This window comes from Chryseobacterium sp. CBo1 (assembly GCF_001693475.1).
Classification (GTDB): domain Bacteria; phylum Bacteroidota; class Bacteroidia; order Flavobacteriales; family Weeksellaceae; genus Chryseobacterium; species Chryseobacterium formosense.
Genome location: NZ_MAUH01000005.1, coordinates 57,672 through 140,211 on the forward strand (window position 1 = coordinate 57,672; position 82,540 = coordinate 140,211).

Annotated in this window: 76 protein-coding genes, 4 tRNA genes and 1 riboswitch (1 of these 81 running past the window's edge); of the genes, 34 read left to right on the forward strand and 46 right to left on the reverse strand. The window is 34.1% G+C overall.

Translation table 11 applies throughout. The features are described 5' to 3' along the window. The 5 genes from BA768_RS04875 to BA768_RS04895 all read left to right on the forward strand — a co-directional run. A protein-coding gene (locus tag BA768_RS04875; protein ID WP_065719922.1) for an alpha/beta hydrolase-fold protein crosses the window boundary here: on the forward strand, positions 1–121 show its 3' portion. Its footprint begins 590 nt before the window's first position; 121 of the gene's 711 nt are visible here — the last part of the coding sequence; its start codon lies off the left edge, out of view; it ends in the stop codon at positions 119–121. A gap of 40 nt (positions 122–161) precedes the next feature. Further along, entirely contained in the window at positions 162–1,115 is a 954-nt protein-coding gene (locus BA768_RS04880; RefSeq protein WP_047483533.1) for a RimK family alpha-L-glutamate ligase, read from the forward strand. A gap of 24 nt (positions 1,116–1,139) precedes the next feature. Then, complete coding sequence (locus tag BA768_RS04885) at positions 1,140–2,258, forward strand: carboxylate-amine ligase (RefSeq protein WP_034675761.1); 1,119 nt, start codon at positions 1,140–1,142, stop codon at positions 2,256–2,258. Between the two features lie 32 nt (positions 2,259–2,290). Beyond that, complete coding sequence (locus BA768_RS04890) at positions 2,291–3,124, forward strand: type 1 glutamine amidotransferase (RefSeq protein WP_065719923.1); 834 nt, start codon at positions 2,291–2,293, stop codon at positions 3,122–3,124. 71 nt (positions 3,125–3,195) lie between these two features. Continuing rightward, positions 3,196–4,377, forward strand: coding sequence for a hypothetical protein (locus tag BA768_RS04895; RefSeq protein WP_065719924.1), 1,182 nt, complete (start codon positions 3,196–3,198; stop codon positions 4,375–4,377). Positions 4,378–4,569: 192 nt separating this feature from the next. Here BA768_RS04895 and cphA read toward each other — a convergent pair whose 3' ends face one another. Continuing rightward, a complete protein-coding gene (gene cphA, locus BA768_RS04900; protein WP_065719925.1) occupies positions 4,570–7,197 on the reverse strand; it encodes a cyanophycin synthetase in 2,628 nt (875 codons plus the stop codon). Positions 7,198–7,477: 280 nt separating this feature from the next. On the opposite strand from cphA, the gene BA768_RS04905 reads away from it, so the two are divergent. The 3 genes from BA768_RS04905 (at position 7,478) to BA768_RS04915 (ending at position 9,605) form a co-directional block, all read left to right on the forward strand. Further along, positions 7,478–8,362, forward strand: a complete 885-nt coding sequence (locus BA768_RS04905) for a cyanophycinase (RefSeq protein ID WP_034675747.1) — start codon at positions 7,478–7,480, stop codon at positions 8,360–8,362. Positions 8,363–8,419: 57 nt separating this feature from the next. Then, a complete protein-coding gene (locus BA768_RS04910; protein WP_034675744.1) occupies positions 8,420–9,262 on the forward strand; it encodes an isoaspartyl peptidase/L-asparaginase in 843 nt (280 codons plus the stop codon). 100 nt (positions 9,263–9,362) lie between these two features. After that, on the forward strand, positions 9,363–9,605 hold the full coding sequence (locus BA768_RS04915) for a YtxH domain-containing protein (RefSeq protein ID WP_034675742.1): 243 nt from the start codon (positions 9,363–9,365) through the stop codon (positions 9,603–9,605). A 25-nt stretch (positions 9,606–9,630) separates the two neighbouring features. Here BA768_RS04915 and BA768_RS04920 read toward each other — a convergent pair whose 3' ends face one another. The 4 genes from BA768_RS04920 to BA768_RS04935 form a co-directional block, all read right to left on the reverse strand. Next, entirely contained in the window at positions 9,631–10,434 is an 804-nt protein-coding gene (locus BA768_RS04920) for a class I SAM-dependent methyltransferase (protein ID WP_065719926.1), read from the reverse strand. Positions 10,435–10,546: 112 nt separating this feature from the next. Further along, positions 10,547–11,914 carry a histidine--tRNA ligase gene (gene hisS / locus BA768_RS04925; protein WP_065719927.1) on the reverse strand — a complete coding sequence of 456 codons (1,368 nt, stop codon included), beginning with the start codon at positions 11,912–11,914 and terminating at the stop codon, positions 10,547–10,549. Between the two features lie 146 nt (positions 11,915–12,060). Further along, the gene (locus tag BA768_RS04930) at positions 12,061–12,522 is read right to left on the reverse strand and encodes an HRDC domain-containing protein (RefSeq protein ID WP_228388295.1); all 462 of its coding nucleotides are present in this window, start codon (positions 12,520–12,522) and stop codon (positions 12,061–12,063) included. Between the two features lie 22 nt (positions 12,523–12,544). Further along, on the reverse strand, positions 12,545–12,877 hold the full coding sequence (locus BA768_RS04935; protein ID WP_034675736.1) for a single-stranded DNA-binding protein: 333 nt from the start codon (positions 12,875–12,877) through the stop codon (positions 12,545–12,547). Positions 12,878–13,110: 233 nt separating this feature from the next. Here BA768_RS04935 and BA768_RS04940 point away from each other — a divergent pair, with 233 nt between their 5' ends. Then, positions 13,111–13,884, forward strand: a complete 774-nt coding sequence (locus tag BA768_RS04940; RefSeq protein ID WP_065719928.1) for a hypothetical protein — start codon at positions 13,111–13,113, stop codon at positions 13,882–13,884. A gap of 55 nt (positions 13,885–13,939) precedes the next feature. Here the strand turns inward: BA768_RS04940 and BA768_RS04945 are convergent, their stop codons facing one another. Both BA768_RS04945 and pnuC read right to left on the reverse strand, forming a co-directional pair. Beyond that, entirely contained in the window at positions 13,940–14,980 is a 1,041-nt protein-coding gene (locus BA768_RS04945) for a hypothetical protein (RefSeq protein ID WP_065719929.1), read from the reverse strand. A gap of 123 nt (positions 14,981–15,103) precedes the next feature. Continuing rightward, entirely contained in the window at positions 15,104–15,706 is a 603-nt protein-coding gene (gene pnuC, locus BA768_RS04950) for a nicotinamide riboside transporter PnuC (RefSeq protein ID WP_065719930.1), read from the reverse strand. Positions 15,707–15,733: 27 nt separating this feature from the next. Further along, a riboswitch (TPP riboswitch) is annotated at positions 15,734–15,837 on the reverse strand. 440 nt (positions 15,838–16,277) lie between these two features. Between pnuC and BA768_RS04955 the strand changes: the two genes are divergently transcribed. The 8 genes from BA768_RS04955 to BA768_RS04990 all read left to right on the forward strand — a co-directional run bounded on the left by BA768_RS04955 (position 16,278) and on the right by BA768_RS04990 (position 21,226). Beyond that, complete coding sequence (locus BA768_RS04955) at positions 16,278–16,877, forward strand: HPP family protein (RefSeq protein ID WP_034675727.1); 600 nt, start codon at positions 16,278–16,280, stop codon at positions 16,875–16,877. 1 nt (position 16,878) lies between these two features. After that, a complete protein-coding gene (locus BA768_RS04960; RefSeq protein WP_065719931.1) occupies positions 16,879–17,217 on the forward strand; it encodes a hypothetical protein in 339 nt (112 codons plus the stop codon). A 13-nt stretch (positions 17,218–17,230) separates the two neighbouring features. Continuing rightward, entirely contained in the window at positions 17,231–18,136 is a 906-nt protein-coding gene (locus BA768_RS04965; RefSeq protein ID WP_065719932.1) for a TIGR01777 family oxidoreductase, read from the forward strand. Between the two features lie 137 nt (positions 18,137–18,273). Beyond that, complete coding sequence (nudK, locus tag BA768_RS04970; RefSeq protein WP_065719933.1) at positions 18,274–18,855, forward strand: GDP-mannose pyrophosphatase NudK; 582 nt, start codon at positions 18,274–18,276, stop codon at positions 18,853–18,855. A gap of 33 nt (positions 18,856–18,888) precedes the next feature. Next, complete coding sequence (locus tag BA768_RS04975; protein WP_065719934.1) at positions 18,889–19,464, forward strand: hypothetical protein; 576 nt, start codon at positions 18,889–18,891, stop codon at positions 19,462–19,464. A 10-nt stretch (positions 19,465–19,474) separates the two neighbouring features. Next, the gene (locus tag BA768_RS04980; RefSeq protein ID WP_065719935.1) at positions 19,475–19,930 is read left to right on the forward strand and encodes a hypothetical protein; all 456 of its coding nucleotides are present in this window, start codon (positions 19,475–19,477) and stop codon (positions 19,928–19,930) included. A 9-nt stretch (positions 19,931–19,939) separates the two neighbouring features. Next, positions 19,940–20,695: a hypothetical protein gene (locus tag BA768_RS04985; RefSeq protein ID WP_065719936.1), complete on the forward strand. Its 756-nt coding sequence runs from the start codon at positions 19,940–19,942 to the stop codon at positions 20,693–20,695. Between the two features lie 84 nt (positions 20,696–20,779). Further along, positions 20,780–21,226, forward strand: a complete 447-nt coding sequence (locus BA768_RS04990; RefSeq protein ID WP_065719937.1) for a KTSC domain-containing protein — start codon at positions 20,780–20,782, stop codon at positions 21,224–21,226. A 372-nt stretch (positions 21,227–21,598) separates the two neighbouring features. Here BA768_RS04990 and BA768_RS04995 read toward each other — a convergent pair whose 3' ends face one another. Together BA768_RS04995 and BA768_RS05000 are read right to left on the reverse strand one after the other, a co-directional pair. Then, on the reverse strand, positions 21,599–22,399 hold the full coding sequence (locus BA768_RS04995; RefSeq protein WP_065719938.1) for a Cof-type HAD-IIB family hydrolase: 801 nt from the start codon (positions 22,397–22,399) through the stop codon (positions 21,599–21,601). Positions 22,400–22,775: 376 nt separating this feature from the next. Continuing rightward, positions 22,776–23,648 (reverse strand): AraC family transcriptional regulator, encoded by an 873-nt coding sequence (locus tag BA768_RS05000; RefSeq protein ID WP_065719939.1) that lies wholly within the window; start codon positions 23,646–23,648, stop codon positions 22,776–22,778. A 155-nt stretch (positions 23,649–23,803) separates the two neighbouring features. Here BA768_RS05000 and BA768_RS05005 point away from each other — a divergent pair, with 155 nt between their 5' ends. Beyond that, entirely contained in the window at positions 23,804–24,400 is a 597-nt protein-coding gene (locus BA768_RS05005) for a hypothetical protein (protein WP_034675700.1), read from the forward strand. Between the two features lie 479 nt (positions 24,401–24,879). Here BA768_RS05005 and BA768_RS05015 read toward each other — a convergent pair whose 3' ends face one another. From BA768_RS05015 to recQ, 12 genes are all read right to left on the reverse strand, one after another. Further along, entirely contained in the window at positions 24,880–28,068 is a 3,189-nt protein-coding gene (locus BA768_RS05015; protein ID WP_065719941.1) for an efflux RND transporter permease subunit, read from the reverse strand. A 6-nt stretch (positions 28,069–28,074) separates the two neighbouring features. Beyond that, a complete protein-coding gene (locus BA768_RS05020; protein ID WP_034675696.1) occupies positions 28,075–29,136 on the reverse strand; it encodes an efflux RND transporter periplasmic adaptor subunit in 1,062 nt (353 codons plus the stop codon). 87 nt (positions 29,137–29,223) lie between these two features. Further along, a complete protein-coding gene (locus BA768_RS05025; protein WP_034675694.1) occupies positions 29,224–30,576 on the reverse strand; it encodes a TolC family protein in 1,353 nt (450 codons plus the stop codon). Between the two features lie 93 nt (positions 30,577–30,669). Next, positions 30,670–31,263 carry a TetR/AcrR family transcriptional regulator gene (locus BA768_RS05030; RefSeq protein WP_065719942.1) on the reverse strand — a complete coding sequence of 198 codons (594 nt, stop codon included), beginning with the start codon at positions 31,261–31,263 and terminating at the stop codon, positions 30,670–30,672. A gap of 149 nt (positions 31,264–31,412) precedes the next feature. Then, positions 31,413–32,237: a S1 RNA-binding domain-containing protein gene (locus BA768_RS05035; RefSeq protein WP_065719943.1), complete on the reverse strand. Its 825-nt coding sequence runs from the start codon at positions 32,235–32,237 to the stop codon at positions 31,413–31,415. 288 nt (positions 32,238–32,525) lie between these two features. Further along, complete coding sequence (locus BA768_RS05040) at positions 32,526–33,398, reverse strand: DUF4476 domain-containing protein (RefSeq protein WP_065719944.1); 873 nt, start codon at positions 33,396–33,398, stop codon at positions 32,526–32,528. A 202-nt stretch (positions 33,399–33,600) separates the two neighbouring features. Next, positions 33,601–35,004, reverse strand: coding sequence for a dihydrolipoyl dehydrogenase (lpdA, locus tag BA768_RS05045; RefSeq protein WP_034675685.1), 1,404 nt, complete (start codon positions 35,002–35,004; stop codon positions 33,601–33,603). 203 nt (positions 35,005–35,207) lie between these two features. Further along, on the reverse strand, positions 35,208–35,558 hold the full coding sequence (locus BA768_RS05050; RefSeq protein WP_034675682.1) for a hypothetical protein: 351 nt from the start codon (positions 35,556–35,558) through the stop codon (positions 35,208–35,210). A 60-nt stretch (positions 35,559–35,618) separates the two neighbouring features. Then, on the reverse strand, positions 35,619–36,704 hold the full coding sequence (locus tag BA768_RS05055) for a glycosyltransferase (protein ID WP_065719945.1): 1,086 nt from the start codon (positions 36,702–36,704) through the stop codon (positions 35,619–35,621). 33 nt (positions 36,705–36,737) lie between these two features. Beyond that, on the reverse strand, positions 36,738–37,061 hold the full coding sequence (locus tag BA768_RS05060) for a hypothetical protein (protein ID WP_065719946.1): 324 nt from the start codon (positions 37,059–37,061) through the stop codon (positions 36,738–36,740). Beyond that, on the reverse strand, positions 37,049–37,297 hold the full coding sequence (locus BA768_RS05065) for a hypothetical protein (protein WP_065719947.1): 249 nt from the start codon (positions 37,295–37,297) through the stop codon (positions 37,049–37,051). The genes BA768_RS05060 and BA768_RS05065 overlap by 13 nt, the downstream gene beginning before the upstream one ends. An 18-nt stretch (positions 37,298–37,315) precedes the next feature. Continuing rightward, positions 37,316–39,520: a DNA helicase RecQ gene (gene recQ, locus BA768_RS05070; RefSeq protein ID WP_065719948.1), complete on the reverse strand. Its 2,205-nt coding sequence runs from the start codon at positions 39,518–39,520 to the stop codon at positions 37,316–37,318. A 146-nt stretch (positions 39,521–39,666) separates the two neighbouring features. On the opposite strand from recQ, the gene BA768_RS05075 reads away from it, so the two are divergent. The 5 genes from BA768_RS05075 (at position 39,667) to BA768_RS05095 (ending at position 45,837) form a co-directional block, all read left to right on the forward strand. Next, positions 39,667–40,626 (forward strand): SIS domain-containing protein, encoded by a 960-nt coding sequence (locus BA768_RS05075; RefSeq protein WP_034675670.1) that lies wholly within the window; start codon positions 39,667–39,669, stop codon positions 40,624–40,626. 133 nt (positions 40,627–40,759) lie between these two features. Further along, complete coding sequence (tatC, locus tag BA768_RS05080) at positions 40,760–41,581, forward strand: twin-arginine translocase subunit TatC (protein ID WP_185114191.1); 822 nt, start codon at positions 40,760–40,762, stop codon at positions 41,579–41,581. A 139-nt stretch (positions 41,582–41,720) separates the two neighbouring features. Further along, positions 41,721–43,352, forward strand: a complete 1,632-nt coding sequence (locus BA768_RS05085; RefSeq protein ID WP_065719949.1) for a M1 family metallopeptidase — start codon at positions 41,721–41,723, stop codon at positions 43,350–43,352. Between the two features lie 7 nt (positions 43,353–43,359). Further along, on the forward strand, positions 43,360–43,914 hold the full coding sequence (locus tag BA768_RS05090; RefSeq protein ID WP_123947064.1) for a hypothetical protein: 555 nt from the start codon (positions 43,360–43,362) through the stop codon (positions 43,912–43,914). Between the two features lie 66 nt (positions 43,915–43,980). Next, complete coding sequence (locus BA768_RS05095; protein ID WP_065719950.1) at positions 43,981–45,837, forward strand: peptidase M61; 1,857 nt, start codon at positions 43,981–43,983, stop codon at positions 45,835–45,837. A gap of 152 nt (positions 45,838–45,989) precedes the next feature. On the opposite strand, the gene BA768_RS05100 is transcribed toward BA768_RS05095, so the two are convergent. Genes BA768_RS05100 through BA768_RS05120 form a run of 5 tightly spaced genes read right to left on the reverse strand, consistent with a single transcriptional unit; the run spans position 45,990 to position 52,137 of the window. After that, on the reverse strand, positions 45,990–46,886 hold the full coding sequence (locus BA768_RS05100) for a GLPGLI family protein (RefSeq protein WP_065719951.1): 897 nt from the start codon (positions 46,884–46,886) through the stop codon (positions 45,990–45,992). A 1-nt stretch (position 46,887) separates the two neighbouring features. Then, positions 46,888–47,715, reverse strand: coding sequence for a GLPGLI family protein (locus BA768_RS05105; protein WP_065719952.1), 828 nt, complete (start codon positions 47,713–47,715; stop codon positions 46,888–46,890). A 6-nt stretch (positions 47,716–47,721) separates the two neighbouring features. Beyond that, positions 47,722–49,779 carry a M56 family metallopeptidase gene (locus BA768_RS05110; RefSeq protein ID WP_083206587.1) on the reverse strand — a complete coding sequence of 686 codons (2,058 nt, stop codon included), beginning with the start codon at positions 49,777–49,779 and terminating at the stop codon, positions 47,722–47,724. A 9-nt stretch (positions 49,780–49,788) separates the two neighbouring features. Beyond that, entirely contained in the window at positions 49,789–51,768 is a 1,980-nt protein-coding gene (locus tag BA768_RS05115) for a M56 family metallopeptidase (protein WP_065719954.1), read from the reverse strand. A 3-nt stretch (positions 51,769–51,771) separates the two neighbouring features. Next, entirely contained in the window at positions 51,772–52,137 is a 366-nt protein-coding gene (locus BA768_RS05120) for a BlaI/MecI/CopY family transcriptional regulator (RefSeq protein ID WP_034675657.1), read from the reverse strand. A gap of 333 nt (positions 52,138–52,470) precedes the next feature. Between BA768_RS05120 and BA768_RS05125 the strand changes: the two genes are divergently transcribed. Then, on the forward strand, positions 52,471–53,043 hold the full coding sequence (locus BA768_RS05125; protein ID WP_065719955.1) for a hypothetical protein: 573 nt from the start codon (positions 52,471–52,473) through the stop codon (positions 53,041–53,043). A 52-nt stretch (positions 53,044–53,095) separates the two neighbouring features. On the opposite strand, the gene BA768_RS05130 is transcribed toward BA768_RS05125, so the two are convergent. The 5 genes from BA768_RS05130 to BA768_RS05150 all read right to left on the reverse strand — a co-directional run bounded on the left by BA768_RS05130 (position 53,096) and on the right by BA768_RS05150 (position 53,908). Then, positions 53,096–53,332 carry a hypothetical protein gene (locus tag BA768_RS05130; RefSeq protein WP_065719956.1) on the reverse strand — a complete coding sequence of 79 codons (237 nt, stop codon included), beginning with the start codon at positions 53,330–53,332 and terminating at the stop codon, positions 53,096–53,098. Positions 53,333–53,502: 170 nt separating this feature from the next. Beyond that, a tRNA-Met gene (locus tag BA768_RS05135) sits at positions 53,503–53,578 on the reverse strand. A 38-nt stretch (positions 53,579–53,616) separates the two neighbouring features. Then, a tRNA-Met gene (locus BA768_RS05140) sits at positions 53,617–53,689 on the reverse strand. Between the two features lie 37 nt (positions 53,690–53,726). Then, a tRNA-Met gene (locus BA768_RS05145) sits at positions 53,727–53,799 on the reverse strand. A gap of 36 nt (positions 53,800–53,835) precedes the next feature. Next, a tRNA-Met gene (locus tag BA768_RS05150) sits at positions 53,836–53,908 on the reverse strand. Positions 53,909–54,009: 101 nt separating this feature from the next. Here BA768_RS05150 and BA768_RS05155 point away from each other — a divergent pair. The 5 genes from BA768_RS05155 to BA768_RS05175 all read left to right on the forward strand — a co-directional run bounded on the left by BA768_RS05155 (position 54,010) and on the right by BA768_RS05175 (position 57,574). Further along, entirely contained in the window at positions 54,010–54,621 is a 612-nt protein-coding gene (locus tag BA768_RS05155; RefSeq protein ID WP_034675650.1) for an L-threonylcarbamoyladenylate synthase, read from the forward strand. A 13-nt stretch (positions 54,622–54,634) separates the two neighbouring features. Then, positions 54,635–55,342, forward strand: a complete 708-nt coding sequence (locus BA768_RS05160) for a CPBP family intramembrane glutamic endopeptidase (RefSeq protein WP_065719957.1) — start codon at positions 54,635–54,637, stop codon at positions 55,340–55,342. Further along, a complete protein-coding gene (yaaA, locus tag BA768_RS05165) occupies positions 55,339–56,097 on the forward strand; it encodes a peroxide stress protein YaaA (protein ID WP_065719958.1) in 759 nt (252 codons plus the stop codon). Before BA768_RS05160 ends, yaaA begins: the two co-directional genes overlap by 4 nt. Next, positions 56,097–57,029: a peptide chain release factor N(5)-glutamine methyltransferase gene (gene prmC, locus BA768_RS05170; RefSeq protein ID WP_065719959.1), complete on the forward strand. Its 933-nt coding sequence runs from the start codon at positions 56,097–56,099 to the stop codon at positions 57,027–57,029. Before yaaA ends, prmC begins: the two co-directional genes overlap by 1 nt. A gap of 95 nt (positions 57,030–57,124) precedes the next feature. Continuing rightward, complete coding sequence (locus BA768_RS05175; protein ID WP_065719960.1) at positions 57,125–57,574, forward strand: hypothetical protein; 450 nt, start codon at positions 57,125–57,127, stop codon at positions 57,572–57,574. 70 nt (positions 57,575–57,644) lie between these two features. Here the strand turns inward: BA768_RS05175 and BA768_RS05180 are convergent, their stop codons facing one another. The 4 genes from BA768_RS05180 to BA768_RS05195 are packed head-to-tail and all read right to left on the reverse strand — an operon-like array spanning position 57,645 to position 63,298. Beyond that, positions 57,645–58,298 carry a rhomboid family intramembrane serine protease gene (locus BA768_RS05180; RefSeq protein WP_065719961.1) on the reverse strand — a complete coding sequence of 218 codons (654 nt, stop codon included), beginning with the start codon at positions 58,296–58,298 and terminating at the stop codon, positions 57,645–57,647. Between the two features lie 5 nt (positions 58,299–58,303). Further along, the gene (locus tag BA768_RS05185; RefSeq protein WP_410493496.1) at positions 58,304–60,886 is read right to left on the reverse strand and encodes a DNA gyrase/topoisomerase IV subunit A; all 2,583 of its coding nucleotides are present in this window, start codon (positions 60,884–60,886) and stop codon (positions 58,304–58,306) included. Between the two features lie 2 nt (positions 60,887–60,888). After that, a complete protein-coding gene (locus tag BA768_RS05190; RefSeq protein WP_034675638.1) occupies positions 60,889–61,371 on the reverse strand; it encodes a hypothetical protein in 483 nt (160 codons plus the stop codon). A 43-nt stretch (positions 61,372–61,414) separates the two neighbouring features. Next, positions 61,415–63,298 (reverse strand): DNA topoisomerase IV subunit B, encoded by a 1,884-nt coding sequence (locus BA768_RS05195; RefSeq protein ID WP_034675636.1) that lies wholly within the window; start codon positions 63,296–63,298, stop codon positions 61,415–61,417. A 172-nt stretch (positions 63,299–63,470) separates the two neighbouring features. Here BA768_RS05195 and BA768_RS05200 point away from each other — a divergent pair, with 172 nt between their 5' ends. Next, entirely contained in the window at positions 63,471–64,619 is a 1,149-nt protein-coding gene (locus BA768_RS05200; protein ID WP_065719962.1) for a methionine aminotransferase, read from the forward strand. An 80-nt stretch (positions 64,620–64,699) separates the two neighbouring features. Here the strand turns inward: BA768_RS05200 and BA768_RS05205 are convergent, their stop codons facing one another. The 6 genes from BA768_RS05205 to BA768_RS05230 form a co-directional block, all read right to left on the reverse strand. Further along, positions 64,700–65,464 (reverse strand): SDR family NAD(P)-dependent oxidoreductase, encoded by a 765-nt coding sequence (locus BA768_RS05205; protein ID WP_065719976.1) that lies wholly within the window; start codon positions 65,462–65,464, stop codon positions 64,700–64,702. Between the two features lie 84 nt (positions 65,465–65,548). Next, positions 65,549–66,487: a helix-turn-helix domain-containing protein gene (locus tag BA768_RS05210; protein ID WP_065719963.1), complete on the reverse strand. Its 939-nt coding sequence runs from the start codon at positions 66,485–66,487 to the stop codon at positions 65,549–65,551. 36 nt (positions 66,488–66,523) lie between these two features. Then, a complete protein-coding gene (locus BA768_RS05215; protein WP_065719964.1) occupies positions 66,524–67,609 on the reverse strand; it encodes a hypothetical protein in 1,086 nt (361 codons plus the stop codon). A gap of 85 nt (positions 67,610–67,694) precedes the next feature. After that, complete coding sequence (ychF, locus tag BA768_RS05220; protein ID WP_065719965.1) at positions 67,695–68,786, reverse strand: redox-regulated ATPase YchF; 1,092 nt, start codon at positions 68,784–68,786, stop codon at positions 67,695–67,697. A gap of 153 nt (positions 68,787–68,939) precedes the next feature. Further along, a complete protein-coding gene (locus tag BA768_RS05225; protein WP_034675622.1) occupies positions 68,940–69,491 on the reverse strand; it encodes a ferritin in 552 nt (183 codons plus the stop codon). Positions 69,492–69,707: 216 nt separating this feature from the next. Further along, a complete protein-coding gene (locus BA768_RS05230; protein WP_065719966.1) occupies positions 69,708–70,412 on the reverse strand; it encodes a class I SAM-dependent methyltransferase in 705 nt (234 codons plus the stop codon). 83 nt (positions 70,413–70,495) lie between these two features. Here BA768_RS05230 and BA768_RS05235 point away from each other — a divergent pair, with 83 nt between their 5' ends. From BA768_RS05235 to BA768_RS05250, 4 genes are all read left to right on the forward strand, one after another. Further along, the gene (locus tag BA768_RS05235) at positions 70,496–71,578 is read left to right on the forward strand and encodes a hypothetical protein (protein WP_065719967.1); all 1,083 of its coding nucleotides are present in this window, start codon (positions 70,496–70,498) and stop codon (positions 71,576–71,578) included. Positions 71,579–71,686: 108 nt separating this feature from the next. Further along, complete coding sequence (locus BA768_RS05240; RefSeq protein ID WP_034675611.1) at positions 71,687–72,826, forward strand: vWA domain-containing protein; 1,140 nt, start codon at positions 71,687–71,689, stop codon at positions 72,824–72,826. 162 nt (positions 72,827–72,988) lie between these two features. Then, positions 72,989–74,443, forward strand: a complete 1,455-nt coding sequence (locus tag BA768_RS05245; protein ID WP_065719977.1) for a sigma 54-interacting transcriptional regulator — start codon at positions 72,989–72,991, stop codon at positions 74,441–74,443. 157 nt (positions 74,444–74,600) lie between these two features. Beyond that, the gene (locus tag BA768_RS05250; RefSeq protein WP_034675607.1) at positions 74,601–75,158 is read left to right on the forward strand and encodes a DUF4956 domain-containing protein; all 558 of its coding nucleotides are present in this window, start codon (positions 74,601–74,603) and stop codon (positions 75,156–75,158) included. 190 nt (positions 75,159–75,348) lie between these two features. Here the strand turns inward: BA768_RS05250 and BA768_RS05255 are convergent, their stop codons facing one another. The 5 genes from BA768_RS05255 to BA768_RS05275 form a co-directional block, all read right to left on the reverse strand. Further along, positions 75,349–77,232: a PEP/pyruvate-binding domain-containing protein gene (locus tag BA768_RS05255; protein ID WP_065719968.1), complete on the reverse strand. Its 1,884-nt coding sequence runs from the start codon at positions 77,230–77,232 to the stop codon at positions 75,349–75,351. 448 nt (positions 77,233–77,680) lie between these two features. Then, positions 77,681–79,270, reverse strand: coding sequence for an MFS transporter (locus BA768_RS05260; RefSeq protein WP_083206588.1), 1,590 nt, complete (start codon positions 79,268–79,270; stop codon positions 77,681–77,683). 192 nt (positions 79,271–79,462) lie between these two features. Then, entirely contained in the window at positions 79,463–80,581 is a 1,119-nt protein-coding gene (locus BA768_RS05265) for an HlyD family secretion protein (protein ID WP_065719969.1), read from the reverse strand. Between the two features lie 18 nt (positions 80,582–80,599). Next, entirely contained in the window at positions 80,600–81,910 is a 1,311-nt protein-coding gene (locus BA768_RS05270; protein WP_065719970.1) for a TolC family protein, read from the reverse strand. A gap of 92 nt (positions 81,911–82,002) precedes the next feature. Further along, on the reverse strand, positions 82,003–82,377 hold the full coding sequence (locus BA768_RS05275) for a helix-turn-helix domain-containing protein (RefSeq protein ID WP_228388301.1): 375 nt from the start codon (positions 82,375–82,377) through the stop codon (positions 82,003–82,005). Positions 82,378–82,540 lie beyond the last annotated feature (163 nt).

Sequence of the window (82,540 nt, forward strand, 5' to 3'; positions counted from 1 at the left end):
AATGGCAGAAATTTTAGCTTCAAAAGGAATTGATTTCTGGTATGACGAAAAAAAATGGATCAACCATGACTGGCCGCTTTGGAGAATGACTTTCCCAACCTATATCGGTACATTCTTTTAAAAACTCAAATATTAATATTAAAAAAAATAAAACAAAAATTATGGCAAAAAAAGTAGGAATTTTATTCGGGATGGAAGATACGTTTCCGTGGGCATTTATTGATAAGGTAAACGAACTCGGAGGCGGAGAAATCATTGCAGAGCCCGTAAATATAGATAAACTGGAACAAGGTGCAGATTATGGTTATGCAGTAATCATCGACAGAATTTCTCAGGATGTTCCTTTTTACAGAGCTTATCTGAAAAATGCAGCCCTCAATGGAACTTACGTTATCAATAATCCTTTCTGGTGGAGTGCAGATGAAAAGTTTTTCAACAATGCATTGATGACAAAACTTGGAATTCCTTTACCTAAAACGGTTTTACTTCCTTCACACGAAAGACCTACAGATACTACTGAAACATCATTCAGAAACCTGAAATTTCCGCATGACTGGGATTATATTTTTAATTATGTCGGATTTCCGGCTTATATGAAACCTCACGACGGCGGTGGTTGGAAAAGCGTTTACAGAGTTGAAAATCCGCAGGATCTTTGGGATAAGCTGAGCGAAACAGAACAGTTGGTCATGATGGTTCAGGAAGAAATAGTTTTTCAGGATTATTACAGAGTATATTGTTTAGGCCAGAAATATGTTCACATTATGCCCTATGAACCGAGAAATGCGCATCATTTGAGGTATGCAACCACTCATCAGACGCAGGGAGAAGAACTGGAAAAATTATTAAAAACCATTCACGATTATACCATTAAGATGAACAAAGCTTTAGGCTATGATTTCAATACGGTAGAATTTGCTGTAAGAGACGGAATTCCTTACGCTATTGATTTCTGTAATCCTGCTCCGGATGCAGATCGAAATTCAGTAGGAGAAGAAAATTTTGCATGGATTGTAGAGCATTCAGCAAAATTGGCTATAGAAAAAGCTAAAGAATATGTTCCGGGAAAACAAAATATTTCTTGGGGAACTTTTGTGAAAGATTCAGTTAAATAAAACAGTAAAAACACAGAAAAAAAAATGCATCAGTTTACAATAGGAATCGAAGAAGAATATCAGATCATTGATGTCGAGAGCCGCGACCTGATTTCTCATGTTTCAAAAATCATCGAAGGCGGAAAAGCTGTTTTAAGTGAAAATTTGAAGCACGAAATGCACGAATCGATGATAGAAATGGAAACAGGAATCTGTCAAAACATTCAGGAAGCTAAAGCAGAACTAACGAATCTTAGGCGTCATTTAATTAACACTGCCCACGAACAGGGATTGCGTGTTTCCGGTGGCGGAACTCACCCTTTTTCAAACTGGGAGCACAACACCATTACCAATGGTGAACGTTACAACAAGATTGTAGACGACATGGGTGACGTTGCCCGAGGAAATCTTATTTTCGGATTACACGTTCATATCGGAATTCCCAACCGTGAAGAAGGGGTGAGAATTCAGAATGTAATGCGCTATTTTCTTCCACATGTTTATGCCTTATCTACCAATTCGCCCTTCTGGATTGGAAGAAGTACAGGTTTTAAATCTTACAGACAGGAAATTTTTGTAAAATTCCCAAGAACCGGTATCCCGAGTTTCTTTAATTCTTTAGCTGAATTCGACAGTTATGTTGATCTTTTGGTAAAAACAGGAACTATCGACAATGCGAAGAAAATCTGGTGGGATCTGCGTGTTCATCCATTCTATCCTACCATCGAATTCAGAATTTGCGATATGCCTTTACGAATTGAAGAAACAGTTTGCTTGGCTGCAATTATGCAGAGTTTGGTGGCTAAAATTTACAAATTGCATCAGCAAAATTTAAGCTTCAGAAGTTACAGAAGACTTTTATTAAATGAAAACAAATGGCGCGCTTCCAAAGACGGAATTCATTCTAAGCTGATTGATTTCGGTAAAGAAGAATCGGTTCCTTATCCTGATCTTTTAAAAGAACTTTTAGAATTTATCGACGATGTTGTAGACGAATTAGGATGTAGAAAAGAAGTAGAATATGCATGGACCATTTTAGAAAACGGAACCGGTGCAGACCGCCAGTTAGCTGTATTTAAAGAAACCGGAGATCTTACAAAAGTCGTTGATTATATGATATCTGAGACCGAATACGGCATCACTCACGGAGTAACTGCTTCATAATATTTTTATAACTTTGCAGAAATTATGAAGTTATGAAAGATGTAAGAATTGCTTTGCTGGACATGAACAATAATCAGGCAAATCAGGGATTTAAAAACATTAAAGAAATCTCTGAAAATTTCCAGAAGCAGTCGGAAGAAAATATTACCATTACGAGCTTTGATGTAAGACATAAAAACGAAATTCCGAATATTGAAGATTTTGACCTTTTTATTTCATCGGGCGGTCCGGGAAATCCGCATCGTGAAGGATTTGAGTGGGAACAGAAATTTGCCTATTTTTTAGATGCTGTTTATAATCACAACAAGCAAAATGAATCGAAGAAATATCTATTCCTGATTTGTCATTCTTTCCAATTAGCGAGTATTCATTGGGATTTAGGGAATATCTGTAAGAGAAAATCTTATTCTTTCGGTGTACAGCCCGTTCATAAAACAGAAGAAGGTGAAGAAGAATTTTTATTTAAAAATTTACCCGATCCTTTTTACGCGGTTGATTCAAGAGCATATCAGTTTATTGAACCGAATGTAGAGCGTTTTGAAGAATTAGGTATGCAGATTGTGGCTATTGAGAAATTCCGTCCGCACATCAATCTGGAGCGAGCGATCATGGCAGTACGTTTTTCTGATGAAATTTTCGGAACTCAGTTTCATCCCGAAGCTAATCCTGAAGGAATGATTGAAAACCTTAAAGACGAGAAAAATAAAGAAGCCATGATTGAAAACTACGGGATGGAAAAATATCTTGAAACCGTTGACAGAATCAATGATGAAGACAAAATCGTTCTTACACAGTCTCAGATTTTACCTCGTTTTTTAAGCGATGCAAAGAAGAATATTTTGAAAGGGCATAAAGCTACAGCTTAAAATAAATTCAAATAAAAAAAATTAAAATCGAGCATTATTGCTCGATTTTTTAAATCACAATAGAAAAAAATATGATCCCGAAATACAGAAAACAGTTTAACGAAGAATTTTCTCAGGAAAAATATGAGCAGATTCAAACTTTATTGAAAGAAACAAGCGGAATTGAACCAAAATTCAGACTTTCTGAAAGTCCAATTTTTTTAACTCAGGAATTCAGAGAAAAACTGCTTTCAGCGAGTGAAAGTATTATTGATCAGATTAAAAACTTGCCTGAAGGAGCTTTAGAAAAATCAATTCCCGAAAATTGCAAAGTTCCGAATGATACAAAGCAGCCTCATTTTTTCACTATCGATTTCGGAGTCTGCAAAAGTAAAAATGGTAAAATCGAACCTCAACTTATAGAATTACAGGCTTTTCCTTCGTTATACGCTTTCCAGAATGTTTATGAAGATCTATTCTGTAAGGTGTATCCTTTTTTAAATGAATTAAGAAATAAGATTTCAAAGGAAGATTATCAAAACCATTTGTATGATCTGATTATTGGAGATGAAAATCCTGAAAATGTGATTCTGCTTGAAATTTTTCCTGAAAAACAGAAAACTGCCATTGATTTTGCTTTAACTGAAAAATTATTAGGTATAAAAACCGTTTGCCTAACTAAACTAAAGAAAGTTGGGAAGAAATTATTCTATGAAAATAATGGAAATTTAATCGAAATCAAAAGGATTTACAACCGTGTGATTTTTGATGAGCTCGATAAAATTCCTGATCTGAAAACTGAATTTAATTTCCGTGAAGAAATCGATGTTGAATGGGTTACCCATCCTAACTGGTTTTTTAAAATTTCGAAATATCTATTACCTTTACTAAAGCATGAATTTGTTCCGAAAAGTTATTTCCTGAATGAGTTTCCTGAAAATGAAAGTCTGGAAAACTTTGTATTAAAACCTTTGTTTTCTTTCGCCGGAAGTGGTGTTAATTTAAATCCTGCAAAAGAAATTACAGATGCTATTTCTGATAAAGAAAATTATATTTTGCAGAGAAAAGTCAGTTATGAACCTATTTTTGAAGATATCAACGGAGATTTTTCAAGAGCTGAAATCCGGCTGCTTTACATCTGGAAAGAGAATGAAGAAAGACCAATTTTGCTGCAAAATTTATCAAGAATGACCAAAGCAGCGATGGTAAATGTTGATTTTAATAAGAAAGATGCGATCTGGATTGGAAGTTCGCATGCGTTTTTCGGAGAATAAAACCACAAATATTTACATAAAAGACCTCAGAAATTCTGAGGTCTTTTATTGTTTATGCTTTTGTTAATCGCAAAGGCGCAAATTTATTAACAAAATAATGTTTTAAGGCGCTAAGAATTTAACAAAGTCAAATTTTTATAGTTTGTTTGGAAGTTGTAAAAAAAACTTTGCGTCATTGCGCCTAACCAAAAACTAGATCCTGTCATCCTCAAGCAATTCTCTCGCCTGATATTCCTGAACAAGATCGATTGCATTAGAGATTACATCGCTTAAAGCCGTAATGAAAGTTCCCTCTTCAGCCATTCCCATTGCATGTTTCAGTGCATCAATTTCTTTAGGGATTATTTCATAGCTTACATCTTTTCCAGAAGCCTGCATTCCTTCAATAATTAATCCGTTGATTTCCTCTTCCGTCCTTCCGCGAAGATGTTTTTCATTTCTGACAATAATATGATCAAACATTCTTCCTGCAATTTTCCCACACAATCTGATATCTTCATCACGGCGATCTCCCACACCGGAAATAATGCCTATTTTCTTTGTAGATTCTACGTTTTTAAGGTAGTCTTCAATCGCTTCATATCCTGCAGGATTATGGGCAAAATCTATTAACACTTTAAAATTTTTAAACTTAAAGACATTCAGACGACCCGGAGTCAATTGCGCACTTGGAATAAATGTACGAAGCGAATTGGAAATATCTTCAATTCCGAAACCGTAAAGATAACACGCTAAACTTGCCGCCAAAACGTTAGCAATCATAAATTTAGCTTTACCTTCCATCGTAATCGGGAAATCTTTTGCTTTACCGATTCTTATTTTCCAGTCGCCCTTTTTAATGGTTACAAAGCCTTCTTCGTAAACGCATGTTGTACGACCTTCTTTTGCGAATTTTTTGATGTATTCATTATTTTCGTCCAGGCTGAAAATAGCAACCTGGCTCGGTAAATCGTTAATGATGCGCATCGAATATTCGTCATCGGCATTCATCACGCTCCATCCGTTTTTCTTTACACTGTCAAGAACTACTCTTTTTACTTTTGTTAAATCTTTCAGGGTATGAATATCATTCATTCCCAAATGATCTTCTTTAATATTGGTTAAGACACCGATATCGCATTGCCCAAAACCTAATCCGGAACGAAGGATTCCGCCTCTTGCAGTTTCCAGAACGGCAAATTCTACGGTAGGATCTTTCAGAATAAATTCAGCTGAAATAGGACCGGTTGTATCGCCTTTTGTCAGCATCGTATTTTGGATATAGATTCCGTCTGATGTGGTAAAGCCTACTCTGTAGCCATTACTTTTTACAATATGTGAAATTAATCTTGTTGTTGTTGTTTTTCCGTTGGTTCCTGTCACAGCAATAATAGGAATCGTAAAAGGTTTTCCTTGCGGATAAAGCATATCTACAACCGGAGCAGCAACGTTTCTAGGAAGACCTTCGCTTGGTGCTAAATGCATTCTGAAACCCGGAGCAGCATTTACTTCAATGATTGCACCACCACTTTCTTTTAGAGGTTGTGTCAGATTTTCCGCCATAATATCAATTCCGCAGACATCTAAGCCAATAATTTTGGAAATTCTTTCCGCCATCGTGATATTTTCTGGATGCACCATATCGGTAACATCAATAGAAGTTCCACCCGTCGAAAGATTAGCGGTTGACTTTAGATAAACTACTTCGCCTTTTTGAGGCACAGTTTCTAAAGTATATTGTAGCTTTTCGAGAAGTTCTAAAGTATCTTTATCAACATTAATTTCTGTTAAAACATTTTCGTGACCATACCCCCTTCTCGGATCCTTATTTTCCTTTTCAATCAACTTTTCAAGGTTAGATTCACCGTCTCCGACAACATGAGCAGGAACTCTTCTTGCTGCAGCCACCATTTTGTTGTTGATGACTAAAACCCTGAAATCATAGCCTGTGATGTATTTTTCGACAATTACTTTTCTTGAATATTTCTGAGCGTGTTCTAATCCCGTAACCGAAGAAACCCAGTCATTAACATTAATAGAAGAACCTTTTCCGTGATTTCCATCTAAAGGTTTAATAACAATAGGATAACCAATTTTTTTTATGACACTTTTAAGCTCTTCTTCATCAACAATTAAATCTCCAATCGGAACCGGAATGGCAGCATCATGAAGCATTTTTTTCGTCAGCTCTTTATTACAGGCAATATCTACAGCAATTGAACTTGTATTTCCGGTAATTGTAGCCTGAAATCTTTGTTGATTAACTCCATAACCCAACTGTACCAAAGAATTGCTTCCCAATCTGATCCACGGAATTTTTCTTGAAACCGCCTCTTCAACAATACTTCCCGTTGAAGGACCTAATCTTACACGTTCTCTGATCTCTTTTAACCTTTGAATACAGGCATTGATGTCATATGGCTTATTTTCAATTAAAGCCATTGCAATTTCAACCGCCTGTTCGGCTGCATAAATTCCTGCATTTTCTTCAATATAATCGAAAACGACATTGTAAACTCCGGGAGTTTTAGTTTCTCGGGTTCTTCCGAATCCGGTATCCATTCCGGCTAAAGTCTGGATTTCCAAGGCAATATGTTCAATCACATGTCCCATCCAGGTTCCTGTTTCTATTCTATGAAAAAAACCGCCTCTAGTTCCTTCAGAGCAGCGGTGAGTGATGAGTGAAGGAATTAATTGTTCGATTCTTTCACGAAAACCGTCAATTTTATTGGTAGGAGAATTCTCCATTTCTTCCAGATCCAATCGCATCTGTATCAGCTTTTTCCTTCTTATACTCCAAATATTCGGACCGCGTAAAGCCTGTATTTTCTCAATTTTCATATGCAGCTATAATTTCTTTTTTCCATTTGCTATGTGAATTTAACATCTATCATTTAGTATTAAAAAAAATTAAAATTCACAATTTTGTTATACCTTTTTATTTTAATAAAAACATCTTGTCTTATATCAAAGATAATGCAAAACCATAAACAAAACCATAGTGTTATTAAAGATTTATTAAAAAAATACAAACCTCGTAATTGATTAGAAATCACAACGAATACGTTAAAAAGGGCTTTACATTTCATTAACAATTTATTATTTTTTAAATTTGCAGGCTATGAGACCTGTTGGAAAATTAATTATTATCGGAGGAGCTGTGAATAAAGGCAGTTTTACGGAAACCGATTACGATCAGAATGTCGAAAAAAATCTGAATTTTTTTGAAAGAGGAATTTTAAGAAAAATCATTACTGAATCTAAAAATAAAGAAAACTCAATCATCGAAGTAGTGACCACTGCGTCACAAATTCCACAAATCGTTGGTGCAGAATATAAAAAAGCTTTTGAATTTCTGGGAGCTAAAAATGTGAATATTCTCGATATTCACAATCGTGAAGAAGCCAATTCGGATGCCATTGTTGCAAGAGCAAATGCAGCAGACGTTGTGATGTTTACTGGTGGAGATCAATTGCGTTTAACCTCTATTTTAGGCGGAACACGATTTCATGATACAATCTTGCTAAAATATCAGGAGCAGGATTTTATTTATTCAGGAACGTCGGCCGGAGCGGCTGCAGCTTCTGAAAATATGATCTACCAGGGAAGTAGTTCTGAAGCATTGCTGAAAGGAGAAATTAAAACAACACAAGGTTTAGGCCTAATCGACAACGTAATTGTTGATACGCATTTCGTACAAAGAGGAAGAATCGGAAGACTATTTCAGGCAGTAGTAAATAATCCGAGAACTTTAGGAATCGGTTTGGGTGAAGATACCGGGCTTTTCATTCACAATGATGTAATGACCGCTGTAGGATCTGGTTTGGTAATCATCGTCGACGGAAGATTTATAAAAGATACGAATCTTACAAATATTAATCTGGGCGAGCCGATCTCTATCGATAATTTAACGGTACATGTGATGTCTATGAACGATCATTATGATTTAAAGACGAGAACACTCACGATAGAAAATTCACAGTTCAATCCTATTCCGCAAACATAAAATACAAAGTGAAGTTTTTCTTCACTTTTTTTATATATTTAAATCTAAATAATTCGAATGAAAATAATAATCCACGGTGGTTTTTTCTCTGAAAGCGACCAAAGCCACGAAGTAAAAGTTGCCAAACAGAATTCTTTAAAAAACATTGCTGAAAAAGCTTATCGTTATTTGGAAACTCATTCGGCAGTGGATGCCGTTGCTTATGCTGTTTCGCTTTTGGAAGATGATGAATTGTACAATGCGGGAATAGGATCGCAAATTCAAAGTGACGGAATAATCCGCATGAGTGCAGCTTTAATGGATGGTGAAACTCAGAAAATGAGTGGCGTAATCAATATTCAGGATGTGAAGAATCCGATTTTTGTAGCCAAAGAACTGATGAAGGAAGATGACAGGGTTTTAGGTGGAAATGGGGCTAAAATTTATGCCAATCAGAATGGGTTTGAAAATTTCTCAACCGAAATTCCTCAAAGACGAAAAGAATACGAAGCTAAGCTTAAAAACGGAGGAAAAGGAACAGTTGGCTGCGTTGCCATTGACGAAAATGGGAAATTAGCCGTTGCTACTTCTACCGGAGGAAAAGGTTTTGAAATTCCAGGACGGATTTCAGATTCTGCAACCGTTGCGGGAAATTACGCCAACGAATTTTGCGCAGTAAGCTGCACCGGAGTGGGTGAAGATATTGTAAGCAATGCTACAGCTGCAAAAATTGTGACCCGGGTAACCGACGGAATGAATTTGAAAGAAGCTTTTGATAAAACCTTTGCTGAGCTAAAAATAATCGATGGTTTTGCGGGTGCGATTGCTATTGATAAAGACGCAAATATTTATCATCAGGATTCTTATCCTACCATGGTTTTTGCGAGTTTTGACGGAACTCAATTTGAAATTTTCGGATAAATTTTAACATTATTTTATTATTCCTATATTTTTTTTGGCACACAATTTACATAACTATTAATAACAAAATTTTAATATTTAACTTAAAAAAATAGAAATCATGGGAAATAAGACAAACGGATTATTAGCTTTATTAGGATTAGGTGCATTAGCTTACTGGAAGTACAAAAAATCTACACCGGAACAGCAACAGGCTGTAAAAGACAAAATCAATTCTGCGAAAGAGAATTTGAACAAATGGGGAAATGATTTGAAAGATAAAGCAAATGAAGTTGCTTCCCAGGCTCAAAGTAAATTTGACGAAGCAAAATCTAAAGTTGAAGATTCAGCATCTAATGTTTAAAATTTAACATTCATATACAAAAAAGTCATCGTAACGATGACTTTTTTTGTGCTGTAATGGCGTAAACCATTGGTATTTTATTTCCAAATTTTGTAGTTCTCCACTTTCCTTTTTCGAATTCTTCGATATGTTTAAAACACGGATAAGGCGACCAATCAAACTCATTAAATTGTTCTATTGTTAAGTTTTTACTAATCAGATTTTGCATAACTTCTGATAGAGAATGATTCCACATTACATAATCCTGAACAAGCTCTGCAGAAAAATCAGCATACGTTCCTTCATAGGTTTCAACAATAGGCTTTTCGTTAAAATAGTTATAAGCAACATCTTTAAAATCGTCATCAAACATCCAAACTACGGGATGAAACTCTGCCATAATAAACTTTCCTTCAGGTTTCAGAAAGTGATTAACAACATTCGCCCATTTTTCAAGATCGGGAAGCCAGCCAATCGTACCGTAACTTGTAAAAACAATGTCAAATTTTTGGTCTAAAATATTGGGAAGCTCATACACATCAGAACAGATAAATTCCGTATCAGTACTGCATTGTTTGGCTAAATCTTTTGCGGTTTCAATCGCTTTATCCGAAAGATCAATCCCGGTAACTTTTGCACCCATCCTTGATAGTGAGATTGAATCCTGGCCAAAATGACATTGTAAATGCAGAATTGTTTTACCTTTAGTATCTCCTAAAAGTTCAAGTTCAATAGAATTTAATGATGTTCTGCCGTTTAAAAATTCATCCACGAAATAAAAATCTGATTTTAGATGTGGTTCTACTTTGGCATTCCAGGATTTTTTATTAATGTCTAAATAGTTTTCCATTACGTTTTGTTTTTTTGTAAAGATAAATTTTTCTAAACATTTTAAAAACTATGGTTATTATAAAAAAATTCCGGCTCTTCGAGCCGGAATTTCATCAATATAAATAATTTTTTTATCCTAAAAATTCTTCTAAAGAAACTGTTTTCTGTTCACCAGCTTCCAGATTTTTGAAGGTTACTGTTCCATTTTTAAGCTCTTCTTCACCTAAAAATATGAGGTTTTTAATACCTTTCTTTTCTGCATAGGTAAATTGTTTTCCTATTTTAGCATTTTCGGGATACAGCTCTGCGGAAATTCCTTTTTCTCTTAATCTGATGATTAGTTTCAAAGCTTCCAAAGTTTCTTCACCACCAAAGTTGGCGAACAAATATTCTACATTTGATGTAGCTTCTTCAGGGAAAAGATTTAATTCTTCCATTACTAAGTAAATTCTATCAAGACCGAACGAAATACCGATTCCCGGAACATTTTTCACCCCGAAAACTTCGGTAAGATTATCATACCTTCCGCCGCCGCCGATAGAACCCATTTGCGCTTCATCCGCTTTCACTTCGAAAATTGCTCCGGTGTAATAATCTAACCCACGAGCCAAAGTAATATCAAAAACAAGATTCTGAATATCAACGCCAAGATTTAAAGATTGGGTAATCACATATTCCAATTCTTCAACGCCTTTCAAACCGATTTCATTTCCGGCAAATTTTTCTTTGAGCTGAAGAAGGTTTTCCAGAGCATCATCTGATTGATTAAACAGAAAATCAAGTTTATCAATCGATTCCTGAGAAATTTCTCTCTCTAAAAGTTCCTTCACTACTCCATCTTTCCCGATTTTATCTAATTTGTCTAAAGCAACGGTAAAGTCAATCAACTTATCCGTAATTCCTGCATATTCTGCTAAACCAGAAAGGATTTTTCTGTTGTTGATATGAATTGTTACCGAAACTTTTAGTTCGGCAAAGGATTTTAGATATAATTGTACCAAATCAACTTCCTGCAAAAGGCTTTCACTACCTACAACATCAGCGTCACACTGATAAAATTCTCTGAATCTTCCTTTCTGTGGGCGGTCTGCTCTCCAAACCGGCTGAATCTGATAACGTTTGTATGGAAAAGTCAGTTTCCCGTGATTCATCGCTACGAATCTCGCAAAAGGGACTGTAAGATCATAACGAAGAGCTTTATCTGTAAGACTTTCTGAACTGAAAGGTTTATCTAAAGCTTTCTGAAAATCATTCAGCATCTGCGTTTTTTTATCATCTTTAGCTTCGTTGATGCTTGAATTTAAAATCTTAAAAATCAAGCGATCTCCTTCTTCTCCGTATTTTCCCGTCAATGTTGAAAGGTTTTCAAAACTTGGTGTTTCCAAAGGCTGAAAACCAAAAAGTTCAAAATTTTTCTGCAGTATATTGATGATGTATTTTCTTCTCGAAACTTCCAGTGACGTAAAATCTCTCGTTCCTTTTGCTAAGCTTGGCTTCATATTTATGAGTAATGAATAATAAGTAATGTGTAATTCAGTGCAAAAATAAGCAATTGAAAGGACTTTTAAATCAATAAAAAAGCCGGAGATTTTATATTTCTCCAGCTTCGTACGATCATTTGTGTTTTGGTATTCAATTAGATTTTTTACACACTCTCCAATATTTCAAGGATTTCTTCTCCATAATTTTCGATTTTATGCTTGCCGAAACCTTTAATATCTAAAAGCTCTTCTTTTTTTGCCGGTTTATATTTTGCAACAGAAACCAGTTCTTTGTTGGTTGCAATAAAATAAGTCGGAAGATTCTGCTCTTTTGCTTTCTCTGAACGCCAAAGTTTCAAAGCATCTAATATCTTGATTTCATCATTGCTCAACACTTCGTCTTCCGCAGAATATTTTACGGTTTTGGAATCTTTTACACTCGTTTTATTTAGAGCAGATTCCAGATCATTAAAATATAGGACAACTGACCAAAACTGTTCGTCGTGTACAAATGCCGTTTCTGTTTTAATAATTTCATGATTTTCAAGAAACCGATCAATTACTTTCTGGTCTTCACGCAGAAATTCATCTGCAATTCTGATTTTTAAAACTTTTATTTTCATCATTTGTGATTTTAAAGTTTATCAATTATTTACCTCCCAAAAGCAGAAGTTCATCTACTCTTATTTCAGTAATATATCTTTTCGCACCGTCTTTATCGTCGTACGATCTGTACGTAAGTTTCCCTTCAATGGCAATCTCTTTTCCTTTTGGAACATATTTCTGAAAAATCTCAGCAGTTTTTCCAAATGCAACCAGATTGTGCCATTGCGTTTCTTCTACCTTCTCACCTTTTGCATTGGTGTAATGATCGTTTGTAGCCAATGATACGGAAACTTTCATTCCTCCGTTTTCAAAGTTTACTGTTTCAACTTCTTTTCCTGTGAACCCGATTAAGGTTACTTTGTTTCTTAGTGACATAACTTTGTATTTTTAAAATTAATATTCAGATAAGAGACGTTCACTTGTTTTCTCAAATCTCTGTTGCAAAGATTCATCGGTTTGAAAATTTTAGTCGGTAGAAAACTATTTAAATTCGTTTGTAGTCGTTTGAAAACGGGTAAGGCGATTTTATCAAGCTATGTTATTTTGAATTATGATTAACTTATCTTTATATTTGAGAAAGGCAGAATTTTATTTAAAGTATTATATAAATGGATAACTATATTAATTACGAATTTTTCAATTACCTAAATAGACATATAAATGGCTTAATAAAAATTGGAATTACTGTTAATTCTGTCCCATTCAACTTTGAAGACTTAGAGCATTTTGGAAAAGGTGTTTTAAGATTTTATATAAATGTAGAAATGAATGACTTTGAAAGTTTAACAAAGGAAGAGCAAATAATTGCAAATAAATATTTTTACAATTCTGATCAATTATCTGGTAGTAAGTATTATTCTTTAACTTATAAACCAAACAGCTCAGGAATAGATTTAGATGAAATTAATCAATTTTCATATTGTTATTCTTTTGCTGTACAAATCATTAAAAATATAATTGCAAATCATACTGATAATTGCTCTTTCAGCTATAAGAATTTACTTGATGATCCTCTCTTCAAAATAATAAATAGATATTTAGAAGATACAAAACCAGAATTCTATAGAAGAGACTTTGAAAAAAAATATTCGAAATTATATAATCGTATATTTGAATTTGATAAAATGTGGTATTCAAAACTGCAAATAAAATCTAAAGATTACATAGATTTCAAATTTGAAGAAATTTTACATGAAGATAAACTTCAAATACAATCAATAGAAATAAGTCAATTATTAAGATTATTCTTAATTGAATCAAATACCCCGTTTAGTTTTCTGTTCAATAACAATATTATCATTGATAAAAAATCATTAAAACATGAACTATATGTAACTAAAAATGAATCTTTTAAAATATTACTAAAACACATTCAATTCTAATAATTTAAGCGAAAGACAATGGCTATAATAATTAGGTAATGCTTTTTTACTTTAATTAATAATGAAACTCACACTTCCTTTTTTCTTCCAACTCCCTCCTAAAATTAGAATGCTGTGTCGCCGTAAAATAATCACAAAACACCTGATAAACTGCAGAATCGGTATGACTTGCTTTTATTCCTAACTGGAAATAAATCTCCAAAATCTGATGCGACAAACTTTCTACCAAATCTGAAGAGTAATCATGAATTTCAGACTGCTTTTCAGAAATAATTAGCTTGGAATCATTTAATAAAGATTCAATTTCATCTGCAAATTCAATGATCTTTTCCATTGCTACTTCTATTCTTTTATTGAATAAATCCAAATCAAGATGAGGTCTTGTTTTAATCGCTTCTTCAGAAAAATGAGAGGCCATCCCGAGATAATTGACCAATAAAGTCAAATCCGCAAATATTCTGAAAGGAATTTTATCCAAAACATCATCCGTAAAAAACTCATCATAAATAAAACTGTAATCTTCCGATACTTTCACATTTTCAGCTGTAAAAGAATACGTTCCGGTTGCTTTCATGCCCATCGATTTCCAGTTAGGAATAATTTCAGCCTCACTTTTAGGAATAACAAATGACCGGATAAGTTCATTCCCAAATTCATCAAGTAAAGAATTTCCGTTTTCTGTTAATTGGGCATTTAAAGTAAAGTGGCTCAAATGCGGTGCTCCGGTTGCAAAATGCCAAAGTCCATTAACCAGAAAAGTTCCATCCGTTTGTTTTTCTGCTTTTCCGCCGATCATTCCGCTTCCTCCGAAACAAGTTTTCGAATTGGAAAAAAGTTCATTAGCAATCTGGGGTTTTAAATTTCTTGAGAAAAAATTGGCTCCCGAACATAAAGTGAGCATCCAGCCTAAGCTTCCATCTGTTTTTGACCAGTTGAATAAAACAGATAAACCTTCTCTTAACCGTAATCCCAATCCGCCATATCTATTCGGAACCCAAATCTGAAGCAGCCTTTCTTGATGAATTTGATTGATAATTTCAGACGGAACTTCAGATACTCCCTGCATTTTTTCTCTTAATTCTTTATGCGAAAACATTGCTCTGATATTATTTTTGAATGGTTTTTATATTCATTTTGATCTTTTTCATTTTATATCTCGCTGATTAAGCAGATTTTGCAGATCATTTAAAAAATCTGCGTGAAAATTTAGCTGTCAAATTCATTCAACAACAGCTACATTTTTTTTTAACTTAATAATTTTGCGCCATTCTATATAACCGGAAATGGCAACAATAAATAAGAAAGCCGTCAGAATTGCGTACAGATAAAGTCCTTTATGAATTAACAACGGAATCGCAATCATGTTGCTCATGTTCAGTAAAACCCAATTTTCGATTTTTCTTCGAGCCATCAACCACATTCCAGCCCAAGCGAATGCACTGACCAAAGAATCTAAAATCGGAACATCAGAATCGGTAAACTGTGTCAGAAAATACCAGAAAATACTGAAAGTTCCTACTACAATTCCTACAGTAATCAGTTTTTCTTGATTTGTGGTTTCAGAAATAGCCGTTTCCGTTTTTCGTTTGCCAAACTTCCAGTAGAGCCATCCGTAAATACTCATCACGAGATAGTAAAGATTTAAAGTAAATTCCGCATAAAGCTTTGCGAAAAACATCACATAAAGTGATAGTAAAATTCCGGCAATACCGAAAAGATAATTGTTTGAATTGTTTTTTCTAGCTAATAAAACCTGAACTACTGAAAAACAGACACCCAGCCATTCCTGCCAAGTGGTTTGTTGTAAAATTTCCTGCATCAAATTAACTTATATAAAATTAAATGATGAGATGATAAATCAAAAAATCCCTACGTCGGCATTATCCGAATCAGGTGTGGAAAAATTTCCCGGGTATCATCTCAGCCGCTATTGCAGCACCCCATTGATGCCGCAAATGTGAGACTTTTTTTTGGAAAATAAAAGGCTTTTACTTTTTGCTTGAAAAGAAATTTATTTTTTTAATGAAAGCAGCGAGTTTGTCATGCTGAAAGCATCTCAAAATCATTACTTAGATTATTACAGAATGACAAACACAATTATTAAATTTTCTAACTTTAAAATATCTTCTTTTATCGCAATGTTCGCAAAGATTTTATTTAAATTGTTTGCGAATATTTTTCCGTTCGCAAAGGCACTCTGTTCAGCAAAGGCTAATTGCGTTCATAGCTGAGTGAAACGCCTTTGCGAACGAAAAATGTTTTCAATTTACATCAATATTCTTTGCGTCCATAGCGTTAAAATTAATTGGAATTGAAATTCTTTTATCTCTACATTAAAATTTAGCCGTTTACAAACGGATATTTTGTACCTTTAAAATTCAAATAAATTTGTTGTGAAAAAAACCATCAAAAGGACGTTCAGAGTTTCAAAATATGTGATTTATAAAGAAACATTAGTTGATTATAAAGAACATTTCTGGTCATTTTTGGGAGCATTTTTCGGGATCGGACTGATTGCATTTCTTCAGTCCCATTATTTGTTGCAGGAAGAAAATGTATTTCTGATCGGTTCTTTTGGAGCATCAAGCGTTTTGATTTATGGTGCAATACAAAGTCCGCTTGCACAGCCAAGAAATCTTGTTGGCGGTCATGTACTTTCAGCTTTGGTAGGTGTCACCGTTTATCAGATTGTTCCGGATATTTTATGGCTTTCAGCACCTTTGGCAGTGGCATTTTCGATTGTTTTAATGCAATACACCAAAACTTTACATCCACCGGGTGGAGCAACTGCTTTAATTGCCGTAACTTCTACAGGAAAAATTCCTGAACTTGGTTATTGGTATGTAATTTCTCCGGTACTTTCGGGATGTATTATTTTGCTTTTAGTAGCTTTGGTTTTCAACAATATGACTAAAAACAGAAGTTATCCTGCACACAGCAGATTTAAAAGGTTATTAAAGAAAAAACACGAACACAAACTGAAAAATCATTAATATGGAATGCATTGAATGTGGCGAGAAAATTATCGGCAGATCCGACAAAAAATTTTGCAACGACGCTTGCAGAAACGCTTTCAACAATAAACAAAACAAGGATTCGAGCAATCTGATGCGAAACGTAAACAACAAACTTCGCAAAAATTACCGCATCCTGAGTGAAATTAATATCGACGGAAAAACTAAAATCGCAAAGTCTAAATTAGATGGCTTAGGTTTTGATTTTAATTATTTTACGAACATCAAAGTCTATAAAAATGGTTCTGAATATAAATTTATTTATGACCATGGCTATAAAATTCTTGAAGAAGATTATGTTCTCATTGTAAAAAATTAATCTAAACACTGTAATGAAAGAAACTGTCTTAATAACCGGTGCAAGCGGAGCCATTGCAAGAGCGCTTTCAAAAAAACTGGAAAATGAATACTCCATACGGTTTTTAACAAGAAAAAAAGAAGCCGAAAACGAATTTGAATGGGATCTGGAAAATCAGATCATTGATGAAAAGGCTTTTGAAAACGTAAGTCACATCATTCATCTTGCCGGAGCCAATATTTCTGAAAAACGCTGGTCGGATGACCGAAAAAAGCAATTGATTTCAAGCCGTGTAGATTCTGCCAAACTTATATTAAACACTTTAAAAAATAAAAATTTAAAGTTAAAATCTTTTATTTCAGCTTCCGGGATTAATTTTTACGGAACAAAAACAACCGACAAAATCTTCACAGAAAACGATGCTTCAGGAAATGATTTTTTGAGTGAAGTTGTTGTAGTCTGGGAAAAAGCTGCTGATGAATTTAAGGAACAAAACATTGCCGAAAGAGTTGTAAAAATCAGAACTGCTGTTGTTCTTTTCAAAAGCGAAGGTGCATTAGCAAAAATGATGACTCCTATTAAATTAGGGATTGGTTCGCCACTTGGAAGCGGAAAACAATATATGCCGTGGATTCACATCGATGATATTTGTTCGATTTATGAATTTGCTTTGAAAAACCCTGAAGTTGAAGGTTCTTTTAATGCTACTGCTCCACAACATACAACAAATGAAAATTTAACGAAATTAATTGCTGAGGTCTTGAAAAAGCCTTTATTTATGCCTAATATTCCAAGCTTTATTTTAAAACTAATTTTTGGAGAATTGGCAGATGCTTTGCTGGAAGGTTCGAGAGCTTCTTCTGAAAAAATTCAAAAGGCTGGTTTTGAGTTTAAATTTCCTGATTTGAAAATGGCTTTGGAGGATTTGTTGAATAAATAATGTTGCTTTTGTTTTTAAACACAAAGGACAAATATTTTTTAAATCCTAACTGTTTTAAGTTCGCAAAGGCGCTTCACTTAACAAAGAACACTGAATTTTTTCAAAGTTAATTAGTAATATAAAATAATAAAATATAGATGCAAGAGACGAATGTAAGTATCGAAAAAACAGAAATTTTATCTGACAATTGGTACACTTTGAAGAAAGTAACTTTTAACATCAAAAAACAAAACGGAGAAACCGAAACTCAAAGCAGAGAAGCTTATGACAGAGGAAACGGAGCCGTTATTCTCCTTTATAATATAAGTTTAAAAAAAGTAATTTTAACCAGACAATTCAGACTTCCGACTTATATAAACGGAAATACGGACGGAATGTTGATTGAAGCGTGCGCAGGTCTATTAAATGATAATAATCCGGAAGACTGCATCAGAAAAGAAACGGAAGAAGAAACAGGATACAAAATCTCTAAAGTCGAAAAAATATTTGAAGCCTATATGTCTCCCGGCTCTGTAACGGAAATTCTGTATTTTTTCATCGCAGAATATTCTGATGATATGAAAATCAATGATGGAGGCGGACTCGAAGAAGAAGGCGAAAACATTGAAGTTTTAGAACTAGATTTTAATGAAACACTTTCTATGATTGGTAAAGGTGAAATTAAAGATGCGAAAACCATTATGCTTTTACAACATCTTCGCCTTAAAAATATTTTGTAGAATTCTACACATCCAAACCTAAACTAAAATATTATGAAATTTTTATTTTCAATTGGTCTTTCATTATTGCTTTCTTCAAATTTTTTCGCCCAGAAAAATGAAAAATTAAGCTCAAAAGATGCCGCTATTGTTGAGCATTTTAAGAATGACTATAAAAAGAAAAACTATAAAAAATTTGCCGGTAAAATTCTTGTAAAAGACAATCTTGTACAGTTTGATGATAAAACGGTTTACTATGATAAATCTGACAAAATAACTTCAAATATTCTGAAAGAAGGCTTAATTTATCCGCAGCTTCTGACCGATTTTCAGATGCAGAAATTCCTGGATGAAACAACCGACAAAACGCAGAAAAGATTTTTAAAACTGCAGAAAGATCCGAAAGCTTCTTTCGATGTGAACAATATAAAGCTGAGCAATGTTTCTGAACTAACGTTTTTTAATTCTGACTTTCGGGTGAAGAGATTTAAAATTTCATTAAAAGACATGAGACTAAATTCTACCAAAGTATATTTTTTTGAACTGATGAATAGCAAAGCAAGTAAAGATATTTCTTTGGAAGAGTTTATAAAAGGATCAAGGTTGACTTATATTGATACAACGGAGTAATATTTTTATAATGAAGTCAAAAATATTGTTTCTTTTATTTTTTATTCCTTGCTGTTATTTTTCACAAGATGGTTCAGATATACTGTATTTAAAAACATCTGAAATTAGTAAAGAAATACAAGGAAAGTTTATTCATATTGATTTTTACAATAAATCATTTGGGAGAAAGAGAATCCAGGATTCGATTGATTTACCCATTAATAAAAACATTACAAGATTCCAGGAAGTAAGAAATGATACAGGATTTAACAATTGGTTTGATAAACAATCTCTTTTATCTGTTTCAAAAATTGATAGTAAAAAATTACAGATTGAGAAATTTCAGCTAACAGGATTTGATGACAGAAATTTATATGTTACTGCTTTTATAAATTATTTGAAAAATGATAAGATTGTGAAGAAAAGTAAGGAAGAGATGATTATTGAAAGAAGTAAAATTGTTGAAATATTGGTAAAAAACGAGTAATCTATCGAAATGTATAATCCTACCAGAAGAAACAGAAATATTGGAACCGAATATCAAGGTTTTGGGCAAAATAATAAGCTTAAAATTTCAACTCCTTACGGAACATTAAAGTCTTTTTATGAAAGATTTGAAAAATATCAAACTGAAATCAGAATCATTAATGATCATGAATTTTTGTTCATTATTGAAGAAACTCGAGCAAACTGTTTTCACTCTTGTTCTGTAAATGATTTAGCAAAAATTATTAAGCACATCCCAAAAGAAGACTATGGAGATTTGAGATTTATTATTCTTCGTCAACCCAAAAGAAAAGAAGAAATAATTTCTCCGGTTTGGGGAAGATTAATCTATAGTTTTGAATTTGAAAACGAATATTATCCGGCAATAATTTTGGATGCAATTGATCTTAATAAAAAATTAATTTGGCATAAAAAGCAAACCATTGAAGACCAAAAAGAATTTGAAAAACTAAAAGAAGATGGTCATCTCTTCATTGAAAATAAAAGAAATTTTGTTTCTGAGTTAAAGTTAAAACCTTCAAGAAACACTCAACTTTATAGGACTTTACCCCATGAATTTGGGCATTACGTTCATTATTTGGAAGTTGTGGTGAGACCAGGAAATGAAGATGAAGACTATGATGCAAAAGAAATCAGGGATAATTATTATATGGGTATTCCAAAAGTTGAAAAAGAAAAATTTGCTCATCAATATGCAAATCGTCTGAAAAAGGAATTGCTTGATGAAAAAATCATTCCTTTTTAAAGATCAAACAAATTAATAATCAAAAACTTACGATTTCCAAAAATAAAACCTTAATTTTGCACCCCGAAATAAGGATTATCCAGTATGAAAAAATTAGGCGAATACAGAAAGCTTCTTGAAGTTGATAAAAATGTAACGTTGAAAGAATTGAAAACGATTTACAGAAATACGATGAAAGACACGCATCCCGATAAATTTATCAATGATGAAGAGGGAAAACTGGAAGCAGAAGAAAAAAGCAAGTCTGTGATTGAAGCCTATCATTTTTTGGTAAGCATCAATCCGGAAACGCAGGAAAAATATAAAGAAGAATATACAGAAACGATTACGAAATCTAATATCCAGGATTTTTATCTGGAGAAATCGGTTCTTACGGTTCAGCATCTGAACGGGAATATGTACGAATACATTGGTGTTCCGAGAAATACTTACATCAAAATGATAAATTCTGATTCTCCCAGCCGTTTCGCAAGAAGACATATCTATGGAAGTTTTGTCTATAGAAAGTCTGGTGAAGCGATGGCAGATTAATTTTTTCAGGTTTTAAAATATATGAAGCTTTCAGATGAGTCTGGAAACTTTTTGGTTCTTTGGTTTATGCTAAGATATTTTAAATAGCAAGTGTTTTTAAGGCGCAAAGATTTTATCTACGATAAAATTCATGGCAATACAACTTTTGAAAATCTTTGATTTTCTTGCGTCTTAAAACTGCATAAATGATAGAAACTTTGCGCCTTTGTGTTTAACCAACTAAGCATTTTTCTATTCAAAGCACATTATAGATTCTTTCCGAATGACAAACATACCGTTTTGAGATTACTGCGTCACTTCAGAACTACGTTCGCAATAATATAAGAAAACCGCATCATTATTGATACGGTTTTTTATGTTTATAATTGAAAACTAATTTCCGTTGAGGTAGGTTTTTATGGTTTCCAGAACCCCAAAACTGTCGTTGGAACAGGCTTCAAATTTTGCCGCTTCTTTTACAGAGGGATGCGCATTTTTCATCGCATAAGAATAATGAGCATTTTTAAGCATTTCAATATCGTTCAGATAATCGCCAAATGCCATTGTTTGTTCGGGAAGAATGTTTAAAGATTTTTGGAGCTTTTCAATCGCATTTCCTTTGTTGGTATGTTTGTTCATAATATCTACCCAGTATTTCCCTGAAACAACGACCACTAAATCTTCGTTTTCAAACTTCTTCAAAGCGGGATAAAGAAACTCTTCAGCGCTTACCGGATGATAAATTGCAATTTTAAAAACCGAGTCGTCAACTTCTAATGTAAGATCTTCTCTTTTCTGATTTTTAATATAATATTTAGAAAAGTAATTAACAAAATTCTGATCTTCACTTTCGTAGTAAGAGCTTCCTTTTGCACTCAGAACTGCTCTTGCGTCCGGTATTTCTCTTACCGTTTGAATAATATCCGAAATGGATTTCTGACTCAATTTATCTGCAAAGATTTCTTCGTTTTTATAGACTACATAACCTCCGTTTTCTGCAATAAAACCTATTTCGTTTTCAATATCGCTAAAGTATTGGGTAATTCCTGACATCTGTCTTCCGCTCGCAGGAACAAATAGAATATTTCTTTTTTTCAGTTCTTCATACACCTTTGGAAAATCCGGACTTACTTCGTATTTTGAATTCAGGAAAGTTCCGTCCATATCGGTTACAATCAGTTTAATATCCTTCATAAAATTCTTTTTTTTCTTCTTCCTATCATTTAAACCTTATACAAATATAGAGTTTAAAATTTTAAAGGTTGATTCTGTCTCTGTTATAAATAGTTAGTTTATTTTAAATTTTGTTAAAAAAACATGATGACATTAAATAATATTTAATTAAACGCTATGCTCGCAAACGTTTTTATTTTTTCGAATATATTTTTCCGTTCGCAAAGGAAGAACAATGTTCGTAAACTTTCAGTTTATGTTCAGCAAATGATAGCAAAGCCTTTGCTGAGTGAAACGCCTTTGCGAACTTAAAAACGGATAGTATCTAAAAAAAGCTTTGCGTACGTTGCGTTAAAACTTACACTTTTATCCTAATTCAAATTGCGCTATAATTCGACTATTCAATTAAATAATTAAATTCTTTTCGGTATTGAGACGGGCTTTTCCCTGTAAATTCTTTAAATGTTTTATTAAAATAACTGAAATTATTAAACCCTGACTCGAAACAAACTTCAGTGATGCTTAATGGCTGTTCGGCAAGGAGCTTCAGAGAATGGGTAATCCGGTATTCGTTCACAAACTGAGTAAAGGTTTTATTGGTAATTTTTTTAAAATAACGGCAAAATGATGGCACTTTCATACTCGATAAATCTGCCATTTCATCCAAAGTAATCTGTTCTTTAAAATGGTCTTTTACATAATTAAAAATATGATTAATTCTTTCATTATCTTCCACCTGCGTTTGCAGATAATATTTTCCGGCATTCAGAATTCTGTATTCGTAGGTAGAGGCAAGTTCATCCAGAATGCCTAAAAATTTCATCAGTCTGGAAAGGGAATCGGAATGATGCATTTCCAGAATCTTCTCTCCTACTTCTTTTTTTATTTTTTCAGAAAACACGATTCCGGCTTTCGCTTTTTCGAGTAAAACGGCAATTTTCTGCATTTCTGGTAAAGTCCAGATCTGTTCGCCCAAAAAATCTGGTTTAAACTGAATCACCATTTCATAATCATTATTGGTATTTTCATTGGTCATTCCGCAATGTGGAAGATTGGTTCCCATCAAAACCAGATCTCCGTCAGAAAAATAGGAAATATTACTTCCGATCTGTCTTTTTCCGGAACCTCCGCAGACAAAAATCAGCTCAATCTCAGGATGATAATGCCAAACATGCGACTTGATGTTTTCATTTTTCAAAAACTTTAAACTTGTGAAACTGCTTCCCAGATTAGGTTTTACAGCTTCGAATGCGGGATTAGAGTGTTTCATTTTTGCAACTGCTATTTCATATACAAAATTAACAAATAATATTTATTAATTTAACTTAAAGGTTAAAATAGCACATAAATATGAAAATTGTATAGTAGAACCGGATTATGGCTTAGTCTAAATTTGCAGTATTAACAAATGAAAAATTTAATATTATGAAAAAGGTATTTCAATCAGTATTATTGATAGGCTTCTTATCTATTTCAGCCACTGCAATGAGTAAAGAAAAAGACTTTTCTCTTTCATTTGGAAAAACTGAAGCAGAAACGGTAAACTTCGAACTGTCGAATGCAAAAAATGTATCGGTGGTTGTTTACAGTGATTTTTACGGAGAATTGTTTTCCGAGACCTTTGATGATGCCCATTCTGTAAATAAATCGTACAACTTTAAAGATCTGGATTCCGGAGTATATTATTTGATTCTTGAATCTCAGCAGAAAATTGAAAAATATAAAATCAAAGTAGATTCTGATAAAAAAGTGATGATTGAAAAAACACCAGTTTCGGAAGTTATTAAACCGGAATTTGTGGTTGACGGTAATAAAGTAAAATTGCTTTTATCAGGACTAAAAGGTAGTGCAAAAATTTCGGTTTCTGATTTTGAAAATACGGTTTATTACAACGAAACAAAATCATCAGACAACGGAAATCTTAGCCTTAATTTTGATTTAAGTAAAAAAACTGCGGATCAATATATTATCAGCGTAGAGGAAAACGGAAAGGTTTTTAATAAAGTTATCAGTTTGAGATAATTTTGTCTCAGTCTGAAAAAAGATATTTTTATATAGTTTGTTTCTAAAGTCGGATTTTTGCTGGAATTTTCAGAGAAATCTGACTTTTTTTTTGAATGATGGATGTTGGTTGGTGGTTGTTGGTTGCTGGATTTATAGGATTTGCATCCTATCCTTTAGAAAGTCGTCCCGTTGGGACTTTATGCGAATTATGTTTTAAAGTTTTCAGATTAATTTGGAAGCTTTTTTTATTGTCTTTAGTTAAGCGAAAAGTCGCAAAGATTTTATTACATTATATTTTTAAAAATATTTGATTTTCTTGCGCTTTAAATACTTTATAAATGATAAAAAATTTGCACCTCAGCGATTTACCAAGTATACTTAAATTCATTTGAAATTTTGATTACTTTTGAGATTGCTTCTTCGCTTCACTGATGGCAATGACATAAAAAACCGCATCATTTCTGATGCGGTTTTTAGGTTAATTAAAGGTTGTTATATTAGTCCACGTGTTTCGGAGTAAATCCGTCTTCACTTAGCTCTCTGTGATCATAATCGGCTTTCATTTCAGCTTCATAATCCAGTTTTTCATGTTTACCCATTCTTCTCAAAATTGAATCGAATAATGAATATACTACCGGTACGATAATCAAGGTAAGGAATAATGATGAAGTTAAACCACCGATGATTACCCAAGCCAATCCGTTGTTCATCTCGGCTCCTGCTCCTTTTGCAATCGCAATCGGAATCATACCGAAGATCATCGCAATCGTTGTCATCAGGATCGGACGAAGACGTGCGTGGTTTGCCTGAATCAAAGCGTCGTGCGTATTTGCACCGGCTGCTTTTCTCATATTGGCGAAATCGACAATCATAATCGCGTTTTTCGCTACCAAACCAATCAACATGATCATTCCCAACATCGTAAAGATGTTTAATGAATTTCCGGTGATGGCAAGAATAACCATTACCCCAATCAATGCCAAAGGAATTGAGAACAGTACCACAAACGGATAAACAAATGAGTCATACAATGAAACCATTACCAGGTAAACCAATACAATAGCCGCTAATAATGCAATTCCTAAAGTACCGAAACCTTCGGTCTGGTTTTCCATATCACCACTCCAAATGTAGCTTACACCTGCAGGTTTTGTTTTCTCGTTATCCATAAACTGAGAGGCCCATTCGTTAGCAACATCTCCTACAGGACGTCCTACCACTTTAGATTTTACCTTTACAGAAGGTGCTTTATCTCTACGCTCCAATAAACTTGGTCCTGAACCCATTTTAACGTCAGCAAACTGACTCAATCTAATTTGTTCTCCCTGAGGATTCGTAAACATCAAATTTCTTACATCATCAATCGACTGTCTGTTCGCATCTCCGAAACGGATATTGATATCATATTCATACTCCCCAGCTCTGAATTTTCCGTCTGTATTTCCACTGAATGCCGTTTGCATCGTTTGTCCTACACTAGAAAGATTTAAGCCTAAAGAAGCCATTTTATCTCTGTCGATATTCACCTGAACTTCCGGATTTCCAGAGTCGGTTGATAATTCAGCATCTACAGATCCCGGAACTTTTTTAAGCAATTCAAGAATTCTATTCGCTTCTTTGTTTGCCGTTTCGTTATCCTGTGCCGTTACTACCATTTCGATTGGTGCGTTATCCGCTCCCATTAATCCAATTGGCGCTGTTTTAAACTCAACTCCGGTGAATTTTTCTTCTAAAGCTCTTTTGATTTTCGCTGATTTAATATCTGTACTTTCGTTACGTTCAGATTTATCAACCAAGATTACCTGAATTTCAGATTGATACAGTGTAGCCTGAGCCCCACCAAAACCTGATGACTGCTGACCAACCGTAGTAATCATATCGACTACATCTTTATCGTCTCTCAAATATTTTTCAACTGCAAGAGTTACCTGATTGGTTTTTTCTACAGAAGCGTCTTTCGGTAATTCCATCTGAACAAGGAACTGTCCTCTATCCATTTTAGGGAAGAATTCACCTCCGATAAATCCGAATGCCACTAACATGAATGAAGAAATCAAAATAATAAAAGTGACAACCACCGTCATGATTCTTCTTAAAGTTGTTTTTAAAGCCCATTCTAAAATTCCTGTAATCCAGTGTGTGAATTTTTCCAATTGTTTTTCAAACCAAAGAATGAATTTCTCGAAAGGATTTTTACCTGAAAGGTGTACCAATTTACCATATCTCGAAGACAGCCAAGGAATGATCGTAAATGAAGCCAGTAACGATAACATCGTTGCAATAACTACCGTTACACAGAACTGTGCCAAGATATCAGAAACCAAACCTGAACTCATCGCAATCGGTAAGAATACCACAACGATTACCAAGGTAATTGCCGTTACGGTAAATCCAATCTCCGAAGCTCCGTCGTATGCTGCACGGATTCTGCTTTTACCCATTTCCATGTGACGGTACACGTTCTCCAAAACTACAATCGCATCATCCACCAAGATACCTACAACCAGTGAAAGTCCTAATAAACTCATTAAGTTTAAGGTATATCCCATCAAATACATTCCGATTACCGTTGCAATCAAAGACATCGGGATAGAAACCATTACGATAAATGCGTTTCTGATATTGTGAAGGAATAATAACATTACTACTGCTACCAAGATAATCGCCAAGAATAAATCAAAGATTACGTGGTCTGCCGCTTCTAATGTAAAGTCTGTTGTATCATCAACAATATTGATTTTAACACCTTGCGTTTTATAATTATCTTGAACCTGAGCAATGGTTTTTTGAACCAATTCAGAAACCGATACTGCGTTTGCGTCAGACTGCTTTTTTACCTGAAGCAAAATAGTTGGTAACTGATTGTATCTTGCAATTTTCTCAACATCTTTCTGAGTATCGAAAACCGTGGCAATGTCTGAAAGTCTAACCTGAGCTCCATCTTTATTGGAAACCACAAGATTATTCATCTCCTGAACATTTCTATACTTTCCGGAAAGTCTGATCGTCGATCTTGACGTTCTTGTCTTCAAAGCTCCCGTCGGGAAATCTAAGTTGGATGAAAGAATAGCCTGCTGTACATCTGCTATTGCGATGCCGTAACCCTGCATTTTCTTCTCATCTAAATTGACCTGAATTTCTCTTTCCTGTCCACCAACTAAATCAACTTGTGCAACACCATTTACACGGGAAAAAATCGGCTCGATTTTCTTATCTAAAAGGTCATAAAGCTCTTTATTGTTCAATTTATCACTCGAAATACTCAACGTCATGATCGGTAAATCATCCAATGAGAATTTCTGTAACGAAGGTGGGTCTGCATCTTCCGGAAGGTCAGCCAAAATAGCGTTTACCTTTCTTTGAGCGTCATTCAAAGCGTAGTTTACATCAGCTCCTGTATTCAGCTGAACCATAATCACCGATAAACTTTCGTAAGATGAAGATTCTACTTTTTTTACATTTTCCAAAGAACCAACGGCATCCTCAATTTTTCTGGTTACCGAAGTTTCCACCTCAGCAGGTGAAGCTCCAGGATACACCGTAGAAATGGTTACCATATTGGTTTCAAACTTCGGAATCAGCTCGTACCCCATCATGGAGTAGCTTAATAAACCTCCCAAAGTCAGAATCGTAAACAATACGATGACAAGGGACGGTCTTTTAATGGATATTTCTGCTAACTTCATCTTCTATTACTTTACGATATTGATTTTTGAACCGTTATCAAGATTGATCTGTCCGCTTGTAATGACTTGTTCACCTCCATTTAATCCGCTTAGGATCTGTACTTTATCTCCGTAAACTTTTCCGGTCTGAACTTTAATCATTTTAGCAGTTCCATTGCTTACAACAAATAACTGACCTGAGCTAACTCCATTCACGAATGCTTCTGCTGGAACGGTTAACATATTCTGAGTTTCTGCACCGTGATTGGTTTTAAATGTAGCTGTTGCATACATCCCTGCTTTTAGGTTTCCTCTGTTCTGAACTTCGATTTCGACAGGGAAATTCAAAGAAGCATCACTTTTAGGAGCAATAAATGTAATTCTTCCGCTGAAAGAATCATCCGGCAAAACATTTACATTAATTGATACTTCCTGACCTAGCTGGATTCTTCCGATCTGGCTTTCATCCACTAAAACAGAAAGTTTTAAGCTATTGATATTAACAATTTCGAAAAGTGCTGTTCCCGGAGAAACCACCATTCCCGGCTCTACCATTTTTTTGTTGATAATTCCGCTGATTCCTGCTCTGATGCTTGTATCATTTACTTTAACACCTTGAGCTCTTACCGCAGCCTGAGCATTTTTTAGCTGTAATCTTGAATTATCTAATTGCTGTTTTGTAACACCTCCTGTTTTAAAGGCATTTTCATAACGCTGATTATCAATAATTGCGTTTTGCAAATTATTCTGAGCCTGCGTAACATCAACTTCGATCGCATCTTTTTTGATGGTTGCCAAAACCTGACCTGCGCCAACTTTTGAACCTTCTTTCACCAAAACGCTTACAATACGTCCTGAAATCTCAGAAGACTGATTAGATTCCTGCTTCGGAATAAAAGTTCCGTTTGCAGTATAATCGGTGTCTATATTTTCTCTTGAAACCGTAATCACGTTTACGTTGATTTTGTCAACCTGTTTTGCTACTTCTTTTACTTCGGTTTCCTGCTTCTTTTTGTTATCGGCAATTTTCCATGCTGCCAAACCAACAAGTACAGCCGCTACGATGATATATATTAAAGTTTTTTTCATATGGAGTTATTTATTATTTTAAAGGTCATATGCAATCGCCACATTATCGTAAGTTTTTGTGCTACAATTCATAACGATTTCATGTTCTTATGGGTTTTGTAAAGTATTGAGTTCTCCTTTAGCTTTTATTAATTTAATTTCAGCCTGTTTATAATCTAATAATGCAGTGGTATAATTCTGTTTTGCATCTGTTAATGCATTTTCAGAATCCAAAACTTCTGTAAGTGTTGCCAAGCCGTACTGATAATTAGATTGTGTATCTTTCTGTACTTTTTCTGCAAGTGTTACGTTGTTTTTCATGCTTTCAATATTGATTAATGAATTTTCAATATTGGTCACCGCATTTTTATATTCAAGGCTAAGCTGAAGCTGTGTATTCTGAATATCCTGATCTAAATCCTGAATATCAATTTCCGCCTGAGCAATTTTAGATTTTGTAGAACCTCCGGTAAAAATCGGAATGTTTATATTCAAACCGATTGCTGAATAGTCACTCCAGAGAACTCCATTATTCAAGCCATTGGTAAGCGGGAATTTTTTACCCATTCCAGCCCAACCGTAGTTTGCCTGCAAAGCTACCGTCGGATAAAGATATGCCTCAGTTGCTTTTTTGTTGAATACTAAAAGCTCTCTGTTTTTCTGTAAAACTTTAAGCTCAGAACGGCCTTCAAGATTTACGGTTTCAGCCAAAAGCTGAGGCTGAGGTTCGATTGTTTTTTCTTCTAATTCAATTTCAGTATCAATCGGAATTCCCATATAGAATTTCAAAGAATTCTTAGAAAGCTCCACTGCATTCACCAATTGCTGTCTGCTTGAACTGATATTTGTTAACTGAACATTGGTACGATCCAGGTCAATCCCTTTTGCCAAACCATTATCTACCAAGCTTTTAATAACGTTTCTTACTTTTTCGGTGTTTGTGTAACTTACGTTTAAAGTTTTAAGATTTTCTTCCTGTACAAAAACCTGATAGTATGCCGTTGCAACATTTTCAATAATCTGTTCGTTGGTCAACTGAGCATTTAAAACATAAAATTCTCTGGTAGATTTTGCAGCTTTAAGGCCTGTAAAAACTCTTTGATCAAAAATAGTCTGATTTAGAGTTACCACAGCCTGCGATTGCCAAGCCTGTCCCAACTGTGCTCTGATTCTTTCACCGCCAAATTCAAGTAATGACTCCTGAATAACCGGATTGTAAGTAACTCCTGCAGTTGCACCGATCTGTGGTAATGCGCCTGATCTTGCTTCATCAATTTTGTATTCCGCTTTTTTAATCTGTAAAGCCGCTTTTTTAGCTTCAGCTTTATTTTGCAACGCCTGTTTAATGGCTTCCTGCAGAGAAATCTGCTGTTGTGCATAAGCTGATGAAGAGGCCAACATCATAAATGCTGCAGCTACACCAATTTTGAGCTTTTTAGCAGTTATACGTTTTCTGTTCATAATTTTATACTTCGTTTATTTTTTGTTTTCTTTGTTTAAATCTTTTATTCTTAAAGGACGATTCAATTTTTAAATTACTTTAAGATTTATTAATTATTTCTTAAAAAGCATATTTAAAATGATATCTTTTCTCTCTGCAATGAGTTTATCAAACTCTTCGTCCGTGATATTCAAATTTTCCATAAATAAAGGTCTGATAGCACTCGGGAAAACTAATAAGGCAATCATATTCAGTACAAAATGAACGGGTTTCATCGTTTCGATGTTTCCCAATTCCATTTCTTTCTCGATGTCTTTATATAGCTTTTGAAGCTCATCATCTTCGATATCTTTTTTCTGACAATTTCCTTTATTGATCTGTGAAACGATATACGTTTCCAGGTATGGATACTGAAGACTGGTTGTAAGACTTTCTTCAATAAACTGTGCAATTTTTTGTTTGAAAGGAAGATCCGAATTCATAATCACTTCAGATTTTTCTCTTTCTACTTTCTGCGCTTCTTCAAAAACAATCTGAACAAGATTATCTCTTGATCTGAAATAATAGTTGATCAGCGTTCTTTTGACACCCGCCTCATCAGCAATTTCCTGCGTAGTAGCATCAAATTTCCCCTTCACGAAGAATAGATTCTTTGTGGTTTCCTTAATTAACTCCTGGGTTTGGTCTTTTTTTGCTTGATTTGACATTTTTGTTAAACAAATTTGTGCAAATATATATCAAACATTTGTTTTGACAAAATTGTTAAACAAAATAATTAATGATTTTTGAATGATATTTATCACAAAAAAATCCCGAACAATTGTTCGGGATTCAAATTTTATTTGAGAGGTAAATTCTAAATCAGTCTTATTTTATCTTCCAAAATATCGACGATTTTATCTTTATACAAACCGCCTAAAGCTTTCTTGAAGTTCTTTTTACTCATCTGCAATTCATCTTTTATTTCTTCTGGAGAAGATTTGTCTGAAAGATGCAGCAAGCCGAAATTTTCTTCTAATTTATTAAGAATTTTCTGCTTGAATTCATCAATATTTTCAAAACCCTGAGGTTGAAGAGAAACATCAATTTTACCATCCTCCCGAATCTCCTTGATATAACCTTCTTCTTCAGATAAAGGGTACAACTTTTTATAAACATCTGAAGAATAAATCAAGCCGATGTATTTTTTATTGATCACGACATTCCATCCTAATTCGCTTTCGTTCATCATCAACAAATCCACTTTATCTCCTTTCTGGAAAGGTAAATCCTGATATTGCGGATTTCTTTTGAACTTCGTTGTTCCGGTAATCAATTCCAGAGCTTCATCCACATAAAGGTAAACAAGATATCTTTTACCTTCAATGATTTTAGATTTCTGCTGTTTGTATGGGATAAACAAATCTTTGATAATTCCCCAGTCCATAAAAGCACCGCTCGGAAGACTTTGTACACAATTCATTACCGCAAATTCTCCTACTTCAGCCAACGGAATTTCTGTTGTAGCCTTCAGTTTGTTATCATCCTGATAAACGAAAACCTCAACTTCATCGCCTTCTTCTTTTTCATCCTGAATGAAAACTTTAGACAAAAAAGCCTTTTCGCCCGTTTCGTCTGTCAAGATCCATCCTGAATTATTTTTTTCTGAAATTTTTAAAGTCTGAGTTTTTCCGAGTTGCATTAATGATAAATTTAGGATGCAAAGGTAAGAAAATAAGTTGGAGCGTTTTCAGGGTTTTTGAGTCGGAGAGTGTTAGAGTAAATGAGTTTTATCTTTAATAAAAAAATATTGTGTAGAGTTTTACCACAAAAGCAACAAAAGATATGATTGAAAAAAATTACAAAAAATCTACAAATGTAAATGTTCATTTATTTTTGCCAGCTTTTGAACAATATAAATTGCCATAAAGTCTTTTGTTTCTTTTGCGGTTAAAAACAATGAGTAAAAAAACGGAATTAATAAAAATTTTTAATTTTTAGATATATAATACATCAAATCTCGTCTGCTGCTTTCAAAATCTAATGCATCACCAACGATAAAATATTTTTGCTTGTCGACACATTTTGAAAATAGTGATTTGGCCAAAGCAATTTTATTTTTATCAAAACTCAAATCTTTTACCAAAATACTAATCTGTTCCGAAGTAAACATCGCATGACGACCTTGCTGATTGATGAATGCAATTTTCTTATCATCAAACCATGCATCTTTTTTCATGGCAGACATAAATTGCTGGAAAGTCTGATGATCCATCACATTCGGATAATTAACATTACCGTTGTTACCTGAATTTGCATAAGGATCATTCCAAACGTCATTCCAGTTATTAAAACCATAATAATCGTTTTGAATCGGATAAGAATCTAATAAATACAGCCCTTCGTTTGTGAAAAAATCAAGAACCATTCTGCTGTTGTTTCTCACATTTAAAGTTGTTCTGTAAACTAAAAATCCGTTATCATAAATTGAAATAGGAATTCTTCCCGATGGAAGGTCAAAGAATCTGTATCTACCTGAATGAGTAGCAATCATCTGATCTGCCAGTTCAACAGAGAAATGCCCTTGTTCTGGAATTCTCAGAAAAACTTCTGCATAACCGTAATTCTGATTCCACTGATAATTTGGATTCGCAGGTCTTTTGTTTTGATTATTCTGATTCGTCGGATTTCTAAATCCCGAATTTCCGGAATTGTTATTTTGTGAATTTAGTCTTTCTATTTTAGACGATTCCATTTCTCTTTTTGAAGCCTCGTTTTTCAAAAGTTCTCCTGCTTTTCCTGCTTCCTGCGCAAAAAATAATAGCCCGGAAAAGATCGCACAAACTGTAAATATTCTTTTCATAATGATTTCACTTTATAATGAAGTCGTGCTCTATTTTCATGCCAAAAACCGAGAATTTCTATTAAAATAAAGTTTAAAATTCATTGCTTTAACCTTGTTCAAAATATTGAATCCAAGCGAAATTCAAACAAAAAAAGAGAAGCCGAAACTTCTCTTTTAAATATATCTGCCAAAAATTAGCTTTTAAACTTTTCATTTTTTCTTACATGTGAAGCGCTCTTTTCCCTGTAGCATCCAAAGCAGCTTCTTTTACAGCTTCTGCATAAGTAGGGTGAGCGTGAGAACTTCTTGCAATATCCTCTGCACTTGCACGGAATTCCATTGCCATTACACCTTCAGCAACCAAATCTGCAGCTCTTGCTCCAATCATATGGAAACCAAGAACCTCATCCGTTTTTTCATCAGCGATAATTTTCACCAAACCATCAACATCTCCACTTGCACGGCTTCTTCCTAAAGCTCTCATTGGGAAAGTTCCGATTTTGTAAGCTACACCTTCCTCTTTCAGTTGCTCTTCAGTTTTACCAACTCCGGCAACTTCAGGCCATGTGTAAACAACTCCAGGAATTAAGTTATAATTGATGTGAGGTTTTTGCCCAGCCAAAGTTTCAGCAACAAAAACTCCTTCTTCTTCAGCTTTGTGAGCCAACATCGCTCCTTTGATTACATCTCCGATAGCATAAATATTTGCAACGTTTGTCTGTAAATGATCATTGGTTTTGATTCTTCCTCTTTCGTCTAATTCAACACCTGCTTTTTCAAGAGCAAGACCGTCTGTGAAAGGTCTTCTTCCAACAGAAACCAAACAGTAATCTCCCTCAACCGTAACTTCTTCTCCTTTTTTATCTTTCGCTGTAATTTTTACAGAATCTCCGTTTCTTTCCACTGCTGAAACCGCTGTAGAAAGCATAAACTTCATTCCTTGTTTTTTAAGAACTTTAGTCAATTCCTTGCTTAAAGCTCCATCCATTGTAGGGATGATTTTATCCATAAATTCAACTACAGTAACCTGAGCTCCTAGTCTTAGATAAACTGAACCTAATTCAAGACCGATTACACCACCACCGATTACTACTAAATGCTTAGGAATTTCTTTTAAATTCAAAGCTTCAGTAGAAGTAATCACTCTTTCTTTATCTAAAGTGATGAAAGGTAAAGATGATGGTTTAGAACCTGTTGCAATAATTGTATATTTAGATTCGATCGTTTCAGAAGAACCGTCGTTTTTAGTCACTTTAATTTGAGTAGCAGATTCAAAGCTTCCAAGACCTTCAAAAACAGTGATTTTGTTTTTGTCCATCAGGAAGTTGATTCCTTTTGTAGTTTGCTCTACTACTTCGTTTTTTCTCGCAATCATTCTTGCGATATCTGCTTTTGGCTCGTTGATGATAATTCCGTGGTTTTCGAAATTATGTTTTGCATTTTCAAAATGTTCAGAGCTGTCTAAAAGTGCTTTTGAAGGAATACATCCAACGTTAAGACAAGTTCCGCCCAACGTAGAATATTTTTCAATAATTGCTGTTTTGAAACCTAATTGTGCAGCGCGGATAGCCGCTACATAACCTCCAGGACCGGAACCGATTACGGTAACATCAAATTGACTCATTTTATATTTTAATTTATTTATTATTCAGTTGATTAATCCTTACAAATTTACTGATTAATTACCACGCACCCAAGTGAGTTTTATCAAGTTTTTGAGAGTAGGGAGATGGAAGCTTGAAGATGGAAGTTTACTTAATGGAAAACATTTTTAAGTTTAAAATTAATAAGAATATCTTCAATAGATCTCTTGGTTTTAAGCTTAGATTATAAATCAACATTTAATTTTCCTTGCCCAAAATTCCCTGTACTTTCAAAGTAAGAACCACCGTAAATGTACCAGTCAATATTTTCCAGATACTCTACTGCATTTTCAGGAGCCATTGCATTCGCTTCTTTTTTTGAAATAATCCCTCTGTACCATCTTCCGGATTTTGAAAAACTTTCAAATTCAACTTGATATTTAATCCAGATTCTTTGGCAGAGTTTACATTGCAAAAGACTTACATCAGCATATCTTCCGTTTGTTTTATCAATACCTATTAATGATTCTCTGTAATCTGTATGATGAAATTCAGGTTTTTCGCAGATGCATCCCAGCTTTTGAACTTTATTCATGAATGAAAAAATAATTTTTTTGAATTTTTACGAGCTCAAATTTAAGAAAATTAAAGATGATTATTTCTTCATCAAATCCAATAAAATTTTCTCATACCGATCTAAAATAATTTCTTTTGAAAATCGCGATTTGATAGAGTTTTTTATAGATTCAGCATCATAATCTCTGTGCAGAAGCGTCATGATCTTCTGCGAAAAGTCTTCATGATTTTCTATATCGGCAATCTCACCGTTGGTATTGTGCTGAATAATCTCATTAATTCCTCCCGGACAATTATTCGCTAAGGAATACGTTCCGCAAGCTCCGGCTTCCAACAAAACATTGGGAAAACCTTCATATCTTGAGGAAAGAATAAAAAGATCGGCAAATTTCAGAAACTGATAAGGATTTTCGTGTCGGCCATGAAAAAAAACATTTTTGAGACCTAAAAAATCTTTCATCTGATAAAGAATTTCACGGTCTTTACCATCACCTAAAATATGCAGAAGAATTTTTTCGTTTTTAAGCCTCGAGAAAACTTTCAGCAGATTATCGAAACCTTTTCTGGCGGATAAATTACCTATCGCCACTACATTTTTATAATTAAGTTTAAAACACTCAGGTTTTTGTGAAATCCTAAGTTTGTTTTCAATAAAATCAAAATCTACGGGATTGTTTATTTTAATAATTTTATCCTGTTTAATATTAAAATTACTAATAAGATCTTGCTTCATATCATCGCTTTGCGCAATGATCTGCTGATAATTATTGTAAAAACTGTAGAAAAACTTAATCTCTTTTCTCGTCACATGCTTAGAAACCACATTCGTTTCTCTTGCAATAAATTTTGTACGCGGAAAAAGCTTGATAAATAAAGATAAATAAGCATTTACTTCACCAAAACCTGAAAAAACGATATCAGGTTTCCTTTTGTAAATTTCTTTGAGGATTGGTTTCAGAGAATGTCTTATTCTTTCGGTATCGATATCGATAATCTCAACATCTTTTTTAAGAAAATCAAGATAGCCGCCTTGTTTGCGAAGAAGCAAAATCTTAGGCTCAAAACGATCTCTTGAGAGATGATTTGCTATGGTGGTAATGATTCTTTCTGCACCTCCGGTTTCGAGATCCGGCAGAATAAATATGACCGAAATTTTCTTATTCATCCTGAAAAATTAGTTGATGATAAATTTAATCATTTAAAACAACTCAGGAAAATCTTGAGAGTGGTTATTTATGATGTGGTTTACTAAAAATCTATTTCCTTTCTGATCAAAAAATATATACCAAGAAGTATTATTATTTGCTTTATATTTTATAAACTTTTTGCCAAATTTCTGATAAGCCAATGGTGAATTTCTATTGATAGGTCTTGAAATATTACTTTTAATGAAATCATAAATTTTCTCTACATAATTCAAAGCAGAATTCTCAAAACCAAAATATTCATTCACAAATAAAACTTCAAATAACTTATCAATTTCATTTTCAAATCTATCCTTGTAGACAATTATTTCTTCCAAGGCAAATTTTTAATAAATTCTCTCGTTCTTCTTCTCATTTCATCATGTGGGATTCCTTTCGCAAATCTTTCATCAAAATCATCTTTTACAGCATACTCAGCCTGGTGTTCAGCGACTTTATCAACAGCAGTTCTTTTATTCTTGATTTCAAGTAATTCTGCAAGATCTTCAAGATCATTCATCTCTTTGATCCACTGAATAAGCTCTTTTTTCGCTTCATGAATTGGGTTTTCCATTTTGAGCTGATTTAAAATTTAGTTGGCAACGTCGCTGATAAATTTAATTCTCAGCATTCTAACCTCCTCATCAGACAATTCATCACCGAATTCATCCAACAAAACTTTCATGCTGTCGCTTTCAGATTCGTTCATGAATTCCATGAAACCGTCTACAATATCTTCATCAAAATTATCTTCAATGTAATAATCGATATTCAACTTTGTTCCCTGATAAACGATTCGTTCCATTTCTTTCAGAAGATCATCCATCGAAAGATTTTTGGCTTTTGCAATATCTTCCAGATCAATCTTTTTATCGGTGCTCTGGATGATAAAAACTTTATGGCTTGATTTATTGGCAACCTGCTTCAAAACCATATCCTGAGTTCGCTCTATATTGTTATCTTCAACATATTGGGCAATAAAATCAGCGAATTCTTTACCATATTTTTTAGCCTTACCTTCTCCTACTCCGTATATTTTTGCAATTTCGTCAACGGAAACCGGATATTGAACAGTCATATCTTCCAAACTCGGATCCATGAAAACCGTATAAGGTGGAATTCCGTGTTTTTTGGCGACCTTTTTTCTAAGCTCTTTAAGCAGTGTAAATAAATTCTGGTCTAAACCTCCACTCGACTGCATTTGCACCTGATCGCTCTCTGCTTTGGTTTGTGAGAGGTCAAATTCACGGTCTTCAGCAATAAGGAAAGGTTCTTTAAAATCTCCGCTTAAAACTTTTCTCCCTTTTTCTGCGATTTTTAAAACACCATACGTTTCAATATCTTTTTGTAAAAAATTCTGAACTGTTGCTTGTCTTAAAATTGATTTCCAATAGTTATCGTTTTCAGATTTTCCGAAACCGAAATAAGGGTTTTGCTCCAACTTATAGGATTTGGTTACCGCAGTTTCTTTGCCTGTGATCACAGATATTAAATCTTTAGACTTAAATTTCTCCTGCGTATCGTTGATGAGCTCAAGCGCTTTTATAAGATCATTTGTAGAATCTTTCAGCTTTGGAGGATTTGATGAGTTGTCACACATTATAGCTCCCTCACCATTCACAGGATCGAAACTTTCACCAAAATAATACAAAATATACTGTCTTCTGCTCATTGAAGTTTCGGCATAACCAACGACTTCATTCAAAAGCTGCAAACCGATCTCTCTCTCGGAAACAGGCTTTTGAGCCAAAAACTTTTCCAATTTTTCAATATCTTTAGGATCATAGAAGGCAAGACAATATCCTTCTCCGCCATCACGACCGGCACGACCAGTTTCCTGGTAATAACTTTCCAGAGATTTTGGGAAGTCATAGTGGATTACAAAACGTACATCCGGCTTATCAATCCCCATTCCGAAAGCAATTGTTGCAACGATTACATCAGCTTCTTCCATCAAGAATTTATCTTGGTTGGCAACTCTTATTTTCTGGTCTAAACCTGCGTGATAAGGAAGTGCATTGATTCCGTTTACCTGAAGAAGCTGTGCAAATTCTTCCACTTTTCTTCGGCTTAAACAGTAAACAATACCTGATTTTCCTTTGTTTTTATTAATGAATTTTACAATTTCCTTATCGATATTGACTTTTGGTCTTACTTCGTAGAACAAATTGGCTCTGTTAAAACTTTCTTTGAAAACCAAAGCATTAGTCATTCCTAAAGTTTTCTGAATATCATCCTGTACTTTCGGGGTTGCAGTCGCCGTTAAAGCGATAACAGGAACATCTGCAATTTTATCGATAATCTGTTTTAAATTTCTGTATTCAGGTCGGAAATCATGTCCCCATTCTGAAATACAGTGCGCCTCATCAATAGCAAAGAACGAGATTTTCACATCTTTAAAAAATTCCAGATAGTCTTCTTTAATTAATGATTCGGGAGCTACATACAATAGCTTGGTTCTTCCACTTTTTATATCATCAAAAACCTGTTTGGTCTGGGTTTTGTTAAGAGATGAATTAAGAACATGGGCAACCCCGCTTTCTGAAGATAATCCGTTGACTGCATCTACCTGATTTTTCATCAGCGCAATCAATGGGGAAACGACAATCGCAGTACCCTCAGAAATGAGAGCCGGAAGCTGGTAACAGAGTGATTTACCGCCCCCTGTAGGCATTAGAACGAAAATATCTTTTCCATCTAAGAGATTTTTGATGATCTCTTCCTGCTGTCCTTTGAAAGTAGAAAACCCAAAGTATTTTTTTAATTCGCTCGATAAATTGGCATTTTTTGCGCTCATCTAATTTTGTATTGCTAAATTTGCATCTTATCCAAAGATAAAAAATTTTTAGCTAAAATAAAAACAGTAGATTTTTTTAACACATCTATTTATATTAAATATAAATTGAAATCTTTAAGGATTTGCTTTCTAATTACGATATAACAATGAATAGAGACAGCATCATCTCAATTGCAAAAAATACATTGACCATAGAAATTTCTGAGCTTGAAAAATTGAAAGAAAGAATCGGTGACGAATTTGTAAAAGCAGTAGAAATTATTCATTCCACAAAAGGAAAACTCATCATCGTAGGAATCGGAAAATCTGCTCATGTCGGGAATAAAATCGTTGCAACGTTGAATTCTACGGGTACACCATCACAATTTTTGCATGCATCGGAAGCTATTCATGGTGATTTGGGGGTGATCCAGAAGCAGGATGTTGTTTTATGCATTTCCAATTCGGGAAACTCTCCGGAAATTGTCAATTTAATTCCTTATTTAAAAGATTATTCTTCTGCATTGATCGGTATGACCGGAAATCGAAAAAGTAAGCTGGCGGAATTTTCAGATGTAATTTTAGACACTCATGTTGACATGGAAGCCTGCCCGATTAAATTGGCGCCAACAAGCTCTACTACGCTACAGATGGCTCTTGGTGATGCTTTGGGAATTGCTTTAATGGAAATGAATGAATTTAAAGCCAATGATTTTGCTAAATTTCATCCGGGTGGAAGCTTAGGTAAAAACCTGATTTCAAAAGTAGATGATTTTCTTTCTTCCCAGAAACCCGAAGTTACAGAAAATGATACGGTAAAGGATGTTATCATTTCTATAAGCAGCTCACGACACGGAATCACCGTTGTTACAAACGAAAGCAATATTATCGGAGTAATTACAGACGGAGATTTAAGGAGAATGCTGATGAAGGGTGATGATATTTCTAAAGTTCTGGCGAAAGATATTATGTCTGCAAATCCTAAAACGATCGAGAGAAACGCATTGGCAAAAGAAGCGATGAAAATTCTGAAAGACAATAATATCGGACAGCTTATTGTAACCGAAAACGGAAAATATTTCGGAATTATTGATCTGCATAAATTACTGGATGAAGGAATTAATTAATTGGAGATACGTGTTACCTGATACGTGTTTTATAATAGTAAATCAATAGAATTAAATTAATAACTCGAAACTTGTAGCTCGAATCACGAATAACAAACTTTTTCTCTAAATTTGAAACTTTAAAAAATTATCTGTGAGCGAAGATAAAGACATGTCTTTTTGGGGACATATTGGCGAATTGAGAGGTCATTTGATCCGCTCTATTATTGCAATCATTGTGGCTGCGATTTTGGTTGGTTTTAATATCAACTGGATTATGGATCATATTTTCTTTGGGCCGACCCGAAACGATTTCCCGACTTTCAAACTGGTGAATGATTTTTCAAGATGGCTTTTGGGTGAAGACAGCATTACCTTGCCTGATGAATTTCCGGTGCGTGTGCAAAGGCTTTACCAACAGTTTAATGTAATGATGGCGGTTTCTATTTTTGGTGGAATTGTCGCTGCTTTTCCTTACACTGTATGGGAATTATGGCGATTTATCAGTCCGGCTTTGCATCCGAATGAAAGAAAGAACTCAATTTTCATTATTAATTCGGTTTGGATTTTATTCATGACCGGAGTTTTATGCGGATATTTCCTGATTTTACCTTTTGCAGTCAATTTTGGGGTTATCTTTAAAATTTCAGATATTATTATTCCACTGTATGATTTGAGTGATTATACTACACTGTTTCTGCAGGTGGTTTTGGGAATGGGCGTTGTATTTTTATTTCCGGTTCTTATTTATTTCCTAACCAACATCGGAATTCTCAATCCTAAATTCATGAAAACATATCGAAGACATGCTATTGTTTTGATAATGGTGGTTGCTGCAATTATTACTCCTGCAGATGTTTTAAGCATGATTATGGCGGCTTTACCATTACTTTTATTATATGAATTCAGTATTATAATGTGTGGTTACACCTACAAAAAAGTTCAGAAAAGAGAAGCTGCGGTGCAGAAAGTTTAGCATTACTTTTCACTTCAATAAAATGTTTACGGCGCAAAAATCTTCGATTTTTGCGCCGTAAACATTAACATCATTAATAAAACTCGATTATTATTAATAATATTCTTTAATTTTGACGAAAGTCTAATTTCATCACCAAATGAAAAAAATTTCACACTCGCTTTTATTGATTTCCTGCATTGCTTTCGGGCAATTTTTTGAGCAGAATAAAACATTTACCAAAGAAGATACTTTAAAGGGTTCAAATACCCAATTCCGAAATTTTTGGGATGTGAAAAAATATGATTTGTCTGTAGAACCGGATTTCGAACAGAAAAGCATTAAAGGAAACAACAAAATAAGTTTTGAAATTCTAAAAGACATAAAAAACCCTGTTTTTCAGATTGATCTGCAACAACCTATGAAAGCAGATAAAATTAAATGCAGCTTTCCCACGATCGGTAATTTTAAAAGAGAGGGAGATTTTATTTTCATATCTGCCAATACATCTTTTAAAAAAGGAGAAAAATATACAATTGATGTAATGTATTCCGGGAATCCCGTCATTGCTAAAAATGCACCTTGGGACGGAGGCTGGATTTTTAAAAACGATGAAAAAGGAAATCCGTGGATAAGTGTTGCCGACGAAGGGATTGGAGCATCTGTCTGGTTACCAACCAAAGACATCTGGAGTGATGAACCCGATTCGGGAATTGTAATGAAAATTATTACTCCTAAAGATTTAGTTGGTGTCGGAAATGGAAGATTAATTAACAAAAAAACAGAAAACAACAAGAACATTTTTACGTGGGAAGTTAAAAATCCGATCAATGCGTATTCTATCATTCCAAGTATTGGAAAATATGTGAATTTTAAAGATTCTTATGAAGGAGAAAAAGGAAAATTAGACCTTGACTATTGGGTTTTAGACTATAATTTAGATAAAGCAAAAAAACAGTTTCAGCAGGTAAAACCGATGTTGAAATCTTTTGAATATTGGTTCGGACCGTATCCATTTTATGAAGATTCTTACAAATTGGTTGAATCTCCGCACTTGGGAATGGAGCATCAAAGTAATGTTGCCTATGGAAATGGGTATCAGAATGGGTATTTGGGAAGAGATCTTTCAGAAACAGGCGTCGGATTACAATGGGATTTCATCATCATCCATGAAAGCGGACACGAATGGTTTGCCAACAGTATTACCGCAAAAGATCAGGCAGATATGTGGATTCATGAAGCATTTACCAATTATTCTGAAGTTCTTTTCTCAGAAAGCTATATCCACAAAAAGGCAGGGGATCTGTATGCGCAGGGAATTCAAAACAATATATTAAATGATGTTCCTATCATCGGGAAATATGGCGTGAGAAACGAAGGAAGTGGCGATATGTACGCAAAGGGTGCAAGTATGGTTCACACAATGCGACAAATCATCAATGATGATGTAAAATTCAGACAGATTCTGAGAGGTTTGAATAAAGATTTTTATCATCAGACCGTTACAACCGAACAAGTGGAGAAATACATTTCCGAGAAGGCTGGATTTGATTTTTCGACTGTTTTCAATCAATATTTAAGAACTGTTGATGTTCCTGTTCTGGAATACTCTCAAAATGGAAATGAATTAAAATACCGCTATACCAATGCCGTACAAAATCTGAATCTTCCGATAAGATTTGCTGATGAGATAATTTCTCCGACTGAATCATGGCAAAGCTTAAAGCTTAAAAATTCAAATCCGGTATGGTTTAACAAGAATTATTATATCAGATATAAGAAAGTTAACTAAAACACATATGAAATTAAAGTTTTTATCATCAATTATTATATTGAATTTCTTTTTTACTTGTAATGCACAAAAGAAACATGAGAAAGTAAATACAAAATTTAATGAAAGCTATTCATTAAGCCGCAAAAAATTTCATGGTAAATTAGATTCTGAGCAATTAATACAAATCAGAACTTTAATTGTTAATGAGTTAAAAGTAGAAATTGATGAAAAAAAATCAGTGCTTATTAATTTTTACCAGTATGGAAAAAATTGTTATGAATATGGTCTCATTGAGAAAGATGCCCAAACAGTGATTGACAATTCTATTAATATTTCATCACGAATGAGTAAAAAATATGATGCGACTGACTTTTTCGTCTTCACAGAAGAATCATTGAACAAAGAAAGGTTTGAAAAAAGAAAAAATTTCATTCAGGATTCTGGCTTTTTCGATCAAACTGTTTTTAATCTGAAAGAAAATTGTAGAGCATTTTTCATTCTAAAGCCAAACGGAGAATTTTTGAAGTATTACGGTTCTGACTACTTTACTGAAGTAGAAAATTTTTTAAAGAAAAAATAATTTTTCATAGAAACTTCTGTAACAAATTCAATTTAATGTCAACTACTTATCTATAAATTAAACCTAATGAAAAAAATAGCAATAAGCTTAGGAATTCTGGCTGTAGCTTTCGTTCAGGCACAGTCGATCAAAACAAACATTGATCTGGTCAATGTAAAAGACGATAAAGTTGCCGTAACGATGGAATTTCCGAAAATGAAATCAAATGATGTGAAGTTTCATTTTCCAAAAACGGTTCCCGGAACATATTCTGTAGATGATTACGGAAGATTTGTAGAAGGAATAAAATTTTTAGATAACAAAGGAAAAGAGTTGGCTTTTACCAAAGTAAATGACAATACCTATTCATTGAAAAACGCAAAAGCTTTAACCAAAATCACGTATTTCGTTAACGACAGTTTTGATGAAGAAAACGAAACAGATAAACATAAAGCCGTATTTTCACCTTCCGGAACTGACATCGAGGAAGGGAAAGTTTATTTAATCAATACCCATGGTTTTGTAGGTTATATCGACAATATGCAGGATGTTCCGTATCAGTTGGTGATTCAGAAGCCTAATGATTTCTATGGAACGACAGCTTTGGTTGATCAGGATAAATCTGAAGCAACAGATACTTTCACATTAGCGAACTATGCTAAACTGACAGATTCTCCATTAATGTATTCAAAACCCGATTATATCACCTTCAACGCTGGAGGAATGGATTTGGTTTTGGGCGTTTATTCACCGACCGGAAAATATAAAGCGGCAGATTTTAAAGATAATTTAGAAAAAATGGTGGTTGCTCAGAAGAAGTTTTTGGGAGACATGAATACCAATAAAAAATATGCGATCATGCTTTATCTTGCAGGAACTCAAGGTCCGCAGATCAAAGGTTTCGGAGCATTGGAACATCATGAATCGACAAGTGTTGTTCTGCATGAGATGATGCCGAAAGAAGCCATTGATGAATCGATCGTAGACGTAGTTTCTCACGAGTTTTTTCATACGGTAAATCCTTTAAAGACGCATTCTGAAGAAATTCATTATTTCGATTATGCAGATCCGAAAATGTCTCAGCATCTTTGGATGTATGAAGGCGGAACCGAATATTTTGCCAATTTATTTCAAATTCAGGAGGGTTTGATCACCAAAGATCAGTTTTTACAGAGAATCAGTGACAAAATCAAAAACTCTAAAAGCTATAATGACACCATGCCTTTTACGGTGATGAGTAAAAACATTCTTCAGGATCAGTATAAAGATCAGTACAGAAATGTTTATGAAAAAGGAGCACTTCTTACCATGTGTCTTGATATTGAGCTGAGAAAATTATCAAACGGAGAAATGGGGTATCGTGATATGATCCGAAAACTGTCTCAAAGATTTGGTGAAAATAAACCATTTAAAGATGATAAATTAATTGATGAACTGGTAACCATTACAGGATATCCTCAGGTAAAAGATTTTTATAACAAATATATTGCGGGAAGTCAGCCGACTCCGTATGCAGAATACCTGAGTCAGGTAGGTGTTGAAATCAGCAAGCAGGAAACGCCGCCGATTTTCTGGTTTATAAAAGATCCTACCCAAACAGGCTATAACGAGAAAAATAATGCTTTTGTATTTGATGAGCATTCTGCACTTTCTCCTTTTTCGAAAAGCATCGGGTATAAAATTACAGATGAAGTAGTTGCTTTAGACGGAAAAACAATTAACATTCAGAATGCACAGGAATTTATTGCCTACGCGCAATCGATCAAAGAAGGACAAAACGTTACAGTAACCGTTCTTCGTAAAAATGGTGATAAAATGGATAAAATTGATTTGAAAGGAAAAGCAATTTTAGATAAAATCACGATGGAAACACTTCAGTTTAAAGCCAATCCTACTCCTGCAGAGCAAAAACTTCAGGATCAGTGGTTAACTGGAAAAAAATAAGATTAATTAAAGTTAAAATAAAAACAAGCGGAGAATTTTTCCTCGCTTGTTTTATTATGAATGAGATTTTACAGTTTCTGAAAAAATTTAATAGTCTATTTTTCATATGTTGAATCAAATTAATCTAAAAACTAACAACTAAAACCCAACAACTAATTATACAATTCCGGCTCTATAGAATTATTGTTCTTTTTGAAGCCTTCTTTTGCATTCTTTTCCATTTCTCTGAATACCTGATTAGGGTCTGAAATTTCTCTTCCATCCGTAGTTTTTGTTTTAAATACAATTCTGTTGGTGTCCGAATTTTTCGACATCATTTCGCGCATATTCTTTGTAGGATCATTTTTGTAGGCTTTCCAAACTTTTTTGAACTGGGCTTTATTGATCTCGATTTCCTTTCCTCCCATTCCATAAAGCTGAATTCCCTGAGGAAGATCGAGCTCCTTCGTTACGGTAGACTGAATGGTTTTATTCCCGACAAGCGTCATAGAATGCGAACCTGTTTTATCTTCAATTTTAACAATCAAACCGGGAAGCCCGTAAAATTTGTAAGGACCGTCCTGAAACGGAAGATCAGTTGAAAACCACGCCGTCCATTCTCTTCCACCATATTTTGTAGTTGCTTTTTGGGCATTATACTCTCCTATTTTCTGTTTGTCGGGAAGAATTTTCCATTCCGGTTTTTTATCTTCTTCAACTTTATAGCTGTCGGAAGAAATATTTGTAAACAGATAGGTTTTGAAATCAGGATACTCTTTTGTAACCTTATAATTTACCTGTCCCGGTTTATCTCTTCTGTTCATGCTGATATTATTCGGACTTAATTTCAGCTGTTTTTCCAGATCAGCCCGGGAAGTAGAGTCAGCAATAAATTTTTGCTGACCGTAATATTTTGAGCCTGTTTTATCAATATCCAGAAGCATTACCTCATTCAGAACTTTGGATCTGTCGGTAGAGTCCGGAATGAATTTGTAATCGTAAAAAAATCTGTTTTGCGCAAAAGCACAAAAACCGATCATCAAAGACATTAGTAAAGATATTTTTTTCATCTTATTTCGTTGTATTAAGTTCTATTCTATTATTATCCTTTTTTATATTGGCTTTTAGCCGTTCTTCCTGACCTTTCATTTGACTACCCGTACCATCTTTCATAATCATGGTCATTCCGCCCATCTGCATTTGTTTTAAGCCTTTTGTAGGATCATTTTCATAGTCTTTTATCAGTTTATCGTATTGTTTTAAATTGATTGCAATTTCTTTTGAGTCGAAAACATCATTCGGAATCGAATTTATATTTTTAATCCCTTGTAATGTAAAAATATGGGATTTTGTCTGATCTTCCAGCTTTATGATAAGCCCAGGAAGTCCGCGGAATTTATAAGGTCCGTCCTGAATAGGAATTTCCGTTGTAAACCATGCAATCCAGTGTCTTCCGGCAAAATCTGCTTCTGCTTTCTGTACATTCCATTCTCCAAATTTCTGTTTGTCTGAACTGATCTTCCAATTAATAGGTCTATCATCTGCAATTCTGTATTTATCCATTAAAAGTCTGTTGTGAAGAAAGATTTCATATTTAGGATATTTTTTAGATACCGTGTATCTTACCAAGCCTTTTCTGGAATCAGCTTTAATATTGATCATTCCCGTTGCAGCCAATTGTTTTTCTAAATCGATTTTGGCAATAGAATCCGAATGATAAACCGTGTAGCTGTAAAATTTAGAGCCTGAAGGTGAAGTATCGAGATTCATCATTTCAGTTTTCACCTCTGAAACATTGGTTGAGTCGGGAATAAACTTATATTCGTAAGTAAAACGTTTATTCTGCGCCTGCGTTCCGATGCTAATTAGGAATATAGTAAAAATGGTTATTAGTTTCATTAAAATTTATTTTGTGAAAAATTCTACTTTATCCAATCTTGAAAAACCTTTATCTCCATAAGGAGTTCTGTACATTTTTACAGATCTGAAAGGTGCTTTTGATGAAGCAGTAGTTTTATTAAACATATCTTCCTCAAAACCTTTCATATAATTTTTTATTTCTTCTTTTGAATATTCTTTTCCATCAATAAAAAACTTACCATCCACCAAAGGCATTACCATGTTATTGGTTTTTATTGCTGTATTGTTACTATAATCTTTTGCAGGAGGTACCTCTTTATTTGTAACATAAGAAGCAATAATATCCGCTTTGAAAATAATCATATTAGCTCTTTCTATCTGAGATTGTTTCTCTACTTTAGCCTGAAGTTTTTTCGCATCTTCTCTCAGTTCATTAATTTCAGTTTGGGTTAAAGGTTCTTTATCATAATCTCTTTTATTAGAAGAAACTTTTACTTCTTCTACACTTACTTTTCCTATATTTTCCTTTTCACCATTCTGTATTTTTCTTTCATTCTCACGGGCGGTGTACTTTTGATTGATATATTGCTCGTAATACCATTTCGGATTGATTTTTTTTACCAATTGATGAAATTTCTCAGCATTTTTTTCATTCATTTCTGATAAGTCATGTACCTGAAAAACACCACATTGTTCTCTTTCTCCGAAAACCCAGTGATCTTTATCATTCATCAGGTGAGAGCTTGAACTAAATGCGACCTTATCTTTATTCTGAGTATAATATTTTTCAAAATTCTCTTTGCTTACCAGATCAGAATTGATGATATACAAAGCTTTTTCATCTGCATTTTTCAACTGTTCTTCAAAAGGAATATCGTTGGCTTTAGAATCATATTTTATTTTTTCGGCAGCGGGAGTATCCCAGACAACAGCAACAATTTTCCCGATAAACTGATCGTCTTTTTTTACATTTTTATTTTTTCCGCCAACATAAATAACCGGTAAACCTTTATCTAAAAAATTTTTATTAGCTGTAAAATAGTAGTTATTGTTATTTTCAAGTTCATTTTTTTTCTGCAAAAAATCTTCCTGGCTTATTTTCTTGCCATCAAAAATGAAAATATCATTGGTCTTATATTCAGTAATTTCATTGTCAGCTAAAGTATCTTTTGAATATAAACTCTCTTCCTTATTATTTATAAAATCAGCAATGGTTTCTATTTGCTCGTTCTGCTTTTCTATTTCCTTATTTTTAGCATTTACCATATAAGCGAATGCAACAGAAAACATGATCGGTAGTGCAAAAAAACGTCTTGCATACGCATATTTTGTCTTTGGTTTTTGTATCATTTTGAGTCTTTTTTTAAGATTTGAATTAAGGAACGGGCTTGTTCCCGGCAATATATTCCCTGAAAAATGGCTCGCTAAAAGCATTTCAGCAAATGTCTTTGTATCCGATTTCTTTACCGCTTTATGATCAGCCAGATATTCATGTATTAAACTGATTTCTTTTTTAATAATATGAAAAACAGGATTAAACCAGAAAACTGACGAAATGATTTCAATAAAAATCTTATCATAAGAATGTTTTTGTTCAATGTGAACCATTTCATGTTTCAAAATCTGTTTTCCAAGATCAGATTGTATGATAATGCTGTCTTTCCAGAAAAGGTTTTTAAAGAAAGAAAAAGGCGCATCATGTAAATCGGTTTGATAAAAATTAATTCCATTAATTTTTTCCGGGGTAAATTTACTTTTCAGGCGGTTGATCTTCATAATTCCAAGAAGAATTTTAGTCATTAAAACAGCCGCAATGATGAAGATTAAAAATGGAATATAATCTAATAATTTACTTTCATCATCTGATTTTTTTATTTCTGTAAAGGTTTGAAACTTATTAAAAATTAAAAAAACTTTATCGTTTAGTTCAATTGTAAAATATTCAACTTTTAACAACGGTAAAATCAGGGAAACCACAACCAATAACAAAAGATAAAATCTGTTGTAATGATGAAAGGTCTTGTCTTTCAGGAAGAATAAGTAATAAGCATACATCACTCCGGAGCAGACAAGTACTTTAAGACAGTAGATTATGGTTTCCATGAGGTTGTTTTATTTTTTTGTTTTAATCTGAATTTCTCCAGTGTCTTTACCTGAGATTTTCGTTTTATTAATATTGATGGATTCAATATTTTTTGAAATTATATTTTGCATATCTTGTTTTGTACTCAGTTTACCGTCGATGAAAATCTTTAAGTCACTATCAGAATTAGCATCAATCATATCTTTCACATTCGTTTTGAAAGTAGTACCGTTGGAAAGTATTTTGCTATTTGGAGGAGTCGGAATCTCTGTATAGGTTGATGTTCCATAATATTTCATCTTTGGAGCATGTGCATCTACAGAAACGATCCAAGGATTTCCTTGTAATTCTCTTTGCTCTTTTCGGATTTCTCTAAGTTTTTTCTCCGCTTCAGCTCTTTCTTTATTTAATTTTTCAAGCTTTCTTTTTTCTTTTTTAGTAAGCTCTTTTTTAGAGAAATTACTCGTTCCGTTGTAGAAACTATATCCATTTCCTGAATATTGCTTTGCTATTTTCTTCAACTCTTCCGAATCCGAAAAAACATCTTTACCATTCAGATAAAACTTATTGATCTTGCCGTATTTTTCTTTAAACTCAGGAGATGCGAAATTATCTTTCAAAGCCTTAATTTTTTCTTCGCTCATCTTGAAATTTTCTTTGAATTCTTTAGAATCGAATACTTTTTCCAAATCAATATCTTCTCCGTTTACTTTAATTTTATAATTGTCTCCATCAGGGAAAACTCTTTTGAAGCTCATGTCTTTCAGAATAACTTTAGGATCTTTGCTTGCCAACATTTTGTCTCTGTTGCTCATCAATTCATCAAAATCAATTCTGAATTGCATATCTCTTTCAGCGATCTTATCCATTTCATTAGAAAGTTGATTCAGTTCCTTTGCTTTCAACTCAAATTCATAGCTTTTCTCACCTTTTTCTTTTGTAATTTTTTCGAGTTCGGCAGCTTTTTCTTTTGATTTTTCGCTTAATGTTTTTAGCTTTTCAGACTGAACTTTCAATTTTTCGTTGGCTTTCGAAATTTTTTCCTGTTGTAATTTTACAATCTGATCGGCTTTATTTTTCGGAGACAGCGTATCTGTTTTCATCTCTGCAACCGCTTTATCAATCTCAATATTGGTTTCTTTTATCTCTTTGTTTTTGGCATTTACCATATAAGCAAATGCAACGGTAAATAAAACCGGTAAGGCAAATATTCTTCGCGCATACCCGTATTTTGTCTGGGGTTTTTGTAACATTTTGAGTCTTTTTTTAAGGTTTGAACTTAGAAACGGACTGGTCGCAGGCAACTGGTTTCCGGAAAAGTGGCTTGCTAAAAGCATCTGCGCAAATGCTTTGGTGTCCGATTGTTTTACGGCTTTTTTATCAGCCAGATATTCGTGAATTAAATTGATTTCCTTTTTAATAATATGAAAGAACGGATTGAACCAGAAAACAGAAGTGATAATCTCAATAAATATCTTATCGAAAGAGTGTTTCTGTTCAATATGAACCATTTCATGCTTTAAAATCTGCTTTCCTACCTCCGAATTAATGACAATAGAGTTCTTCCAGAAAAGGTTTCTGAAATAGGAAAATGGTGCTTCAGAAAGATTGGTCTGGTAAAAATTTACCCCTTCAAAACTTTCTTTCTTAAACTGGCTTTTGAGTTGCTGGATTCTGAAAATCCCGTAGAGGAATTTCCCTAAAAAATAGAGAGAAACCAATCCCAAAGCTGAAAAAATAATTCTAAAATAAATGTGGTCATTATGTAAGTTTTTTTGTTCGTTAAAATTCTGCATCTTACTGATGAGTAAGTAAAGATTATTGCTTACTTCTATCGTAAAATCTTCTACTTTAATAAGAGGCAGCAAGATTGAGATCAACATGGCAGACAAAAGATAAAATCTGTTGTAATGGTGAAATGTCTTGTCTTTTAAAGACAACTGATAGTAGAGAAACATTACACCTGAACAAATGGTAACTTTTCCGAAGTAAAAAATAAGAGCTTCCATATATTAGTCTTTGTTTTTTAGTTCATTTAACAGCATTTCCAGATCTTCAACGGTCATTTCGTTTTTTTCTACCAAAAAAGAAACGGCACTTTTATAAGAACCTTTAAAATAATTCTTTACCAGACTCTTCATCGTTTTCCCGGAATATTGCTCTTTCGTTACCAAAGGAAAATACTCGTGCTGCCTTCCGTATACATTATAATCTACAAATTCTTTATCCTTAAGAACTTTCAAAATGGTAGAAACCGTATTGGTATGCGGCTTGGGCTCAGGATAGAGATCGAGAACATCTTTCAGGAAACCTTTTTCGAGTTTCCACAAAAACTGCATTACCTGTTCTTCTGCTTTTGTTAAGGTCTGTATGATCATAATGTTTAATTTAATTTTTAGTGTGATAAAGTTAATGAAAAATCATTATCACTAATAAATTAGTTATACAAATGTAGAATTATTTTCCATTCGAACAACTATTTTTTTAGTGATAAAATTTAAAAACAAATAAGTATTTGAAAATCAACATATTAAAAAATATTAAAATATGTTAAATTTTCAACTGAGATAAAATATGTTGTAATTAATCATCAGAAAAATCCTAATTTTTAATATAAATTCTTAAAACTTGTTAATTTTTATTAAATAAAATTAAAATGAATATGTCCAGAATGAGAAAATATATTTATTTTAGTGCTTTAAAAATTTCTAATGAAAAGATATACTCTACTTTCTGTTTTAATGCTGTTGATTTTTAATGTGACATCAGCGCAGACTTCTTCTGTTTTCGGATCGGTTACAGAAGCAAAAACAAAAATTGAAAACACTGTTCCTTTGGTTTTGGAACATTTGAAAAAAATAAGTGATGCACAAGGCGACGCAACCGTTCTTAGCAACGGTAAAACAGCTTTGAAGAAAGAATATGACGCAGTAGCTTTAGAATTTGATCTGTATAAAGGAAATATGGCAAGCTGCATCGTCAATAAATCGAAGACGGCTACGAAATGTATGAATTATCATACCCAGTATTTCAGAAACACCTTAGGAAATTACGACAACTTCATCAACTATATCACTAAGAAAAACGGATATTTAGGTGTAGAAGACGATAGTGTGAAGAAAGACTTCAAACCTACAGAAATTGCTACTAAAATCGATACCGATTTTGCAGCAGCATCAAAAGCAGTAAAAAGACTGAAAGGAAACAACAAATCTTCTTACTTTGAACAGGTAAAATCTGAAGATTTTAAATTAGCTCCATTTGAAACGTTAGCCAATAAATAGTTTTTAAAATTATAAATAAAAACTCCCGCTTCTTTTGTGAAGCGGGAGTTTTTTATAACTGTCTGTATTCATCGCTGACGACTCTACCGTTAAACGGCTCGCTCCAAGCAACAAAAATTTTCTCGTCTGCAGATCTTATAATTTCTGCCTGAATGACTTCATATTCTCCATTCCCATCTTCTCTCTCTACAATGAGATCAACTCCTTTTCCAACACTGCTATCTATTTCTACTTTATATCTCCGGTCATCCTGTATAAAATCTTCTTTTCTAAATGTAATATCTGCCATAATTATTATTTTAGAATCACCAGAGCAATTAATAAACCAAATCTTGTTATTAAAATAATATTTAGTTTAAAAAAATATCGTTTAAACAATTTTAATTGTAAAAGTAATTTCACTTAAAAAATCCCAGAATTTCAGACACAAAAAAGGAGAACCATTTCTGATTCTCCTGTTGGTAGCGGGGACACGACTCGAACGTGCGACCTCCGGGTTATGAGCCCGACGAGCTACCTACTGCTCTACCCCGCGGTATATTTTTAAACGTTTACCGAAAACGTTATGCTTAGTAGCGGGAACCGGACTCGAACCGATGACCTTCGGGTTATGAGCCCGACGAGCTACCTACTGCTCCATCCCGCGATATATCTTTACCGTGTTTATCGAAACACTTTTTTAGTAGCGGGGACACGACTCGAACGTGCGACCTCCGGGTTATGAGCCCGACGAGCTACCTACTGCTCTACCCCGCGGTATATTTTTAAACGTTTACCGAAAACGTTACTTAGTAGCGGGAACCGGACTCGAACCGATGACCTTTGGGTTATGAGCCCAACGAGCTACCTACTGCTCCATCCCGCGATATTGGATTGCAAATATACGAATATATTTCAAAACTACAAGCAATCCTTTTAGATAAAGGCATATTCTTTGATTACACATAAATATTCGTACATTTGTTTATGGCAAAAATTCTGAAAATTTATCCCGAAAATCCTCAGGAAAACCTTATCAATGAGGTTATTAAAACCCTGAATAACGGCGGACTGATTATATATCCGTCTGATACTGTTTACGCTTTAGGCTGTAATATTTTTGATATTAAAGCCATGGAAAAGCTGGCTCAGATAAAAAAACAGAAGCTTGAGAAAGCAAAATTTTCAATTATCTGTAATGATTTAAGCCATCTTTCTGATTTTACAAGACCGATCGACACCTCTGTTTTCAGATTTTTGAAGAATCGTCTCCCGGGACCTTTTACATTTATTTTAGATGCTAATAAAAATTTACCTTTGGCTTATAAAAATCATAAGACTATTGGTATTCGTGTTCCCGATCATCCTATTCCGCAGTTGATTGTTGAAAAACTGGGACATCCTATTGCTTCAACTTCTATCAAAGATGATGACGAAATTATCGAATATTCTACCGATCCGGAACTGATTGCCGAGAAATATGACCATTTGGTTGATATTGTGATCGATTCAGGATATGGAGATAATGTAGCCTCAACTATTGTAGATTTGACTTCCGGGGAACCCGAAATTATCCGTCAGGGAAAAGGCGAAATTTAGATCAATTGTTACAATGAGTCTGAACGGAAGATATTCTTTAGGCATTATCCTCACTTTCGTATTGCTTGCGGCATCCATGCTGTATTCAATACCTCTGATTAATTTATTTTTCAACTCCAAAGTTTTAACAGCCGAGATTTTCTTTTACAACAGACTTTCTTTATGGCTGGTTCTGATTTTGGTGCTGGTTTACAATTTCTTTATCGAAAACAGATCTTTTTTTGTCTGGGAAGACAAAAAATATTCTCCGATATTTTATTTTGGAGCCATTATTATTTTATATTTAATTTGTGCCATTGGCGGAGCTTTCCTGAATGGAATCATTATGCTTATAACCAAAGAAAGTATCAGCGAAAGAATCGTGCAGCTAAGTTCTTTGTTTAAAAATAATTATTTCCTGATTATTTTTACTTCTCTTACCGCAGCAGTAATTGAGGAATTGTTGATGAGAGTATATATTCAGCCAAGAATTGAAAAAATATACAACAGCCCGATGTTGGGAGTGATTGTTTCTGCACTTTTATTCGGAATTTTGCACAGCACTTACGGAACGGTGGGTCAGGTGGTCGTACCTTTCTTTATCGGGATTGTATTTGCCCTGTTTTATAAAATTTATTCTAATATCAAAATTCTGATAGCCTGTCATTTTATGTTCGATTTTATTTCACTGATGATCATGAATTTCATTGATATTAAACATTTAACTTTACTTAATCTATGAAAATTATAACCTCTCCTGCTAAATTAATGAATGTAGAAAATTCAACAGAATTCTTGAGAAGTACAACTCCAAAATTCATTAATGAAGCTGAATTAATCCAATCACATTTAAAGCATAAGTCTCCAAAATATCTTTCCGATTTAATGGAAATTTCATCTAAACTTGCTGATGAAAACTGGGAGAGAAATCAAAAATGGAAGTCTAAACCTACTGCAAAAGAGTCCACTCCCGCAATGTTTGCTTTCACAGGCGAAGTTTATCGAGGTCTTGATGCAAAAACTTTAGATAAAAATGCGGTAGATTATCTTCAGAAAAACTACAGAATTCTTTCCGGTTTGTACGGTTTGCTGAAACCTTCCGATAAAGTAATGCTCTATCGTCTGGAAATGGGCAGAAATTTTGAGTTTGAAAATAATAAAAATCTGTACGATTTCTGGACTGAAAAAGTAACAGAACAGCTCAATTCCGAAATGAAGAAAAATGAAATTCTTCTCAATCTTGCCAGCAATGAATATGTAAAAGTAGTAGACCGGAAAAAACTGAATCACCAGGTTATTGATTTTGATTTTTATGAAATGAAAGACGGAAAACTCAAAACAATTGTTGTTTACACCAAGCATGCGAGAGGTTTAGTCGTAAGATTCTGTGCAGAGACCAATGCTAAGACTTTGAATGACGTAAAAGCTTTCAACTACGAAGGTTACAGAATCGACGAGGAGAAATCAACAAAAAACAAACTGGTTTTCACAAGATAATGACGTTTTTACAACTTAAAAAGCATTTTTCAGACTCAATTTCAGAAATGTATTCTGACTCGGAAATTGTTTTTATATTTCAGGTTTTTGCAGAAGAATTATTAGGCTTAAATTCTATTCAGCAAAGACAGTTTTCTGATCAGGAAATTTCTGCTGAGCATGAAGAAAAATTTAACCAAATCATTTCAGAATTAAAAACCGGAAAGCCTTATTTACAGATTCTAGGTGAAACCGAATTTTACGGAATGAGAATCTTTGTCGACGAAAATGTATTAATCCCACGTCCGGAAACTGAAGAGTTGCTGGAAATGGCGATTAAAGAGATAAAAAGATATATTTCAAGAATTGAATACATCCATTTAAGATCGAAACAAACAGATTATAAATGGGCTGAAGAAGCAAAATATCCACCTTCGCAAGAACAGGAATTAAAAAGAGTCAAAATCCTTGACATCGGTACCGGAAGCGGCATTATTCCTTTAGTTTTAAAAAAACATTTTATTGAAGCTGAAGTGAGTTCAATTGATTTTTCAGAAAAAGCTTTGGTGACGGCTAAAAAGAATGCAGATTTTCACCAATTGGAAATCAATTTCATTCATACTGATTATCTGAGTTTAGATTTACACCAAAAATTTGACGTAATCATTTCAAATCCACCCTATATCGGGATTGATGAAGCAAACGACATTGCAGATTCGGTGAAAGAATTTGAGCCAAAAATGGCGCTCTTTTCTCCCACTTCTGATGCATTGATATTTTATCGTAAAATTGCAGAAGATTCTAAAAAATATTTGAATAAAAACGGATTGTTGTTTTTAGAAATCAATCAGAAATTAGGAGAAGAAACTTTGGAACTGTATCAGGATTTTTCATACAGTGAACTGATAAAAGATTTGAGTGGAAACGACCGTTTTATTTTTGGAATTAAATAATATTACGTTCAAAAATTCATATAAAGTTAATTGTAATCAAATTTCGTTTTATTTTTATATTCTTAATTTTATCACACCAAACAAAAATTATTTTTATGAAAAATTCAATGAAAAGCGCTCTGCTTGCTTGTGGAGTTTTATGTACGATTTTCAGCTGCAGTACTGATGCGACAACTCTTACGGATTCTGAAATGAATCTTGCCAATAAAAGTGATAAAAGTAAGAAACAACAGACTTATCAGCTAAAAGTAGGCACTACTCAAAACGGAGTAAACACAATGAGTGGAACTTATGACATGGGCGGAATTTATGCAACCGACGTCAATACAGGTGATGTTTATGACGGATATATCACTTATGTTGGTGGTTTTGCAAAATTACCAGGATATTTTAACGATCTTCCTGAAGGAACTTATGAAATATCGGCGTATCAGGGACAAGGAGGTTGGGTTGGTTATGGATCTACTACAATAACCTTGACACCATCTTCAGTTGGACAAGACGGCTACGTGAATGTTTATATCCCAATTGCCTGGGCCGAATAGTAAATCTAAAATAATAAAAAAGACTGTTTTCATTAGAGAACAGTCTTTTTTTCAGATGATTTGAAAAAATTTAGTTAATTCTTTTTCTTATAAATATTTCATATCCTAGATAAATCAGCGGTAGGGACATGATTCCTATAAATAATGAATTTGATATTGCGCTTTGAGGCTGAAGAATGATCGCATAACATAAACCAAAAAAAGCGCCTCCCAAATGAGCTGCATGTCCTAAGTTGTCCCATTGTTTCGGGTTGAGCATCATATACACAGAATAACTGAAATACAACAAACCAAATATAAAACCCGGAATAGGAATTGGAATAAAAAAGAAGTAAATTCCAATATTTGGTGACATCGCTATCGCTGCAAATAATATTCCTGAAACACCTCCACTCGCTCCAATTGCCGAATACCACGGTTGTTTTTGATAGATAAATAAAGAAAAAATATTTCCTAACAGAATAGATCCAAAATAAATAACAAGAAATCCTATATTCCCAAACCCTTCTAAAATGATAGGTCCGAAGAAATATAATGTCATCATATTAAACAATAAATGCATCATATCTGCGTGCAGAAATCCGGCAGAAATAATCCTTACATATTCTTTTCTATGCTGAATTGCGCCAACATTAAACTTATACTTTTCAAATATCTCCTGATTATTAAAAGCAATAAAACTTATAATTGCTGTAATTGCAATAACTATAATGATGATACTCATATTTTCTAATTTTCACTTTCATCACTCTGGAACAAATCTCCAATAGTTCCTCCTTCATCGTCTGCTGAATTTGAAAAATCGGGTTCTTCGTAAATTTCAGGTTCTTCTTCTTCCGCTTCCGGAATGGTGATGTTGATATTTTTTACTTTAAACTTTGTAAACTGATTTCCGATTGCTTTTATTCCTTTTACAGCAATAAACTCATCGATATTAACAGACTCCGGATCACGCTCTTTTCCTTTATCTTTTGCAAAAATAATTTCTGCTGTTGAATTATTCGAGACAATAATCCTTTCAATAAACGATTTCGGATGTTCTGAAGGCATAAAGGTCTGAACATTTATAGTATTCTCCAATAAAAATCTTTTGATGAAATACATATCCTTTTCACCATCGTAATAAATACATGTTACAGGTTGATTGGGTCGCCATTTTTCCAGAACAATGTAATCGTCATCAAAACGGTTTCCAAGGTCGAAACTCACCAATTTCGCTTCGCCTTGTGCATTAATGGTCAGAATTTTGTCGTCTCCTTTAAAATTCCCCAACAAAGTTCCTCTTACATCGGCATTTAATCTTCTTACCGTTTCATCAAACCAGATTTTTCTTGGGGCTAAAGTAGAAACGCCTTCTTCTTTTAGATCAACTTTCTTTACAGAATATTTGGTTACCAGATTTCCTTTCGAATCTCTGCCTTTAATCGCCAATTCAGAAAAATCGATCTCCATTTTATTCTTTCTGATTCTCGGATTGGGTTTTAATAAAACCGTTACAACTTCTGCCTCACCATTCGGATTGGCTGAGAAATAAAGCATTTCTGAGCCTTTTTTATCGGAAGCTAAAGGATAATCTGTATTTCTTGTAACACCTGTCACCGAAAAACGTTTCATATAATAAGGTCCGTCTCTTCCTTCACGGTAGATCATGTTGTAAACGGTACGTTTATCGTTCTTTTTCCAGATGGCTACATGCAGAATATCTTTTCCGATGAACGTTTTGGCTTCCACCTTTACGACTTTCATGCTTCCGTCTTTTCTGAAGGTGATGATGTCGTCGATGTCTGAACAATCAAACAAATACTGATCTTTTTTTAAAGAAGTTCCAATAAAGCCTTCTTCGAAATTCGCATAGAATTTTTCATTCGCAACAGCAACTTTTGTTGCATCAATGGTATCGAAAATTCTTAATTCTGTTTTTCTTTCTTTGTCTTTTCCGTACTTTTTCTGAATATTCTGGTAATATTCAATCGCATAGGCAATAAGATTGGCCAAATGGAATCTTACCTGCTCAATTTTGCCTTCTAATGAAGCGATATTTTCTTTAAATTTATCTAAATCGAATCTTGAAATTCTTTTAATTCTGATTTCTGTTAATCTTAAAATATCTTCTTCGGTTACTTCCCTTAAAAGATGTGCAGTATGAGGTTTTAAACCAATATCAATTGTTTTCAGAACTTCTTCCCAGCTTTTTACCTCTTCAATATCGTGGTAAATTCTGTTTTCGATAAAAATTCTTTCCAAAGAAGAAAAATGCCAGTTTTCCTGTAATTCATGAAGTTCGATCTCCAATTCTTTTTTCAATAAAGAAACGGTGTGATCGGTATTCATTTTCAGAATCTCAGAAACATTCAGGAACATCGGTTTATCACCAACAATCACACAGGCATTCGGAGAAATTGTAACCTGACAGTCGGTAAACGCATACAACGCATCAATTGTTTTGTCCGGCGAAACTTCATTGTGAAGATAAATCAGGATTTCTACTTTATCTGAAGTATTGTCTTCAATTTTTTTGATCTTAATCTTCCCTTTTTCGTTGGCTTTCAGGATAGAATCAATGAGATCGCTGGTTGTCTTTGAAAAAGGAAGCTCAGAAATCATCAAAGTATGCTTGTCGACCTGAGAAATTTTTGCTCTCGCTCTTACTTTTCCACCTCTTGCACCGTCGTTGTATTCTGAAACATCAAGAAATCCTGCCGTTAAAAAATCCGGGAATATTTCAAACTTTTTGCCTTTCAGATAAGCGACTGATGCATTAATCAGTTCATTAAAATTATGCGGAAGAATTTTTGTGGAAAGCCCGACCCCGATTCCTTCAACACCTTGAGCTAAAAGCAAGGGGAATTTTACCGGTAAATCTATTGGCTCATTATTTCTGCCATCATAAGATTTAGACCATTCTGTAGTTTTAGGATTGAAAACCACTTCCAAAGCAAAAGGTGTTAATCTCGCTTCAATATATCTCGCTGCAGCGGCAGAATCTCCTGTATAAATATTTCCCCAGTTTCCCTGAGTATCGATAAGCAATTCTCTCTGCCCGATTCCTACCATTGCATCAGTGATTGATGCATCACCATGAGGGTGATATTTCATCGTGTTACCTACAATATTTGCCACTTTATTGTAACGCCCATCCTCTAATTCACGCATAGAATGCATAATCCTACGCTGAACCGGTTTGAAACCATCATAAACAGACGGAATGGCTCTATCTAAAATTACATAAGATGCATAATCCAGAAACCAGTCTTTATACAGCCCTGAAACTTTTTTTAAGCTTTCGCCTTCGTGCGAGTTTTCTTCTATCATTATTATTCTTGAGGTCTTTTCTCTGTATTAGCTTTTACTACTTTGTTGAGTGATAATTTTAAATCGTTTGCTTCTTTTCTTGTAAGATAAGAAGTATCGTACTTTAAAATAGTTGAACCCATATTTTTACTTGAAATGGTAATATATAATCTTTTAAAAAATAGAATACTTACCATCTCGAATTTGATCAGTTTATACTTTGGGAATTCATCGCTTAATGCCCTGTTAAGAAACGGAATAATATTCTTATTTCTAAAATGCAATGCTTCACCATCGCTGTCGTACTCGAAAATCTGCCTTCCGTTTACATGAAAAATTATCAGTACTAATAAAGGAACAATAATTAAAAATATACTTTTCTGTCCCAGAATATTAAATCGCATTTCATCAAAAATAAAACCTATAATTCCTGCTGAAAGCATCATCAATAAAAAAGTATTGAAAAAATTATAAATGGGAGCTTTTTTTCTGTTACTTAATCTCATCTTTAAATTTGTGCTGTGTTTATGGTTGTGTTTTTATTATTTTCTAAGATTCAACTTCATCTAAAATTTCTTTCTTATTAATATCAGGATCTTCTACTACAAGGTTTTCGAGGATAAAAACCTGTCGGTCGGGTGTATTTTTGCCCATGTAAAATTCCAGAAGCTGTTCGATAGTCTGGTCTTTTCCAAGAACAACAGGTTCAAGTCGGATATCTTTTCCTATAAAGTGCTTAAATTCATCAGGAGAAATTTCACCTAATCCTTTAAATCGGGTGATTTCAGGATTTTTACCTAATTCATTTAAAGCTTTCACCCTTTCTTGCTCAGAATAACAATATCTCGTTTCTTTTTTATTTCTAACTCTGAATAACGGAGTCTGAAGAATAAATAAATGTCCGTTTTTAATCACATCCGGAAAAAACTGAAGGAAGAACGTAATCATCAAAAGTCTGATGTGCATTCCGTCGACATCGGCATCGGTTGCAATAATTACCTGATTGTATCGTAGATCTTCAAGACTTTCTTCAATATTTAAAGCAGCCTGAAGTAAGTTGAATTCCTCATTTTCGTAAACCACTTTTTTGGTTAAACCATAGCAGTTCAAAGGCTTACCTTTTAAAGAAAATACAGCCTGAGTTTCAACATCCCTCGATTTTGTAATCGAACCTGATGCAGAATCTCCTTCGGTAATAAAAATCTGAGTTTCAGCTTTTCTTTCAGCCTTTTGGTCGTTGTAATGCTGTCTGCAGTCACGAAGTTTTTTGTTGTGAAGCGAAACTTTCTTCGCTCTTTCTCTCGCCAGTTTCTGAATTCCGGAAAGTTCTTTTCTTTCTCTCTCGGAAATTAAAATTTTTCTCTGAATCGCTTCTGCAATCTCAGGATTTTTATGAAGGAAGTTATCTAATTTACTTTTTAAGAAATCAATGATAAACGTACGAACCGTCGGTCCGTTTGGTCCCATATCATTCGAGCCTAATTTGGTTTTCGTCTGAGATTCGAAAACCGGTTCTTCGACATTGATTGAAATTGCTGCAACAATCGATTTTCTTACATCAGATGCATCGAAGTTTTTATTGAAAAACTCACGTATAGTTTTTACATAAGCTTCTCTGAAAGCATTTAAATGCGTTCCACCCTGCGTTGTATTTTGTCCGTTTACGAATGAGAAATAAGTTTCCGTCTGCGATTTATCGGTATGGGTAATCGCCACTTCAATGTCATTATCTTTTAAATGAACAATCGGATAAAGTACATCACTTTCCAGTTCTTCTTCCAACAAATCTTTCAGTCCGTTTTCAGAATAGAAAGTTTCGCCGTTGAAAATAATCTTTAATCCAGGATTCAGATATGCATAATTGCGGAGCATTCTTTCGATATACTCTTTTCTGAATTTATAATGCAGGAAAATTTCAGAATCGGGCGTAAATAAAATTTCGGTTCCGTTTCGGTCAGACGTTTCCTTCTCTTCGTGCTCTTCGGTAATAATTCCACGAGAAAACTCGGCAACTTTCATTTTTCCTTCACGGAAAGAACGCACACGGAAATAATCTGAAAGTGCATTTACGGCTTTTGTACCAACCCCATTCAGTCCAACCGATTTTTTGAAGGCTTTGCTGTCATATTTACCTCCGGTATTCATTTTCGAAACGGCGTCAACTACTTTCCCTAAAGGAATTCCACGACCAAAGTCACGAATCATGACTTTTCCGTCATCCACTTTTATTTCAATTCTTTTACCGGATTTCATTCTGAATTCATCAATCGAGTTATCCAGAATTTCTTTCAGTAAAATATAAATACCGTCATCAGCAGACGATCCGTCGCCAAGCTTCCCGATGTACATACCGGGACGCAAACGGATATGTTCCTGCCAATCTAGGGTTCTGATATTATCTTCGGAATAGATAGGTTGTATTTCTTGTGACATATATTATTTCAGCAAACATACAAAAGTATGAAAATGAACAAAAATATCCGAATTTTTTAGTTTGTATTTATACACATTTTAGTTAAATTTTAATAATATCAATATAGATTTATCACTCTTTAAACCTCAATATTTGAAAATTTGCCTTAATTTAGATTCATAAAGAATTTAAATGATACAACTTCCTTCTTCGAAACTTCCCAATGTTGGCACAACTATATTTACCCAAATGTCTCAACTTGCCAACCAACATCAGGCAATTAATCTTTCACAAGGCTTTCCGGATTTTGAAACTGATCCTGAACTTCTGAGTTTTGCGGATGATTTTATTAAAAAAGGATTCAATCAATATGCTCCTCTAGGCGGAATCATAGGTTTAAAAGAAGAAATTGCAAGAAAAATCGAAAACAGTCACAGCGCAGTTTATCACCCAGATTCTGAAATTACGATAACTGCAGGCGGAACTCAGGCAATTTTTACAGCAATTGCAACATTTGTTCAGAAAGATGATGAAGTGATTATTTTTGAGCCTGCTTACGATTGCTACGAACCGACTGTTGAACTTTTTGGCGGAATTGTAAAACGCTTCCAGATGAAAGCTCCTGATTATGAAATCGATTGGAATGTGGTAAGAAATTTAATTTCAGAAAAAACAAAAATGCTCATTCTGAATAATCCGAACAACCCTTCCGGAAAGATTTTGAAGGAAAACGATATTCAGGAATTAATCAAAATTGTAAAGGATACCAATATTTTAATTTTAAGTGATGAAGTTTACGAGAATATTGTCTTTGACGGAAACCAGCATTTAAGCATCTGCAAATATCCTGAATTAAAGGAAAGAAGTCTTTTAGTGGCATCTTTCGGAAAACTATTTCACATCACAGGCTGGAAAATAGGATATTGTGCGGCTCCAAAATCTTTGACAGATGAATTCAGAAAAGTACACCAGTTTAATGTTTTTTGTGTGAATACTCCGCTACAGATGGCTTTGGCAGAATACATGAAAAATGATGAGCATTACAATCAACTCAACCAGTTTTTTCAGGAAAAAAGAGATTTTCTGAGACAAGGTTTAGCGCAGACTTCATTTGAGCTTCTCGATTGCGAAGGAACGTATTTTCAGGCAGTAAAATATGATAAAATTTCAGATAAAAATGATTTTGATTTTGCAACATATCTAACAATCAATCATAAAGTTGCGAGTATTCCGTTTTCTGCTTTTTATAAAGATAAACTGAATGAAAATGTGATCAGATTATGTTTTGCGAAGAAGAATGAGACTCTGGAAAGGGCGATTGAGAATTTGGCAAAGCTTTAAATAGATCTCACGCAGATTGAGCGGATTACGCAGATAAAAATCTGCTAAATTTGCTAAATCTGCGAGAGAAATAAGTTATCTTAGAAAAACATTCCGCCGGAAACTTCAATCCTTTGCGCCGTAATCCAACCCGCATCATCAGTACATAAAAACGCAACCACTCCACCAATATCATCCGGTAAACCTGCTCTTCCCAAAGCAGTGTTGTTGGCGACCATTGCATTTACATTTTCATCATCCCTTGTTCTTCCTCCACCAAAATCAGTTTCAATCGCTCCCGGAGCAACAGCATTTACCTTAATTTTTCTTGCGCCCAATTCTTTCGCCATATATTTACTCAGCTGGTCGATAGCTGCTTTCATTGAACCGTAAACTGACGAACCCGGCATTGCAAATCTCGCCAAACCTGAAGAGAGATTAATAATTCCGCCATTATCATTCATAAATGGCAAGAATTTCTGAGTCAGGAAGAAAACTCCTTTGAAATGAATATTGACCATATCATCCAATTGCTCTTCTGTAACATCTGCTATGGGTGCATACAGGGCTGTTCCTGCATTATTGATCAGGAAGTCGATATTTCTGCTTCCTGTATTTTCTTCTAAATGATCGCCAACTTTTTTCACAAACTCATCAAAGGATTTTACATCTTTCGTATTCAACTGATAAGCAATTGCTTTTCTTCCTAAAGCCTGAATTTCAGCTACGGTTTTATCTGCTTCTTCTTTGTTGGAATTATACGTTATGATGACATCCAATCCTTTTTCTGCAATTTTCAACGCAGAGTTTTTCCCTAAACCTCTGCTTCCACCCGTAACAAGGGCAATTTTTGTTCTGTTTTCCATAATTGATTTTTTGATGATACAAAGTTCAGCCAATTTCACACCAATTGAGTTACCCGAATCAATCTGAAATTTGCAAAATTCAAATCAAGACCGAAATTCCATTGGTGTAAATGAAGTTTTGCGCTTAAAGAAATTAGAGAAATGGGCTATCTCTTCAAAACCTAAAGCGTAGGAAATTTCAGAGACATTCCAGTTCGTTTGCTTTAAAAGAATTTTCGCTTCCTGAACAATTCGGTCTGCAATAAACTCGGTGGTGGTTTTACCTGTGTTTTCTTTTACGTTTTTATTTAAATAATTAACGTGAATTGATAGTCTTTCAGCAAAATCATTGGCAACTTTCAGCTGAATTCTTTGATTCGGAGATTCAACAGGGAATTGTCTTTCTAATAACTCGATAAACAATGAAACCACTCTTAATGAAGCATTATGAGTATTTTGAACTTTTTCTGCGGGCTGTAATTTTTGTCCGTAATGAATTAATTCTGAAACATAATTTCTAATTAGGTCATATTTAAATTCATAATCAGAATCGATTTCTTTTTTAATTTTTGTAAAAAGCAGATCAATTTCATCTGCTAATTTATCATCGATTTCAAAAATCGGAATCGTACCCGGCTGAAACAAAGGCAAATCTTCCAAAATATTCTGCGAAGAGTTTTTAGTGAAAAAATCTGCAGTAAATACACAGAAATTCCCAGATTGGCGATCGTCTTCAGGAACATAATGATAAGGAACTTTGGGTGTTGCAAATAACAACGCATTCTTTTTTATCGAAATTATTTTATCTGCATATTCTGCTCTGTTCTTGCCACGAATTAAGCTTATTTTATAATACTTCCTTCTGTTGTAAGGCATTTCACAGGTTTTCTTCACCGTCGCAATTGTCTGCGCAATATCAAAAACATTGAAATGGCCAATGTCTTTGTGAAGACCTTTCGGAAAGATACTTTCCATATCTTTTCCCAATCTCTGAGTCATTTCAAGATAAAAATCTTCCAAAGAAGCGTGAGCGAGTTTTTCCATAATGCGGAATTTGTATAATTCAAATATAGGAATATCTTACGAAATCGTTCCTCCAACATTTTCAAAAACCCATTTTCCATTTTTAAATTCAACCCTATAATCCGTCGTTCCTCCACCTCCCGATTCAAATATATAGAATACATTAGGATTATTTTTGTCTTTTTTAATCTTAGAATAACCTCCATTAAAAACATCTGTAACTCTTACATAATAAGGTTGCTTCTCTTTATCTTCCGGAAAGATCAGGACTTTCGCTTCCAGATTAATCCTTTGAAAATAATCGCAATCACTCTGAAAAGGCATAATGAAATAATCCATTTTATTTAGATTTTCTCTTATTCCACCTAATGGCTTATTGACCAAACTTTCATACAAAGCTGTAAATTTATTTTTCTCAGATTTAAAAAGTGGATTATAGTCTTCAAAATCATTAATCCCGTCTCCATCTGTATCTTTATTGTTAGGATTTAAACCAAAACAGTTCTCAAAAATATCTGTGTAGCCATCATCATCTGAATCTTTCTTTAAATCTTCCAATTTAATTTTAAATAATTTTCCATCTTCAATAGCAGAATAATCATCATATCCCGGTAATCCCGGAACTTTTATGATTTTAACAAAGCTTCCTTCAAGCTGAAAACTGCCATCTTTAACAATTGGATTCTGTTGTAATTTATTAAATTGATAATGACTGAAACTTAACCCTAGAAAATAAGCAGAAGGTTTGTCGTTTTTAATTTCTAAAAGCCAATATCCCAATCCGTTTCTACCCAAAGCATATTTTACATCGTTTTCAGTGTGCTTAAATGAATAAAGAAATTGTCCTAAAAATTTTTCCTCAAAATCGGCAAATAAAGTTTTCTGATCTTTCCAGTATTTTTCGTTTTTTTCAAGTGTGTTATATAAATTTTCAGCTTCCAGACTATCTTGTTTAAAGCTTCTGAAATTTTTTAAATCAACAATCTCAAGATAGTCCGGTTTGTTTTGTAAAATTTCGTTGACCGTAAAAGCTTTAGGCTGTTTATAAGAATCAAAATGGAGTTCATCCTCCTGAAGAAAACACCTATCTTCAACACTTTTTGAACATGAAAAAATAAGAAACAAGAAAAATAAATATCTCATAAAATATTTTTACTAATATATAAAAAAACGCTCCCAAATTCATGGAAGCGCATTTAAAATACTATATAACTAACTTTTAATATTTTTAAACATTAAATCTGAAGTGCATCACATCGCCGTCCTGAACGATGTATTCTTTTCCTTCAACAGAAAGCTTTCCGGCTTCTTTAACTTTTGATTCCGAACCATACGTCACATAATCATTATATTTGATCACTTCTGCACGGATGAAACCTTTCTCAAAATCGGTATGAATCACTCCTGCAGCTTGAGGAGCAGTCCAACCTTGTCCGATTGTCCAGGCTCTTACTTCTTTTACACCTGCTGTAAAATAGGTCTGAAGCTTTAATAAATCATAAGCTTTTCTGATCAGACGGTTTACTCCAGGTTCTGTAAGACCTAATTCGTCAAGGAAAATTTCTCTTTCTTCGTAAGTCTCCAATTCGTTGATATCCGCTTCTATCTGAGCTGCCAAAACTACAATTTCAGCACCTTCAGCTTTTGCCATCTCTTCAATTTTAGCAATCCATTCATTTCCGTTCTTAATAGAATTTTCATCTACATTACAAACGTAAAGAACCGGTTTGTTGGTCAACAACTGAACTTCTCCGATAATTGATTCCGTTAAATCATTTATTGCAAATTCTCTTGCATTTCTACCATCTTCGAGGTGTTTCTGAAGACCCTGAAGCGTTTCATACGTCAAAATATCTTCTTTCTTTCCTGATTTGATGAACTTCTTTGCTTTTTCAACAGCTTTACCAACTGTTTCCAAATCTTTCAACTGAAGTTCGATGTCGATAATTTCTTTATCTCTCATTGGATCAACCGAACCTTCAACGTGAACGATATTTCCATTATCAAAACATCTTAAAACATGAATAATCGCTTCACACTCACGAATATTTGCTAAGAATTGATTCCCTAAACCTTCTCCTTTACTTGCTCCTTTTACAAGACCTGCAATATCTACAATCTCTACAACAGCAGGCAAAACTCTTTCAGGATTTACCAATTTTTCAAGCTCGAATAATCTCTGATCCGGTACAGAAACCGTTCCTAAGTTCGGTTCGATCGTACAGAAAGGATAGTTCGCTGACTGTGCTTTAGCATTGCTTAAGCAGTTAAAAAGAGTTGATTTACCTACATTTGGTAAGCCTACGATTCCACATTTCATATTGTAAAATTCAAAGTTTAAGGTTTAAAGTGTAAGATTGTTTTACCTTTCACTTTCAGCGTGCAAATATAGTTATTTTACGGCGTATTTCATAATAAAAAATCCGCCAATGATTTGACGGATTTTCAGAAATAATTTTTAATGAATCTGTGTTTATGGGTTTGCTCCTGTTGCATTTTGTGCAAGTTCGGCATCATCCGGTGCACTTTCAAGCGTTCTATCAAGGGTGAACAGAGACTCATCACTCGCTCGGTCTCCGCCTGCAATTTTAAGCTTATCGATAAGATCCATGGCAAAAGTTTCTTCCTCAATCTGTTCTTTTACGAACCACTGAAGGAAATTCCATGATGCCCAATCTTTTTCTTCCAGCGCTATATCAACCAGTTTGTAGATCGCTGTTGTATTTTCTACTTCATGTTTAAAAACAAGATCAAAACATTCCGTAAGACTTTGGGGTTCATCGTTTGGCGCAGGAAGCGCCGTAATGGTTGGCTTTCCGCCTCTGTTCAGTACATATTGCATAAATTTCACCGCATGATCTCTTTCTTCCTGAGCATGTCTGAAAAGAAAGTTTGAAATTCCGTTGTACCCTTTATCAGCTGCCCAAATTCCATAAGAGAAATATGTTCTGGATTGAAGGTCTTCTGTATTCATCTGATCGCTCAAGGCTTTTTCAAGTCTCGGTGAAAGTCTGTTGGTATTCATAATTGTATATTTTAGTGTGATTATGATTAAGGATACAAAAATGATTCCGTGTAAAGTTTTTTTATAGTTTTTTAAAAATTAATTATTACAACTATTTGCAAGACAGTATTTTAATACAATAATTTATAGTTAGTCTAAAATAAAAAAGCCAAAACCTCTTCGGAATTGACTTTTATTTTTATAAAAAATAATGACTTTTAGATTTAAAAAATCAAATTATTGCTTGGTCAGTTTAGCCAAATAAGAATCTTCATCCTGAATCACTTTTTCTATTTTGAAACCGTTATTTTCCGCAGCGTTTTTCAAAGTATTAAAATCAAGATACAGCCATTTGATTGGGTCTTCGGATTCACCTTTATAATGCACGATATAATCTAATTCACCATAATATCCTTCTGCAGGAATGTACACTCCGCCATCTTCATCGGTGTCGAACATATACATAATATCCGTGCTATCAATTAAGACTTGTCCGTTTTTATTTAATAATGAATGAAGTTTCTTCAAATAAATATCGATGACTTTCAGGCTTTGAAAAATTCCTGTCCCGTTCATTAATAGAAGAATTGTATCGAAAGTTTCTCCGGAAAATTCAAGCATATTCTGGGCAACAGCTTTTTGAATTCCTCTTAGTTTACAAACCTCGATTGACTTCGGCGAAATATCTAAAGCGGTCACATCTAAATTTCTTTCATTCTGAAGATACAACGAATGAGAACCCGCTCCTGCACCAATATCCAAAACTCTTCCCGAAGATAATTTTAAAGCTTTCTTTTCAATTTTATTCATCTCTTCAAAATCTCTGAAGAGATAGTCTACCGGAAGTTCATCCAGCTCGGAAATAGAAGTTTCAGTCTGCAAATCTTCAGGATTTTCGTTGTGAAAATAATCCCAGATGGCGCGTCCCATTAAGTCTTTCATAGTGGTAATTGTGGGTGCAAAGATAAGTGTTTCAATTTTCTTATATCTTTTATTATATTTGATAAGAAAACGTAATTAATACCATGTCAAAAATAATACTATTAACTTTATTATTTCATAGTTTGATTTTTCAAAGTCAAAAATTAGAGAATGGTTTACAATTTAGAAAAAATGAAAAGTCTGATCAAAAACTAAGCTTTGAAGAAAAAAATAGAACCATTTATAATGTTTTACCGATTGAAAAATCTGAAGATTTAGTTAATGTAAGAATTTTATTTCCAGGCCAAATAATTGAATTAGCTAAAAGCAAAGACAATAAATACTTCGGTTACATTCTTAATAAAACTACACAATATAATTATTCTAGAAGAGATAGAAATAAATTAAAAAACACTGTTGAATTTTTTCAAAAATATCCTTTGAAACAAAAGAAAACGAAAGAAGTAATTGACAAATTAATACAAACTAATCAGATTAATTTGCCAACAGATTCTCTTATTGAAAATTGGAATAGAAACTATTTGCATTGCAATCAAATTAATTTTCAGTTTAAAATCTTAAACAACCTACAAAAACAGCAATACAATTGTCCTCTGCACCAAAACGAAGAAAAGCAAACTGTAAAAATTATTGCCGAAAATATTCGTTTTGTTCAAAATCAACTAAAATTAGATTCAATCTATAAAAATTTTGAAAGTAATCTTCCTTCTGGAAAAAATTACTCTAACGACGGATATAGAATGATGCTTAAACTCTCTAAAAAGCAAATTGAAATTTGGCAGAAATATAAACCTTATCGTGAATATTTGAAGTTAAAAAAAGATACAGTTGATAACTATTTAAACACCTTTATTCAAAATAAAAATTTAAATCCTTACAAAATAAATTGTTTTGAAACTTATTATCTTGAATTTGCCAAAAAAGGAAATTTAAAAAAGATTTTCGTAGCGAATTATGATAAACCTAGATGGGAAAACGTTATTGGTTTTAAGGACTTTTTACAAGATAAAAGGGAAATTAAAAAATGTAAAAAAATTATAAAAGAAATATTTCTAAAAGCTGATTTGTCTTGGCTTAATTTAAAATTCAATTTAAATAGGTCAATTAGTTTTGATTTAGATGGAAATCCTAAATTATCAGACGAGGCTATTTACGAAATTGAATAACAATGTTCAATTATTACTATTATCATCATCAAAATTTTCTATTTTTTTAAACCCAATCTTCTTACAATATTTCCCTAACTTGTCTCTTCAAAACAGTAGAACAACCTAATGACAAATAAAGATTTTAATTTTCATCAAGGCTTTACTTTCAGCAAACATATTCCCGAAGAGATTTCGCATTTTGACAGGGTTTTCGATGTTTTCAAAGATCTTTTAACGCATACTTCAGGAGATATTGAGGAAGCTTTTGAGTGGCTCGATATGCTCGACAAAGAATACGATATTTTCAGTGATGAATATACGCTTGAAGATTTTGAAGAAGACCTGAAAAAACGAGGATATATTAAAGAAGAGGATCCTGAAGACGGAAATTCAGGAACCGGAAAAGGCAAAAATATTCTCACTGCAAAACTGGAAGCAGCGCTTCGTGAATATGCTTTAGACCAAATCTTCGGAAAGCTGAAAAAAAGCGGAATCGGAAATCACAGAACCTCAAAAACCGGAATCGGAGACGAGCGTGACGGCGAAAACCGAAACTTTCAATACGGCGATGATTTATCAACGGTAAATATGACCGAAAGTCTGAAAAATGCCCAAATCAACAATGGTATTTCTGATCTCAGAATGACCGAAGACGACCTCATTGTAGAAGAAACCAAACATAAAGCTCAGATGAGTACGGTTTTGATGATCGACATCAGCCACTCGATGATTTTGTATGGCGAAGACCGAATTACTCCTGCCAAAAAAGTAGCAATGGCTTTGGTGGAATTAATTAAGCGAAAATATCCGAAAGATTCTATCGACATTATTGTTTTCGGAAATGAAGCGTGGCCAATCAAAATCAAGGATTTGCCTTATCTGCAAGTCGGACCTTATCACACCAATACCGTTGCAGGACTTGAGCTTGCGATGGATATACTCCGCAGAAAAAGAAATACCAACAAGCAGATTTTCATGATTACCGACGGAAAACCAAGCTGCCTGAAACTTCCCAACGGTGAATACTACATGAACAGTGTTGGTTTGGATGAAAGAATTGTTTCAGAATGCCTTAACAGAGCAGCACAGGCGAGAAAGCTGAAAATTCCGATTACGACCTTTATGATTGCACAAGACCCATATTTACGCCAGTTTGTGAATGCATTTACCGCTCAAAACAAAGGAAAAGCTTTCTTAACCGGACTTTCAGGTTTGGGACAGATGATTTTTGAAGATTACGAGAAAAATAGGATTAAAAGGATTTGAGAAGAGCCAAGGAAAAAGTTAAAAGAAACAAGTGAGCCGAGTTAATATTGCCTTTGCTGAGTGAAACGCCTTTGCGAACGAAAAAATATGCATAAAGTATTTCAAAAAAATCTTTGCGAACCTTGGGTTAAAAACATAAAGAATAATTACATCATTACAAAAATGAAAAACGATACAACATTTAAAGAATTAAAAAATTCAGGATATACCGATAAAACAATCAGTCAGGAAATTCAGGGGAACTTAATTGCAAAGATCAAAGCGAAAGAACCTGTTTTCGAAGGATTATGGGGCTACGAAGACACCGTGATTCCTCAATTAAAAAAAGCAATTTTGGCAGGTCACCATATCAATCTTTTAGGTTTGCGCGGTCAGGCAAAAACGAGAATCGCAAGAAGCATGATCAGTCTTTTAGACGAATATATGCCGATTGTGAAAGACTCTGAAATCAACGACAGTCCGTTTCAACCGATTTCAAAGTTTGCAAGAGATTTAATTGCTGAATTGGGAGATGAAACTCCTATCTCATGGGTTCATCGTTCTGAAAGGTTCTTTGAAAAACTGGCAACTCCTGATGTGAATGTTGCGGATTTGATTGGTGATATCGACCCCATCAAAGCAGCCACTTTAAAATTACCTTATTCAGACGAAAGAGTTTTGCATTACGGCATGATTCCGAGAGCGAACCGTTCGATTTTTGTTCTGAATGAATTACCCGATTTGCAGGCGAGAATTCAGGTTTCTTTGTTTAATATTTTACAGGAAGGAGACATTCAGATTCGTGGTTTCCAATTGAGAATGCCTTTGGATATTCAGTTTGTATTTACGGCAAATCCTGAAGATTATACCAACAGAGGAAGTATTGTAACCCCTTTAAAAGACAGAATCGGGTCTCAGATTTTTACGCATTATCCGAAATCGATTGCTCTGGCAAGACAGATTACAGAGCAAGAGGCTTTGATCTCTGATGAAGACAAAGCTCAGATTCAGATTCCTGATTTGGCTAAAAATCTTTTAGAAGAAGTAGCTTTTGCAGCGCGTGACAGCGAATATGTTGATGAAAAAAGCGGAGTGAGTGCAAGATTAACCATCAGTGCGATGGAAAACCTTGTTGCAGCTGCTAAATTACGTTTAATAGAAACCGGAGCTGAAAAGACTTCTGTCCGATTGCTAGATTTTATGTCGATTATTCCATCGATTACCGGAAAAATCGAATTGGTGTATGAAGGCGAACAGGAAGGTGCAGATTACGTAGCGAAAATTCTGATTGACAAAGCTGTTATGAATCAGTTTGAAAGTATTTTTCCTCGCATTTCAAAACTGGAGAAAGAAGGAATTAAAACTCCTTACACCGATTTGATTCAATGGTTTAATAAAAATCAGCTGGAGTTAAATTATGGAGATACCGACGAACAATTCTATGCAAAACTGGATAAAACCGCGCCATTGACAACCGTTGTGGAAGAAAATGCATCTGATTACAGTGATGATGATAAAAACTTCTTAAAAGAATTGGTTCTTTGGGCTTTGACGATTAGCAAAAAATTAGATAAATCTGAAAACAGCGCAAATTTCACTTTTGATTCTGCAGATGTAAGACAGCTGTTTAGGAATTAATTTTATTTTGCTCCGTAGGAGCAATATGTGTGTAGACCTATAATATATTAAGATGTATGGCGCTCCGTAGGAGCGCTATATTTATTTAAAAATGAAAAACATTTACGATCATTGATTCATTCTAAATTGTATATTTGTCAGAAATTAAAGCACAATTTTGGAACTACAGGAACTTTTTGAACGCTTAGCGATACTTTGCCTATCGATTTTCACCCTTTATTATTTTTCAAACAGGAACCGTAACATCCGATTGCATCCGCTTTTGGGATTAATCAGTGTTTGTACGTTTTTTATGTGTCTGGTTTTTACAAAAGCAGAATACAGTCTTGGTGTAGGTTTCGGGCTTTTTGCTATCTTTTCGATTCTCCGTTTCAGAACGGAAACTTTTACCATTCAGACGATTGTTTTCCTATTTGTTTCGATTACACTTTCCCTCTTAGACGGACTTTTACCCATTAAAAATCTTGAAATTCTTTTAGGAATTAATATTTCGATTGTTGTAATTTATTTGGTGTTAAATTACTTCGAGAAAAAATCACCTATTGTTTCCGAGAAAAGTTCGATTGAGGTTATTTCTTCTTTAGATTTTCTTCAGCTGGAAGAATCAGAGCGAAAGAGGGTTCTTACTGAAAAAACCAAGCTTAAAAATTTCAGTTATAATATTAAAAGTATTAACCTGAATGATAATATTGTGATTTTAAAAGTTTCGCATTAGAATTTTGTTATTAAGAATTTAATGTAATCATAAAATTTGTCATTCTGTAGTAATCTCAAGATTTGGATTCCTATGGAATGACAAACACACTTTTAATAAAAAGTCTCTCGCTGATTTAGGAGATTACGCAGATTAGAAAAAAGAATTATCTGCGAAATCAGCCAAATCTGTGAGAGATATTTAACCAAAATCAATCCATATAAGCTCTTGCCTGCTTAATATACAATTGCTTCTGCTCTCCTAAATATTTAAATTCTATATCCAAAGGATAATTTTTCTTAGCCATTTTTCTTTTCTGCCAAAGCAGATACATTTTACGCTCCAAAACCGGAGAAATATCAAACAGTTTTCTGATTTCGGTTTCGCTAAGGATCGGCTTTCCTTTGTTAAGGCTCGATGTCGAACGGTAATCAACCACAAAAGATCCTAAAAAATTGAAATTGTGACAGTAAAATTCATCGCAGGTTACTCCAGGTTCTGGTTTTACAACGGATTCTTCACCCAGCTGAACATTGACGGTAATTCCTGCATACTTGTCACGGTATAAATTTCTTGTCACCAAAACGCCATTTGCTTTTTCATCAGGGAAAGAACGGTGTACCAAAACTCCCATTGCGCAGCTTTCATGATTGATTCCAAACAAATCTCTTTCCTGAAACGCACGGAAATTCCAGAAGCTTGACCACACATCCAAAATAGCTTTTTCTATCGTTTTATCGGCATCACCGATGATACCTGTTTTAGAATCATACAACCCGGCTCCGTTGAAGCCTTCCATATCTTCGGCATTGGTTGAAGAACGGAATCTGAAGTTTTTAAAATCAGTTTGTACATTCAGCTTTTCTTCGATCTTTTTCAAAAGCTCAGGATTTACCTTCGAATTTTTAACTGTTTTTCTAAAAGCTTTCAGTTCTTTCTCTAAAAGTTTTACGGAGTCTTTAGGAATCGCATACAAAGCATTGATTTTATCCTGAAAATTGTTTTCTTTAATATGCTGGTCAAAATAATAAAAAGGAATTGCAAAAGCATATTCAGGCGTTTTAAAGGATTTCATTTCTTTCTGAATCTGTTTTAAAAGTCCGAGGTTTGTTGCTTTTGAGCCGATTGAATGAACAATATTTAATGGTGTTGCTTTTTCTAAATCTATTAGATCAGTTACCGATAGATCTTTTTGCAAAATAATTTCCTTCACTGCTTTTTTCGTTACAATCGGCTTCTGTGATGCTTTTAATGAATATGAATTTTCTTTCGTAATCAGCTCAACTTTTTTTCCTAAAAGATTATTCACCGATTGCTTATCCCAAACTTTCGTATCGACATACACCGGAATATTTCTGTTTTTTGCCAGTAAAACCAAATGACTTAAGGGGGTCTGAAGTTCAGTAATGATAATTCCTTTTACGGTTGGGATAAATTCAGGAGTGGTATTGATGATGATGATTTCATCTGATTTAGGATTAAAATCTTCCTTCTTCTGTAAATCATATTTTTTAAGAATCCCCACATTGTTAGCATTTTCTATTGACTGTTCGGTAATTCTTTTAAAGATAAAATCCGAAAAAACTGTAGGAATTTTTAGTTGATTTTTTGAGTTTAAAACAATGACATGAGGAGAATTCAGATAAAATTTAAGCTTATCTTTAAAAAAAACATTTTTGCTGACTTCTTTATAAAAGAAATTAATGAGTCCTGCATTCATTTCGTCGGAAGCAGCAAGCTCCATCACCCAATCATCTGAATCTTCAAGATAATTAATATTAGCAAGAAGGTAATCTCTACTATTGGTTGGGTTGTAAGAACGTTTGTTGAACTCGCCATTATCTTGAGCATATCCTAAAACTTCAACGCAAAATTCGTAATGATAGGTGTATTTTGTACTGTTGAAAAAGTACATTTTTTTGCTGTTGTAATCATACACTACTTTTACCGATTTCATATTGGTAAATTTGTCGGTAAGCGGTTTTCCGGCAAGATTCAGGAACTGCTGTTTTTTGGTGATGGAATGCACATAATTGTCCTGTGAATAAGATAAAAGTGAAATGCTAAGAAATAAGAATAAGAATATATTTTTCATGTCTTTGTGAAGATTACCCCACAAATGTAGACAATATCCTGAATTTGGCAAATAGTGATAAACGGGTGCATTTTATTTACAAAATGATCGGTTTAAAATTTCCTTGAAGCGGAAAGTTTCAAATAAGTGTATAAATATCTTTCCGGAAAGATAATTCTTACTTTTCAATCTTGAAGTAAATTTTTCAATACCTGAATAGAATTCCCCTCCTTTGGAGGGGTGGATTCGACAGAATGGAGAAGACGGGGTGGTTTCATGAAGCGTTATTTTGTTGTGTTCTCTTTCAGTTAAAAGAATGCCTGATTTCCTAGCCCAGATAGAAACGACATCCTTTTGTGAAGCGGAGCGGAACAAAAGATATAGTGGATAGCTGGAAATAGCTCCTAAAAAAAGCAAAGCCCTATTTTACGAATAAAACAGGACTTTGCACGTGAAAACAAGGTATCTCTTACATCGCAGATCCAGCTGCATCTTTTATTTCTTCAGCAATTTTCCTTTCTCTTATTCTTCTTTTTGCGATGATGGATTTACCACTTAACACTCTAACAAACCTTAAATATTGAAATCTTTTTATCCCGAAATGATGGGTTAAAACATAAATCAAAACGCCAAAACCGATCATGACGATGTATCCGAATATTTTTTTATTGGCTGCGAGAATGGCGTTTAGCTGGATTGTTTTCATATTTGCCATTACATTTTGTGAAGAAACCGTCATTCCGTCTATATAAACCGCCAAATCACCTAGACTTATAATCTGAAACTGATACTGAAACCATGACAATAATGCCGAGAAAATACCTACTGTAAGAAAAGTTCTCCAAACCAGCACCAACCCTATTGCAGCCAACATATCGTTGAGCTCCAGTTTATCTAACGTATAAAACCATACAGCGATAAATAAAGACCCCATACCGAAACCTTTCAGAAACATCGGTAAGTACCAATTTTCGTAATTAAATTCTACAACCATCGAGAAATACATAACCAAAGCATATCCTATCATTGCAGAAAATCCTGAAAATATAAACATCTTCACCGGTTTTTGTTTTTTGAACCAGAAGACGGCAGTAATTCCTGCTGCAACCAATCCGGGAATCATGAGTAAATTCAGTTTTGCATTGGTCAGCTGATCGTATCCTAAAACACCCACCGCAAAAATATTCTGTATAGATGCCGTTCCTAAAAACATCCCCAACCAGAAGAGCATAAACATGCCGTTCAGAACATTACTTTTTGAAAATACCTTCAGAGATAGATAGGGTCTTTTTAAAGTATACTGGCGCACGATCAGTAGTGCAAAACTTACCAATGCCACAATGCCTGAATTGATAATTTTAGTTGAATTCAGCCAGTCCTGCTGTTTGCCAAATGCCAAAACATAAGCTGAAAACATAAATGTTGTCGTAAAAAGGATAATACTCATCCAATCGATATAATGCAAAGGAACTTTTAGAGAAAAATATTTATCGTGCATCAAAACCCAGCACAAAAGTGCCATTATGAAACACAGGATTGCAATAATGATAAAAAACTGCTGCCAATTATATATAATAGATACTTTCACAGCGTAATAGCTTGAAAACTGAGTCAACGTTAAAACCGCCGTATAAAAAACTCCATAAAAAACTCCACGATCCCCAATCATCATCATCAGTGGTAAAAAAAGCTCAATGGCAACTATCATTTTCAGAAATCCTATAATCAATGAAACTGCAACAATGACTAAAGGATTGAGTGTCGTAGCATTCACCCAATTGAGTAATGCCAATAAAACCAATAACAGAACCATTTTATTACGAACCTTAAATCTCATTTTCATTCTGAGAACAATTGGCATAGAAGCTCCCATCCCGATTGTAGTTGCATAATTGGCAAACATAAAATATTCTGAAAGTTCACCTGTACCACCCACCATAAAACTGATATTTCCGGTGTAGACTCCGCCCAAAGGCAAAACCACAATGACCAGTAAAATGATCATTAAAAGCTGAACGGGTTTCGGAACCCAGTCGTTGAATAATCCTTTGTTGTACATAATTTTGTTTTTAAGAGCCAAGTAAAAAGTAAAAAGAGCCAAGTTTTTTAAACCACTTCGTGCTTCTTTTATCACGTTTTATATTTTTTTCCATAGGTTACATCTACGGCTACTGTTGTTGAACCACTGAGTCGTTTTTCTTTTTTACTTTACTCGCTTCCCTTTTACTTAATTCTTTTTACTTGATTCTTTTTACTTTTTACCTGGCTCTTTAATAGAAACATTCATATTCATTCCTGCACTTAGCTGATCTACATTTTCTTTTTTATTGGAATTTGTAAACTCTATTCTTACCGGAATTCTTTGCTGAACTTTGATGAAATTACCTGTAGAATTATCGGTCGGAACGTTTGAATATTTTGAGCCTGTTGCCGCAGAAATTGCCGTTACAACACCTTCAAATTTTTGTCCGCCCAAAGCATCGGCACTCATCATTATTTTTTCTCCTAACTTAATATTCGGCATCTGGCTTTCTAAAAAGTTGGCGGTAACCCACTTCTGTCCGTTCAAAACAATGGTTGCCACCTGTTGACCGGGCTGAATCAATTGTCCTTCAGAAATCGTTCTTCTTCCCATAATTCCATCATAAGGTGCGGTAATTACTGTATAAGAAAGGTTGATTTTAGCCATTTCCAAAGCTGATTTCGTTCTTTTAATTTCGGCATCATTAATTCCCAATTTACTTTTAACTTCTGTTGTAGAAAGATTTGCCGATTGTTTTTGATTAGCAAAAGCTTCGTAAGCCGCTTTTTGTGCATCATATTCAGTTTTTACCTGATCATATTGCTGTCTGGTAACTGCCTCAGAAGCCAATAGATTTTTATATCGGCTTAAATTTTGTTCAGCATTCCAGAGTCTGGCTTTTGCTCCTGCAATATTTGCTTCCATCACGCTCACGTTATTTGAAACTGTATTAACGGATGAACTTGTAGCCGTTCTTTGCGCCAAAGCATTTTGATAAGCTGCTTCAGCCTGACCCAATTGTGTTAAAATTTCACGATCGTCAAGAATGACTAAAGTGTCTCCTTTTTTTACTTTTTGATGCTCAATAAATCTTATTTCTTTAATATATGCAGAAACTCTTGTGTTGATCGGATTGATAAATTCTTCAACCTGAGCTGCTTCAGTATAGGTTTTGTCTCCTACATGAAAGTATTCGCTAACGAGCCAGTACAAACCAAATCCTATCGCCAGAAATACAACAATATTTGAAATGATAGCTCTGATTTTATTTCTCTTATTTTCTTTCTTTTTTGCTGCAACAGCAGATTGTGCAGGTGCAGATGATGTATTTTGTTCCTTGTTTTCCATTGTTTTCGGTTATAAAAATTAAAGCGTTCCTGTAGATTTCAAAAGATTGTAGTATTGATAAAGCACATTGATTTCTGCGTTGGCATAATCTAATTCAGACTGTAGTTTTTGGTTCTGCGCATCGATCATTTCTGCCTGTACCGCCAATTGATTCAAATATTTAGCTTCCGTAATCTTATAGTTTTCTTCTGCCAATCTTTTAGCATCATTAAGAATTTCAGCCTGTTGTATAGATTCCTGATATTTCACATACGCTGCATTTACACCCATGCTGATATTCTGTTGGGCTAAAGTCAGGGTTTCCGTTGCCTGGTTTTTCTGAATTTCACCAAGCTTTACCCTTTCTTTGGTTTTGAATAAATTATCAATATTATAACTCAAAGAGATTCCGGTTTGCCAACCTCCTGCATACATATCCAAAACAGGATTTCTGGTGGTGATCGGTCTTTGTAGAGTATAGCCTCCGAAACCGGCAAGCGTGGGCATTTTATCGGTTTTTATAATTTCAATATTTTTGTCTGCAACATCAATATTCGTTTTTGCAGATTTAATTGAAGGACTGCTCTGATAAGCAAGATCGAAATAATAATCTATCCCGATTCCTGATTCTTTATTCTCTAAACTTTCTACAGGAATGATCTCGGTCTCAGAATTTAAACCTAAAGCAATGTTCAAATTATAATTAAGAATTTTCCGATTGTTTTTTAAAGTTAAAATCCCCTGATCCAGATTTTTGATGGCAAGTTCACCACGAATTATTTCATTTCGGGTAATCATTCCCTGCTGATAAAATTTCTGAATGTTTTTCAGCCTTTCCTGAGCAAGCCTTTTATTGTTTTGAAAAACTTCCTGCTGGTTAATCATTTTATAAACATCCAAATAATTAGAAATTACTAAAAATTTTACATCCTGTTTATTCTTTTCTAAATCCAGTTTAGAAAGTTGCTCACGAAGTCCGGCCAATTCGATCGATTTGTTTACCAAACCACCTTTAAAAATCAACTGAGTTGCCTGAATACCATAAGAACTTCCATAGTGAGGCATCGTTATATTAGTAGAATTTGAAAAATCTTTGTCGATTGCCACCATATCACCTAAATAAAACTGACTCATAGAAGCTGTGATGACTGGTAATTTCTGAAGTTTTGCAACGTTGATATTTTGCTTTGCAATATCAATATTCTGAGCAGAAACTTTCAGTTGCTGATGATTTTCTACAGCCAGTTCTGCAACATCTTTTGCAGTCATCTCTTTTATTTCTTGTGAAAAAAATAGCGCAGGAAAGATACCGATCAAAACTGATAGTGCTGTTTTTATGTTCTTAACCATTTTACCTTGTTTTACAGATGCAAAGTTATGGCAAGCACAAAGTCAAACAAATGTTTGAATTTTGGAAAAAGATGTTCAGATGTAGGATTCCCTTATTGATATTGTTGTCTGTACTGACTCGGACTCATCCCCAAATGTTTCTTAAAAAAGTGCGAAAATGAATATTGGTCGCTAAATCCGAGAACTACAGAAATCTCTGAAACAGGCATTTTAGAAGAATTTAAATAGACTTTAGCTTCATTGACTACTATCGAAGCAATAATCTCACTTGCAGTCTTTCCTGTAACTGCTTTTACGACCGATGAAAGATGTCTGGTTGTCATCGACTGCCGTTCTGCGTAAAACTCTATATTGCGGTTATTAAGATGGTGGTTTGACAAATCGCTAAGGAATAAAAAAACAATTTCTTCCTGTCTCGACATCTGATTCATCGCACTGGTGTCTTCCTTAGAGATAATTCCCGCCATCTGATAGCAAAAAACAGAAAAAAGATGCTCTACAATTAGTCATGGTCGGAAGAAATTCCGACCATTTTTTATGTTTTGAAAACTTTGGCTGGGTCTCCTCCTGCAAATATAATTAGAATGGCCGTTATCATATCTCTAAGCTCCATTGCTATTCTTCGTTTGG

Bases quoted from the DNA above. Each gene is read 5' to 3' on its own strand.
- BA768_RS05190 (WP_034675638.1), bottom strand. From the start codon at position 61,371: ATGAGATTAAGTAACAGAAAAAAAGCTCCCATTTATAATTTTTTCAAT.
- BA768_RS04910 (WP_034675744.1), top strand. From the start codon at position 8,420: ATGAAAATAATAATCCACGGTGGTTTTTTCTCTGAAAGCGACCAAAGC.
- BA768_RS04895 (WP_065719924.1), top strand. From the start codon at position 3,196: ATGATCCCGAAATACAGAAAACAGTTTAACGAAGAATTTTCTCAGGAA.
- BA768_RS05095 (WP_065719950.1), top strand. From the start codon at position 43,981: ATGAAAAAAATAGCAATAAGCTTAGGAATTCTGGCTGTAGCTTTCGTT.
- BA768_RS04935 (WP_034675736.1), bottom strand. From the start codon at position 12,877: ATGTCACTAAGAAACAAAGTAACCTTAATCGGGTTCACAGGAAAAGAA.
- BA768_RS04940 (WP_065719928.1), top strand. From the start codon at position 13,111: ATGGATAACTATATTAATTACGAATTTTTCAATTACCTAAATAGACAT.
- BA768_RS04915 (WP_034675742.1), top strand. From the start codon at position 9,363: ATGGGAAATAAGACAAACGGATTATTAGCTTTATTAGGATTAGGTGCA.
- BA768_RS05030 (WP_065719942.1), bottom strand. From the start codon at position 31,263: ATGTCAAATCAAGCAAAAAAAGACCAAACCCAGGAGTTAATTAAGGAA.
- BA768_RS05175 (WP_065719960.1), top strand. From the start codon at position 57,125: ATGAAAAATTCAATGAAAAGCGCTCTGCTTGCTTGTGGAGTTTTATGT.
- BA768_RS04905 (WP_034675747.1), top strand. From the start codon at position 7,478: ATGAGACCTGTTGGAAAATTAATTATTATCGGAGGAGCTGTGAATAAA.
- BA768_RS04975 (WP_065719934.1), top strand. From the start codon at position 18,889: ATGAAATTTTTATTTTCAATTGGTCTTTCATTATTGCTTTCTTCAAAT.
- BA768_RS05105 (WP_065719952.1), bottom strand. From the start codon at position 47,715: ATGAAACTAATAACCATTTTTACTATATTCCTAATTAGCATCGGAACG.
- BA768_RS05255 (WP_065719968.1), bottom strand. From the start codon at position 77,232: ATGAAAAATATATTCTTATTCTTATTTCTTAGCATTTCACTTTTATCT.
- BA768_RS05015 (WP_065719941.1), bottom strand. From the start codon at position 28,068: ATGAAGTTAGCAGAAATATCCATTAAAAGACCGTCCCTTGTCATCGTA.
- BA768_RS05100 (WP_065719951.1), bottom strand. From the start codon at position 46,886: ATGAAAAAAATATCTTTACTAATGTCTTTGATGATCGGTTTTTGTGCT.
- BA768_RS04890 (WP_065719923.1), top strand. From the start codon at position 2,291: ATGAAAGATGTAAGAATTGCTTTGCTGGACATGAACAATAATCAGGCA.
- BA768_RS05185 (WP_410493496.1), bottom strand. From the start codon at position 60,886: ATGATAGAAGAAAACTCGCACGAAGGCGAAAGCTTAAAAAAAGTTTCA.
- BA768_RS05215 (WP_065719964.1), bottom strand. From the start codon at position 67,609: ATGAGATATTTATTTTTCTTGTTTCTTATTTTTTCATGTTCAAAAAGT.
- BA768_RS04995 (WP_065719938.1), bottom strand. From the start codon at position 22,399: ATGAAGGATATTAAACTGATTGTAACCGATATGGACGGAACTTTCCTG.
- BA768_RS05240 (WP_034675611.1), top strand. From the start codon at position 71,687: ATGACAAATAAAGATTTTAATTTTCATCAAGGCTTTACTTTCAGCAAA.
- BA768_RS05120 (WP_034675657.1), bottom strand. From the start codon at position 52,137: ATGATCATACAGACCTTAACAAAAGCAGAAGAACAGGTAATGCAGTTT.
- BA768_RS05075 (WP_034675670.1), top strand. From the start codon at position 39,667: ATGAATAGAGACAGCATCATCTCAATTGCAAAAAATACATTGACCATA.
- BA768_RS05260 (WP_083206588.1), bottom strand. From the start codon at position 79,270: ATGTACAACAAAGGATTATTCAACGACTGGGTTCCGAAACCCGTTCAG.
- BA768_RS05055 (WP_065719945.1), bottom strand. From the start codon at position 36,704: ATGAATAAGAAAATTTCGGTCATATTTATTCTGCCGGATCTCGAAACC.
- BA768_RS05235 (WP_065719967.1), top strand. From the start codon at position 70,496: ATGTCAAAAATAATACTATTAACTTTATTATTTCATAGTTTGATTTTT.
- BA768_RS04990 (WP_065719937.1), top strand. From the start codon at position 20,780: ATGAAAAAATTAGGCGAATACAGAAAGCTTCTTGAAGTTGATAAAAAT.
- BA768_RS05225 (WP_034675622.1), bottom strand. From the start codon at position 69,491: ATGAATACCAACAGACTTTCACCGAGACTTGAAAAAGCCTTGAGCGAT.
- prmC (WP_065719959.1), top strand. From the start codon at position 56,097: ATGACGTTTTTACAACTTAAAAAGCATTTTTCAGACTCAATTTCAGAA.
- BA768_RS05110 (WP_083206587.1), bottom strand. From the start codon at position 49,779: ATGGAAACCATAATCTACTGTCTTAAAGTACTTGTCTGCTCCGGAGTG.
- BA768_RS05125 (WP_065719955.1), top strand. From the start codon at position 52,471: ATGAAAAGATATACTCTACTTTCTGTTTTAATGCTGTTGATTTTTAAT.
- BA768_RS05195 (WP_034675636.1), bottom strand. From the start codon at position 63,298: ATGTCACAAGAAATACAACCTATCTATTCCGAAGATAATATCAGAACC.
- BA768_RS04930 (WP_228388295.1), bottom strand. From the start codon at position 12,522: ATGATGAAAATAAAAGTTTTAAAAATCAGAATTGCAGATGAATTTCTG.
- BA768_RS05275 (WP_228388301.1), bottom strand. From the start codon at position 82,377: ATGGCGGGAATTATCTCTAAGGAAGACACCAGTGCGATGAATCAGATG.
- BA768_RS05270 (WP_065719970.1), bottom strand. From the start codon at position 81,910: ATGGTTAAGAACATAAAAACAGCACTATCAGTTTTGATCGGTATCTTT.
- BA768_RS05160 (WP_065719957.1), top strand. From the start codon at position 54,635: ATGAGTCTGAACGGAAGATATTCTTTAGGCATTATCCTCACTTTCGTA.
- BA768_RS05155 (WP_034675650.1), top strand. From the start codon at position 54,010: ATGGCAAAAATTCTGAAAATTTATCCCGAAAATCCTCAGGAAAACCTT.
- BA768_RS05265 (WP_065719969.1), bottom strand. From the start codon at position 80,581: ATGGAAAACAAGGAACAAAATACATCATCTGCACCTGCACAATCTGCT.
- BA768_RS05005 (WP_034675700.1), top strand. From the start codon at position 23,804: ATGAAAAAGGTATTTCAATCAGTATTATTGATAGGCTTCTTATCTATT.
- BA768_RS05200 (WP_065719962.1), top strand. From the start codon at position 63,471: ATGATACAACTTCCTTCTTCGAAACTTCCCAATGTTGGCACAACTATA.
- BA768_RS04920 (WP_065719926.1), bottom strand. From the start codon at position 10,434: ATGGAAAACTATTTAGACATTAATAAAAAATCCTGGAATGCCAAAGTA.
- nudK (WP_065719933.1), top strand. From the start codon at position 18,274: ATGCAAGAGACGAATGTAAGTATCGAAAAAACAGAAATTTTATCTGAC.
- BA768_RS04945 (WP_065719929.1), bottom strand. From the start codon at position 14,980: ATGTTTTCGCATAAAGAATTAAGAGAAAAAATGCAGGGAGTATCTGAA.
- BA768_RS05065 (WP_065719947.1), bottom strand. From the start codon at position 37,297: ATGGAAAACCCAATTCATGAAGCGAAAAAAGAGCTTATTCAGTGGATC.
- BA768_RS05230 (WP_065719966.1), bottom strand. From the start codon at position 70,412: ATGAAAGACTTAATGGGACGCGCCATCTGGGATTATTTTCACAACGAA.
- BA768_RS04885 (WP_034675761.1), top strand. From the start codon at position 1,140: ATGCATCAGTTTACAATAGGAATCGAAGAAGAATATCAGATCATTGAT.
- BA768_RS05210 (WP_065719963.1), bottom strand. From the start codon at position 66,487: ATGGAAAAACTCGCTCACGCTTCTTTGGAAGATTTTTATCTTGAAATG.
- yaaA (WP_065719958.1), top strand. From the start codon at position 55,339: ATGAAAATTATAACCTCTCCTGCTAAATTAATGAATGTAGAAAATTCA.
- BA768_RS05205 (WP_065719976.1), bottom strand. From the start codon at position 65,464: ATGGAAAACAGAACAAAAATTGCCCTTGTTACGGGTGGAAGCAGAGGT.
- BA768_RS05050 (WP_034675682.1), bottom strand. From the start codon at position 35,558: ATGAATAAAGTTCAAAAGCTGGGATGCATCTGCGAAAAACCTGAATTT.
- BA768_RS05020 (WP_034675696.1), bottom strand. From the start codon at position 29,136: ATGAAAAAAACTTTAATATATATCATCGTAGCGGCTGTACTTGTTGGT.
- BA768_RS04980 (WP_065719935.1), top strand. From the start codon at position 19,475: ATGAAGTCAAAAATATTGTTTCTTTTATTTTTTATTCCTTGCTGTTAT.
- BA768_RS04880 (WP_047483533.1), top strand. From the start codon at position 162: ATGGCAAAAAAAGTAGGAATTTTATTCGGGATGGAAGATACGTTTCCG.
- BA768_RS05180 (WP_065719961.1), bottom strand. From the start codon at position 58,298: ATGAGTATCATCATTATAGTTATTGCAATTACAGCAATTATAAGTTTT.
- BA768_RS05115 (WP_065719954.1), bottom strand. From the start codon at position 51,768: ATGGAAGCTCTTATTTTTTACTTCGGAAAAGTTACCATTTGTTCAGGT.
- BA768_RS04960 (WP_065719931.1), top strand. From the start codon at position 16,879: ATGGAATGCATTGAATGTGGCGAGAAAATTATCGGCAGATCCGACAAA.
- BA768_RS05130 (WP_065719956.1), bottom strand. From the start codon at position 53,332: ATGGCAGATATTACATTTAGAAAAGAAGATTTTATACAGGATGACCGG.
- BA768_RS05035 (WP_065719943.1), bottom strand. From the start codon at position 32,237: ATGCAACTCGGAAAAACTCAGACTTTAAAAATTTCAGAAAAAAATAAT.
- BA768_RS05245 (WP_065719977.1), top strand. From the start codon at position 72,989: ATGAAAAACGATACAACATTTAAAGAATTAAAAAATTCAGGATATACC.
- hisS (WP_065719927.1), bottom strand. From the start codon at position 11,914: ATGAAGCCAAGCTTAGCAAAAGGAACGAGAGATTTTACGTCACTGGAA.
- BA768_RS05000 (WP_065719939.1), bottom strand. From the start codon at position 23,648: ATGAAACACTCTAATCCCGCATTCGAAGCTGTAAAACCTAATCTGGGA.
- BA768_RS05085 (WP_065719949.1), top strand. From the start codon at position 41,721: ATGAAAAAAATTTCACACTCGCTTTTATTGATTTCCTGCATTGCTTTC.
- recQ (WP_065719948.1), bottom strand. From the start codon at position 39,520: ATGAGCGCAAAAAATGCCAATTTATCGAGCGAATTAAAAAAATACTTT.
- BA768_RS05025 (WP_034675694.1), bottom strand. From the start codon at position 30,576: ATGAACAGAAAACGTATAACTGCTAAAAAGCTCAAAATTGGTGTAGCT.
- BA768_RS05040 (WP_065719944.1), bottom strand. From the start codon at position 33,398: ATGAAAAGAATATTTACAGTTTGTGCGATCTTTTCCGGGCTATTATTT.
- BA768_RS05090 (WP_123947064.1), top strand. From the start codon at position 43,360: ATGAAATTAAAGTTTTTATCATCAATTATTATATTGAATTTCTTTTTT.
- ychF (WP_065719965.1), bottom strand. From the start codon at position 68,786: ATGAAATGTGGAATCGTAGGCTTACCAAATGTAGGTAAATCAACTCTT.
- BA768_RS04965 (WP_065719932.1), top strand. From the start codon at position 17,231: ATGAAAGAAACTGTCTTAATAACCGGTGCAAGCGGAGCCATTGCAAGA.
- cphA (WP_065719925.1), bottom strand. From the start codon at position 7,197: ATGAAAATTGAGAAAATACAGGCTTTACGCGGTCCGAATATTTGGAGT.
- lpdA (WP_034675685.1), bottom strand. From the start codon at position 35,004: ATGAGTCAATTTGATGTTACCGTAATCGGTTCCGGTCCTGGAGGTTAT.
- BA768_RS04985 (WP_065719936.1), top strand. From the start codon at position 19,940: ATGTATAATCCTACCAGAAGAAACAGAAATATTGGAACCGAATATCAA.